Annotated in this window: 114 protein-coding genes, 1 tRNA gene and 2 pseudogenes (2 of these 117 cut by a window edge); 55 read left to right on the top strand and 62 right to left on the bottom strand. The window is 57.1% G+C overall.

The features are described from left to right. The 3 genes in view from ispA to CWM53_RS21310 are tightly spaced (at most 59 nt apart) and all read left to right on the top strand, a layout consistent with a single transcriptional unit that may run on beyond the window. A protein-coding gene (ispA, locus tag CWM53_RS21320) for a (2E,6E)-farnesyl diphosphate synthase (RefSeq protein ID WP_074386747.1) crosses the window boundary here: on the top strand, positions 1–724 show its 3' portion. Its footprint begins 176 nt before the window's first position; only the last 724 of its 900 coding nucleotides appear in the window; its start codon lies off the left edge, out of view; its stop codon occupies positions 722–724. An 18-nt stretch (positions 725–742) separates the two neighbouring features. Then, a complete protein-coding gene (dxs, locus tag CWM53_RS21315) occupies positions 743–2,605 on the top strand; it encodes a 1-deoxy-D-xylulose-5-phosphate synthase (RefSeq protein WP_100631429.1) in 1,863 nt (620 codons plus the stop codon). A 59-nt stretch (positions 2,606–2,664) separates the two neighbouring features. Beyond that, a complete protein-coding gene (locus CWM53_RS21310; protein ID WP_061155575.1) occupies positions 2,665–3,639 on the top strand; it encodes an aldo/keto reductase in 975 nt (324 codons plus the stop codon). 45 nt (positions 3,640–3,684) lie between these two features. Here the strand turns inward: CWM53_RS21310 and pgpA are convergent, their stop codons facing one another. From pgpA to nrdR, 6 genes are all read right to left on the bottom strand, one after another. Next, the gene (gene pgpA / locus CWM53_RS21305; RefSeq protein WP_008805378.1) at positions 3,685–4,188 is read right to left on the bottom strand and encodes a phosphatidylglycerophosphatase A; all 504 of its coding nucleotides are present in this window, start codon (positions 4,186–4,188) and stop codon (positions 3,685–3,687) included. After that, positions 4,181–5,152: a thiamine-phosphate kinase gene (gene thiL / locus CWM53_RS21300; protein ID WP_074386749.1), complete on the bottom strand. Its 972-nt coding sequence runs from the start codon at positions 5,150–5,152 to the stop codon at positions 4,181–4,183. The genes pgpA and thiL overlap by 8 nt, the downstream gene beginning before the upstream one ends. A gap of 73 nt (positions 5,153–5,225) precedes the next feature. Continuing rightward, positions 5,226–5,645 (bottom strand): transcription antitermination factor NusB, encoded by a 420-nt coding sequence (nusB, locus tag CWM53_RS21295; RefSeq protein ID WP_008805376.1) that lies wholly within the window; start codon positions 5,643–5,645, stop codon positions 5,226–5,228. 19 nt (positions 5,646–5,664) lie between these two features. Then, on the bottom strand, positions 5,665–6,135 hold the full coding sequence (ribE, locus tag CWM53_RS21290; protein WP_001021161.1) for a 6,7-dimethyl-8-ribityllumazine synthase: 471 nt from the start codon (positions 6,133–6,135) through the stop codon (positions 5,665–5,667). Positions 6,136–6,222: 87 nt separating this feature from the next. Further along, positions 6,223–7,326, bottom strand: coding sequence for a bifunctional diaminohydroxyphosphoribosylaminopyrimidine deaminase/5-amino-6-(5-phosphoribosylamino)uracil reductase RibD (gene ribD / locus CWM53_RS21285; RefSeq protein ID WP_016160372.1), 1,104 nt, complete (start codon positions 7,324–7,326; stop codon positions 6,223–6,225). A gap of 3 nt (positions 7,327–7,329) precedes the next feature. After that, positions 7,330–7,779 carry a transcriptional regulator NrdR gene (gene nrdR, locus CWM53_RS21280; RefSeq protein ID WP_002890417.1) on the bottom strand — a complete coding sequence of 150 codons (450 nt, stop codon included), beginning with the start codon at positions 7,777–7,779 and terminating at the stop codon, positions 7,330–7,332. A gap of 147 nt (positions 7,780–7,926) precedes the next feature. Here nrdR and CWM53_RS21275 point away from each other — a divergent pair, with 147 nt between their 5' ends. After that, a complete protein-coding gene (locus CWM53_RS21275; protein WP_061155578.1) occupies positions 7,927–8,466 on the top strand; it encodes a DUF3251 domain-containing protein in 540 nt (179 codons plus the stop codon). Positions 8,467–8,767: 301 nt separating this feature from the next. After that, positions 8,768–9,652 (top strand): nucleoside-specific channel-forming protein Tsx, encoded by an 885-nt coding sequence (locus tag CWM53_RS21270; protein WP_004204836.1) that lies wholly within the window; start codon positions 8,768–8,770, stop codon positions 9,650–9,652. A 42-nt stretch (positions 9,653–9,694) separates the two neighbouring features. Here the strand turns inward: CWM53_RS21270 and CWM53_RS21265 are convergent, their stop codons facing one another. The 8 genes from CWM53_RS21265 to CWM53_RS31280 form a co-directional block, all read right to left on the bottom strand. Then, entirely contained in the window at positions 9,695–10,390 is a 696-nt protein-coding gene (locus CWM53_RS21265) for a helix-turn-helix transcriptional regulator (protein WP_074386750.1), read from the bottom strand. A 24-nt stretch (positions 10,391–10,414) separates the two neighbouring features. After that, a complete protein-coding gene (locus CWM53_RS21260) occupies positions 10,415–10,780 on the bottom strand; it encodes a VOC family protein (protein ID WP_100729393.1) in 366 nt (121 codons plus the stop codon). Positions 10,781–10,917: 137 nt separating this feature from the next. Then, on the bottom strand, positions 10,918–11,889 hold the full coding sequence (gene secF, locus CWM53_RS21255; protein WP_002890403.1) for a protein translocase subunit SecF: 972 nt from the start codon (positions 11,887–11,889) through the stop codon (positions 10,918–10,920). Positions 11,890–11,899: 10 nt separating this feature from the next. Beyond that, positions 11,900–13,747: a protein translocase subunit SecD gene (secD, locus tag CWM53_RS21250; protein WP_100729394.1), complete on the bottom strand. Its 1,848-nt coding sequence runs from the start codon at positions 13,745–13,747 to the stop codon at positions 11,900–11,902. 26 nt (positions 13,748–13,773) lie between these two features. After that, complete coding sequence (gene yajC, locus CWM53_RS21245; RefSeq protein ID WP_002890398.1) at positions 13,774–14,106, bottom strand: preprotein translocase subunit YajC; 333 nt, start codon at positions 14,104–14,106, stop codon at positions 13,774–13,776. Between the two features lie 22 nt (positions 14,107–14,128). Then, positions 14,129–15,256 carry a tRNA guanosine(34) transglycosylase Tgt gene (tgt, locus tag CWM53_RS21240; RefSeq protein WP_032732595.1) on the bottom strand — a complete coding sequence of 376 codons (1,128 nt, stop codon included), beginning with the start codon at positions 15,254–15,256 and terminating at the stop codon, positions 14,129–14,131. 109 nt (positions 15,257–15,365) lie between these two features. Then, positions 15,366–16,430, bottom strand: a complete 1,065-nt coding sequence (queA, locus tag CWM53_RS21235) for a tRNA preQ1(34) S-adenosylmethionine ribosyltransferase-isomerase QueA (protein ID WP_074386753.1) — start codon at positions 16,428–16,430, stop codon at positions 15,366–15,368. A gap of 64 nt (positions 16,431–16,494) precedes the next feature. Beyond that, positions 16,495–16,611 carry a hypothetical protein gene (locus tag CWM53_RS31280; RefSeq protein ID WP_165784179.1) on the bottom strand — a complete coding sequence of 39 codons (117 nt, stop codon included), beginning with the start codon at positions 16,609–16,611 and terminating at the stop codon, positions 16,495–16,497. Positions 16,612–16,685: 74 nt separating this feature from the next. On the opposite strand from CWM53_RS31280, the gene acpH reads away from it, so the two are divergent. Beyond that, on the top strand, positions 16,686–17,267 hold the full coding sequence (gene acpH, locus CWM53_RS21230) for an ACP phosphodiesterase (RefSeq protein WP_100631425.1): 582 nt from the start codon (positions 16,686–16,688) through the stop codon (positions 17,265–17,267). Positions 17,268–17,394: 127 nt separating this feature from the next. Continuing rightward, positions 17,395–17,997 (top strand): peroxiredoxin, encoded by a 603-nt coding sequence (locus tag CWM53_RS21225; RefSeq protein ID WP_004178733.1) that lies wholly within the window; start codon positions 17,395–17,397, stop codon positions 17,995–17,997. A gap of 144 nt (positions 17,998–18,141) precedes the next feature. Here the strand turns inward: CWM53_RS21225 and CWM53_RS31275 are convergent, their stop codons facing one another. Beyond that, a complete protein-coding gene (locus CWM53_RS31275) occupies positions 18,142–18,288 on the bottom strand; it encodes a hypothetical protein (protein WP_165784180.1) in 147 nt (48 codons plus the stop codon). A gap of 55 nt (positions 18,289–18,343) precedes the next feature. On the opposite strand from CWM53_RS31275, the gene CWM53_RS21220 reads away from it, so the two are divergent. The 5 genes from CWM53_RS21220 (at position 18,344) to fba (ending at position 22,411) form a co-directional block, all read left to right on the top strand. Beyond that, entirely contained in the window at positions 18,344–18,787 is a 444-nt protein-coding gene (locus CWM53_RS21220; protein WP_074386755.1) for a PTS sugar transporter subunit IIA, read from the top strand. 5 nt (positions 18,788–18,792) lie between these two features. After that, on the top strand, positions 18,793–19,080 hold the full coding sequence (locus tag CWM53_RS21215) for a PTS sugar transporter subunit IIB (RefSeq protein ID WP_061155585.1): 288 nt from the start codon (positions 18,793–18,795) through the stop codon (positions 19,078–19,080). 20 nt (positions 19,081–19,100) lie between these two features. After that, complete coding sequence (locus tag CWM53_RS21210) at positions 19,101–20,492, top strand: PTS ascorbate transporter subunit IIC (protein ID WP_012542705.1); 1,392 nt, start codon at positions 19,101–19,103, stop codon at positions 20,490–20,492. A gap of 66 nt (positions 20,493–20,558) precedes the next feature. Beyond that, complete coding sequence (locus tag CWM53_RS21205; RefSeq protein WP_100729395.1) at positions 20,559–21,521, top strand: carbohydrate kinase family protein; 963 nt, start codon at positions 20,559–20,561, stop codon at positions 21,519–21,521. A 35-nt stretch (positions 21,522–21,556) separates the two neighbouring features. After that, positions 21,557–22,411: a class II fructose-1,6-bisphosphate aldolase gene (gene fba, locus CWM53_RS21200; RefSeq protein ID WP_165785113.1), complete on the top strand. Its 855-nt coding sequence runs from the start codon at positions 21,557–21,559 to the stop codon at positions 22,409–22,411. Positions 22,412–22,468: 57 nt separating this feature from the next. Here fba and CWM53_RS21195 read toward each other — a convergent pair whose 3' ends face one another. The 3 genes from CWM53_RS21195 to CWM53_RS21185 form a co-directional block, all read right to left on the bottom strand. Then, positions 22,469–24,337 carry an amidohydrolase gene (locus CWM53_RS21195; protein ID WP_074386757.1) on the bottom strand — a complete coding sequence of 623 codons (1,869 nt, stop codon included), beginning with the start codon at positions 24,335–24,337 and terminating at the stop codon, positions 22,469–22,471. A gap of 24 nt (positions 24,338–24,361) precedes the next feature. Continuing rightward, a complete protein-coding gene (locus CWM53_RS21190) occupies positions 24,362–24,907 on the bottom strand; it encodes an antibiotic biosynthesis monooxygenase (RefSeq protein ID WP_074386758.1) in 546 nt (181 codons plus the stop codon). A 183-nt stretch (positions 24,908–25,090) separates the two neighbouring features. Continuing rightward, positions 25,091–25,732 carry a hydrolase gene (locus CWM53_RS21185; RefSeq protein ID WP_002890357.1) on the bottom strand — a complete coding sequence of 214 codons (642 nt, stop codon included), beginning with the start codon at positions 25,730–25,732 and terminating at the stop codon, positions 25,091–25,093. A 268-nt stretch (positions 25,733–26,000) separates the two neighbouring features. On the opposite strand from CWM53_RS21185, the gene CWM53_RS21180 reads away from it, so the two are divergent. Continuing rightward, a complete protein-coding gene (locus CWM53_RS21180; RefSeq protein WP_074386813.1) occupies positions 26,001–26,903 on the top strand; it encodes a LysR substrate-binding domain-containing protein in 903 nt (300 codons plus the stop codon). Here CWM53_RS21180 and malZ read toward each other — a convergent pair. From malZ to phoB, 5 genes are all read right to left on the bottom strand, one after another. Further along, entirely contained in the window at positions 26,900–28,717 is a 1,818-nt protein-coding gene (malZ, locus tag CWM53_RS21175) for a maltodextrin glucosidase (RefSeq protein ID WP_100729396.1), read from the bottom strand. The two genes, CWM53_RS21180 and malZ, sit on opposite strands and share 4 nt — an antisense overlap. A gap of 151 nt (positions 28,718–28,868) precedes the next feature. Further along, the gene (gene proY, locus CWM53_RS21170) at positions 28,869–30,242 is read right to left on the bottom strand and encodes a proline-specific permease ProY (RefSeq protein WP_061156408.1); all 1,374 of its coding nucleotides are present in this window, start codon (positions 30,240–30,242) and stop codon (positions 28,869–28,871) included. An 87-nt stretch (positions 30,243–30,329) separates the two neighbouring features. Further along, a complete protein-coding gene (brnQ, locus tag CWM53_RS21165) occupies positions 30,330–31,649 on the bottom strand; it encodes a branched-chain amino acid transporter carrier protein BrnQ (protein WP_061155592.1) in 1,320 nt (439 codons plus the stop codon). A gap of 414 nt (positions 31,650–32,063) precedes the next feature. Then, a complete protein-coding gene (gene phoR, locus CWM53_RS21160; RefSeq protein WP_061155593.1) occupies positions 32,064–33,359 on the bottom strand; it encodes a phosphate regulon sensor histidine kinase PhoR in 1,296 nt (431 codons plus the stop codon). A gap of 21 nt (positions 33,360–33,380) precedes the next feature. Continuing rightward, complete coding sequence (phoB, locus tag CWM53_RS21155) at positions 33,381–34,070, bottom strand: phosphate response regulator transcription factor PhoB (protein WP_002890343.1); 690 nt, start codon at positions 34,068–34,070, stop codon at positions 33,381–33,383. A gap of 182 nt (positions 34,071–34,252) precedes the next feature. Here phoB and sbcD point away from each other — a divergent pair, with 182 nt between their 5' ends. Both sbcD and sbcC read left to right on the top strand, forming a co-directional pair. Then, a complete protein-coding gene (gene sbcD, locus CWM53_RS21150; protein WP_074386760.1) occupies positions 34,253–35,458 on the top strand; it encodes an exonuclease subunit SbcD in 1,206 nt (401 codons plus the stop codon). Then, positions 35,455–38,592 (top strand): exonuclease subunit SbcC, encoded by a 3,138-nt coding sequence (gene sbcC / locus CWM53_RS21145; RefSeq protein ID WP_074386761.1) that lies wholly within the window; start codon positions 35,455–35,457, stop codon positions 38,590–38,592. Before sbcD ends, sbcC begins: the two co-directional genes overlap by 4 nt. A 68-nt stretch (positions 38,593–38,660) precedes the next feature. Here sbcC and mak read toward each other — a convergent pair whose 3' ends face one another. Next, positions 38,661–39,575 carry a fructokinase gene (mak, locus tag CWM53_RS21140; protein WP_100676211.1) on the bottom strand — a complete coding sequence of 305 codons (915 nt, stop codon included), beginning with the start codon at positions 39,573–39,575 and terminating at the stop codon, positions 38,661–38,663. A gap of 91 nt (positions 39,576–39,666) precedes the next feature. Between mak and rdgC the strand changes: the two genes are divergently transcribed. Beyond that, positions 39,667–40,578: a recombination-associated protein RdgC gene (rdgC, locus tag CWM53_RS21135; protein ID WP_002890285.1), complete on the top strand. Its 912-nt coding sequence runs from the start codon at positions 39,667–39,669 to the stop codon at positions 40,576–40,578. A gap of 71 nt (positions 40,579–40,649) precedes the next feature. On the opposite strand, the gene ppnP is transcribed toward rdgC, so the two are convergent. The 4 genes from ppnP to aroL form a co-directional block, all read right to left on the bottom strand. Further along, positions 40,650–40,934 (bottom strand): pyrimidine/purine nucleoside phosphorylase, encoded by a 285-nt coding sequence (gene ppnP, locus CWM53_RS21130; protein WP_002890284.1) that lies wholly within the window; start codon positions 40,932–40,934, stop codon positions 40,650–40,652. 77 nt (positions 40,935–41,011) lie between these two features. After that, positions 41,012–41,692 (bottom strand): AroM family protein, encoded by a 681-nt coding sequence (locus CWM53_RS21125; RefSeq protein ID WP_074386763.1) that lies wholly within the window; start codon positions 41,690–41,692, stop codon positions 41,012–41,014. 249 nt (positions 41,693–41,941) lie between these two features. Then, a complete protein-coding gene (locus CWM53_RS21120; protein WP_008805350.1) occupies positions 41,942–42,133 on the bottom strand; it encodes a YaiA family protein in 192 nt (63 codons plus the stop codon). Positions 42,134–42,204: 71 nt separating this feature from the next. Beyond that, positions 42,205–42,738 carry a shikimate kinase AroL gene (gene aroL / locus CWM53_RS21115; protein WP_061155599.1) on the bottom strand — a complete coding sequence of 178 codons (534 nt, stop codon included), beginning with the start codon at positions 42,736–42,738 and terminating at the stop codon, positions 42,205–42,207. 328 nt (positions 42,739–43,066) lie between these two features. On the opposite strand from aroL, the gene CWM53_RS21110 reads away from it, so the two are divergent. Next, entirely contained in the window at positions 43,067–43,765 is a 699-nt protein-coding gene (locus CWM53_RS21110) for a DUF2076 domain-containing protein (RefSeq protein WP_074386764.1), read from the top strand. On the opposite strand, the gene CWM53_RS21105 is transcribed toward CWM53_RS21110, so the two are convergent. Beyond that, the gene (locus CWM53_RS21105) at positions 43,762–44,220 is read right to left on the bottom strand and encodes a YaiI/YqxD family protein (protein WP_061155601.1); all 459 of its coding nucleotides are present in this window, start codon (positions 44,218–44,220) and stop codon (positions 43,762–43,764) included. The two genes, CWM53_RS21110 and CWM53_RS21105, sit on opposite strands and share 4 nt — an antisense overlap. Positions 44,221–44,336: 116 nt before the next feature. On the opposite strand from CWM53_RS21105, the gene proC reads away from it, so the two are divergent. Then, entirely contained in the window at positions 44,337–45,146 is an 810-nt protein-coding gene (gene proC, locus CWM53_RS21100) for a pyrroline-5-carboxylate reductase (protein ID WP_074386815.1), read from the top strand. Between the two features lie 70 nt (positions 45,147–45,216). Here the strand turns inward: proC and CWM53_RS21095 are convergent, their stop codons facing one another. From CWM53_RS21095 to CWM53_RS21075, 5 genes are all read right to left on the bottom strand, one after another. Beyond that, positions 45,217–45,534 carry a PsiF family protein gene (locus CWM53_RS21095; protein ID WP_074386765.1) on the bottom strand — a complete coding sequence of 106 codons (318 nt, stop codon included), beginning with the start codon at positions 45,532–45,534 and terminating at the stop codon, positions 45,217–45,219. A gap of 91 nt (positions 45,535–45,625) precedes the next feature. Continuing rightward, the gene (phoA, locus tag CWM53_RS21090) at positions 45,626–47,056 is read right to left on the bottom strand and encodes an alkaline phosphatase (RefSeq protein WP_165784181.1); all 1,431 of its coding nucleotides are present in this window, start codon (positions 47,054–47,056) and stop codon (positions 45,626–45,628) included. Positions 47,057–47,145: 89 nt separating this feature from the next. Further along, on the bottom strand, positions 47,146–47,406 hold the full coding sequence (iraP, locus tag CWM53_RS21085; RefSeq protein WP_008805343.1) for an anti-adapter protein IraP: 261 nt from the start codon (positions 47,404–47,406) through the stop codon (positions 47,146–47,148). A 300-nt stretch (positions 47,407–47,706) separates the two neighbouring features. After that, positions 47,707–48,906, bottom strand: coding sequence for a multidrug efflux MFS transporter (locus CWM53_RS21080; protein ID WP_100729397.1), 1,200 nt, complete (start codon positions 48,904–48,906; stop codon positions 47,707–47,709). Positions 48,907–49,075: 169 nt separating this feature from the next. Further along, positions 49,076–49,759, bottom strand: coding sequence for an extensin family protein (locus CWM53_RS21075; protein ID WP_074386767.1), 684 nt, complete (start codon positions 49,757–49,759; stop codon positions 49,076–49,078). Between the two features lie 99 nt (positions 49,760–49,858). Here CWM53_RS21075 and ddlA point away from each other — a divergent pair, with 99 nt between their 5' ends. After that, positions 49,859–50,956, top strand: coding sequence for a D-alanine--D-alanine ligase (ddlA, locus tag CWM53_RS21070; RefSeq protein ID WP_012542722.1), 1,098 nt, complete (start codon positions 49,859–49,861; stop codon positions 50,954–50,956). Between the two features lie 31 nt (positions 50,957–50,987). Here the strand turns inward: ddlA and CWM53_RS21065 are convergent, their stop codons facing one another. Continuing rightward, positions 50,988–51,191 carry a DUF2754 family protein gene (locus tag CWM53_RS21065; RefSeq protein ID WP_012968852.1) on the bottom strand — a complete coding sequence of 68 codons (204 nt, stop codon included), beginning with the start codon at positions 51,189–51,191 and terminating at the stop codon, positions 50,988–50,990. A gap of 251 nt (positions 51,192–51,442) precedes the next feature. Here CWM53_RS21065 and CWM53_RS21060 point away from each other — a divergent pair, with 251 nt between their 5' ends. Further along, positions 51,443–51,745: a YaiY family protein gene (locus CWM53_RS21060; protein ID WP_100631417.1), complete on the top strand. Its 303-nt coding sequence runs from the start codon at positions 51,443–51,445 to the stop codon at positions 51,743–51,745. Here CWM53_RS21060 and CWM53_RS21055 read toward each other — a convergent pair. The 3 genes from CWM53_RS21055 to CWM53_RS21045 all read right to left on the bottom strand — a co-directional run bounded on the left by CWM53_RS21055 (position 51,742) and on the right by CWM53_RS21045 (position 54,717). Beyond that, positions 51,742–52,848 (bottom strand): DUF1615 domain-containing protein, encoded by a 1,107-nt coding sequence (locus CWM53_RS21055; RefSeq protein WP_061155610.1) that lies wholly within the window; start codon positions 52,846–52,848, stop codon positions 51,742–51,744. The genes CWM53_RS21060 and CWM53_RS21055 overlap by 4 nt on opposite strands. 18 nt (positions 52,849–52,866) lie before the next feature. Then, a complete protein-coding gene (gene sbmA, locus CWM53_RS21050; protein WP_061155611.1) occupies positions 52,867–54,087 on the bottom strand; it encodes a peptide antibiotic transporter SbmA in 1,221 nt (406 codons plus the stop codon). A gap of 117 nt (positions 54,088–54,204) precedes the next feature. Continuing rightward, positions 54,205–54,717, bottom strand: a complete 513-nt coding sequence (locus CWM53_RS21045) for an isochorismatase family protein (protein WP_162493340.1) — start codon at positions 54,715–54,717, stop codon at positions 54,205–54,207. Between the two features lie 219 nt (positions 54,718–54,936). Between CWM53_RS21045 and ampH the strand changes: the two genes are divergently transcribed. The 4 genes from ampH (at position 54,937) to CWM53_RS21025 (ending at position 59,821) form a co-directional block, all read left to right on the top strand. Further along, positions 54,937–56,097 carry a D-alanyl-D-alanine-carboxypeptidase/endopeptidase AmpH gene (ampH, locus tag CWM53_RS21040; RefSeq protein WP_061155613.1) on the top strand — a complete coding sequence of 387 codons (1,161 nt, stop codon included), beginning with the start codon at positions 54,937–54,939 and terminating at the stop codon, positions 56,095–56,097. Positions 56,098–56,202: 105 nt separating this feature from the next. Further along, positions 56,203–57,177 carry a porphobilinogen synthase gene (hemB, locus tag CWM53_RS21035; RefSeq protein WP_002890201.1) on the top strand — a complete coding sequence of 325 codons (975 nt, stop codon included), beginning with the start codon at positions 56,203–56,205 and terminating at the stop codon, positions 57,175–57,177. Positions 57,178–57,432: 255 nt separating this feature from the next. After that, the gene (locus tag CWM53_RS21030; protein ID WP_074386771.1) at positions 57,433–57,924 is read left to right on the top strand and encodes an REP-associated tyrosine transposase; all 492 of its coding nucleotides are present in this window, start codon (positions 57,433–57,435) and stop codon (positions 57,922–57,924) included. 178 nt (positions 57,925–58,102) lie between these two features. Then, on the top strand, positions 58,103–59,821 hold the full coding sequence (locus CWM53_RS21025) for a lysophospholipid acyltransferase family protein (protein ID WP_074386772.1): 1,719 nt from the start codon (positions 58,103–58,105) through the stop codon (positions 59,819–59,821). Between the two features lie 112 nt (positions 59,822–59,933). Here CWM53_RS21025 and tauD read toward each other — a convergent pair whose 3' ends face one another. From tauD to CWM53_RS31270, 7 genes are all read right to left on the bottom strand, one after another. Beyond that, positions 59,934–60,785, bottom strand: a complete 852-nt coding sequence (tauD, locus tag CWM53_RS21020; protein WP_004144604.1) for a taurine dioxygenase — start codon at positions 60,783–60,785, stop codon at positions 59,934–59,936. Further along, complete coding sequence (gene tauC / locus CWM53_RS21015) at positions 60,782–61,609, bottom strand: taurine ABC transporter permease TauC (RefSeq protein ID WP_074386773.1); 828 nt, start codon at positions 61,607–61,609, stop codon at positions 60,782–60,784. Before tauC ends, tauD begins: the two co-directional genes overlap by 4 nt. Then, the gene (gene tauB, locus CWM53_RS21010; protein ID WP_023288561.1) at positions 61,606–62,373 is read right to left on the bottom strand and encodes a taurine ABC transporter ATP-binding subunit; all 768 of its coding nucleotides are present in this window, start codon (positions 62,371–62,373) and stop codon (positions 61,606–61,608) included. The genes tauC and tauB overlap by 4 nt, the downstream gene beginning before the upstream one ends. Positions 62,374–62,384: 11 nt before the next feature. Further along, positions 62,385–63,347, bottom strand: a complete 963-nt coding sequence (tauA, locus tag CWM53_RS21005; protein ID WP_008805331.1) for a taurine ABC transporter substrate-binding protein — start codon at positions 63,345–63,347, stop codon at positions 62,385–62,387. A gap of 210 nt (positions 63,348–63,557) precedes the next feature. Then, positions 63,558–64,490, bottom strand: a complete 933-nt coding sequence (gene mmuM / locus CWM53_RS21000; RefSeq protein WP_100676216.1) for a homocysteine S-methyltransferase — start codon at positions 64,488–64,490, stop codon at positions 63,558–63,560. Continuing rightward, positions 64,477–65,886 carry an S-methylmethionine permease gene (gene mmuP / locus CWM53_RS20995; RefSeq protein WP_100631414.1) on the bottom strand — a complete coding sequence of 470 codons (1,410 nt, stop codon included), beginning with the start codon at positions 65,884–65,886 and terminating at the stop codon, positions 64,477–64,479. The genes mmuM and mmuP overlap by 14 nt, the downstream gene beginning before the upstream one ends. 82 nt (positions 65,887–65,968) lie before the next feature. Beyond that, positions 65,969–66,097, bottom strand: coding sequence for a hypothetical protein (locus CWM53_RS31270; RefSeq protein WP_165785109.1), 129 nt, complete (start codon positions 66,095–66,097; stop codon positions 65,969–65,971). 62 nt (positions 66,098–66,159) lie between these two features. Here CWM53_RS31270 and eat point away from each other — a divergent pair, with 62 nt between their 5' ends. The 3 genes from eat to eutC are packed head-to-tail and all read left to right on the top strand — an operon-like array spanning position 66,160 to position 69,710. Next, positions 66,160–67,539 carry an ethanolamine permease gene (eat, locus tag CWM53_RS20990; RefSeq protein ID WP_061155617.1) on the top strand — a complete coding sequence of 460 codons (1,380 nt, stop codon included), beginning with the start codon at positions 66,160–66,162 and terminating at the stop codon, positions 67,537–67,539. A gap of 9 nt (positions 67,540–67,548) precedes the next feature. Beyond that, the gene (locus tag CWM53_RS20985) at positions 67,549–68,937 is read left to right on the top strand and encodes an ethanolamine ammonia-lyase subunit EutB (RefSeq protein WP_025713481.1); all 1,389 of its coding nucleotides are present in this window, start codon (positions 67,549–67,551) and stop codon (positions 68,935–68,937) included. After that, a complete protein-coding gene (gene eutC, locus CWM53_RS20980; protein ID WP_064166043.1) occupies positions 68,934–69,710 on the top strand; it encodes an ethanolamine ammonia-lyase subunit EutC in 777 nt (258 codons plus the stop codon). Before CWM53_RS20985 ends, eutC begins: the two co-directional genes overlap by 4 nt. A 441-nt stretch (positions 69,711–70,151) precedes the next feature. On the opposite strand, the gene CWM53_RS31265 is transcribed toward eutC, so the two are convergent. Then, a complete protein-coding gene (locus CWM53_RS31265; protein ID WP_165784183.1) occupies positions 70,152–70,295 on the bottom strand; it encodes a hypothetical protein in 144 nt (47 codons plus the stop codon). Between CWM53_RS31265 and CWM53_RS20970 the strand changes: the two genes are divergently transcribed. From CWM53_RS20970 to CWM53_RS20950, 5 genes are read left to right on the top strand one after another with little or no spacing between them, the layout of a single operon-like run. Continuing rightward, positions 70,288–71,394: an ABC transporter substrate-binding protein gene (locus CWM53_RS20970; protein WP_162677948.1), complete on the top strand. Its 1,107-nt coding sequence runs from the start codon at positions 70,288–70,290 to the stop codon at positions 71,392–71,394. The two genes, CWM53_RS31265 and CWM53_RS20970, sit on opposite strands and share 8 nt — an antisense overlap. A 19-nt stretch (positions 71,395–71,413) precedes the next feature. After that, positions 71,414–72,313, top strand: coding sequence for a branched-chain amino acid ABC transporter permease (locus tag CWM53_RS20965; protein ID WP_002890128.1), 900 nt, complete (start codon positions 71,414–71,416; stop codon positions 72,311–72,313). Then, complete coding sequence (locus tag CWM53_RS20960) at positions 72,313–73,362, top strand: branched-chain amino acid ABC transporter permease (protein WP_061155620.1); 1,050 nt, start codon at positions 72,313–72,315, stop codon at positions 73,360–73,362. The genes CWM53_RS20965 and CWM53_RS20960 overlap by 1 nt, the downstream gene beginning before the upstream one ends. Then, the gene (locus CWM53_RS20955) at positions 73,349–74,131 is read left to right on the top strand and encodes an ABC transporter ATP-binding protein (RefSeq protein WP_008805323.1); all 783 of its coding nucleotides are present in this window, start codon (positions 73,349–73,351) and stop codon (positions 74,129–74,131) included. The genes CWM53_RS20960 and CWM53_RS20955 overlap by 14 nt, the downstream gene beginning before the upstream one ends. After that, complete coding sequence (locus tag CWM53_RS20950) at positions 74,124–74,819, top strand: ABC transporter ATP-binding protein (RefSeq protein ID WP_004204908.1); 696 nt, start codon at positions 74,124–74,126, stop codon at positions 74,817–74,819. Before CWM53_RS20955 ends, CWM53_RS20950 begins: the two co-directional genes overlap by 8 nt. 116 nt (positions 74,820–74,935) lie before the next feature. Here the strand turns inward: CWM53_RS20950 and CWM53_RS20945 are convergent, their stop codons facing one another. Beyond that, entirely contained in the window at positions 74,936–75,112 is a 177-nt protein-coding gene (locus CWM53_RS20945) for a hypothetical protein (RefSeq protein ID WP_012542732.1), read from the bottom strand. Between the two features lie 327 nt (positions 75,113–75,439). Here CWM53_RS20945 and CWM53_RS20935 point away from each other — a divergent pair, with 327 nt between their 5' ends. The 4 genes from CWM53_RS20935 to CWM53_RS20920 are packed head-to-tail and all read left to right on the top strand — an operon-like array spanning position 75,440 to position 78,497. Further along, the gene (locus CWM53_RS20935) at positions 75,440–76,249 is read left to right on the top strand and encodes an ABC transporter substrate-binding protein (RefSeq protein ID WP_002890106.1); all 810 of its coding nucleotides are present in this window, start codon (positions 75,440–75,442) and stop codon (positions 76,247–76,249) included. A gap of 1 nt (position 76,250) precedes the next feature. After that, positions 76,251–77,069, top strand: a complete 819-nt coding sequence (locus CWM53_RS20930) for an amino acid ABC transporter ATP-binding protein (RefSeq protein WP_100729399.1) — start codon at positions 76,251–76,253, stop codon at positions 77,067–77,069. Then, the gene (locus CWM53_RS20925; RefSeq protein WP_012968860.1) at positions 77,066–77,818 is read left to right on the top strand and encodes an amino acid ABC transporter permease; all 753 of its coding nucleotides are present in this window, start codon (positions 77,066–77,068) and stop codon (positions 77,816–77,818) included. Before CWM53_RS20930 ends, CWM53_RS20925 begins: the two co-directional genes overlap by 4 nt. Then, positions 77,808–78,497, top strand: a complete 690-nt coding sequence (locus tag CWM53_RS20920) for an amino acid ABC transporter permease (protein ID WP_100631412.1) — start codon at positions 77,808–77,810, stop codon at positions 78,495–78,497. The genes CWM53_RS20925 and CWM53_RS20920 overlap by 11 nt, the downstream gene beginning before the upstream one ends. Before the next feature lie 3 nt (positions 78,498–78,500). On the opposite strand, the gene CWM53_RS20915 is transcribed toward CWM53_RS20920, so the two are convergent. The 6 genes from CWM53_RS20915 to ecpR form a co-directional block, all read right to left on the bottom strand. Then, positions 78,501–79,211: a fimbria/pilus periplasmic chaperone gene (locus tag CWM53_RS20915; protein WP_100729400.1), complete on the bottom strand. Its 711-nt coding sequence runs from the start codon at positions 79,209–79,211 to the stop codon at positions 78,501–78,503. Then, positions 79,180–80,823 (bottom strand): fimbrial adhesin EcpD, encoded by a 1,644-nt coding sequence (gene ecpD / locus CWM53_RS20910; protein ID WP_061155624.1) that lies wholly within the window; start codon positions 80,821–80,823, stop codon positions 79,180–79,182. Before ecpD ends, CWM53_RS20915 begins: the two co-directional genes overlap by 32 nt. Then, positions 80,813–83,338, bottom strand: a complete 2,526-nt coding sequence (ecpC, locus tag CWM53_RS20905; RefSeq protein ID WP_100631409.1) for a fimbrial usher EcpC — start codon at positions 83,336–83,338, stop codon at positions 80,813–80,815. Before ecpC ends, ecpD begins: the two co-directional genes overlap by 11 nt. Before the next feature lie 25 nt (positions 83,339–83,363). After that, complete coding sequence (locus CWM53_RS20900) at positions 83,364–84,032, bottom strand: fimbrial chaperone EcpB (protein ID WP_008805316.1); 669 nt, start codon at positions 84,030–84,032, stop codon at positions 83,364–83,366. Positions 84,033–84,090: 58 nt separating this feature from the next. Further along, positions 84,091–84,678, bottom strand: coding sequence for a common pilus major fimbrillin subunit EcpA (gene ecpA, locus CWM53_RS20895; protein WP_012542737.1), 588 nt, complete (start codon positions 84,676–84,678; stop codon positions 84,091–84,093). Positions 84,679–84,753: 75 nt separating this feature from the next. Further along, entirely contained in the window at positions 84,754–85,296 is a 543-nt protein-coding gene (ecpR, locus tag CWM53_RS20890; protein WP_061155628.1) for an ECP biosynthesis operon DNA-binding transcriptional regulator EcpR, read from the bottom strand. 843 nt (positions 85,297–86,139) lie between these two features. Here ecpR and phnC point away from each other — a divergent pair. The 4 genes from phnC (at position 86,140) to phnE (CWM53_RS20870) (ending at position 89,764) form a co-directional block, all read left to right on the top strand. Beyond that, the gene (gene phnC, locus CWM53_RS20885) at positions 86,140–86,982 is read left to right on the top strand and encodes a phosphonate ABC transporter ATP-binding protein (protein ID WP_061155629.1); all 843 of its coding nucleotides are present in this window, start codon (positions 86,140–86,142) and stop codon (positions 86,980–86,982) included. Positions 86,983–87,004: 22 nt separating this feature from the next. Continuing rightward, positions 87,005–87,943 carry a phosphonate ABC transporter substrate-binding protein gene (phnD, locus tag CWM53_RS20880; RefSeq protein ID WP_032691132.1) on the top strand — a complete coding sequence of 313 codons (939 nt, stop codon included), beginning with the start codon at positions 87,005–87,007 and terminating at the stop codon, positions 87,941–87,943. A 67-nt stretch (positions 87,944–88,010) separates the two neighbouring features. Next, positions 88,011–88,883 carry a phosphonate ABC transporter, permease protein PhnE gene (gene phnE / locus CWM53_RS20875; protein ID WP_038422156.1) on the top strand — a complete coding sequence of 291 codons (873 nt, stop codon included), beginning with the start codon at positions 88,011–88,013 and terminating at the stop codon, positions 88,881–88,883. After that, a complete protein-coding gene (gene phnE / locus CWM53_RS20870; RefSeq protein ID WP_100631407.1) occupies positions 88,880–89,764 on the top strand; it encodes a phosphonate ABC transporter, permease protein PhnE in 885 nt (294 codons plus the stop codon). The genes phnE (CWM53_RS20875) and phnE (CWM53_RS20870) overlap by 4 nt, the downstream gene beginning before the upstream one ends. 440 nt (positions 89,765–90,204) lie before the next feature. On the opposite strand, the gene CWM53_RS20860 is transcribed toward phnE (CWM53_RS20870), so the two are convergent. Both CWM53_RS20860 and CWM53_RS20855 read right to left on the bottom strand, forming a co-directional pair. Continuing rightward, positions 90,205–90,870: an HAD family hydrolase gene (locus CWM53_RS20860; RefSeq protein WP_023322122.1), complete on the bottom strand. Its 666-nt coding sequence runs from the start codon at positions 90,868–90,870 to the stop codon at positions 90,205–90,207. Between the two features lie 94 nt (positions 90,871–90,964). Further along, positions 90,965–91,834, bottom strand: a complete 870-nt coding sequence (locus CWM53_RS20855) for a DMT family transporter (RefSeq protein WP_100631405.1) — start codon at positions 91,832–91,834, stop codon at positions 90,965–90,967. Positions 91,835–92,246: 412 nt separating this feature from the next. Between CWM53_RS20855 and CWM53_RS20845 the strand changes: the two genes are divergently transcribed. Next, complete coding sequence (locus CWM53_RS20845) at positions 92,247–92,813, top strand: NlpC/P60 family protein (RefSeq protein WP_100729402.1); 567 nt, start codon at positions 92,247–92,249, stop codon at positions 92,811–92,813. A 45-nt stretch (positions 92,814–92,858) separates the two neighbouring features. Here the strand turns inward: CWM53_RS20845 and phoE are convergent, their stop codons facing one another. Continuing rightward, positions 92,859–93,911 (bottom strand): phosphoporin PhoE, encoded by a 1,053-nt coding sequence (gene phoE, locus CWM53_RS20840; protein ID WP_100729403.1) that lies wholly within the window; start codon positions 93,909–93,911, stop codon positions 92,859–92,861. A 289-nt stretch (positions 93,912–94,200) separates the two neighbouring features. On the opposite strand from phoE, the gene proB reads away from it, so the two are divergent. The 9 genes from proB (at position 94,201) to CWM53_RS20795 (ending at position 105,847) form a co-directional block, all read left to right on the top strand. Continuing rightward, positions 94,201–95,304, top strand: a complete 1,104-nt coding sequence (gene proB / locus CWM53_RS20835; RefSeq protein WP_008805306.1) for a glutamate 5-kinase — start codon at positions 94,201–94,203, stop codon at positions 95,302–95,304. Positions 95,305–95,314: 10 nt separating this feature from the next. Beyond that, positions 95,315–96,568: a glutamate-5-semialdehyde dehydrogenase gene (proA, locus tag CWM53_RS20830; protein ID WP_008805305.1), complete on the top strand. Its 1,254-nt coding sequence runs from the start codon at positions 95,315–95,317 to the stop codon at positions 96,566–96,568. Between the two features lie 113 nt (positions 96,569–96,681). Beyond that, a tRNA-Thr gene (locus tag CWM53_RS20825) sits at positions 96,682–96,757 on the top strand. Between the two features lie 310 nt (positions 96,758–97,067). Then, complete coding sequence (locus tag CWM53_RS32415; RefSeq protein WP_100729404.1) at positions 97,068–97,268, top strand: helix-turn-helix domain-containing protein; 201 nt, start codon at positions 97,068–97,070, stop codon at positions 97,266–97,268. 101 nt (positions 97,269–97,369) lie between these two features. Further along, complete coding sequence (locus tag CWM53_RS32410; RefSeq protein ID WP_394817915.1) at positions 97,370–97,813, top strand: hypothetical protein; 444 nt, start codon at positions 97,370–97,372, stop codon at positions 97,811–97,813. Then, entirely contained in the window at positions 97,810–99,579 is a 1,770-nt protein-coding gene (locus CWM53_RS20810) for a DUF5906 domain-containing protein (protein WP_100729405.1), read from the top strand. The genes CWM53_RS32410 and CWM53_RS20810 overlap by 4 nt, the downstream gene beginning before the upstream one ends. Before the next feature lie 534 nt (positions 99,580–100,113). Beyond that, positions 100,114–100,896 (top strand): DUF1837 domain-containing protein, encoded by a 783-nt coding sequence (locus CWM53_RS20805; protein WP_100729406.1) that lies wholly within the window; start codon positions 100,114–100,116, stop codon positions 100,894–100,896. Next, complete coding sequence (locus CWM53_RS20800; protein WP_100729407.1) at positions 100,883–104,389, top strand: DEAD/DEAH box helicase; 3,507 nt, start codon at positions 100,883–100,885, stop codon at positions 104,387–104,389. Before CWM53_RS20805 ends, CWM53_RS20800 begins: the two co-directional genes overlap by 14 nt. Before the next feature lie 138 nt (positions 104,390–104,527). Further along, the gene (locus CWM53_RS20795; RefSeq protein WP_100729408.1) at positions 104,528–105,847 is read left to right on the top strand and encodes a hypothetical protein; all 1,320 of its coding nucleotides are present in this window, start codon (positions 104,528–104,530) and stop codon (positions 105,845–105,847) included. A gap of 167 nt (positions 105,848–106,014) precedes the next feature. Here CWM53_RS20795 and CWM53_RS20790 read toward each other — a convergent pair whose 3' ends face one another. Then, a complete protein-coding gene (locus CWM53_RS20790; protein WP_100729409.1) occupies positions 106,015–106,200 on the bottom strand; it encodes a hypothetical protein in 186 nt (61 codons plus the stop codon). 294 nt (positions 106,201–106,494) lie between these two features. Between CWM53_RS20790 and CWM53_RS20785 the strand changes: the two genes are divergently transcribed. Next, on the top strand, positions 106,495–107,514 hold the full coding sequence (locus CWM53_RS20785; RefSeq protein ID WP_100729410.1) for an ImmA/IrrE family metallo-endopeptidase: 1,020 nt from the start codon (positions 106,495–106,497) through the stop codon (positions 107,512–107,514). 5 nt (positions 107,515–107,519) lie between these two features. Further along, positions 107,520–108,158, top strand: coding sequence for a hypothetical protein (locus tag CWM53_RS20780; protein WP_100729411.1), 639 nt, complete (start codon positions 107,520–107,522; stop codon positions 108,156–108,158). A gap of 132 nt (positions 108,159–108,290) precedes the next feature. Here the strand turns inward: CWM53_RS20780 and CWM53_RS20775 are convergent. The 3 genes and pseudogenes from CWM53_RS20775 to CWM53_RS20765 form a co-directional block, all read right to left on the bottom strand. Further along, positions 108,291–108,983: pseudogene (locus CWM53_RS20775) on the bottom strand (ImmA/IrrE family metallo-endopeptidase); the annotation flags it as partial. 239 nt (positions 108,984–109,222) lie between these two features. Next, positions 109,223–109,588, bottom strand: a complete 366-nt coding sequence (locus CWM53_RS31740; RefSeq protein WP_206053089.1) for a 4-fold beta flower protein — start codon at positions 109,586–109,588, stop codon at positions 109,223–109,225. Positions 109,589–110,019: 431 nt separating this feature from the next. Beyond that, positions 110,020–110,271 (bottom strand): host cell division inhibitor Icd-like protein, encoded by a 252-nt coding sequence (locus CWM53_RS20765; RefSeq protein ID WP_100729413.1) that lies wholly within the window; start codon positions 110,269–110,271, stop codon positions 110,020–110,022. Between the two features lie 133 nt (positions 110,272–110,404). Here CWM53_RS20765 and CWM53_RS20760 point away from each other — a divergent pair, with 133 nt between their 5' ends. Genes CWM53_RS20760 through CWM53_RS20755 form a run of 3 tightly spaced genes read left to right on the top strand, consistent with a single transcriptional unit; the run spans position 110,405 to position 112,023 of the window. Further along, on the top strand, positions 110,405–110,599 hold the full coding sequence (locus tag CWM53_RS20760) for a YlcI/YnfO family protein (protein WP_100729414.1): 195 nt from the start codon (positions 110,405–110,407) through the stop codon (positions 110,597–110,599). Continuing rightward, positions 110,586–111,125 (top strand): hypothetical protein, encoded by a 540-nt coding sequence (locus CWM53_RS30580; protein ID WP_133123782.1) that lies wholly within the window; start codon positions 110,586–110,588, stop codon positions 111,123–111,125. Before CWM53_RS20760 ends, CWM53_RS30580 begins: the two co-directional genes overlap by 14 nt. A gap of 10 nt (positions 111,126–111,135) precedes the next feature. Further along, positions 111,136–112,023 (top strand): restriction endonuclease, encoded by an 888-nt coding sequence (locus CWM53_RS20755; RefSeq protein ID WP_100729415.1) that lies wholly within the window; start codon positions 111,136–111,138, stop codon positions 112,021–112,023. A gap of 30 nt (positions 112,024–112,053) precedes the next feature. Here CWM53_RS20755 and CWM53_RS20750 read toward each other — a convergent pair whose 3' ends face one another. Further along, on the bottom strand, positions 112,054–112,263 hold the full coding sequence (locus tag CWM53_RS20750; RefSeq protein WP_100729439.1) for a helix-turn-helix transcriptional regulator: 210 nt from the start codon (positions 112,261–112,263) through the stop codon (positions 112,054–112,056). A 280-nt stretch (positions 112,264–112,543) separates the two neighbouring features. Next, positions 112,544–112,655, bottom strand: a pseudogene (locus CWM53_RS20740) (transposase); its annotated part runs 271 nt beyond the window's last position; the annotation flags it as partial.

The raw sequence follows: 112,655 nt of genomic DNA, 5'->3' as shown, positions 1-112,655 counted from the left end.
CGGCGTCAGTCGCACCACGCTCGATGCCCCCGCCGCTGCGGTCGAATGTATTCATGCTTATTCCCTGATGCATGATGATTTGCCGGCGATGGATGATGACGATCTGCGTCGCGGACTGCCGACCTGTCATATTAAATTTGGCGAAGCCAACGCAATTCTTGCGGGAGATGCCCTGCAAACGCTGGCGTTCTCTATACTCAGTGATGCGCCGATGGTCGACGTCTCTGACCGGGACCGGCTGGCGATGGTCTCCGAACTGGCGCAGGCCAGCGGCGTGGCGGGTATGTGCGGCGGCCAGGCGCTGGATCTGCAGGCGGAAGGACAGCAGGTGGATCTGCAGGCGCTGGAGCGTATCCATCGCCACAAAACGGGGGCGTTGATCCGCGCCGCCGTCCGGATGGGGGCGCTGAGTGCCGGCGAACGCGGCCGCGCCGCCCTGCCCGCGCTGGATCGCTATGCGGAAAATATCGGCCTGGCCTTCCAGGTCCAGGATGACATTCTCGACGTGGTAGGGGATACTGCGACCCTTGGCAAACGTCAGGGTGCCGACCAGCAATTGGGTAAAAGCACCTATCCCGCCCTCCTGGGTCTTGAGCAAGCCCGGAAGAAAGCGCACGACCTGATCGCTGATGCCCGCCGGTCGTTAGATGAGCTGGCTGCACAATCTCTGGATACTTCGGCACTGGAAGCGCTCGCGAATTACATTATTCAGCGCGATAAATAAACAAAAAATGAGTCTCTGATGAGTTTTGATATTGCCAAATACCCGACCCTGGCGCTGGTAGATTCCACCCAGGAGTTGCGCCTGTTGCCAAAAGAGAGCCTGCCGAAGCTGTGTGATGAGCTACGGCGCTATCTGCTGGACAGCGTCAGCCGCTCCAGCGGTCACTTTGCCTCTGGCCTCGGCACGGTGGAACTGACCGTGGCGCTGCACTACGTGTATAACACGCCGTTCGATCGCCTGATCTGGGACGTCGGCCATCAGGCCTACCCGCATAAAATTCTGACCGGCCGCCGGGACAAAATCGGCACCATTCGTCAGAAAGGCGGCCTGCATCCCTTCCCGTGGCGCGGTGAAAGCGAGTATGACGTGCTGAGCGTCGGCCACTCCTCCACCTCCATTTCCGCCGGTATCGGGGTGGCTATCGCCGCCGCGAAAGAGGATAAGCAGCGGCGCGCAGTGTGCGTGATTGGCGACGGGGCGATCACCGCCGGCATGGCGTTTGAAGCGATGAACCACGCCGGGGATATCAAACCCGACCTGCTGGTCGTGCTGAATGACAATGAAATGTCGATTTCCGAGAACGTCGGCGCGCTGAACAATCATCTGGCGCAGTTGCTCTCCGGTAAGCTCTACTCCACCCTGCGCGAAGGGGGCAAAAAGGTCTTCTCCGGGGTGCCGCCGATTAAAGAGCTGCTTAAACGGACCGAAGAACATATCAAAGGGATGGTGGTACCGGGAACGCTGTTTGAAGAGCTGGGCTTTAACTACATCGGGCCGGTCGATGGCCACGATGTGCTCGGTCTGGTCAGCACGCTGAAGAACATGCGCGATCTGAAAGGCCCGCAGTTCCTGCATATTATGACCAAAAAGGGCCGCGGCTATGAGCCCGCCGAGAAAGACCCTATCACCTTCCATGCGGTGCCAAAATTCGACCATACCAGCGGCGTACTGCCCAAAAGCAGCGGCGGCCTCCCATCCTACTCGAAAATCTTCGGCGACTGGCTGTGCGAGACGGCGGCCAAAGACAGCAAGCTGATGGCGATCACCCCGGCGATGCGCGAAGGCTCAGGCATGGTGGAATTTTCGAAGAAATTCCCCGATCAGTACTTTGACGTCGCCATCGCCGAGCAGCATGCGGTCACCTTCGCCGCCGGGCTGGCGATTGGCGACTACAAGCCGGTGGTGGCGATCTACTCCACCTTCCTGCAGCGAGCCTACGATCAGGTGATCCACGATGTGGCTATCCAGAAACTGCCGGTGCTGTTTGCTATCGACCGCGCCGGGATTGTCGGCGCAGACGGCCAGACGCATCAGGGGGCGTTCGATCTCTCCTTCCTGCGCTGTATTCCGGATATGGTGGTGATGACCCCGAGCGATGAAAATGAATGTCGCCAGATGCTGTACACCGGCTACCACTACAATGACGGCCCCTGCGCCGTGCGCTATCCGCGCGGCAGTGGCACCGGCGCGACGCTGGAGCCGCTGGCATCGCTGCCGATCGGCAAAGGGGTGGTGAAACGCCAGGGCGAGAAGCTGGCGATCCTTAACTTCGGCACCCTGCTGCCGGAAGCCGCGGCAGTAGCGGATAAACTCAACGCGACCCTCGTGGATATGCGATTTGTGAAGCCGCTGGATACGGCGCTGATCCTGCAGTTGGCCGGCGAACACGACGCGCTGGTGACGCTGGAGGAAAACGCCATCATGGGCGGCGCCGGCAGTGGCGTGAACGAAGTGCTGATGGCCCATCGCCGGGTGGTACCGGTGCTCAATATTGGCCTGCCGGATTGCTTTATTCCTCAGGGCACTCAGGAAGAGATCCGCGCCGACCTTGGCCTCGATGCCGCCGGTATTGAAGCCAAAATCCGCGACTGGCTGGCATAATTGCCCCCCTGCTCCTGCTATGCTTAAGGGATACCCTTGATGAATAGCAGGAGCGCACTATGCACTATGTCCCCCTCGGTGATACTGCCTTACGTGTTTCCCGACTCTGCCTCGGCTGTATGACCTTCGGCGAGCCAGACCGCGGCAGACACGCCTGGACGCTTCCGGAAGAGAGCAGCCGCCCGCTTATCCAGCACGCCATTGAAGGCGGCATCAACTTCTTCGATACCGCAAACAGCTACTCCGACGGCAGCAGTGAAGAGATCGTCGGCCGCGCCCTGCGCGACTTTGCCCGCCGTGACGAGGTGGTTGTCGCCACCAAGGTGTATCACCAGGTCGGCGATCTGGCAGAAGGGCTTTCCCGGGCGCAGATCCTGCGCTCCATCGACGACAGTCTGCGCCGTCTCGGGATGGACTATGTCGACCTGCTGCAGATCCACCGCTGGGACTATACCACCCCGATTGAAGAGACCCTCGAAGCGCTGGACGAGGTGGTGAAAGCCGGCAAAGCGCGCTATATCGGCGCCTCGTCCATGCATGCCCGACAGTTTGCCCAGGCGCTGGCGCTCCAGCAGCAGAACGGCTGGGCGCGCTTCGTCACCATGCAGGATCACTACAATCTGATTTACCGGGAAGAAGAGAATGAGATGCTGCCGCTGTGTCAGCACAACGGCGTGGCGGTGATCCCGTGGAGCCCGCTGGCGCGCGGCAGACTGACCCGCCCCTGGGGAGAGACCACCGCCCGGCTGGTTTCGGATGAGTTCGGCAAAACGCTTTACAGCACCAGCGAAGAAAACGACGCGCAGATCGCCGGGAATCTCGCGGACGTGGCGGAAGAACTCGACGCCAGCCGCGCCCAGGTCGCCCTCGCCTGGCTGTTAAGCAAACCCGGCGTTGCCGCGCCGATTATCGGTCCATCGCGTCAGGAACAGCTCGACGACCTGCTGCAGGCGGTGGATTTGACGCTTTCTCCGGAACAGATCGACAAGCTGGAGGCGCCGTATCAGCCGCATCCGGTGGTGGGATTTAAGTAACAAGTGTGGTTTCCCCGGCAGCAGGATGCTACCGGGGACAGACGATTAAAGCAGACCGATGGGCCAGTGATGGCCAATGACATACAGCACGCCGGCCGAGATCACGCCGGCGACGATATCGTCGACCATAATCCCCATTCCGCCGTGAATATTGCGGTCAAACCAGCGAATCGGCCACGGCTTCCACATATCGAAGATACGGAAAATCACGAAGCCGGCGGCCACCCACTGCCAGTCCAGGGTCGGCAGCGCCATCAGGGTGATCCACATCCCGACAAACTCATCCCAGACAATACTGCCGTGGTCATGAGTGCCCATATCTTTGGCCGTACGATGGCAAAGATAAACCCCAATACAGATGCTCATCATCACCACCAGCGAGTAGAGCTGCCAGGGGAGAAAGGTCATCAGATACCAGAATGGGATCGCCGCCAGCGACCCCATCGTCCCCGGAACCACCGGGCTTAAGCCGCTGCCAAAGCCAGTCGCCAGCAGATGCCACGGGTTACGCATACTCAGGCGGCGTAGCGCCTCGTCTCGACTACGCAAAGTGATCGTATCCCTTTAAATCAAGCGCGACCGGCTTACCGTCGCGGATAAACTGCAGCCCTTCGCTCTCCGGCGCAATCTGTCCGATACAGGTAAAACGCGCGCCAAGATGGCCGAGAGCCACATCCAGCGCCCCGCGGTTCAGCTCCGGTACGGTAAAGCACAGTTCGTAATCTTCTCCGCCGGCGAGCGCCCAGCGCAGCGCCTGCTCGGGCTCCACCTGGCGCAGCATCGCGTCGGAATACGGCATGGCATCGAGATCGATGCGCGCGCCGCAGCCGCTGGCTTTAAGAACATGGGCCAGATCGGAAATCAGGCCGTCGGAAAGATCGATAGCCGATGTCGCCAGGTCACGCAGCGCCTGGCCCTGCAGCACGCGCGGCATCGGCCGCAGATGACGGGCCAGCAGGTAGTCGGCGTCAGACGGTTCATCCACCGTCAGCCGGTTCTGCAACACGGCCAGGCCGGCGGCGCTGTCTCCCGGGGTGCCGGTGACATAGATCCAGTCTCCTGGCTTCGCGCCAGCGCGTTTCATGGCGCGCCCTGGCGGCACAAAGCCGTGAATACCCAGCGTCATGGCGAGCGGGCCACGGGTGGTATCACCGCCAATCAGCTGCATATCGTAATAGTCCAGCTGGACAAACAGGCTGTCGCTAAAGGCTTCCAGCCAGGTTTCATCCACCTCTGGCAAAGTCAGCGCCAGCGTGAGCCACGCCGGTTCCGCGCCCATCGCCGCGAGGTCGCTCAGGTTCACCGCCAGCGCTTTATAAGCGAGGTCGGCAGGGTCGATATCGGGTAGGAAGTGATTGCCCGCCACCAGGGTGTCGGTGCTGATTGCCAGCGTTTTTTTCTCGGGGATATTCAGGAGCGCGCAGTCATCGCCGATGCCGGTTTCAACATCAAGGCGGGCGCTTTTAACGCGATCAAAATAACGGGCAATCAGGGAAAATTCGCCGCATGCCATACGTTATGCCTCAGCAAAGAAAAAAATAAGGCCGGGTTCGCTGGATGATATCCTGCAAAGCCCGGCCTGGCGTTTACTTTTTGCGGGGACGAATTACCGGAGCCGCTTTGTCCAGCACGCCGTTGACGAACTTATGGCTATCTTCAGCGCCGAAGGTTTTCGCCAGTTCGATAGCTTCATTGATGGCCACTTTATACGGTACGTCATCACGTTTGGACAGCTCAAACAGCGCGATACGCAGCACCGCTTTTTCCACCTGGCCCAGCTCTTCCAGCTGACGGGACAGGTAGGGCTTCATCAGGCCGTCGAGGTACGCGCTGTTAGTCGCCACTCCGGACAGCAGTTCACGGAAATACAGAACATCTACATCTTTTACGTCCTGTTCCGCCAGGAACTGGTATTCGACATCAGCGATGTCGTTGTGGGACAACTGCCAGGAGTAGAGCGCCTGGACGGCACACTCACGGGCGCGGCGACGAGCAGCAGGTTTCACGGAATTCCCCTTACAAAAATCAGGCCTTGATGGCTTTCAATACGTTAATCATTTCCAGCGCGGTCAGCGCAGCTTCTGCGCCTTTGTTACCGGCTTTGGTGCCAGCGCGCTCGATGGCTTGTTCAATACTTTCAGTGGTCAGAACACCAAAGGCTACCGGGATTTCGCTGTCCTGAGCGACATGCGCCAGGCCATTGCTGGCACCGCCAGCCACATATTCAAAGTGGGCAGTACCGCCGCGGATCACCGTACCCAGCGCGATCACCGCGTCATATTTACCGGTTTTCGCCAGTGCGCCAGCCGCCAGCGGCAGCTCATACGCGCCTGGAACCCAAACAACGGTGATGTTTTCATCTTTTACCTGACCAATGCGTTTCAGGGCGTCAATCGCACCTTCCAGCAGGCTGTCATTGATAAAGTTGTTGAAACGCGCAATGGTGATGGCGACGCGAGCGTCCGGGGTAGCAACGTTAGCTTCAATAATGTTCATACTCTTCCTTCGGGTTCATGTGCCCCGCAAGGGGGGCGGATTTTATCATATTATTCTGAGCGCTGCTTCCTAATAATCAGGAAAGCCTCACGCAGTGGTTAAATGCAGGCAGACATCCGGGCCAACCTGACGTATCTCATTGAATTTGAAATGGGGTGCCTGGCTCAGTTCTTCAAGCCCCGGCAGCGCGCATAATCCACGCGCCGCATTGCCTAACAGTTTAGGCGCAATATAGACGATAAGCTCGTCGACAAGGCCAGCCTGCAGCAGCGCCCCGGCAAGCGTCGCTCCCGCCTCCACCCAGACGCTGTTCACCTGCTGTTTGCCAAGCAGCATCATCAGCAACACCAGATCGAGATGGCCGTTATGTTCCGGCACCAGCAGCGTACGAACGCTTTCCGGCCACTGGCGCTCATCCGCACGCAGGCGGGCAAACAGCGTTTCTCCTGCCTGCTGCACAATACGGTGCTCAGGCGTGACGCGGTTCTGACTGTCGATGACGACGCGCAGCGGTTGGCGCAAATTCTCTTCGGGATAAAGCGCCTGGGTATCGGCGCTCAACTCCTGCCAGCGCACGGTCAGCGCCGGATCGTCCGCCAGCACGGTGGCGCTGCTGGTGAGGATCGCATGACTCTGGGCGCGCAGACGCTGCACGTCGCGTCGTGCCTGCGGGGAGGTGATCCACTGGCTTTCACCGCTGGCCATCGCCGTGCGGCCGTCCAGCGAGGCGCCCAGCTTCAGCTGCACCCAGGGAAAACCGGTGCGCATCCGCTTCAGGAAGCCCTTATTCAGCGCTTCCGCTTCGTTCATCATCAGCCCGTGGCTGACGTCAATACCGGCCTGCTGCAAACGATACAGACCGCGCCCCGCCACCTGCGGGTTTGGGTCCTGCATCGCCGCCACCACGCGGCTGACGCCGGCGGCAATCAGCGCATCGCAGCATGGCGGCGTACGGCCATGGTGGCTGCAGGGCTCAAGGGTGACGTAGGCGGTGGCGCCCTGCGCCTTTTCGCCGGCCATGCGGAGCGCGTGCACTTCGGCGTGCGGCTCGCCGGCGCGATAGTGAAAGCCCTCGCCGACGATCTCGCCGTCTTTCACAATGACGCAGCCGACGTTAGGGTTAGGATGGGTGGTAAAGCGACCGCGCGCGGCAAGCTTAAGCGCACGCGCCATGTACATTTCGTCCTGCATGGCTTAGTCCTGTAAACGGGCGATCTCTTCGCCGAACTCTTTGATGTCTTCGAAGCTGCGATAGACGGAAGCGAAGCGAATATAGGCGACCTTATCGAGCTTCTTCAGCTGCTCCATCACCAGATTGCCAATCATTTTGCTCGCCACTTCGCGCTCACCGGTGCCACGCAGATGGGTTTTGATATGGTTGACCGCCATTTCCACGTCATCGGCGCTAACCGGGCGTTTCTCCAGCGCTTTCAGCATCCCGCTGCGCAGCTTGTCTTCGTTGAAGGGTTCGCGCACATCGTTACTCTTCACCACCCGGGGCATCACCAGCTCCGCCACTTCGAAGGTAGTAAAGCGTTCGTTACAGACCAGACACTGCCGACGGCGACGCACAGAAGAGCCTTCCCCCACCAGACGAGAGTCGATCACTTTGGTATCCACGGCGAAACAGAAAGGGCAATGCATAGCGCGTCCTGACAGGTAGTTAAACTGAAGGGTAGTTTACCGCGAAGTGACCTGACTACAAAGAAAGAGCTTTTGAGACAAAGGATCTATGGGAGAGGCAGGCGGTTTGGCTACCATTAAGCATCCTCTGCAAACGGAATCCTGACCATGACAAGACGTTACCTGAAACTCGCCATCGTTGGCAGCCTGTTCACCCTGAGCGCCTGCGCCCAGCAAAGCGAAGTCCGCCAGATGCACCAGAGCGTGAGTACGCTGAGCCAGGAGATGACCCAGCTTAATCAGCAAACGATTAAAATCACCCAGCAAAATGCGCTGAACGCGAAATCCACCCGCGGCGTCTATCTGCTGCCGGATGCCAAAACCCCGGCGCGGCTGGAGAGCCAGATCGGCACCCTGCGCATGTCGGTGGGCAGCATTACGCCGGATGGCGACGGGTCACGCCTGACTTTACGCATTCAGGGTGAATCCAACGATCCGCTGCCGGCCTTTACCGCCACCGTCGCCTCCGGGCAGATCACCGGCACCACCCACAGCTATCAGGAAATCAATGTTCAGGATCAGCTGATTAGCGCCCCGGCCAGCATCCTCGCCCCCAGCGATGTGGATATCCCGCTGCGCCTGAACGTGACGCCGGACAAAGTTGGTTTTATTCGCGTCCACGATATCCAGCCCGCCGCCGCACAGTAAGCCTTCACGCCGGGCCAGCCCCTGCCCGGCGACGTCCTGCCCCCGTCGTTTTTATCCACTTACAACTTTTCACAAGAGTTCATTAGAAATCGTTCTGCCCCGCGATTTTCAGTAGCATTTTGTCAAGAAATGCATAGAATCGTGAACGCAATCGATTACGCATGTTCTGGTTATGTGAAACAACACGTATTTTTGTGAGCAATGATTCCTATAATAGACCCCCACAGAAAGACGAAATATTTAGAAACGCTTCGGCACTTCTTTTAACGCCTTCAGGCTCAAATTAAACAGTGGCATTACTATGAAAAAAACATTACTGGCAGCGGGTGCGGTTGTGGCGCTCTCCACTTCTTTTACTGCGGGCGCGGCAGAAAACGATAAACCGCAGTACCTGTCTGACTGGTGGCACCAGAGTGTTAACGTGGTGGGCAGCTATCACACCCGTTTTGGACCGCAGATCCGTAACGATACCTACCTGGAATATGAAGCGTTCGCCAAAAAAGACTGGTTTGATTTCTACGGCTATATCGATGCCCCGGTATTCTTCGGCGGCAACAGCACGGCAAAAGGTATCTGGAACAACGGCTCGCCGCTGTTTATGGAGATCGAACCGCGTTTCTCTATCGATAAGCTGACCAATACCGATCTGAGCTTCGGGCCGTTCAAAGAGTGGTACTTCGCGAACAACTATATCTACGATATGGGCCGCAACGATTCTCAGGAGCAGAGCACCTGGTATATGGGTCTGGGTACCGATATTGATACCGGCCTGCCGATGAGCCTGTCACTGAACGTCTACGCCAAATACCAGTGGCAGAACTACGGCGCGTCCAACGAAAACGAGTGGGACGGCTACCGCTTCAAAGTGAAATACTTCGTGCCGCTGACCGACCTGTGGGGCGGCTCGCTGAGCTACATCGGCTTCACCAACTTCGACTGGGGTTCTGACCTCGGCGATGACAACTTCTACGATCTGAACGGGAAGCACGCGCGCACCAGCAACTCCATCGCTTCCAGCCACATCCTGGCGCTGAACTACGCGCACTGGCACTACTCGGTGGTGGCCCGTTACTTCCATAACGGCGGCCAGTGGGCTGACGATGCCAAGCTGAACTTCGGCGATGGCGATTTCAGCGTCCGCTCGACCGGCTGGGGTGGTTACTTCGTGGTCGGTTACAACTTCTAATTGCTGATACGGCAACACAGCGCCCGGGCCACCCGGGCGTTTTTATTTCTCCCACACGTCGCACCGCACCTTGCGCAGAAAATCGCTTAATGAGCGATCGGCACACTCGCTGAATCGACGCTCGGTCGCCCTGACCGCCAAACAGCGGTCGAGGCGAAAGTTACGATAATCATTACGCAGCTCGCACCAGGCCACCAGCAGCCAGCGCTCCCCCCAGAAAAACAGCCCCAGCGGCAGCACGTCGCGCTCGGTCACCCGGCCAGACTCATCCTGATAGCACAGCTGTAGCACCTGCTGGCCGGAGACCGCCTGATGAATGACGTCAAAATAGGTTTTGGCATAACGATGGGCGCCGAGATCGGGGGCAAACAGGCGGGTCTGCTCCGCCTGGCGCCGGCGCGCTTCGGGCAGGATCGCCAGCATCTTCTCCTGGGCGGATTCCAGCGATTGCGACAGCGCCTCACCACCCCAGGTTTTCAGCAGCCGAATCGCGGCGATCAGCGCTTCGGATTCTTTGGTGGTCAGCATCAGCGGCGGCAGATCGTAACCCGCCAGCAGGCGATAACCACTCCCCGCCTCGCCCTCCACCGGCACGCCGGAGAGGGAGAGATCGCGAATATCGCGATACACGGTGCGCTCCGACACGCCCAGCCGCTCCGCCAGCAGCGCGGCGGTAGTGAGCCGCCTGCCGCGCAGGATCTGCACAATCTGAAATAAACGGTCGGCGCGTCGGGTCATGTCTCACTTCACAAAAAGTTTAGGTTAAGCCGGCTGGTGCAGGCCGACGCGGTTGCCCTCGCTGTCAGTAAACAGCGCGATGGTGCCAATATCATTCGGCAGCGTCAGCGGCCCGAAAACACACGCCCCACCCACCGAGGCAACGCGGTCCAGCGTGGCGGCAAGATGGTCAGTATGCAGGTAAATAATAGCGCCCTGCGCTGAAGGCGCGATACCCTCAAATTTGGCCAGCGCGCCGCCAGGGGCCGGATCCTGATGCGGGAACACCGCCAGTTCGGCGCAGTCCATGGTTTCGCGACGCAGCGTCACCTGCATCACCGGCTCATAAAACGCGACGGCGCGATCCATATCGGCGACCGGAATTTCAAACCAGTTAATCACGTTATTCATACTTCCTCCTGCTCGTTAGTGAGTTCAGAAGTAGTGTATGGGAGGGCTCCTGACAGCATACTGTCAGCAGGTTTTATCGCGAACAAAAAAAATCCCGGCCACCTGGGCCGGGATTGCTTTATCTCAACTGAACCGTATTACGGCAGAATAGACGGCTGATCCGCCCCTTCTTTCTCGACCTTCTGCTGGATCAGATGCTCGCGCTTCATACCCAGTTTCAACGCCAGCGCAGAGGCGACGTAGATAGAAGAAGCCGTACCGATGGAGACACCGATCAGCATGGTCAGCGAGAAGCCTTCCAGAATCGGGCCACCGAACAGGAACAGCATCAGGATCACCATCAAGGTAGTCCCGGAGGTGATCAAGGTACGGTGCAGCGTCTGGGTCAACGACACGTTAAAGATCTCGTACGGCGTACCGCGGCGGATCTTACGGAAGTTTTCACGGATACGGTCCGATACCACGATACTGTCGTTCAGCGAGTAGCCGATAACCGACATCAACGAGGCCACGATGGTCAGGTCGATTTCGATATGGAACAGCGACAGTACGCCCATGGTGATCACCACGTCGTGCGCCAGGGCGATAACCACCCCGGCGGCCAGACGCCATTCGAAGCGGAAGCCGACGTAGATCAGGATACAGACCAGCGCCGCAATCAGCGCCAGGGCGCCGGTTTGCGCGAGGTCCGCGCCGACGCTCGGGCCGACAAACTCAATTCGCTTCACCGCCGCATTCTGACTGGTCGATTCGTTAATCACCGTCACGACCTTGCTGCCCAGCTCCTGGCTGCCGTTGGCGTCATGCACCGGCGGCATACGTACCATGATGTCGCGGCTGCTGCCAAAGTTCTGCACCTGCGGCTCTTCAAAGCCCGCTTTCTGCAGGGAATCGCGCATCTGGTCCAGATCGACCGGCTTCTCAAGGGTAATTTCGATCACCGTACCACCGGTGAAATCGAGCCCCCAGTTAAAGCCGCGGACGCCAATGATGGCAATCGACACAATCAGCAGAAAACCTGAAATGCCGAAGGCCCAGTAGTCCCAGCGCATAAAGTCCCAGACTTTACGGCCGTGGTTCAATTGTTCAACAGTATATTCCTGTGCCACAACGCACTCCTCAGATAGACAGCTTTTTAACGCGCTTGCCGCCGTACAGCAGGTTCACGATGGCACGGGTGCCGACGATAGCGGTAAACATTGAGGTCGCGATACCGATACCGGTGGTAATCGCAAACCCTTTAATGGCACCAGTACCGACGGCGTACAGGATGATCACTTTGATTAGCGTCGTCACGTTGGCATCGAAGATCGAGCTGAACGCGCCGCGATAACCTTCGTCAATCGCCTGCTGAACGGAACGCCCGTTGCTCAGCTCTTCTTTGATACGTTCGTTGATAAGAACGTTAGCATCGACCGCCACCGCAAGGGTTAATACGATACCCGCGATGCCCGGCATGGTCAGCGTCGCCCCCGGGATCAGGGACATAATGCCGACAATCAGTACCAGGTTGGCAATCAGCGCCGAGGTCGCAATCAGACCGAACTTCTTGTAGAAGAAGATCATGAACAGGATAGAGACCACCAGACCGGCCAGACACGCTTCCAGGCCCTGCTTGATGTTCTGCATACCGAGGGTTGGGCCGATAGTCCGCTCTTCGACGATCTGAATCGGCGCAATCAGCGCACCGGCACGCAGCAGCAGCGACAGCTGGCGCGCTTCGTTCGGATTGCTGATACCGGTGATACGGAAGCTGTTACCCAGACGCGACTGGATGTTGGCGATGTTAATCACCTCTTCCTCTTTCGCCAGGATAGCGCGGCCGTTAGCATCTTTCTTACCGCTGTCTTTATACTCCACGAACAGGGTCGCCATCGGCTTGCCGATATTGTCCTTGGTGAAGTTAGACATGATATTACCGCCCGCGCTGTCCAGCGAGATGTTGACCTGCGGCTGGTTGTACTCATCCATGCTGGAGGTCGAGTCGGTGATATGGTCACCGGTCAGGATCACCCGCTTGTACAGCACCACCGGCTGGCCTTCACGCGTCTCTTTCACTTCCGAGTCGCCCGGCACGCGGCCAGAGGCGGCGGCGGACTGGTCCACGTTGGTATTGACCAGACGGAACTCGAGGGTCGCGGTTGCGCCAAGGATCTCTTTCGCCCGCGCGGTATCCTGGATACCCGGCAGCTCAACCACGATGCGGTCAGCACCCTGACGCTGAACCAGTGGTTCGGCGACGCCCAGCTGGTTCACACGGTTACGCAGAATGTTAATGTTCTGCTGAACCGCGTACTCACGGGCTTCTTTCAGGCGCTCATCGGTCATCACCGCTTTCAGGCTGTTGTCACCCTGAGAGGAAATCACCAGATCGCGATGGCGAGGGCTGAGATAAGAGATAGCCTGGTCGCGCGCCGCGCTGTCGCGGAAGACGATGCTCAGACCGTAGTTGTCTTCCTTGCGCACGGTCGCGTAAGGAATGCCTTTGTCACGCAGTTCGCTGCGCAGGCTGTCGATGTTCTGTTCCTGCAGCTTGCCTAACGCGGTGTCCATGTCGACTTCCATCAGGAAGTGCACGCCGCCGCGCAGATCAAGACCCAGCTTCATTGGCTCGGCATAGAGTGCCGCCAGCCAGCGTGGGGTTGCCGGAGCAAGGTTTAGCGCCACGACGTATTTGTCACCCAGCACGGTAAGCAGCGCTTCACGCGCACGCAGCTGGGTATCAGTGGTGTCGAAGCGCGCAAGAATAGCGCCCTCTTCCAGTGCCACAGACTTCGCGGTTATTTTTTCTTCTTGTAAAGTTTTCTGGACCTGGATCAGCGTTTGCTCACTGGCGGCGACGCCGCGCGCGCCAGTGATTTGAACAGCCGGATCCTCACCATACAGGTTGGGAAGCGCATAGATCAGGCCGACGACAATGACGACGACCAGCATGACGTACTTCCACAAAGGATAACGGTTTAACACGGCAGTTCCCTTTGGGAAAAGTTAGATTACAGCGCCTTCATGGTGCCTTTCGGCAGAACGGCAGCAACGAAGTCACGTTTGATAACCACTTCAGTGGTATCGTTCAGCGCGATAGCAATGTAGCCAGTTTCCGCTACTTTGGTCACGCGACCGACCAGACCGCCGTTGGTCAGCACTTCATCACCTTTGGCGATGGAGTTCATCAGGTTCTTGTGTTCCTTGGTGCGCTTCTGCTGTGGACGCAGGATCATGAAGTAAAAAATCAGACCGAACACCACCAGCATCAGAATCAGAGACATCGGGCTGCCCTGCGCCGGTGCACCCGTTGCCGCTACCGCATCAGAAATAAAAAAGCTCATTGAAATTCCCTCATTATTAAAATTAATCAACGTTCAAAGGAGGCACGGTGCGCCCCTGACGTTGGTAAAAATCGGTCACGAAGCTCTCTAATTTACCCTCTTCGATAGCCTTGCGTAAACCAGCCATTAAACGCTGATAGTAGCGCAGGTTATGAATGGTATTGAGACGCGCGCCCAATATTTCGTTGCAACGGTCGAGGTGATGCAAGTAAGCGCGTGAATAATTGCGACATGTATAGCAATCACACTCGGCGTCCAGCGGTGCGGTATCGCTTTTGTGCTTCGCGTTGCGGATTTTCACCACGCCGTCGGTGACGAACAGGTGGCCGTTACGCGCGTTGCGCGTCGGCATGACGCAGTCGAACATATCGATACCGCGACGTACCCCTTCCACCAGATCTTCCGGCTTCCCGACGCCCATCAGGTATCGTGGCTTATCGGCCGGGATCTGCGGGCAGACGTGTTCCAGAATGCGATGCATGTCTTCCTTCGGCTCACCGACCGCCAAACCGCCGACAGCGTAGCCATCAAAGCCAATCTCTACCAGACCTTTCACCGAGATATCACGTAAATCTTCGTAAACGCTGCCCTGAATGATGCCAAACAGCGCGTTTTTATTGCCGAGGCCATCGAAACGGTCACGGCTGCGCTTGGCCCAGCGCAGAGACATCTCCATCGAGCGCTTGGCGTAATCCCAGTCCGCCGGGTACGGTGTACACTCGTCGAAGATCATCACGATGTCGGAACCGAGATCGTACTGAATCTCCATCGATTTTTCCGGATCGAGGAAAATCGGATCGCCGTTGATCGGGTTGCGGAAGTGGACGCCCTGCTCGGTGATCTTACGAATATCGCCAAGGCTGAATACCTGGAAGCCGCCGGAATCGGTAAGGATCGGTCCTTTCCACTGCATAAAATCGTGCAGATCGCCGTGCAGCTTCATGATCTCCTGACCTGGGCGCAGCCACAGGTGGAAGGTGTTGCCGAGAATAATCTGCGCGCCGGTGGCTTCCACCTCTTCCGGCGTCATCCCTTTGACGGTGCCGTAGGTGCCAACGGGCATAAAGGCCGGTGTTTCCACCACGCCGCGCTCAAACACCAAGCGACCGCGGCGGGCGCGACCGTCGGTGGTATCCAGTTCAAATTTCATGCTTGCTCCTGCGTCAGAAAAACAGTCCGACGTTTTCATACTCGCCACGGAATGATTCCGTGGCTAAAAAATGCGTCATGGCGTCCAAAAAGCCGGCGGGCCGGCCTTTTCAGGGACGCTCAGAAATAGCCTGCGGATTGTACGTGATAAACATCGCATCCCCGTAGCTAAAAAAGCGATATTTCTGCTCAACCGCCACCTGATAGGCGTTCATGGTGTGCTGATAACCCGCAAACGCCGACACCAGCATAATCAGTGTGGATTCAGGGAGATGGAAGTTGGTCACCAGCGCATCGATCACCTGGTACTGATAACCCGGGTAGATGAAAATCTGCGTATCGTCGAAGAACGGCGCGATCAGGGCGTCTTTCGCCGCCTGCGCCGCGCTTTCCAGCGAGCGTACCGAGGTGGTGCCTACCGCAATCACGCGGTTGCCGCGCGCTTTCGCCGCCAGCACCGCATCGACCACCTCCTGCGGCACTTCCGCATATTCAGAGTGCATGGTGTGCTCTTCAATGCTGTCGACGCGCACCGGCTGGAAGGTCCCCGCCCCCACGTGCAGGGTGACAAACGCCATCTCAACGCCTTTGGCGCGCAGTTTGTCCAGCAGCGGTTCGTCGAAATGCAAACCGGCGGTCGGGGCGGCTACCGCGCCCGGCCTGGTGCCGTAAACGGTTTGATAGAGCTCGCGGTCGGCGTCTTCGTCAGGACGATCAATGTAGGGCGGCAGCGGCATATGGCCGATCCCGTTGAGGATCTCCAGCACCGGACGCTCGTCGTTAAATTCCACTTCAAACAGCGCGCCATGACGCGCCAGCATCGTGGCCTTAATGCTCTCGTCATCGCCCAGCAGCAGCTCGGCGCCTGGTTTCGGCGCTTTCGAGGCGCGAATATGGGCCAGGATGCGCTTATCATCCAGCATCCGCTCCACCAGCACTTCAATCTTGCCGCCGCTGGCCTTGCGGCCGAACAGACGCGCCGGGATCACCCGGGTATTGTTAAACACCAGCAGGTCGCCGGGATTGAGCTTATCGAGGATATCGGTGAAGGTTCCATGCGTCAGCGCGCCCGTCGGCCCGTCCAGGGAGAGCAGGCGGCAGCTGCTGCGCTCAGGCATCGGATAGTGGGCAATCAGGGATTCGGGTAGTTCAAAAGCAAAATCGGTAACGCGCATGACGGTAACTCAGACTGAATAAAGAGGCGGGTAGTCTAGTGCCGGGGCGTTCCGCCTGCAACCTTTACCCCTCCGGATGAATGACATAATCTATATTCCAAATCATTCCGAATGCCACCATGCGGCAGCCGGATGCCTTACCGGTGGCAAAGGTGCCGCGCGCGGCCAGACAGCATGCCATTCGGACACCGAGGCGCCGTTCAGCGCGACATCGGTGATTCCACCCGCCCGCTCGTATTTAAAGGATGTCGTTTTATGAATTTTCTCGCCCACCTGCACTTGGCCCATCTCGCCGACAGTTCGCTGCCCGGCAACCTGATGGCCGATTTTGTGCGCGGCAACCCGCAGGGCGACTATCCGGCGGAGATCATCGACGGCATCTATATGCATCGCCGGATTGACGTGATGACTGACAATCTGGCGGAAGTCAAAGAGGCGCTGGAGTGGTTTCGCCCGCAGACCCGTCGCGTCGCCCCCATCACCCTCGATGTCATGTGGGATCATTTCCTGTCGCAGCACTGGGCGCAGCTCTCCCCTGACCTGCCGCTGGACGAGTTCGTGCGCTACGCCGAGCAGCAGATTGTCCCCATCCTGCCTGACTCGCCGCCACGCTTCGTCAATCTGAATCAGTACCTGTGGTCGGAGCGCTGGCTGGAGCGCTATCAGGAGATGGATTTTATTCAGCGCGTGCTTAACGGCATGGCCAGCCGCCGTCCGCGTCTCGACGCCCTGCGCGACTCCTGGCAGGATCTGGATACCCACTACGACCAGCTGGAGGGGCAGTTCTGGCGCTTTTATCCGCAGATGATGCGCCTGGCAGAAAACAAACAGCTGTAATCGTTGCGTCATTGATAGGTAAAAGCTGGCTGAACGATTGTTAGCGCCTCTTTGTGTTATTGCCGGGCAGGCTCTATACTTGCCCGCGTTGCGTTCCAAATAACCTTAGTAATTACAGGAGAATCAAATGGTTCTGGTCACTCGTCAAGCGCCGGATTTTACTGCAGCCGCTGTGCTGGGTAATGGTGAGATCGTTGAGAAATTCAATTTCAAACAGCACACCAACGGTAAACCTACCGTTCTGTTCTTCTGGCCGATGGACTTCACCTTCGTTTGCCCGTCTGAGCTGATCGCGTTCGACAAACGCTACGAAGAATTCCAGAAACGCGGCGTAGAAGTCGTTGGCGTTTCCTTCGATTCCGAGTTCGTTCACAACGCATGGCGTAACACCCCGGTCGACCAGGGCGGTATCGGCCCGGTTAAATACGCGATGGTTGCTGACATCAAACGTGAAATCCAGAAAGCTTACGGTATCGAGCATCCGGACGAAGGCGTAGCGCTGCGCGGCTCCTTCCTGATCGACGCTAACGGCGTGGTACGCCACCAGGTGGTTAACGACCTGCCGCTGGGCCGTAACATCGACGAAATGCTGCGCATGGTCGACGCGCTGCAGTTCCACGAAGAGCACGGCGAAGTCTGCCCGGCGCAGTGGGAAAAAGGAAAAGAAGGTATGGCTGCCTCTCCGGAAGGCGTTGCAAAATACCTGACCGAAAACGTCTCCAGCCTGTAATCGGCACGCGTTTTTATAAAAGGCTCGCTCAGGCGGGCCTTTTTTGTTAACGGCGTCAAAATTTAAGAAAATGACCCGCCGATAATTGTGACCAGCAATACACTTCTGCCGAAAAAATTCGCTCTACCTCTCACTTTTTCTCTGTCAAATTTCAGCGTTTAAATACACAACCTGCATAATCCACTGAAAAATATATAAATTATTTATATCGTTTTCTGCCGGTACTTTCCTGCCGATGTGATCGCCATCAATATTTAAAACCCCGGATGTGATCTCATCCATCATTTTCATCAATGTATTTAGTCATGATTTTACTCAGGAACAGGAATACGTTCAGGAGCAGAGAATGGAGATTATTTTTGACCCGACGTTAATCGCCCTTAAGCAGAATATTTCCCGTGCGGAAGAGGCCATCGAACTGGCGGGTTCATTACTCGCCAGGCGCCAGATTTGCAGTCCCGAATATGTCAACGAGATGCTGACGGTATACGAAGATTTCGGCGCTGCCATCGTTATAGATGACGGGATTGCCATGCCGCATGCCCGACCGGAAAAAGGGGCATTGCAGACCGGATTTTCGCTTGTCACCACCGCCACGCCAGTGACCTTCGGCCACGATGAGTTCGATCCGGTTACCGTCATTATTGCTATCGCCGGCGCGGACGCTGACAGTCATATCAAAATGATCCAACTGATAGCCTCGCTGATCGAGTCAGATATTGTGACCTTCCTTCAGCAGGAAAATGACGTCAATTCAGTCTTACAATTCATCCAAAAACAAATGGAGTAGTCATTATGTTAGTTATCAGAACGGTTTGTGGTAACGGTATTGGCAGTTCATTGATGGCTGCGAATAATGTGAAAAAGATCTGTGAAGAATTAGGTATCAAAGCGGACGTCGCCTCGGTCGATTTTGCTAACGCCGTCGGGGAAAAAGCCGACCTTTACGTCACGATCAAAGAACTGGCAAATCAATTTCCGGCCCACTGTCATGTCGCCATCATTCGTAGCTACGTCCATAAAGCGAAGATCGCCGAGGATATTACCGACGCGCTGACCAAAATTGCGGCGACTCACTCTTAATCAACATAGAGGGAACGACCATGCAGGCTATTCTTAGTTTCTTAGCGGAAATATTCAGTCAACCTGCTTTTTTAATGGGGCTGATTGCTTTTGTCGGTTTAGTGGCGCTGCGCTCCCCCGGTAATAAACTCCTTACCGGCACATTAAAACCGATTTTAGGTTATTTGATGTTGAGCGCTGGCGCAGGCGTTATCGTTGCCAATCTCAACCCGCTGGGCGGTATTATCGAGGCCGGATTTAATATCCGCGGTGTTATTCCAAACAATGAAGCCATTGTCTCCGTCGCCCAGAAGATGCTGGGCGTGGAAACCATGAGTATTTTACTGTTAGGTTTTATTTTCAACCTGATTATCGCCCGCTGTACCAAGTATAAATATATCTTTCTGACCGGCCATCACTCGTTCTTTCTCGCCTGCCTGTTTTCCGCCGTCCTGCAGGCGGCGGAGTTCCATGGCTGGATGTTGATCCTGATCGGCGGATTCCTGCTGGGATCATGGTCCGCCATCTCCCCCGCCATTGGCCAGCGTTACACCAAGCAGGTCACGGAAGACGGAGGGATCGCCATGGGTCATTTCGGCTCCCTCGGCTACTACCTCTCGGCCTGGATCGCCAGCCGGACCGGCAATCCGGCAAATTCCTTCGCGGATACCGAAATTTCAGAAAAGTGGGGCTTTCTGCGCGATACCACAGTCACCACCGGTATCGTGATGTTTGTTATCTACTTTGTCTGCAGCGCTGTCGCCGGGTCGGCATACCTGAGCACCATCACCGACCAAAACATGCTGATCTTCTCAGTGCTGACCGGCCTGCAGTTCGCCGTTGGCGTGGCCATTGTGTACAACGGTGTGCGGCTGATCCTTGGCGATCTGGTGCCGGCATTCCAGGGCATCAGCCAGAAGCTGATCCCGGACTCCATACCGGCCGTTGACTGCGCGGTATTCTTCACCTTTAGCCCCACCGCCGTGGTGGTGGGATTCATCAGCTCCTTCGTGGGCGGGCTGGTCGGGATGCTCTTGCTCGGCGGGCTGGGCATGGCGCTGATTATTCCCGGCATGGTGCCGCACTTCTTCTGCGGCGGCACGTCCGGCGTCTTCGCCGACAAGCTGGGCGGTAAGCGCGGATGTATCATCGCCTCCTTTATCGGTGGGATCTTCCTCGCCTTCCTGCCGGCGATGCTGCTGCCGGCGCTCGGCAACCTCGGGTTTGAAAACAGCACCTTCGCCGATTTCGACTTCGCGGTATGGGGCATCATCATCGGCAATGCATTCACCCAGTTTGGCCAGGTCACTATCTATCTGATTTGTCTGGTGCTGCTCGTCGCGCTGCTGGCGCCTTTCTGTTTCCGTCATGTACGGGTGGTGGGCGATACGCTCAGCTATGAGGAGCTCACGGCGAAGCAGAAAAATGAATAAGCGACGTCATTTTTCCCGGCGGGGAGGTCACGCTCCCCCGCCGCTGACCAATAATCAGGAGTGGTTATGGCTATTTTGTCCATTGGATTTGCTTGTTTCGATCAGTTTTTCTTTCTCAATGAATGGCCTCAGGAGAATACCAAAAACTTTTGTCATGATTTTATAGAAAGCGGCGGCGGCCCAGCGGCCAATGCGGCATGGCTGCTGGGATTGTGGGGTGAGGAGGTCTATTACATTGGTCATCTGCATCAGGACCTTTACGGCCAGCGCATTATTGATGAATTTGCCGAGGCGGGCGTGGATACCAGCCAGGTGGTTTTCTCCGATGACATGATCACCCCGCTGGCCTCGGTGCTGGTCAATCGCTTAACGGGTTCGCGGACGATTATTACCCGCAAGATGCAAACACCACCTTCCCTGACCTACGATCAAAAACTGAAACTGGACGACCTCGCCGAGCGATTGATTGCCAGCGAGGAGCCGGTGACCATTTTAATTGACGGCCACGAGGCAGAAATCAGTGAATATTTAATTAAGAAACTTCCCACCGCCAGAGTCGTGATGGACGGGGGTTCACTGCGTGCCAGCAATATTAAACTGGCGGCCTGGACCGACTATTTTGTCGTGAGCGAACATTTCGCCCGCGATTATATGAGCTATCGTTCACTGAGCACCGAAGCAGACATTAAATCAGCCCTGATTGAACTGAATAAAATTTGCCGCGGCGAGGCGTTTATCACCCTTGGCGAAAAAGGCTGTGCCTTCTTAAAGAGCGGTATGCTGCAGATCGTCCCGTCCTGGCGGTGCAATGCCGTTGATACCACCGGTGCCGGGGATGTTTTTCACGGCGCCTTTACCTATGGCGTCCATTATTCGTGGCATATTGATAATATTATTTTATTTGCCAGCCTGACCGCCGCTATTTCTATTGAGAAAAAAGGGGTACGGGAATCGATGCCGGATCTGGCGGTCGTCCACCACTCGCTAAATAGCTACGAGAGAAACTTAAAGCAATATTTTGAAGAATAACTGCGTTTAATACATATCAAGAGGTGAATATGTTAGTGTCGATGAAGGACATGCTTCAGCATGCCCTAAAGAACGGTTACGCCGTCGGTCAGTTCAACATTAATAATCTGGAATGGGTCGGCGCCGTATTAAGCACCGCCCAGCAGTGCCGCTCACCGGTTATTTTGGGCGTGTCTGGCGGCACGGTTAAGCATATGCTCGGGCTTAAATGTATTCATGATATTGTGGTTAATGCCATAGATTATTTACATATTGATATTCCGGTGGCCCTGCATCTGGATCACGGCACCACCCAGGAAGCCTGCGAAGCCGCGATCGCTGCCGGCTTCAGTTCCATTATGTTTGATGGTTCACATCTGCCGTTCAGGGAAAACCTGGCCATCACCCGCCACCTGGTGGAGCTGGCGCACAGCAAGGGCATCTCCGTGGAGGCCGAACTGGGGACCATCGCCGGCAGTGAAGACGGTATCGTTAACTCCGAGGTCATTTACGCCGATCCTGAAGAGTGCTACACCCTGGTGACAGAAACGCAGGTGGATTGCCTCGCCGCCGCGCTGGGTTCCACCCATGGTCTGTATAAAGGTAAAGCCCGGCTGGGATTTACTGAGATGAAAGCCATTGCCGATCGCGTGAAGGTCCCGCTGGTGCTGCATGGCGGCACCGGTATTGCCGATGAGGATATGCGCCGGGCGATTGCCTGCGGCACCGCCAAGATTAACGTCAATACCGAAAACATGTACGCCTGGTGTCAGCAGGTGAAAGCGATCTTTGCCGCCGACACCGGGCACGATGTGAACGATCCGCGGAAAGTCATCACCCAGGGACTGCAGCCAGTACGCGAGATGATTGCCCGCCGCATGGCGCTTTTTGGCTCACAGCAGCGCTATTGACGCCGGGCCTGGGCTGAAACCTCCGCCCCGAAGCTGCCGGGGCGGAGGCGTCAGGTATCAGAAGGCAAAGCAGGAGCAGCCCAGCACGCCCCAGAAAGCTTGCTCATCGGAGACCGGAATCGACGACTTGCGCGCAATATCATGTTGGTGGCCGTGAACGCCGCAGCTGCCGCAGCACTGGTGCATCTGCACTATGGCGCCGATTTTAGCCGCCGCCGGCGGAGCGGAACGGTAATGACCCGGGACTTTCACCACCGGTGACCACTCAGGCAGCACCGGAATAGGCGGCGGCGCCAGCGGCGAGAAGTGACCGGCGGCGTACACCACTTTGCCATCAACCACCGTCAGCACGGACTCAATGCCTTTGATCTCCTCTTCCGCGACACTGAAGTAGTCTTTCGACAGCACCACCAGATCGGCAAGCTGACCGGCGGCCAGACGGCCTTTCTTGCCTTGCTCGCTGGAGAACCAGGCGCTGCCCGCCGTCCACAGCTCCAGCGCGACATCGCGCGGCAAGCGGTTGTCGTCGTCATACATCGCCATCCCGCCAACGGTGCGCCCGGAGACCAGCCAGTACAGCGCAGTCCACGGATTATAGCTGGCGACGCGGGTCGCATCGGTGCCCAGCCCCACCGGCACGTCCAGTTCCAGCATTTTCGCTACCGGCGGGGTATGTTTCACCGCCTCTTTGCCGTAGCGATCGACAAAATATTCGCCCTGGAAGGCCATCCGATGCTGCACCGCAATACCGCCGCCCAGCGCCTTCACCCGCTCAATGTTACGCTCGGTAATGGTCTCGGCATGATCGAAGAACCAGTGCAGACCATTAAACGGGATATCGCGGTTCACCTTCTCAAACACGTCCAGCATCCGACTGATGGACTCGTCGTAGGTGGCATGCAGGCGGAACGGCCAGCGATGCTCCACCAGATGGCGCACCACCCGCTCCAGCTCATCCTCCATGCCTTGCGGCAGATCCGGCCGCGGCTGCAGGAAATCTTCAAAATCCGCCGCCGAGAACACCAGCATCTCGCCGGCGCCGTTGGCGCGATAGAAGTCGGTGCCCTGCCCCGGCTTCAGCATATCGGTCCAGCGTTCGAAGTCCTCCAGCTCCTGCTTCGGCCGCTGGGTAAACAGGTTGTAAGCGATGCGCACGGTCATCTGCTCTTTCGCATGCAGCTGTTCGATAATTTCATAATCTTCCGGATAGTTCTGGAAACCGCCCCCGGCGTCGATGGCGCTGGTCAGCCCCAGTCGGTTCAGCTCGCGCATAAACTGGCGGGTAGAATTCACCTGCAGATCCAGCGGCAGCTTCGGCCCTTTGGCCAGCGTAGCGTAGAGGATCATGGCGTTCGGCTTGGCGATCAGCATCCCGGTCGGGTTGCCACGGCTATCGCGGACGATCTCTCCGCCCACCGGATCCGGCGTCTCTTTGGTATAACCCACGGCTTTCAGCGCCGCGCGGTTCAGCAGCGCGCGATCGTAGAGATGCAGCACAAACACCGGTGTATCGGGCGCCGCGTCGTTCAGCTCTTCCAGGGTTGGCATCCGCCGCTCGGCGAACTGGAATTCGCTCCAGCCGCCGACCACCCGCACCCACTGCGGGGAGGGAGTGCGATCGGCCTGATCCTTAAGCATTCGCAGGGCATCGGCCAGCGAGGGGACGCCCTCCCAGCGGAGCTCAAGGTTGTAGTTCAACCCACCGCGGATCAGGTGCAGGTGAGAATCGTTGAGCCCAGGGATCACCGTATGCCCTTTGAGATCGACGATTTGCGTCCCCTCGGCGGCAAAGCTCATGATCCGATCGTGACTTCCGGTAGCAACAATTTTTCCGTCGGCGATGGCCACGGCTTCCGCCAAGGGATTCGCACGATCGAGGGTATGAATCTGACCGTGGGTCAGAATCAGTGTGGCAGTTTGCGACATAACGCACTCCTTGAGGAGGCTGACTCAGTTTTTCTTTAACCAGCCAGCAAACAGGCGGGTCACGATGGGCATCCAGAACCAGACCACCAGCGCAACCACGCAGGCATCATTGATCAGGTGCAGCAGCAGGCTCCCTTTGAGTGACGGCAACAGCATGCCGGTGACCGCAGGCACCAGGTTGGTGCTGGGAAAAATCACCAGCAGGGTGATCAGAAACTGTTTCCACCGCCGCGGCTGGCGCACGTTCGCCGCCGGCGGGGTAAACCAGAAGGCCGGCTCCGTCCGCACCTCCGTCCGATCGCCTTCCGTCAGCAGCGGCGCAATCTCTGCCACCAGCTGCCGACGGGTTTCCGACTGCGTCCAGGCGTAGAGGTGCTCCAGGGTATCGAAGCGGATAATCACGCTCCACAGATTCTGCCCCGCGGTGGGACGGATCACATTCGCGCCAAGATGGCCGGGAAACTCGGCCGCAATGGGCATAATTTTACCGAGCCACTCTTCGTAGCGCTGGCCGTGTTGCGGATCGAGCAGATGGCTGATGACCAGGGTTACCGATTTTTGCTGCGCCATAAAGCGTTCCTTACTTCAGGGGAATGACAGGATTGCTCCTGCCATTGGCCATAAATGATATACACAACATCATTCATGCTGCGTCGAGGCGACAGAGTGGTACGTCCCCGGAGCTGAGCTGAGGCAGTGACCGGGGACGGGCAAACGCAGCCGACAAAGAGGCAGCCTGAAGGATGAAGTGATTTACGCTTTGCGCTCCGGCGCGCCATGCACCATGGTATAAGCGTAATCCACGCCCATCCCGTAGGCGCCGCTGTGTTCGCGTACGAGGTCCATCACCGCATCGTAGGTCGCTTTGCGTGACCAGTCGCGCTGGTACTCCAGCAGCACCTGTTGCCAGGTGACCGGCACCGCGCCCGCCTGCACCATCCGGTCAATGGACCGCTCATGGGCGTCGACAGAGGTGCCGCCGGAGGTATCCGTCACTACGTACACCTCGTAGCCTGCTTCCAGCGCCATCAGCGCCGGGAACGTCAGACAGACTTCGGTCCACAGGGCAGAGATCACCAGCTTTTTACGGCCGGTCGCTTTCACCGCCGCCACAAACGCGTCGTCTTCCCAGGAGTTCATTGAGGTACGTTCAATCGGCTTGACGTCAGGATGCACGGCCAATAATTCCGGCCAGATATAACCGCTGAAGCTTTTGGTCTCTACGGAGGTATAAATCACCGGCACATTAAAAATTTTGCCCGCTTTCGCCAGCGCTACGGTGTTATTTTTCAGGGTCTGGCGATCGATATTCGCCACGCCAAATGACATCTGCGGCTGGTGGTCAATAAAGATAAGTGCGGAATTAGTGGGATCGAGCAGTTCACGAATAGACATTAAATACCTTCTTAATCAATAAGTTAAAAAGATTACATGATGGTTAATGCGTCGTGTAGATCCTGACTGATAAAGCATGGTGAGTATAGCCAGTTATTTCTAACAAGTTATTAAAGTTTTTTTGTGGTTTATTTTTTTGCCCGTAGCAAGGATTTGCTCGCATCCGCATTAATCAAATTTTTACGCCAAACTGTTCTGATTTATTCACTGGCATTGATTATTGCGCTTAGGTACAACAAGGGAAAATGAATTAATGGATAGCTCCCCTATGCGCGTGAACTTTGATGTACTCATGATCCTTGATGCCCTGGACAGACACGGCTCCTTCGCCACCGCCGCGGAGTCGCTGTATAAAACCCCCGCCGCCCTGAGCTATATGATCCAAAAGCTGGAGAACGATCTGGATATTGTGCTGTTGGATCGCTCCGGCCACCGGGCGAAGTTTACCGATACCGGCCGGTTGATGCTGGAGAAGGGGCGGCAGCTTTTAAGTGCCGCCAGAGATCTGGAAAAGCAGGCGCAGCAGCTAAGCGCGGGCTGGGAACGCGAACTGGCGATTGCCCTCGATGCTTCCTTTCCCTTTTCTGCCCTGCTGCCGCTGATCGCCGAGTTTTATGCGCAAAATCCGCAGACGCGCCTGAACTTCAGTCATCACACCCTCGCCGGTTCGTGGGAAGAGCTGACCCACCATGGCGCGGATATTATCCTCGGCGCCATCAATGAGCCCCCGACCTCTGCAGAGTGGTCATGGCAAACCCTCGGCGCACTGGATAATATTTTCGTGGTTGCCCCCGCCCACCCGCTGGCTCAGGCGAAGGAGCCACTGACCAATAAACAGCTCAGCCAGCATCGGGCCATCGTGATCCGCGACAGCGCCCGTTATTGCCATCCGCTAAACAGCAATCTCCTCGACGAGCAGCCGCAAATCGGCGTCGATGATTTCGCCAGTAAAGTCGAACTGCTGTGCGCCGGGTTGGGCTGCGGCTTTCTACCGCGCCATATCGCTCGCCCGTGGCTGGAAAAAGGCAGTCTGGTGGAGAAAAGCGTCGCCTGCTGGCGGGAAAAAGATATCACCTACATGGCCTGGCGCAGCGGCAATGACGGGCTGGCTCAGCACTGGTGGCGGGAGGCGCTCCTCCGCGACGACCTGCTGAGCCAGCTCTACCGTTAACGGCCGGACCAGACGCTGGCGGAGATGGCCGGGAGGGTCAGCACTCCGTCCTGGAAGGCGCCGGCGCCTTCCAGCAGCGTCCACCCTGCCACGTTCAGCAGTGGGGAATCCTCGATAACCACCTCGCAGGCTTCCCCGCGGTTAATTGCCACCAGCACCCGCTGCTGTTTGTAGACCCGGACAAACACCACTACGTTATCCTCGGCGTAAATCACCTGGCAGCCGCCGTAGCGCAGCGCCTGCTGAGCCTTACGCAGTTTTGCCATCCGCTGATACAGCGCCAGCAGTTGGGTATCCTGCAGCGCCGGATCCCACGGGAACGGTTTGCGGCAGAACGGATCGTTATTGCCATCCACGCCCACCTCGTCGCCGTAGTAGATGCACGGTACGCCCGGCCAGCTAAACAGCCACACCACCGCCAGCGGCAGGCGTGCTACGTCTTTGCCAAGGAGAGATTTAAAGCGCGCCGTATCATGGCTGTCGAGCTGGTTGAACATCCGCAGCTGCTGCTGATGCGACAGCCCGGCGCGATAATTATCCATCCACGCCATACAGGTCTGGGCATCTATCTTCTGCGGATCGTAGGAAATATCAGTATTGGCGAGGAATCCCCAGATCGGGAAGGTAAAGCCGCGATAGTTCATCGCCGAATCTTCGGCATCCGCCTGCAGCCACTGTCGCGCATCGCCAAAATGTTCGCCAAAGACAAAGGCTTCTGGCTGCGTTTGCTTTGCCGCCTGAGTGATGCCGGCGATATGCTGCAGGTTATTTCGCGCCCCGCCACCTTCGCCCAGCATATGCACCACGTCCAGACGCCAGCCGTCCATGCTCCACGGCGCCTTCAGCCAGTGGCGTACGATGCTGTCCTCGCCGGCATAGATCTCGTTGACCAGGCTGGTCGACCGATAGTCGAGCTTCGGCAGACTGGCATAGCCCAGCCAGTTGTGCGCCTGCCCCTCCTCTGAGAAGGTGAACCAGTCGCGCCACGGGGAGTCCGGATAGTGGCCGGCGCCGCCGCTGCCCTGCTGGTGTCGGTCGAACCAGGGATGGGAATCGCCGGTATGGTTGAACACACCGTCGAGGATCATACGCATCCCCGCCCGCTGCGTATTGTGGCGCAGCCGGAGCAGCGCCGCGTCGCCGCCAAACTGCGGATCGACGCGCCGATAATCCTCGGTATCGTATTTATGCACGCTGGGGGCGGCGAAAACCGGGTTCAAATAGAGGGCGGTGACGCCGAGCTGCTTCAGATACGGAAGTTTTTCGCTGATGCCGTCGAGATCGCCGCCGTAGAACGTCGACCCGCCCGCTTCGCCGGTTAGCGGTTCGTCCCACGCTTTGCGCACAATCTCCCGCCCCGCCGCGTGATGGTAATAGACTGCATCCTGGTCAGCCTCACGTGCGGCGCTGCGGGCAAAGCGATCGGGGAAAATCTGATAGAAAACCTGATCGGCCACCCACTGCGGGCCGGCGTCCGGCAGGTCAATGGCAAACTGCTCCAGCCTGGCCGGCGGGAAACGGGTGAAACCTTGTGGCGTAAACCAGCGCTGATGGTCAGCCCACAGCAGCTTAAAGCTGTAGCGGCGGCGCGGCTGGCCGCTGGCGAGAGAGATTTCACCGCGCCATGCCACCACGCCGGGCTGCGGCGCCTGGCGGAGCCGCTGCATCGGCAGCGACAGCTCTTCGTTATCTTCTTCCGCGCGCAGCGTGATCCGCTGCGGCAGCGACTCACCGCTTAACCACAGGGTAATAAACAGTCGGTCCTGTTGCACCTTGATAAAGGGTGCAACCGGAAGGTGCCATGCCTTCAACATCGTGAATCCTCATTGTGCAGAATGGGCACACCTTGCCATAGCCGTCAGGCGCAGAACTCATCATCACAGGATTTTTTGGGGGAGGATAACGGGGGAGGACGCGGGACTGCAAGCCGCCCCGGTCGCGTGATGCTGACCGGGGCGGTGTCATTTACTGAGCCTGCGCCAGGCGGCGATCGCGACGGGTCTTAAAGACCCAGCCCAGCAGCAGCAGGCCGATCCACGCCATACCGACATACAGCGAGATACGAGTATCCGGATGATAGCCGATCAGGGCGATAATAAAGGCCAGGAACACCAGGCCGACTACCGTGGTCACCACTCCGCCGGGGACTTTGAATTTCAGCGCCTTAACCTCTTCGGGTGACAGACGGCGGCGGAAGGCAATCTGTGACAACAGGATCATAATCCACACCCACACCGTAGCGAAGGTGGCCAGGGAGGCGATCACCAGGAAGACGTTTTCCGGCATGATGTAATTGAGATACACCGCAAACAGCAGCGCAATGGTCATCACCATCACCGTCACCCACGGAATACCGCGACGCGACGTTTTAGCGAACACCTTCGGCGCACTGCCCTGCTCAGCCATACCGTGCAGCATACGACCTACGCCGAACACGTCGGAGTTAATCGCCGACAGCGAAGCCGTCAGGACCACGAAGTTAAGAATACTGGCCGCGAAGGTAATGCCCAGATGCTGGAAGGTCAGAACAAAGGGGCTGCCGTCGGTTCCCACCTGGTTCCACGGATAGATGGACATAATGACGAACAGCGTGCCGACGTAGAACACCAGAATACGCATCGGCACCGAGTTGATCGCGCGCGGAATGGATTTCTCCGGGTCTTTCGCCTCACCGGCGGTAATACCGATGATTTCGATGCCGCCGTAGGCGAACATCACCATCTGCAGCGACATCACCATCCCCAGCCAGCCGTTGCTGAAGAAGCCACCGTTGCTCCACAGGTTATGAATGCCGGTCGGCTGGCCGCCGTTGCCGATCCCCCAGATAATAATGCCGAACCCGGCGAGGATCATGATGATAATGGTGGCCACTTTGAAGAACGAGAACCAGAACTCCAGCTCACCAAACACCTTGACGCTCATCAGGTTGACGGCGCAGATGATCAGTACCACGCTGAGCACCCAGATCCAGTGCGGCACCGTCGGGAACCAGACGCCCATGTAGATACCGAAGGCGGTGACGTCAGCGATGGCGACGATCAGGATTTCGAAGCAGTAGGTCCAGCCGGTGATATAGCCCGCCAGTCCGCCGAGGTTTTCCTGGGCATAGCGGGAGAATGAGCTGGCGGAAGGGTTATGGACCGACATCTCACCGAGCGCCCGCATAATGATATATGCCGCGACGCCACCGATAATGTAGGCCAACAGCACGCTGGGTCCGGCCATTTTAATGGCGTCGGCTGAGCCGTAAAAAAGCCCGGTACCGATGGCGGAACCCAGGGCCATAAAGCGGATATGCCGGGTGCTTAGCCCGCGCTTAAGCTTGTTACTACTTTCCATCGTGGTTTTTTCAATGCCGTTTAACACAAAAAATAAAAAACCACGGAACCCGAAGTCCCGTGGTTAAACGCTTTTCCTTAACGCCTGTTAATGGGCGCTGGAGGTCACCTGACGTCCGGCTGCGCGATCCCAGATCACCGCGAGGAACACCATCACGGCGGTGGGCATCAGCCAGGCCAGGCCCTGCTCCGCCAGCGGCAGACGCGCGGTCCAGGCCGGCAGAATCGCGGCAAACGCCGATGACTTAATCCCGTCAATGATACCAAACATCAGACTGATAAACATGGCCGGCGCGATAACGCGGGACGAATTATGCCACCAACTGCGGGTAAAGCTTAATACAACCAGTGCGATACACGGCGGATAGATAGCGGTCAGCACCGGAATTGACACCTGAATCAGATGGCTCAAGCCCAGATTGGAGACCGCCATCGAGAACAGGCCAAGGATAAAGACCAGCGTGCGATAGGAGAACGGCAGATACTGGGCAAAGAACTCGGCGCAGGCGCAGGTCAGGCCCACCGCCGTCACCAGGCAAGCGATGAAGATCAGCGCCGCCAGCAGGAAGCTGCCTGCCCCGCCGAAGGTATGCTGCACGTAGGAGTGCAGAATGGCCGCGCCGTTGGCGGACTGGTCCACGAGAGTGGCGCTGTCAGAACCCAGACGGAACAACGCCAGGTACAGCAGCGTCAGGCCAACGCCTGCCATCAGGCCAGCCCAGACGGTGTAGCGGGTCAACAGACGCGCTTCGCTGACGCCGCGGGAGCGTGCCGCATTGACAATCACGATCCCGAACACCATCGCGCCGAGGGTATCCATGGTCAGGTAGCCGTTAACGAAGCCATTGGAGAATGGCGCCGTGCGATACGCTTCCAGCGCGTCGCTGATCGGGCCCGCTGGCCAGACAATGGCCGCTACCGCCAGCACAATCAGGGCAATAATTTTCAGCGGCGCGAGGAAGTTGCCCACGGTGTCCAGCAGTTTGCCCGGATAGAGGGAGACCAGAATCACCAGCGCGAAGTAGATAACGCTGTAGATCAACAGCGGCAGCGGGCCATCGCCGGTCAGCGGCGCAATACCGACCTCAAAGGAGACGGTCGCGGTACGCGGGGTCGCGAACAGCGGCCCCACCGCAAGATAACACACCACCGCCAGCAGGATACCCGCCACTTTACCAATGGGGGTGCTCAGGCTTTCAACGCCGCCGCCGACTTTCGCCAGCGCCACCACCGTCAGCACCGGCAGACCCACCGCAGTGATCAGGAAGCCGATCGCCGCCGTCCAGACGTGCTCGCCCGCCTGTAAGCCAACCATCGGAGGGAAAATAATGTTGCCTGCGCCAACAAACAACGCGAAGGTCATAAAGCCCAACGCTATGATGTCGCGAGATTTTAACTGATGGGTCATAAATTCATTACTGCCTGTGGATGTGGTGTTGTAAAAAAATGGAAAAATACCGCGCTCCCCTCTCAGGGACGATACAGCGGCTATTGCCGGTAAACTCAGCGAGATATGCTCCCGAAGCGGCGTGGGAAAGAATTGTTTTTGGTATTACCACGCAAAAGCAGTCTGTCATCGACTACGCAGGCGCAATTTAAACGCTTATAACGTTTTAAAGCAAGGCACGATCGCAAAAGCAGATGATTATGCTGGTTATCAGTTATGCACCAGAATCATTTACCATATTGATGGAAAACCCGTGGCTTATCATGCGAACAAAAAAGCAGCACACGTTCATTAAATAGGCGAGGAAAAAAGGGATGCCAACGAAAATGACCAGCCGGGGCTGGTCATTGGCAAGATAAGCTGACAGCACGCCGATCAGGCGTCGTTTCTGGCAATTAATCGTTCCGGGAGCAGGAAGCTAAAACGGGTTCCCTTGCCCACCGTGCTGGCGATCTCCAGCCGGCTGTCATGATGGTTGACCGCGTGTTTGACGATCGCCAGTCCCAGACCGCTGCCCCCCGTTTGCCGGGAGCGAGCTTTATCCACCCGATAAAAGCGCTCGGTCAGACGGGGAATGTGCTCCGGCGCAATACCCGGTCCATTATCCTCAACGCTGAACAGCGCCCCCTGCGGGGTCCGCTGCCAGCTGACGCGAATTTCGGTCCCCGGCGGGGTGTGGTTCACCGCGTTATAGACCAGGTTGGAAATCGCGCTGCGCAGCTGTTCCTCGTTGCCAAGCACCTTGAGCTGCTCGTCAACGGTGAAGATCAGCGTCTGTTTCTCCTGGCTGAGGGTCTGCGCCTCGCGCTCCACCACCCGCAGCATCATCGGCACGTCAATGCGATCATTCATCACCAGCGCCGGCGCGGCTTCAATGCGCGACAGTGTCAGCAACTGCTTCACCAGCCCTTCCATACGCTGAGTTTGCTCCCGCATGGTGTGCAGGGCTTTTTCCCGCGTCGCCCCCTCCAGCACCTGCTCCTGCATCATCTCCAGATAGCCCTGCAGCACCGTCAGCGGGGTGCGCAGTTCATGGCTGACGTTGGCGAAAAAGTTCCGCCGCGCCCCTTCCAGTTGATGCATCTGCGTCACGTCGCGCGCCACCATCAGCCACTGCTTGTCGGTGTAAGGCATCACGCGAATTTCCAGATGGCGAGCGTTATTCAGCACCAGGTTGAGTGGCTTAGAAAAATCACGCTGTTTCAGATAGTTGGCGAACTCGGGATAACGCAGGAGGTTGAGAATATTTTGGCCACTGTCGTCCGGCCAGCGCAGGTTTAGAATCTGCTGCGCCAGGCCATTACACCAGAAAATGGCCCCCTCTTCCGTGGTCAGTACGACCGCATCCGGCAGCGATTCCGCTCCGCTGCGAAAACGTTTAATCAGGCTTCCCAGCTCGCGTCGACGCTTTTTATTACGCATCTGCATCTGATGCAGACCATACAGCAGCGGCTCCCAGCTGCCACGGCCAGGCGGAGGAGTCATGCTCCGATCCACCCACAGCCACCACGACAGGCGCATCAAATTCCAGAAATGCCAGACCAGCAAACCGGTCACTGCCGCCAGTAAAAACCACGGCAAATGCCCCCAAAATGCCCCCAGAATCAGGGCCGGAATACACGCTAAAAAGAGCTCCAGCGCCAGCCTTTTCCATGACAGCCGTTCCAGCACGGGTCACACTCCTGTCAAAATTCAGAAACGGGCGGAGAAACGATACCCCGTGCCGCGAACCGTTTGCACCATACGATCATGGCCACTGTGTTCCAGCGCTTTGCGCAGGCGGCGAATATGGACGTCCACCGTGCGGTCTTCCACATAGACGTTGGTTCCCCAGACGTGGTTCAGCAACTGCTCGCGGCTGTACACTCGCTCAGGATGGGTCATAAAGAAGTGCAATAACTTAAATTCCGTCGGCCCCATATCCAGCGGACTGTCGCCGGTCATCACCCGGTGCGACGAAGGGTCGAGGCTCAGACCCTGCATTTCGATCACCTCTTCCACCGCCATCGGCGAAATACGGCGCATCACCGCCTTGATCCGCGCCACCAGCTCTTTCGGTGAGAAAGGCTTGGTAATGTAATCATCCGCCCCGGTCTCCAGGCCGCGAACGCGATCCTCTTCTTCTCCACGCGCGGTCAGCATCACGACCGGGATATCCCGCGTCATCGCCTCGCGCTTGAGCAACTTAATAAACTGCAGCCCCGAACCACCCGGCAGCATCCAGTCAAGGAGAATCAAATCAGGCCAGGGTTCATTGAGTTGATTCACCGCGCTGTCATAATCTTCCGCCTCGACGGGCTGAAAGCCATTTTGCTCCAGAACAAAGCAGACCATTTCGCGGATTGGAGCTTCATCTTCAACGACCAGAATTCTTCTCGCCATTATTTACCCTGTGTTTTTTAGCCATCAGTATAGAAGTGCGGCGTCATTATGCGTCACTTTTGTGACAGATTTATGAAAAAAATGACGGTCTGATGATCGGGTAATTTGAAGCATGACGCGGACTTACCCCCCGCCGACAAATGGTATACTGCCGCCCATGCTTTTTTCGCTAGGGAAGATTTATGCGCCTCCTTCACACCTCCGACTGGCATTTGGGCCAGAATTTTTACAGCAAAAGCCGTGCGGCCGAACACGACGCTTTTCTTACCTGGCTGCTGGACCGCGCGCAGGAGCATGAAGTCGACGCCATTATCGTGGCTGGCGATATTTTTGATACCGGCTCGCCGCCGAGCTACGCCCGCGAACTGTATAACCGTTTTGTCGTCCAGCTGCAGCAGACCGGCTGTCGCCTGGTGGTGCTGGCGGGCAATCACGATTCGGTGGCGATGCTCAATGAGTCCCGCGATATTCTCGCCTTTTTGCACACCACCGTGGTGGCGAACGCCGGCTACGCGCCCATTGAGCTGCCGTTGCGCGACGGCACCCCGGGTGCCATCTTTTGCCCGGTGCCGTTTTTACGCCCGCGCGAGCTGGTCACCAGTCAGGCCGGCCACTCCGGTCGGGAAAAACAGCAACAGCTCCTGCACGCCATCAGCGACTATTATCAGGAGCAGTATCAGCAGGCCTGCGCGCTGCGCGGCGATCGGCCGCTGCCCATCATTGCCAGCGGCCACCTGACCACCGTCGGCGCCAGCAAAAGCGATGCCGTCCGCGACATTTACATCGGCACGCTGGATGCCTTTCCGGCGCAATACTTCCCGCCTGCCGACTACATTGCGCTGGGCCATATTCACCGCGCGCAGGTGGTCGGCGGTTGCGAACACATCCGCTACAGCGGCTCGCCGCTGCCGCTGAGCTTCGATGAAACCGGCAAAGCCAAATCGGTGCACCTGGTGAGCTTTAACGACGGGCGCCTCAGCGCCGTGGAAACCCTGGAGGTGCCCGTGACCCAGCCGCTGGCAGTGATCAAAGGCGATCTGGCCGCCATCACCGCCCAGCTGGAGCAGTGGCGCGGCGTCGAGCAGGACCCGCCGGTGTGGCTGGATATCGAAATTACCACCGAGGACTACCTGCACGATATTCAGCGTCATATTCAGGCGCTGACGGAGGATTTACCGGTGGAAGTGTTGCTGGTACGCCGCAGCCGCGAGCAGCGCGAGAAAATATTGCTCAACGCCCAGCGGGAGACCCTCAGCGAACTGAAGGTGGAAGAGGTGTTCGAGCGCCGGCTGGCGCTGACCGAGATTGACGATGACAAGCGCGCCCGGCTGCACGAGCTGTTCACCCATACGCTGCATACGCTTACCGCGGAGGACGAAAACGCATGAAAATCCTCAGTCTGCGTCTGAAAAATCTCAACTCCCTGAAGGGTGAATGGAAGATAGACTTTACCGCCGAGCCGTTCGCCAGCAACGGCCTGTTCGCCATTACCGGCGCCACTGGCGCCGGCAAAACCACCCTGCTCGATGCCATTTGCCTGGCGCTTTATCACGAGACGCCGCGCCTGAATAAAGTCTCCCAGTCGCAAAATGACCTGATGACCCGCGATACCGCCGAGTGTCTGGCGGAAGTCGAGTTTGAAGTAAAAGGCATCGCCTACCGCGCTTTCTGGAGCCAGAACCGGGCGCGCAACCAGCCGGATGGCAATCTGCAGGCGCCCCGCGTCGAGCTGGCGCGCTGCGCCGACGGCAAAATCCTCGCCGATAAGGTCTCGGACAAGCTGGAGCAAACCGCGACGCTCACCGGCCTCGACTATGGCCGCTTCACCCGCTCAATGCTGCTTTCCCAGGGGCAATTTGCCGCCTTCCTGAACGCGAAGCCAAGCGATCGCGCGGAACTGCTGGAGGAGCTGACCGGTACGGAAATCTACGGCCAGATTTCGGCCATGGTCTACGAACAGCACAAAGCCGCTCGCCACGCGCTGGAGAAGTTCGAAGCCCAGGCGGCGGGCATCATCCTGCTGACGGAAGCGCAGCAACAGGCGTTGCTGGAAAGTTTGCAGGTACTCACTGACGAAGAGAAAACCCTGCTGACGCAGCAGCAAAACCAGCAGCAGCAGCTTCAGTGGCTGACGCGCCGCGACGAACTGACGCAACAGCACCAGCAGGCGGTCGCCCGGCAGCAGCAGGCCCGCCAGGCGCTGACCGACGCCGCCCCGGCGCTGGCGAAGCTTGAGCTGGCCCAGCCCGCCGCCCAGCTGCGCCCCCTGTGGGAGCGTCAGCAGGAACAGGTGGCTGGTCTGGCGCAAACCCGGCAACGGATCAACGAAGTAAATGCTCGCTTACTTGCCTGCACCGCGCAGCGCGCGCGCATCCGCCGTAGCGCCCTGCACGCTCAGCAGCAGCGTCAGGCTGAACTGACGGAGCTGGCGCAGTGGCTGGCCGCCCATGATCGATTCCGCTTATGGGGTCAGGAGATTGCCGGCTGGCGAGCGCAGTTCTCGCAGCTGACGCGGGATAAACAACAGCTAACGGCTCAGACCACCCGCCTGGGCGCGCTGCGCCAGAAACTGAGCGCTCTGCCAGTCAGTTCCCTGTCGTTGTCCGCAGAGGAAGTCACGGCGGCGATGGCGCAGCAAACGCAGTCGCGGCCGCTGCGCCAGCGGCTGATCTCCCTGCATGAACAGCATCAGCAGTTGCACAAACGCCTGCGTCAGCACGCCGAGAGCGTCCAGCAGGCGCAGACGGAGCAGGCAAAACTCAACGCCACCCTGACGCAACGTCGGGAACAGTATAAAGACAAAAACCAGCACTATCTCGACCTGAAGGCGCTCTGCCAGCGGGAAGAAACGATTAAAGATCTGGAAGGTTACCGCACCCGGCTCGAGGCGGGTAAACCCTGCCCACTGTGCGGCTCCTGTGAACACCCGGCGATGGCGCAATACGCCTCGCTGACGGTCACGGATAACCAGCGTCGCCGCGACGCGCTGGAAAAAGAGGTCGCTGCACTGAAAGAAGAAGGCCTGCTGATCCTCGGGCAGGTCAACGCCCTGACGCAGCAGCTCCAGCGTGAGACCGAAGAGACCCGGCGGCTCACAGAGGAAGAGCAAGCGCTCACTAAAGCGTGGCAGGAAACCTGCGCCTCGCTGCAGGTCACGCGGGATATTGCGCAAGAGATAAACGACTGGATGCAGGAGCAGGAGCGCTACGAGCAGCAGCTCTATCAGCTCAGCCAGCGTCTGATGTTACAGAGCCAGCTCAACGACCAGCAAGCGCTGGAGCGCCAGGCTCACCAGCAGCTGGAGACCACGCGCCAGGGGCTGGAGAACGCCCTGCAGACGCTGTCACTCAGCCTGCCGGAAGAAGGCGCAGAAGCCGCCTGGCTGCACGCTCGCGAAAGCGAATTTTCCCGGTGGCAGGCGCAACAGACGCAGCATGGCATGATTCAGGAGCAGATCGCCGCCCTGAAACCGCTGCTCGATACGCTGCCGTCCGGCGACGAGGATGACGCGGAGGCTGAGCCGGTTATCCCGGACAACTGGCGCGAAATCCACGAGGAATGCCTGTCGCTGCACAGCCAGCTCGTCGCCCAGCAGCAGCTGGAGACTGAAGAAACGGCGCGCGTGCACCAGTCACAGACGCAATTCACGACTGCCCTGGCCGCCAGCCGCTTTAACGATCGGGAGGAGTTCCTCGCCGCGCTGCTGGATGACGAGACCAGCCAGCGGCTGACGCAGTTAAAACAGACGCTGGAGCAGCAGCTCCAGCAGGCGACGGCGCTTTGCGAGCAAGCGACCCAGCAACAACAGGCGCATCTGGCGCTGCGTCCGCAAGGATCAGACACTGACGGCCCCACCCTGCAAACGCAGCTGCACGCCCTGGCCCAGCGGCTGCGGGACAATACCACCCGCCAGGGTGAGATCCGCCAGCAGCTCAGGCAGGATAATGAAAGCCGCCAGCATCAGCAGGCGCTGGGACAGCAGATTGCAGAGGCGACGCAGCTGGCGGACGACTGGGGCTATCTGAATTCGCTGATCGGATCCAGCACCGGCGACCGGTTCCGCAAATTCGCCCAGGGGCTGACCCTCGATAATCTGGTCTGGCTGGCAAACCAGCAGCTCAACCGCCTGCACGGCCGCTATCTGCTGCAACGCAAGGCCAGCGAGGCGCTGGAGCTGGAGGTTGTCGATACCTGGCAGGCCGACGCCGTGCGCGACACCCGCACCCTCTCTGGCGGCGAAAGTTTCCTCGTCAGCCTGGCCCTGGCCCTGGCGCTGTCTGACCTGGTGAGCCATAAAACGCGGATTGACTCCCTGTTTCTCGATGAAGGCTTCGGCACCCTCGACAGCGAAACGCTGGACACGGCGCTGGACGCCCTGGATGCCCTTAACGCCAGCGGCAAAATTATCGGGGTGATCAGCCACGTGGAGGCGATGAAGGAACGTATTCCGGTGCAGATCAAAGTGAAGAAGATAAATGGCCTGGGTTACAGTCGGCTGGACAGAGCGTTTGCGGTGGAGTGAGGTCTGAGTCATTGCGATGTTCCCGCATCCGGGCCCTCTCCCGGAGGGCCCGGATGCGGGGAAACGGTTCAGGTCCCCTGGAGCGGCCACAGCCAGGCCGCGCCGCGTACTCCGCTGGAGTCACCGTGCAACGCTTTGCGGATCGGTGTTTCACACTCGCCGCCGAAGACCCACGGCTTCACCAGGTCCGGTACCGTTTGATACAGACGCTCGACGTTGCTCATCCCGCCGCCCAGCACGATAACGTCCGGGTCGAGGATATTCACCACGTGAGCCAGCGATTTCGCCAGCCGCTGTTCATAGCGGCTCAGCGCCAGTTCGGCCTTTTCATCACCTTCACCCACCAGGCGCATAATCTCGCTGCCGGTTAACCCCTTGCCGCTCAGCCGCTGGTAGTCGGTGGCAAAGCCGGTGCCGGAGATAAAGGTTTCGATACACCCCTGTTTACCGCAGTAGCAGGGCACTTGCGCACGATAGCACAGCTCATCGTCGTCCATCCACGGCAGCGGGTTATGCCCCCACTCGCCGGCGTTACCGTTGCCGCCGATATGCGCCCGCCCGTTGAGCGCCACTCCGGCGCCGCAGCCGGTGCCGATAATCACCGCGAACACCGTTTGCGCCCCCGCCGCCGCGCCGTCCACCGCTTCCGACACCGCCAGACAGTTGGCGTCGTTGGCCAGCCGGACTTCACGCTCAAGGCGCAGGCTGAGATCCTTATCAAAGGGCTGGCCGTTGAGCCAGGTCGAGTTGGCGTTTTTCACCACCCCGGTATAGGGCGAAATTGAGCCAGGAATGCCCATCCCCACGGTACCCTGCTGTCCGGTCGCCTGCTCGGCCATCGCCACCAGGGTGGCGATAGTCTCGATGGTTTGCCGGTAGTCCTCACGCGGCGTGGGTAACCGGTGGCGAAACAGCTGCTCTCCCTGGTCACTCAGGGCTATCACTTCGGTTTTTGTTCCACCTAAATCAATACCAATACGCACGCTCAGCTCCTCACCCCGATTAACAATGCAAGCATAGCGACAATTCGCTATCATGCCCGCCTGATTTAACGACAAAGCCGTGGAAATTATCATGCTGTGGTTCAAAAATTTAATGGTTTACCGTCTCAGCCGCGATATCGAATTGCGCGCCGAGGAGATGGAAAAACAGCTGGCCGAGCTGACATTTACCCCTTGTGGCAGCCAGGATATGGCGAAAACCGGTTGGGTGTCGCCGATGGGATCGCACAGCGACGCGCTGACGCATACGGCAAACGGCCAGATCATTATCTGCGCGCGTAAAGAAGAAAAGATCCTGCCGTCGCCGGTGATCAAGCAGGCGCTGGAAGCGAAGATCCAGAAGCTGGAAGCCGATCAGGGCCGCAAGCTGAAGAAGACCGAGAAAGATTCCCTGAAAGATGAAGTGCTGCATTCGCTGCTGCCGCGCGCCTTCAGCCGCTTCAGCCAGACGATGATGTGGATCGACACCGTTAACGGCCTGATCATGGTGGACTGCGCCAGCGCGAAGAAAGCGGAAGACACCCTGGCCCTGCTGCGTAAAACCCTCGGTTCACTGCCGGTGGTGCCGCTGACCCTGGAGAATCCAATCGAGCTGACGCTGACCGAGTGGGTCCGCTCCGGCACCGTGGCGCAGGGCTTCCAGTTGCTGGATGAAGCCGAGCTGAAAGCGATGCTGGAAGATGGCGGCGTGATCCGCGCCAAGAAACAGGATCTGGTCAGCGACGAAATCGCCGTGCACATTGAGGCCGGGAAGGTCGTCACCAAGCTGGCGCTGGACTGGCAGCAGCGTATTCAGTTTGTGATCTGCGACGACGCGTCGATTAAGCGCCTCAAGTTCTGCGATGAATTACGTGACCAAAACGAAGATATCGATCGGGAAGATTTCGCCCAGCGCTTTGACGCCGACTTTATCTTAATGACCGGCGAGCTGGCCGCCCTGATCCAAAGCCTGGTAGAAGGGCTCGGCGGCGAAGCGCAGCGCTAAGCGCCGCTTTCCTTCCTGGCTGGCAGGAAGGAAAAAACAACCCGGCGGCAGGCGCCGGGTGTCACTCTGGCTTACAGATAGCGGCACAGATAAGAGGTTGGCTCAGCCACCTGCAGATGAAATTCGCTGTTGCCTGGCACATTGAAAACTTCGCCGGCAGCGTAAACTTTCCACTCAGTCTCACCCGGCAGCAGGACATTCAGCGCCCCGCTGACCACCGTCATCTCTTCCGGCTGCGCCGTACCAAAGGTATATTCCCCTTCCGCCATCACGCCAACGCTGGCGCGACCGGTACTGCTGCTGGTGAAGCCAATGGATTTCACTTTTCCGTCAAAGTATTCATTGCTTTGAAGCATAAACAAGCCCTTCTGATCGTCGGTTAAAGGCTCAATATAGGGGGCGCTCCTTGCCCCTGTCACGTGAAATTAACACATTAGACCAATAGTTCTGCCGCCAGTCGGGAAACCAGCACATTCGACAGCAAAACCGGGACGTCCAGGGCTTTTTGTAACACATCGCGGTGATGTTGATAGTAACCGAGACAATCGAGCACCAGGACGTCGGCGCCCTGCTCCAGCAGCGCTTTACCGGCGCTTAATAGCTCACTGTCGCTGCCGGTAAAGGGGTTGGCCAGCGCGTAGTACGGCGACTTTTCCAGCGAGAGCCACTTTTGCCGCTGCATGGGCATGATCTCTTCCACCGGCACGATCACCCCCACCTGATGCCCATCGACGATCGACGCCACCAGCGGCGGGATGATCCGCTGCGGCTCAAGAAGGATCGCATGGTGGGTCGTAAAACCACTCAACTGTTCGGAGCTGAGCAACAGGATCACATCATAGTTCTGCCGATCCAGCATCGCGATCACGCTGCGGATATCCCGTTCAATTTTCTGCCGCGATATCATCACCAGCTGGTTATCACTGAGCAAGGTCAGCAGGCCCTGCTCGCCGTCACCCACCGCGTACTCTTTGCTTACCTCAGCATGGGTCATATCGCCCAGCAGACTAATGTGGGTGATCTGTTCTTCCCTGATATGTTCGGTCAGGAGCGGCAACACTCCCGCCAGCGGCACAACGCCGATGGTCAAAATTGCCATCGTTGCACTACTCATATCATGTACCTTTTCACTACCACTGCTTCAAGACAGACTTACCACACACAGCATCCGCCCCCCTGTTGAGTAAAAATCAACCGTCGAGAAGCGTAGCAGCTCCGCGCCGCCGTTGAATGTAAAGATTGACCGGCGGCAGCGGCGTGCCTGAAAAATCCGTGTGTTAGATATTCATTAGTACGACTGATAAATAAAAAATGTGAGATACGCCCGATATTGCCAGTATGGCAGGCAATCCGGGCTCAGGGGTTACGACTTGTCAGGATCTTCATAGCGCCGCTTGGCATCCACGGCTTCCTGCTCGGTAGGATGTTCGCTGATCAGCGAATTGGGTTCAGGATAATCCGCGCGGAGTTGATACCAGGTGACGGTCTGACCCTGCGGGCCTTTCTCTACCGCCACAACGCGGGCTTCTCTCGGATAAGGGGGCCTGTTTGGCATAGTTCTTCCTTCTTCTGGCGTCAGAACTATCAAGTATAGGCGCCCCTCACCGTCTTAATGTAAGTAAATTCTTAACTTACCGGGGTCGCCGTCACGCCACACAGCATGGTCATAATCTGCTCCACCACCCGATCCGGGGAGGCCGTGGCATCCACGATGTGATGGGCGGCGTCACGGTATAAGGCTTCGCGCTGCGCCAGCACCTCGCCCACTTCTTCACGTACCGGTTTCCCGGTCAGCGTCGGACGCTGCTCGGCTTTCGGGTAAGCTTCCAGACGATCAATCAGCGCCGACACCGAGGCCTGCAGATAGATAACCACGCCATTCTCCCGCATAAACTGGCGGTTACCTTCCGCCAGCACAATGCCGCCGCCGGTGGCGATCACCGTATTCGGCAGGGTCACGGCCTTCAGCGACAGGGTTTCCAGTTCGCGAAAACGCGCCCACCCTTCTGCCTGCACGATCTCCGCTACCGTCCGCTGCTCATGAGCCTGCAGCCGATGATCGGTATCGGAGAACTGAAAATGCCGCGCTCGCGCCAGCGCATGGCCGACGGTGGTTTTACCGCAGCCCCGTGGCCCGATGAGAAAAATTGGCTGTGTCATGACCGAAGACCCCCTGGTTCCGCCTGTCGTAAAAAATGAAAACGAAAGAACGTATTATCGCTGTTTGTTCCGCAACGCATGCGTAAATTAAACGTTACACAACTTCTTTACCCCCCTATTACCACAGTGAGAGAAGGGGCTCTTGATGTAAACTTATCATTGCATTAAGTGTTTAACCAGCTTTACTTTCGGCTGGGCGTTATTTTTTATCCAACGCTGGCGTAAACGGTAACACATTTATGCATAGCTTTACGAAGCAACATATTTACAACATCGTGTTTCAGACGCACCCTGATGCCAATTCAACAGTGTGACAGAGGAATGTAACATGCAATCTGAAGAACAACGCCTTATTGATGGGCTGTTTTCCCGGCTGAAAGAGGCTGAGACACACAGTGCATCGCGCGATACCAGCGCCGAGGAGCGGATTGCCCAACATGTGAGCGCGCAGCCGGCGGCACCCTACTATATGGCGCAAACCATTCTTATCCAGGAAGCCGCGATTAAACAGCTTAACGATCGCATCCAGGCGCTGGAAAGCCAGGTCAGCCAGCTGCAGGCGGCGAAGCCCAGCAGCGGCGGATTCCTCTCCGGCTTGTTTGGCGGAGGCGGCTCGTCACGCGGTTCTGACTCCATCCCGGGCGCGGAGCAATACGGACGCCCGCAGGCCAGCGCCCAGCCGCAGTATGCCCCGCCGCAACAGCAGCAGAACTATGCCCCGCAGGCAGCCGCACGCGGCGGCGGCTTTATGGCGGGCGCTCTGCAAACAGCCGCAGGCGTAGCAGGCGGCGTGGTGCTGGGCAATATGCTGACCAATATGTTCAGCGGCTCGCACCCGCAGGAGATCGTCAATATCATCGAAGAGAAGCCGCAGCCTGATGCCACTCCCGCGCAGGACGCCACCGCAGGTGACGATCCGTTCCGCCAGGGAGACGATCAGTTCCTTGCCGACAATACCTGGAACGACGACTTCGACGCCGGCTTTGGCGACGATGATGTTGGCAGCGACGACGATAGCTGGGTCTAACCCTGCTGACGTTTAACCGCCAGCAACCACTTCTCCAGCTCGGCGGCAAACTGTTGCCGATCGCGTTGCGATAAACTATCCGGGCCGCCGGTCTGAACGCCGCTGGCCCGCAATGTCTCCATAAAATCCCGCATTGTCAGCCGCTCGCGGATCGTCGCCTCACTGTAGCGTTCCCCGCGCGGATTCAGCGCCGCACCGCCCTTCGCCAGCACTTCCGCCGCCAGCGGGATATCGGCGGTGATCACCAAATCCCCCGGCGCACACTGGCGGACGATTTCGTTATCCGCCACGTCAAAACCTTGCTCAACCCGCAGAGTGCGGATGAAACGCGACGGCGGTACGCGCAGCGGCTGATTCGCCACCAGCGTCACCGGGATCTGGGTTCGCTCTGCCGCGCGGAACAAAATCTCTTTAATCACGTTCGGACACGCGTCCGCATCTACCCAAATAGCCATGCCAGCTCCTGTTACCTGCAATAAGTGACGCCAATGTTACCTGCTTTTCTCCCCCATGAAAGCGCCAGGATGGTAAGCTAATCAGATCGTAACGAAAAAAGCAGAGGGGAATGGTGATGGATAAGAAAATTGGCTTTATCGGCTGCGGCAATATGGGTAAGGCCATTCTGGGTGGACTGATCGCCAGCGGCCAGGTACAGCCGGGACAAATCTGGGTCTACACCCCGTCGCCGGACAAGGTTGCGGCTCTGCGCGACCAGTATGGCATTAACGCGGCCGGGAGCGCTCAGGAAGTGGCGCAGATTGCCGATATCGTCTTCGGCGCGGTGAAGCCGGGGATCATGACCAAAGTGCTGGGCGACGTCGCCTCAAGCCTGAATAAAGAGTCGCTGGTGGTCTCCATCGCCGCCGGGGTCACGCTTGAGCAACTGGCGCGCGCCCTCGGTCACGATCGCAAAATTATTCGCGCGATGCCCAATACGCCGTCACTGGTCAACGCCGGTATGACCTCCGTCACGCCTAACGCGCTGGTGAGCAGCGAAGATGTGGCCGAAGTGCTGACCATTTTCCGCTGCTTTGGCCAGGCGGAACAAATTGCCGAGCCGATGATCCATCCGGTGGTGGGCGTGAGCGGCTCCGCGCCGGCCTATGTCTTTATGTTTATCGAAGCGATGGCCGATGCCGCCGTCCTCGGCGGGATGCCGCGCGCCCAGGCCTATAAATTCGCCGCCCAGGCGGTAATGGGCTCCGCCAAAATGGTGCTGGAGAGCGGCGAGCACCCGGGGGCGCTGAAAGATATGGTCTGCTCGCCTGGCGGGACCACCATCGAAGCCGTCCGCGTGCTGGAAGAGAAAGGGTTCCGCTCCGCCGTGATCGAAGCCATCACCCAGTGTATGGAGAAATCAGAGAAACTGAGCCGCGCCTGAGCCTGAGAGGGTAGGCAGTAATGCCCTGAGTATTCAAAGAAGAAGGGAGCGGATAAGCGCTCCCTTTTTTTCAGGCTTTCTTCAGGCAGGTACTCATGAAGGTACTGCGTTCATCACCCTTCAACGATTTTGCCGAGGCCGCTTTGTTGCAGTCGCTCATCTTCTGCTGCTGAGGGGTGAGCGCTTTTCCTTGCGACGTGGTGGTCTCTTTTTTCAGGCACTGGCTCATAAACGTTTTGCGCTCATCTCCCTTCAGCGCTTTGGATGACGCTTGCTGATTGCAGTCCGTCATCTTTTGCTGCTGTGGAGTGGGCGTTTTTTCTGCCGCGCCAACCGCGCTGATAAAGATCAAGCCAAACAGTAGGGTCATTAGTAAGGTTATTTTCATCGCACCATCCTTCTGTGAGTGGATCGTTGTAAGTCTGGACGCAGATAGAAAAAAAACCAGCCGGTGACGCAATTTCGCCACCGGCAGCGACTTATTTCAGACTCAGGGCAGCTTTCATGGTCGAGAACAGGTCGGTCTGGTCGGTCAGGCCGACGACGTTAGCCGCGTGTGGACCGTAGGCCGCAATGCGCAGCTGGGTGCCGGTATGCTCCATCGACTCTTCCTCAGAGTTGCCGTAGCTCATGACCATCACTGCGCCATCGTGGGTATTCAGAGCCTGGGTCAGTCCCGGGGCTTTGCTGTCCGCCGGAATGATCTGGCTGGCGTGCGCATGGTCGGCGGTGACGATCACCAGGGTATTGCCATCTTTTCGCGCAAACTCCAGCGCCTTCTGCACCGCTTCGTCGAGGTCAACGGTTTCACCGATCTGGCCGCACGGATTCGCCGCATGATCCTGTTTATCGATGGAAGCGCCTTCCACCTGCAGGAAGAAACCTTTCTCGTTGCGGCTCAGCAGGTCAATCGCTTTCTCCGTCATCTGCGCCAGCGTCGGCACCGAGGCGTCGCGTTTCGGGTTTGGCGTACAGGTCACCGGCGCCTTATCGATATTGCCGTGATAAGACGCCTTCGGCCCTTCCCAGCGTACCGGCATATTGCCATCGGCGAAGAGTCCCAGCAGCGGCTTAGCCTGACTGGCGTCAGTCGCGGCGGCAAGGGAAGCCGCGTCGGTCACAATCTGGTAGCCGCGCGCTTCCGCCTGCTCGCGCAGGGTTTTGCCCTGCCACTCGCCCGCCGTCGCCGTTTCGGCAAAGGTCTTCGCGCCGCCGCCCAGCGTCACATCCGGCCGGGCGTTCAGCAGCTGTTCAGTAATGGAGCCTTTGCCCCCTTTCTCCAGCGCATTGCTGGGGCATTTTTCGCTGGTGACCGTGGGGCCGTAGCATTTACGCGATGTCACATGCGCTACCAGCGCCGCGGGGGTGGCATCCTGCAGCTCGGCGGTGGAAACGTTGCCGGTGGCCAGCCCCGCCGCTTTCGCCAGCTCGAGGAGGGTCTGGTGATCTTTTTCATGAATATCGACGCCCAGCGCGCCGTTATAGGTCTTCACGCCGGTGGTCCAGGCGGTGGCGGACGCCGCCGAGTCGGTCACGTAGTCCGGTTTACCGGTTTTTTTATCCAGCGAATAGTGCGTGTATTGTCCGGTTAACGGCAGGGCGTCAATGCCTTTAAAGAAACCGCCCGCCCCTTCCGCATAATTTCGCGCAGCGGTAATTTCCGAATCACCCATGCCATCGCCAATCAGCAAAATAACGTTTTTAGCCGGCTTATTGATTAACGAGGCGCGCAGCGCTTCGGTTTGATCGCCTGTTAAACGACGCGCGCCGCCGGGAGTGGTGATATCTCCTTGCGCAGCGCGATTTTCCAGAACCGGCGCAGCAGTGGTTTCTGCATGAATAACCGGCGAACCCAGCAGAGGAACCAGGGCAATAAACAGGGCGCTTAATTTCACTTTTGTCATCTCCATGTAAAAAATACTTAAAAAAACAAAACGGGGGAGACTTTATAAAAGGGAGATGACAGAAAAATGACGGCATCCTTGTCGTGTCACAAAGACTAGCTACGAGGATGCCGCAACAGCTTCTTTAGATATTGCTGCAGCAGCATCGCATCCTGGTCGTTGACCGGCGGACAGGGCGTCACCTGGTCTATTGCCTGCTCAATATCCTGAATCAATGCCTGCTGGGCATCATGCTCCATATGGCGCAATAATGCGGTGACCACGATCTCCAGCGCTTCAACCTGCACCGTCAGTTCCTTTGCTTCTTCTTCCTTTTGCGCCAGTTTAACCAGTAACTCAGCAATGAGATTCTTCATAGCACCAGTTCCTTATGCGAGGCCTGTTTTTGATTGGGATGTCATACCCGATGACGGACCTCAGAATTACTTAAAATAAGAATCATCGCAACACCCAATATACAGCGAAACGTTTTACCACAACAAAATACCACTATAAATAGTATTGTTTAATCATGGCCGGGGATGGTTATAACCAGATGGCGCAGGAAATAATAAAATGGAATAGCGCTCACGGCATGGCGATAACAAAAAGTAATGGTAAATGTACCGACGGTGAATAACGCTGACGGTATCGCGATAAATACCGTCAGCAGAGGTTCAGGCGTTAGCCCGGCGGGTGCGGCGCAGCATCCATGCCAGCTGCCAGAGGTTAATGAAAACGATAATGGCGGTAGCAATAAACACCCAGCGGAAGCCGGCCATGGCCGATACAGAGGCGCCAATCAGCGGCCCGGCGACATTGCCCAGATACATAAACGACTGGTTATAGCCAAAGATGCGTCCGGTGACGCTGTCGCTGCTGTATTTCAGCAATAAAGTCTGCACCGCCGGGAGCATCGCGCCATCGGCAAAGCCAAGCAGGAAACGCAGCGTCCCCAGCTGCAGTGGGGTGGTGACAAAGGACATGGCGAAGAACATCACCACTGCGCAGCAGAGCGTCGCGAGCAGGATCCGCGAGGTACCGATGCGATCGCCTAACTTACCCAGCCGTGGCGCAGAAATCAGCGCTGACACGCCGGGCACCGCGGCGATCATCCCGGCCAGAAAGGCGATATTGTTGCTGTCCGGCACCATCGACTTGATAAACAGCGCCAGAATTGGGCCAATTGAGCCGTTGCACAACTGGATCACCAGGGTGGTGAAAAAGAGGCTGATCACCAGCCCCGGGTAGGGCAAGGAGGCAAAGACTTGTTTCCCGGTGAGGCGCTCGCTTTTGCTGACCTGCGGGCGGGCGCCCTCTTTAATCAGAAACAGCGTCACCAGGAAGCTTACGGTCAGCAAAATCGCGGTGATGATAAATACGGCGCGCAAACCGACATGATCAGCCAGGAAGCCGCCGAGCAGTGGGCCGCCGATCACGCCGCTGATTTGCGCCGTTGATAGCGTGCTCAGCGCCCAGCCGCTGCGCTCGCGCGGCACCTGGGAGGCCACCAGCGCCATGGCGTTGGGGATATAACCGGAGGTTAAGCCCATGATCGCCCGCAGGATAAACAGCTGCCAGACGTTAGTGGCGAAGGCCTGCAGTAAAATAGCAATCGCCATCCCCAGCGAGGCACGCAGCAGCATCAGCTTGCGGCCTTTGCGGTCTGCCAGGCTCCCCCACATCGGCGAAACGATCGCCGAGACAAGAAAAGTCACGCTGAAGGTCAGCCCCGACCACATCGACAGCGCTTCATGCGAGGTGACGCCCAGCTGGGAGACGTAGAGGGGCAAAAAAGGGAGAATTTGACTGATCGCCAGGCCGGTAAAAAAGCAGCCAAACCAGACGGAGATAAGATTAACCTTCCAGGATTCCATAACTACGCGTATTCATTAATGATTTGCCAATTATTACCTAGCTTAGCAATTTCATTCCACTGGTGTACTACCATAGATGCGCTGGCGATGAGTTTGGTGTTTTATGAGTGCGGATGAGAACCTGACGAAGCATTTTCTGGTCATTTAGGCTGCTCACAGCGCTTTATGCTCAAAAGCAGAAGCCCTGTCCGCGCATCCCCAGATGAAAATGATTGGCGTGAGCCGCATTGTACTCTGGCCCCAGTGCGTTGCCGAAGTAGTGGCAGCTGTTGCTCAACAGCGCCGCCAGCCAGGGATGCGAGGTCTCGTTCCGCCAGCCCTGCAGGACGCTGACGCGTCGGCCGTCCGCCAGACGGAAACCGCTGACGTCCAGCGCGTCCGCCGTGGCGTGTTCACTGCGCCGCGCCTGTTGCCGATGGTAGATATTGCGGCAGGCGAAGCTGCCGAGATGATCGATCTGGCGCAGATCGCTCGCCATCAGCTGGCGGGTCAGCGGTTTCGCCTGCTGCTCGACATACAGCGCAGTGCTGAGCGCCAGCGGGCAGCTGGCGAGGAAGCTGCTGCTCAGCATCACGCTGCCAAAATTCGCCACTCGCACCACGTTATGCAGCGGGCAGCTTCCCTCGCTGTCGGCCACCGGCCGGCTGGCGATAAGCCGCCGGCGATTGGCTTCCGCCAGCAGGGAGGCGCACTGATCTGCCGTCAGCCTGCGCAGCTTGAATGACGTCAGCCAGCCCGGGGGATCGTCCAGCGCCAGCGGTACCAGAGGATTCAGGTGCGGCGGCAGATAGCGGTATCCCAACAGGCCCGCGCCGAGCAGCCCGGCCAGCACCAGCAGCGTCTTTCCTCTCACGCCCACTCCCGTCAATTGATCAGGTAAATATTATGGCAGGCAGGCAGCGGTTTCACATGGTATGTTATGCCCTTTGATGTTATCTGGATGGAAGTTGAAATGGCAAAGATGAGGGTTGGGATCGTTTTTGGCGGCAAGTCGGCGGAGCATGAAGTGTCGCTGCAGTCAGCGAAGAATATCGTGGAAGCGATTGATAAATCGCGCTTCGATGTGGTTCTGTTGGGCATTGATAAACAGGGGCTATGGCACATCAACGACGCCGGCAACTACCTGCTCAATGCTCAGGATCCTGCCCGCATTGCCCTGCGCCCTTCCACAGTGACTCTGGCGCAGATCCCAGGCCGCGAAGCACAGCAGCTGATTAACGCCGACAGCGGCCAGCCGCTGGCGGCTATCGATGTGATTTTCCCCATCGTCCACGGCACGCTGGGCGAGGATGGCTCCCTGCAGGGCATGCTGCGCATGGCGAATCTGCCTTTCGTGGGTTCCGATGTGCTGGGCTCCGCGGCCTGTATGGACAAAGACGTGACCAAACGTCTGCTGCGCGATGCCGGGCTCGCTGTCGCCCCGTTTATCACCTTGACCCGCGCCAACCGCGCGCAGTTCAGCTTTGCCGATGTCGAAGCGAAGCTGGGCCTGCCGCTGTTCGTGAAGCCGGCCAATCAGGGCTCATCGGTTGGCGTCAGCAAAGTTAAAAACGAAGAGCAGTACCATCAGGCGGTGGCCCTGGCCTTTGAATTTGACCATAAAGTGGTGGTGGAACAAGGCATTAAAGGGCGGGAAATTGAGTGTGCGGTGCTGGGTAACGACCACCCGCAGGCCAGCACCTGCGGTGAAATTGTCCTCAACAGCGAGTTTTACGCCTACGACACCAAATATATCGATGACCAGGGCGCGCAGGTGGTGGTCCCGGCCGCCATCGCCCCTGAGATCAACGACAAGATCCGCGCGATTGCGGTGCAGGCCTACCAGACCCTGGGCTGCAGCGGCATGGCCCGCGTTGACGTGTTCCTCACCGCCGACAACGAGGTGGTGATCAACGAGATCAACACCCTGCCGGGCTTTACCAACATCAGCATGTATCCGAAGCTGTGGCAGGCCAGCGGCCTCGACTACACCAGCCTGATCACCCGGTTGATTGAGCTGGCGCTGGAGCGCCATGCCGCGGACCGGGCGCTGAAAACCTCCATGAACTAAAACGCGTTTACCGCGCCTGGCAGCAGGGGTCTCAGGCCTCTTCTGCCGGGCGGCGGCGGATCACCAGGCCCGCGGCCCAGAAGCTAATCACCCAGGTCACCAGACCAACGGCGTAAGATTGCCAGCCCTGCGTTTCAAACCCCAGCAGCCCCACCACCCCATTGAGAATAAAAATTAACCCCAGCGCCACCGCGTAGTAGTGCCAGTCGCGGCGAATTTTATCAGTGAGCTTCATGCGGCCTCCAACAGCAAAAAACGCATCTTCGCATAGCCGCCCGCGGCGGTCTGTAGCGCCAGGGAGAATGTTGCTGGATTGCGACGCCGCTCTCCCTTTTGGATCCTGTGGCGCGGTTAACACAACGGCGAAAACAGGATTATTCCTGGACGGCAATTACCAGCAATCTGATACTGACAACGGCCCCTCACTGCCAGAATACCTGCCATAGAGCTGGAGAAAAAACCAGCAGCGCAGAGGTGGGAGGGCCTATGGCTGAATTCAGTTTTTCAAAATCGCTTTTGGGAAATAAAAAAAGAGGGGCGCTGACCGGCAGCCATGTCGCCTACGGGCTGTTCGTCCTGGTCTGCTGCTGGGCCGGCGCGCAGATGCTCAGCATGCTGATCCACGCCCCGGGGGTATTTGAACGCTTGATGCAAACGCAGGACGCCAGCCGTCCGCAAGTCGACATCAGCCTCGCCGTTGGCACTCTCTTTGGACTGATCCCTTTCGCGATCGGCTGCTCGTTCATCGTGCTGCTCGCGCTTATCGTGCGCTGGCGTCAACGCCGTTAACGCCGCGCCATACAGTTTGCCCGCCGCTCATCAACCCGTTTTGCAAACCACGCCGTCGTCAGATTTCGGGTAATTTTCGGACTCTCCAGCTGGATCCCTGGCAACATCTCCCGCGGCAGGGTCTTGCCCGCCTTTTTCTCGGCGAGGCGGAAAACCTGCTGATAAAGGTCGGTCTTCTCAAACGCCAGGCTGTCACCCTTTTTCAGCTGGCGGTGGATCTCGCTGTCGCTCATTCCCAACTGGCCCGCCAGGCGACGCACCGCCAGTTCGGTGCTGCCCGGTTCCTCGCTGTCGTAGCGGATAAGGTCGCCGTCGAGCGCCAGTTTTACCCCGCTGGCTTTCACCACCGCGTTCTGGAAGGCGGCGTTACGGCTGGCATACCAGCCGGCGTTGAAGTCGGCAAAGCGGTACAGCGGCGCACTGTAACTGGCCGGGTAGTTCAGCAGATGATAGGTGCCAAACCACAGGCCACCGCGCAGGCTGAAGACCTCCTGGCGCACCGTACCGCTCATTTTCCACGGGTAGCCGGAGGTGTGCTGCTCGGCAAAGGCAATGCTGACCTGCATTGGGCCTCCGGTATGCACCGGGTTAAGCGAACCGAACAGCTTCTGCCCCATCGGCACCATCCCGATAAAGTCATCAAAAATGGCGCTCAGCTGCTTTTCCGTCTTCACGTTGTCCAGACGGTCGCTGTAGCTTTTGCCGTTTGGCGAAGTGATCTTCAGCGCGGTATGGACCAGAAACGGCGGAATGTGCATTTTTTCCGCCCGGCGGTCAATTTCCTGCCAGGCGATTTTATTTAGCCCCGGCACCACCGGATCGGACTGATAGTTAGACTCCTGCTGCGCGACCGCCAGCACCGAACAGACGTTCTCTTCCGTCGGCGCCAGCTTCTGGCTGTCAAACGCGGTGGCGATGGCTTGCGCCCAGGCCTCCCGATCCTTGACGCTGGCCGGCATTTTCTGCCGCACCACCGACGCCACGTCAACGGGCTTCTCGCCCTCTTTCAGCGTCGGGGCCTGCTGGCTGGTACAGGCGCTCAGCACCATGGCCGCCAGCAGCGTCAATGAACCGGGAATAATGCGCGATAAACGTGCGGCCATCATGCTTCCTTGTCTTGATTAACGTAATGTCGGGATCGCTTCCTGCAGCGGCTTGCCGTCCAGCTCGCGTTCAAAACTGCGCAGACGTTTGTAGATGGACATCAGTTCCACCAGCGTCGTCCACGAGCTGATCAGGTACTGGAACGAGCCGCGCACCTGGCCGAAGACGTTGGTAATTTGCGTCATCAGCCCGAGGGTAATCGTACCGGCAACGATCGACGGAAACAGCAGGAAAAGGCCGAAAACGTTATCCACCTGCAGATAGAGAATGCGGGCGATGTTGAAATACATATAGTGGAAATAGAGACGGAAGTAGTTGCGACGCACCGCGCTGAACAGCTCACGTACCGTTGGCGGCGTGGCACGGGTTTCATCATCCTCACCATAGACCAGCTCTTTACGATACGCCGCTTCAACACGCTGGTTTTTAAACTCCAGGCCAGGCAGCTTAATCCCCACTACCGCCAGCATGCCGGTTCCCATCAGCGACCAGACGATAGCGGCAATCACCAGGCCATACGGCAGATGACCGACGATGGGCAGGTCGGGAACGTGTTCGGAGAGTGTCACCAGCACCGGCAGGAAGGCGATCAGGGTCATCACCGCGTTGATAAAGCTCACCCCCATATCTTCCAGGGTGGAAGCAAAGCGCATGGTATCTTCCTGCACACGCTGCGCGGCGCCTTCGATATGGCGCAGATGCTGCCAGTGGGCCATATAGTGTTCGTTCATCGCCGTACGCCAGCGGAAGACATAGTGGCTGACGAAGAAGTTGTTCATCACGCCAATGATCACCGCGATGATCGCGATGCCGAGAAAGATGCCGATCTCCTGATAAAACTGGTTGATGCTGACCTTATGCGGGGTGGCCAGCGCGCTCTGGATCAGGTCGTAGAACGGCGCATACCAGGCGTTGATCGCCACCCCGACTTCCACCAGAAACCAGGTGACGAAGATGATGAGCGACGTGCCGAGAATCGACCAGTACTGCCAGCGGTGCGGGCAGTAGACAAACCAGAACAGTGCAAATACGCCGACGCAAAACAGATAGTAAGCGTAGAACACCAGATAGTTGAGCGACCAGAAGCGCGCCGCGCTGATCGCCACATTTTGCGATGCCCCGGTGACCCGCAGCAGCCAGTCGCCGCCGCCCGCCTGCCAAAAGATCACGGCCAGCAGCGACCAGATAAAGGCAGAAATAAAAAACGGCCCCGGTTTGGGGAAAAAAGATTTAAACATTATTGTCTCCTGCTAACTTCTTATCGTTCTGCTATTGCTGTGTACGACGCATACGTCGGCCGCCGCGTGGATGCGCTCTCGCGGGGCAGACGAATGATAAGACCGGATATCAACAGCTTAGTTCTGCTGCCAGGCGTGCAGAATTGTTTCTGTGGGTTTCACCTGTAAAGGATTGCCAGGAACGGTCAGCGTACGCCACACCTCATTGTAGTGGGCGATAAGCGTCGCGGCCTGCGCGGCGGGGCGGTCGGCGGTGGTGTGGGCATCTTCCGCGATCACAATACCGTACCCGCGGCTGGCGCCGTTTTTAATGGTAGTGTCGAGGCAGTAGTCGGTGGCGCAGCCGCAGATGACGAATTGCTGAATGTCGTGTTCGTCCAGCACCTGCGCCAGCGAGGTGTGATAGAAGGCGTCGCAGGCGGTTTTGGTGACATACAGCGCGCCAGCTGGCTGTTCCAGCTCGGGAAGCAGGGCGAAGCCTTCGCTGCCGGCTTCGAGGCCGCCGGCTTCATCATGCTGAATGAAAATAACCTTGTCCGCCGCGCGCACCAGACGATTAATTTGCGCGACGCAGCGCTCGCGCGCCAGACGCGGCGTGGCGAACACGCCGTTTTGCATATCCACGACCATCACTACCCGTTGAGCCGTCATTGTTCTCTCCCACGAACTTTCAGCCAAACGGTCATCATACGCGGCAGCGGAAAAAGCCGATATCTGAAAGCGTAAAAAAGTCTTTTTTACGCACCGTTACCTTTTTCCTGCAGGAATGTCGTGAATCCCACTTTGTTCTGCGCCACTTCGTAGTATAAATACCCTCTTCTCTTTTATTTATTTAATGGATGATCTCCGTTGAAACGTAGTTTGCTCATTTTTGCTGCGCTGTGCGCGGCGTCGTGGACCTCGGTACAGGCCGCACAGCCCACCGTTGATCCGGTTTTCGCCTCGGATGTGGTCGATCGTTACGCCAATCATATCTACTACGGCAGCGGCGCCACCGGTATGGCGCTGGTGGTTATCGATGGCAATCAGCGCGTTTTTCGCAGCTTTGGCGAAACCCGCCCGGGGAATAATCAGCACCCGCAGCTCGACTCGGTGATCCGTATCGCCTCCCTCAGCAAACTGATGACCAGCGAGATGCTGGTGAAGCTGCTCGATCAGGGGGTGGTGAAACTCAACGATCCGCTAAGCAAATACGCCCCGCCGGGTACCCGGGTGCCTGACTGGCAGGGGACGCCGATCACGCTGGCGAACCTCGCGACCCATACCAGCGCCCTGCCGCGCGAGCAGCCTGGCGGCGCCGCTCATCGCGCGGTGTTTGTCTGGCCGACCCGCCAGCAGCGCTGGAACTGGCTCTCTACCGCAACCCTGAAGACGGCGCCCGGCTCGCAGGCCGCCTACTCCAACCTGGCCTTCGATTTACTGGCGGACGCCCTCTCCAACGCCGCCGGCAAACCTTATCCGCAGCTGTTCGAAGAGCAGATCACCCGGCCACTGGGGATGAAGGACACCACCTTTACCCCGTCACCGGATCAGTGCCAGCGGCTGATGATCCCGGAAAAAGGCGCCAGCCCATGCAACAACACCCTGGCGGCGATCGGTAGCGGCGGAGTCTACTCGACACCAGGCGATATGATGCGCTGGATGCAGCAGTTCCTGTCATCCGATTTCTATACCCGCAGCCAGCAGGCCGACCGGATGCAGACGCTGATTTATCAGCGTAACCAGCTGACCCGGGTGATTGGTATGGACGTGCCGGGCCGCGCCGACGCGCTGGGACTTGGCTGGGTGTATATGAAGCCGAAGAATGGCCATCCGGGGATTATTCAGAAAACCGGCGGCGGCGGTGGGTTTATCACCTATATGGCGATGAATCCGCAGGCTAACGTCGGCGCTTTTGTGGTGGTGACCCGCTCGCCGTTAACCCGCTTCAACAATATGAGCGATGGCATCAACGACCTGGTCAGCGAGTTGAGCGGCGCGCAGCCCAACATGCAGACGGCCAGCCAGTAAGCTCGCGGGGGTTTCGCCGACACGACATAACGATCGTTTTGGCGAAACATCCCCATGCCATTTCAGTTACACTAACGTCTTTCATTTCACAAAATCAGGCAAACCATGACAGATTTAATCACTCGCCCCCGCCGCCTGCGTCAATCCGCTGCGCTGCGCGCCCTGTTTGAAGAGACAACACTGAGTTTGAACGACCTGGTGTTGCCGATCTTTGTTGAAGAAGAAATTGATGATTACAAAGCGATCGAGGCCATGCCCGGCGTGATGCGCATTCCGGAAAAATATCTGGCGCGTGAAATCGAACGCATCGCCAACGCCGGTATTCGCTCGGTGATGACCTTTGGCATTTCTCATCACACCGATGCCACCGGCAGCGATACCTGGAATGAAAATGGTCTGGTGGCGCGTATGTCGCGGATCTGCAAGTCCACGGTGCCGGAGATGATCGTCATGTCCGATACCTGCTTCTGCGAATACACCTCCCACGGCCACTGTGGCGTGCTGTGCGACCACGGGGTGGATAACGACGCGACCCTGGAAAACCTCGGCAAGCAGGCTGTTGTCGCCGCCGCCGCGGGGGCGGACTTCATCGCCCCTTCCGCCGCGATGGACGGTCAGGTACAGGCGATTCGCCGCTCGCTGGATGCCGCCGGTTTCACTAATACGGCGATTATGTCCTACTCCACCAAGTTCGCTTCTTCCTTCTACGGCCCGTTCCGCGAAGCGGCCGGTACCGCGCTGAAAGGCGATCGTAAAACCTATCAGATGAGCCCGATGAACCGCCGGGAAGCCATTCGCGAGTCGCTGCTCGATGAAGCCCAGGGCGCCGACTGCCTGATGGTGAAACCGGCTGGCGCCTATCTGGATATTCTGCGCGATATCCGTGAACGCAGCGATCTGCCGCTCGGCGCCTATCAGGTCAGCGGGGAGTACGCGATGATCAAATTCGCTGCCCAGGCGGGCGCTATCGATGAAGAGAAAGTGGTTCTGGAAAGCCTCGGCGCTATCAAACGTGCAGGCGCCGACCTGATCTTCAGCTATTTCGCCCTCGATCTGGCTGAGAAAAAAATTCTCCGTTAACCCCGCCCCTCCCCGGTGGCGCTTCGCTTACCGGGGCTACCAAACCTCATCCCCGGTGCGCTGCATTTATCGCGACCACCACACCGTAGCCCGGATAAGGCGCTTGCGCCGCTATCCGGGGACAGGCGCTAACCAATATCTGTAGCTAAAATTTTGCGCGCCGCTTTCCATCTTCTGCGCCTTCTCCTTGGCGTACCGGATTTCGCCTTCTACCGTGTTAAACCACATCATAAATACCGAATTCCAGGAGATCCTGTGGTGGCTTATCGACGTTATTACATTAAGGGGGGAACCTGGTTCTTCACCGTTAATCTTAAAGACCGTAGAAGCATGCACCTAACTGAAAACATAGAATTATTGCGCTACTCTGTCGCCGTTGTTAAACAACATCGACCCTTTACTATTGATGCCTGGGTGGTGTTGCCTGAACATCTCCATTGCATCTGGACACTACCTCATCATGATGACGATTTTTCTTCACGCTGGAGAGATATCAAAGGCTGTTTTACCAGAACGTTAAAACGGCAACGCCTCTGGCAACCGCGCTTCTGGGAGCATGTCATACGCGATGAAGATGATTACCGCCGACATGTTGATTACATCCATATCAATCCACTTAAGCATGGCTGGGTCACCCGAGTGATCGATTGGCCATTTTCAACCTTTCATCGCGATGTCCAGCGCGGGCTATATCCCCCAAATTGGGCTGGCGATAGCTTTGATCTTATCTGTGGTGAACGCCGATAGCCTCTCCCCGGTGGCGCTGACGCTTACCGGGGCTACAAATCGGCGCCAACCGTAGCCCGGATGAGGCGTTAGCCGCTATCCGGGAAACCTCCCCCGCTGCGACCGAAACTTCACTCAACTGTAATCTGAACGACATCTCCACCTTCTACTGTCTGGGCAGGACGGAGGAGGAGCCACTATGTTTAGTCTCGACAACGTACTCGATGACCTGTGGCCTCAGGCGAGGCCCGCCCCCTGGCAAAAGAAACTGTTAAAAAAGCTATTTCATGAGGAAGAGTTTCAACAATTTGCCGATCGTCATCGCCACCTGAAGGGGCTTGATACGGTCGAACAGGTACTGGAATACCTCAATATCCGTTGTGCCATCCCGGCGCACGATCTCGAACAAATCCCCGAATATGGCCCGCTGGTCATTATCGCCAACCACCCCACCGGCACCCTCGACGGCCTGGCGCTCCTGTATGCGGTATCCCGCGTGCGCCGCGACGTCAAAGTGGTCACCAACCGCATGCTAACCCACCTTGAGCCCCTGAGCTCGCTGTTTATCCCGGTGGATAACATTCATGGCCGCACCGCTAAAGCGGCGCTGCAGCAGATGGATCACCAGCTGCAGGCCGGCGGGGTGCTGATCTTCTTCCCGGCGGGGGAAGTCTCCCGTCTGACCCGCCGCGGTATCCGCGATCGAAAATGGCACTCCGGTTTTATTAAGCTGGCGGCAAAATATCGCGCCCCGCTGCTGCCTGCATGGATTAACGCCCACAACAGCGCCCTGTTTTATGCCAGCACGCTGATATCAGACAACCTGCCGCTGCTCCTGCTGATGCAGCAGATGTTTCGCCGGCGCAACAGCAGCCTGCCGGTGCGCATCGGCCAGCAGATCCCCTGGTCGAACTGGTTCGATGCGCAGTCCAGCGCTCGCGATCTTACCGGCCGCTGCTATCAGCATCTTGAAAAACTGCGCAAAGGGCTGCCGGGGCAGTTCAAAACCGTAAGCGCCATCGCCCGCCCGGAAGATCGGGCGCGGCTCAAACGTGAGCTGAACAAGGCCGAATGCCTGGGCCGTACCGCCGACGGCAAAATGATTTACCTCTGGCAACGCAACGGCCAGGAGGACGCGCCGCTGCTGCGCGAGCTGGGACGTCTGCGGGAAATCGCCTTCCGCGCGGTCGGGGAAGGCAGCGGCAAACGGCGGGATATCGACGGGTATGACGATGACTATCTGCATCTGATCCTGTGGGATGAAGACGATCTGGAAATCGTCGGCGCTTACCGCTTTATGCCGACGGCCATCCAGATGGCAAAGCGCGGCCTGGAGGGGATCTACAGTTACAGTCTGTTCCATTACGACGGGCGGATGGACGATGTCCTGCAGCACGGCATTGAGCTGGGGCGCAGCTTTATCCAGCCGCGCTACTGGGGGCGTCGCGGGCTGGATTATCTGTGGTCCGGCATCGGCGCTTATCTGGCGCGCTATCCGCACTATCGCTATCTGTTTGGTCCGGTGTCGATTTCTGGCGGGTTGCCGCCCGCCGCCCGCGATCTGCTGGTGGCGTTCTACCGGCTGTGGTTCCCGGCAACGCATCCGCTGGCGGAGTCGCGTCGACCTTATCCGGCGTCGCTGCCCGACGTGCTGGCGCAGTTTGGCGGGCAGGATTACAACGACGACCTGGCCCGGCTGAAGTCCCTGCTCGGCAATCTCGGCTGCGCGATCCCACCGCTGTATAAGCAGTACTCGGAAGTGTGCGAGCCGGGCGGCGTGCAGTTTATCGATTTCGGCAGCGACCCGGATTTCAATAACTGCGTGGATGGTCTGGTGCTGGTGGATCTCACCTACCTGAAGGCCAATCGCTATCAGCGCTATATTGGCGCGCATCTGGGTGCGCAAAAATCGGCATAAACGCTCTTTCCCGGCTTACGGCGCGTTGCGCCTTAGCCGGGCTACGGTTCACCGTTTCCGACGGATCGGTAGCCCGGAAAAGGGCGGCTGATGCCTTAACCGGCTACAAGCATTACCCCGCCCGGTAATACGGCTTATCGCCGAGGATCGTCGCCCGGTGCATGATCCGCCGCTGTGGCAGATAGTCGGCGTTAGCGTAATGCTGGGTCACCCGGTTATCCCAGATAGCGACATCGTTCGGCTGCCAGCGCCAGCGCACCTGAAACTCCGGTTTAGTCACATGGGCAAACAGGAAGTTCAGCAGCGCCGCGCTCTCTTTCTCGCTCACCTCGACAATTCGCGTGGTAAACCCTTCATTAACGAACAGCGCCTGCTTGCCGGTCACCGGGTGGGTACGCACTACCGGATGCAGCAGCGGCGGATGCTTCGCCACCGCTTCCTGCCAGCGCCGATGCTCGGCTTCGGTCTTGTTGTACTTATACTCCTGGAACGATTTGCGGAAATCGTGTTCGGCATGCAGGCCGCTCAGCAGCTGCCGGAAAGGTTCTGACAGCGCTTCCCAGGCGGCGATGCCGCTGGTCCACAGGGTGTCTCCGCCGGTTGTCGGCAGCTCTTTCGCCGCCAGAATGGCGCCAGCGGGCGGCGTATCGATAAAGGTGACATCGGTATGCCAGTTGTCATTGTCCGGGGGATTATCGTTGTGGGTATCGAGGACGATAATCTCTTCCACGCCAGGGGCGTGAGGGTAGACCGGATGGATATGCAGGTCGCCAAACCGCAGCGCCAGGTCGCGCTGTTGCGCCGGGGTGATATTCTGCTCGCGCAGGAACACCACCTGATGACGCAGTACCGCGTGATACAGCTGTTCAAACTGGTTGTCGCTCAGCGGACGGGTTAAATCCGCCCCGGTCACCTGCGCGCCAATATACGGCCCCAGCGGGGTAATGCTCAGACGTTCACTCATTGTACTTCTCCATGCCAGGGCGTCAGGCGCCGCTGCAGCGCGCGCAGACCCAGTTCCAGTAAAAAGGCGATAATGGCAATCACCGCGATCCCCGCCAGCACCACATCGGTCGCGAGAAACTCGCCAGCAGACTGCACCATAAACCCTAACCCGCGAGTGGCGGCGATCAGCTCAGCGGCCACCAGCGTTGACCAACCCACCCCGAGACCAATGCGCAGCCCGGTGAGGATCTCCGGCAGCGCGCCGGGGAGGATCACCAGCCACAGCACCTGCGCCCGGCTGGCGCCCAGCGAACGGGCGGCGCGAATGCGCACCTGCTGCGCGCTTTTTACCCCTGCCAGCGCCGACATCGCTACCGGGGCGAAAATCGCCAGGTAGATCAGCAGGATCTTCGAGGTTTCACCGATGCCAAACCAGATCACCATCAGCGGTAGGTAGGCCAACGGCGGCACCGGACGATAGAGTTCGATCAGCGGATCGAGGATCCCACGCACCGTCGGGTTGAGCCCCATGGCGATCCCCACTGGGACGCCAATAAGCACTGCCGCCAGCAGGGCGATGACGATCCGCGTCAGGCTCGCCGCCAGATGCTGCCAGAGCGTCGCATCCATAAAACCCTGCGGCCCGGCGATAGTGATAAGCTTCTGCAGCACCTGGCCCGGCGGCGGCAGAAACAGCGGGCTAATCAGCTGCAGCGCCGCGACCGCCCACCAGACGGCCAGCAGCACCGCCAGGGTCGCCACGCTGAGGGTGAGCTGACGGGAGAGCGGCCAGCGCCACTTCAGCGTCGACTGACGCGGTTTGTCGTTCAGTAGCACGCTCATGAGAAAGCCTCCCGTTGGTCAAACACCCGGCTCAGAATGTATTCCCGCTGTTCAATAAAGCGCGGGTCGGATTTGATGCTGCGGCAGGGTTCTCCCGCGACAAAACGACGGCTGAAATCAAGCGGCAGCCGCTCCACCACCCGACCCGGCCCCGGCGACAGCAGCACCAGCTCGGTCGCCATGAAAATGGCTTCTTCAATGTCATGGGTGATCAGCAGCACCTGTTTGCCGGTCTCATGCCAGAGCGTCAACAACAGCGTTTGCATCTGCTCGCGGGTAAAGGCGTCAAGCGCGCCGAAGGGCTCATCCAGCAGCAACAGCTGCGGATTCGCCGCCAGCGCCCGGGCGATACCCACCCGCTGGCGTTGACCGCCGGACAGCTGCCAGATAAAGCGCTTTTCCGCCCCTTCGAGGCCGACCTTCTTCAGCATCTGCGCCGCCGCTTGCCGGCGCTGCGCTTTATCCACGCCCGCCAGCTGGAGGCCCAGCGCCACGTTATCCTGCACATTGCGCCACGGCAGCAGGCCTTCATTCTGGAAGACCACGCCGCGCTCTGCGCCCGGCCCGGTCACCCGCTGACCTTCGAGGGTGATGCTGCCGTGCTGATAGGGCACGAATCCGGCAATCAGGTTCAGCAGGGTAGTTTTACCGCAGCCCGAGGGCCCCAGCACCACCAACAGCTCCCCACTCTCCAGCGTCAGGTTGATATCCGCCAGCGCCGGTTTACCGCCGTAGTCGGCGGAAAGATGCGAGATTTGCAGCATCGCCGCCTCCTTTACTTCACGAAACGGTCAGTGACGTACTGACGATAATCGGTTCCCGCCGCAGGCACTTTGCCCTGCTCTTTCAGGAAGCGCGCGGTATCGACGATGGCCTGATTGACCGGGCCGTTCAATGCCTGCGCCTGCTCAGCGGCGGTCAGATAGGTGTTCCCCTTCACCAGCCCCGGAACATCGGCTTCCGGCACGCCGCTCAGGCGCGCCAGCTTGCTGATGTTGTCCGGCTGTTTCAGCCATGTTTCCGGGTTGGCGATGTAGGGCTGCTGGGCGTCGATGGCGCTTTTAGCAAAGGCTTTGACGATCTCCGGATGCTGCTCGGCGAAGTCCTTACGGACCACCCAGACGTCGAGGGTTGGCGCGCCCCACTCCCCAACCTGCGCGGAATCGGTCAGCACCTTGCCCTCTTTTTCCAGTTCGTTAACCGCTGGCGCCCAGACGTAAGCGCCATCGATATCCCCGCGCTGCCAGGCGGCGATAATCGCTGGCGGCTGCAGGTTAATAATCTGCACCTGTCCCGGCTTGATGCCCCAGTGTTTGAGCGCCGACAGCAGGCTGTAGTGGGTGGTGGAGATAAACGGCACGGCAATGCGCTTGCCGATCAGATCTTCCGGTTTAGTGATGCTCTTTTTCACCACCAGCGCTTCGGAGTTGCCGAGCTTTGAGGCGAGCAGGAACACTTCGATCGGCACCTGCTGACTGGCGGCCACCGCCAGCGGGCTGGAGCCGATATTGCCGATCTGCACATCGCCGGAGGCCAGGGCGCGCACCACGCTGGCGCCGCTGTCAAATTTCCGCCAGTCGACGGTCGCGCCGCTGGTTTTGGCGAAGGTATTGTCCGCCTGGGCGACTTTCGCCGGCTCAGCGGAGGTTTGATACGCCACGGTCACGTTGACCGCCTGCGCCTGGAAGGCGGCGACGGCCAGCGCCGCCAGAAGAGTAATTCGCGATGTGAATGCCATAGTGTCTGCTTCCCCTGAGTTGTTATAGGTGCAGTATTTCCGGCATCAGGATGCAGATGAAGTAATTAAAAATTCTGGCTAATAGCGAATCGTTTTTAGAACAAAAGCGGGAAAGGATAGTTGGTTTTGTGCGGTGGGTTGGCGCCGCGTGCCGGCGACGGATCGCGCAATGTGTAGGCCGGGTAAGCGCAGCGCCACCCGGCACAAAACTCAGCGCTTCGCGTTAAGCGCGGCGATATCCTTCGGCGTGGTGCGGCAGCAGCCGCCAATCAGCTTCGCCCCGGCCGCCAGCCACTGCGGCAGATAATCCGCCAGGGTGGCGCAGGCTTCGCCATGATGGTGCCAGGTCTTGCTCACCGCATCATAATGTTCGCCGGAGTTAGGATAGACCACCAGCGGCAAGGCCGTCAGGCTGTGCAGATGCGCCAGCGCCGCGGGCGTATTTTCCAGGGCGATACAGTTGATGCCCACCGCCACCACCTGCGGGTTATTCGCCAGGGCAGTCATCACCTCGCGCAGCGGCGTGCCATCGCTGAGATGTTCGGCGTCGCGCAGCGTGAAAGAGTACCAGGCGCGGGCGCGGGGATAGTCTTGCAGCAGGGCCGTCAGCGCCTGGATCTCAGCGAAGGACGGCAGGGTTTCACAGGCCAGCAGGTCGGCGCCCGCATCCAGAAGGGCTTCGACGCGCGGGCGGTGGAAATCCTGGAACTCTGCCGCGCTGCGCTGATAATCGCCGCGATACTCCGAGCCGTCGGCGAGAAACGCGCCATACGGCCCTACCGAACCGGCCACCAGCAGCGTGCCAGCCTGCGGGTTCTCGGCGAGGTACGCCTCGCGTGCCTTGCGCGCCAGTTCGACGCTTTTGCCGATCAGCGCCCGGGACTGCGCATCATCCAGCCCGCGCGCGGCAAAGCCGGCGGGAGTGGCCTGATAGCTGGCGGTGATCGCCACCTGCGCCCCGGCGCGAAAGTAGTCGAGATGCACATCGCGGATCAGCTGTGGGTTCTCCAGCAGCACTTTCGCCGACCACAGGCTGTCGGCCAGATCGCAACCGCGGGCCTCCAGCTCGGTGGCCATAGCGCCGTCCAGCAGGACATAAGGCTGGGCGGCCAGAAGGGCAGTGAACGGATTAGTCTGCGACATGTTGGGACTCCTGAGTCATATTCCGTGAACGAGTGAGATACCAGGCACCATAGCACAGGGCCACAAAGGGGATCCCGCACCACAGCGCAATTCTCTGGCTCGGGTCAAAGGCGAGGCCCACGCAGGCCACCAGGCACAGCACAAAGCCCAGAACGGGCACCACCGGATACCAGGGAGCGCGATACTGCAGATCGCCCAGGGCCTTACCCTGCTGCAGATGGCGGCGGCGGAACATAAAGTGTGAGGCGCAGATGCTCAACCACACCGCCACCACCGCAAAGCCGGAGATCGCCGACAGCGCCACAAACACCGTATCGGGCGCCACCACGCTGGAGAACAACGCCAGCACGCCACCCAGCATACTCACCGACAGCGCGGTCACCGGCACGCCCCGTTTATTGACTGTGGCAAAGCAGGCCGGCAGCGTCTTCTCGTTCGACAGCGACCACAGCATCCGTCCGGAAGCGTACAGGCCGGAGTTAGCCGCCGACAGGATCGCCGTCAGGATCACGAAGTTGAAAATGTCCGCCGCGTAAGGGATGCCCACCTTTTCAAACACCAGCACGAAGGGGCTTTTCTCCACCCCCGCCTGCTGCATTGGGATCAGCGCCGCCAGCACAAACACGGTGCCGATAAAGAAAATAATCAGCCGGGCGATGGTGGTGCGGATGGCGACCGGAATGACCTTGTGCGGGTTTTCCGTCTCTCCGGCGGCAATGCCGATAAGCTCCGTTCCGGAGAAGGCGAAGTTCACCGCCACCATGGTCATCAGGATCGGCAGGCCGCCGTGCGGGAACCAGCCTTCGGCGGTGATATTATGCAGGCCCGGCGCCGGGGAGCCATCCTGCATCGGAATGAAGCCGAAAATGGCCGCGCCGCCGAGAATAATAAACGCGATGATGGTGATCACTTTCACCAGCGAGAACCAGAACTCGCCTTCGGCGAAGAAGCGCGTCGAAATGATATTAAGGCCGAAGATCACTGCGCAGAATACCACGCACCAGATCCAGACCGGCACCTGCGGGAACCAGTACTGCATGCAGAAGCCCGCCGCGGTAAAACTCGACCCCAACGCCACCGTCCACGTCAGCCAGTAGAGCCACGCCACGGTATAACCCGTCGCCGGGCCAAGATAGCGCGCCGCGTAAACGTGGAAGGCGCCGGTCTCCGGCATCGCCACCGACAGTTCACCGAGACACTGCATCACCAGCCAAACCACCAGAGCGCCAATCAGGTACGCCAGCAGCGTCCCGGCCGCGCCGGTGGTAGAGATGATATAGCCGGTATTAAAGAATAAGCCGGTGCCAATCACGCCGCCGAGCGACAGCATGATCAGATGGCGCGTTTTCATGGTGCGCTTCAGTTGCCCACCTTGTTGTTGTGTTGTGCTTTGCATTTTATTTTCTCACGCCAGCCCGCTTGCCCGGGTCATGATGCGTATAAACGTATAGACATCTAAACATCCAAAAGAAGAAGAGTTATACCGTGACGCCGCGGAAAAAGCAAAGCCGCTGCACCAGAGCACGCGCCGACAGCGTGCAGCCTGCCCCATTTTTGCGCAGCGCCGGCGGGCGCGCCACGGACTGACGCCTCCTCGCGACAGACAACGTTCTGGCACTCTCTTTGCAGCCTGTCGTTCAGAACCTTTCTATCTGGCGAGGCAACACGTATGACAGAGCAAACCACCACCTTAAAAAGAACGCTCGGCAGTTTTCGTTTATGGGGGATCGCCGTCGGACTGGTGATATCCGGGGAGTACTTCGGCTGGAGCTACGGCTGGTCACAGGCGGGCACGATGGGGTTTATGGTCGTCGCCCTGGCGGTCGCCGCGATGTACTGCGCCTTTATTTTCAGCTTTACCGAGCTGACCACCGCCATCCCGCACGCTGGCGGCCCTTTCGCCTACGCCTACCGCGCCTTCGGGCCCACCGGCGGCTTTATCGCTGGTTTTGCCACCCTGATTGAATTCGTCTTCGCCCCGCCGGCCATCGCCATGGCCATCGGCGCCTACCTCAACGTGCAGTTTCCGGCGCTGGATCCGAAATGGGTCGCCTGCGGCGCTTACGTGATCTTTATGACGCTCAATATTCTCGGCGTCGGCATTGCCGCCACCTTCGAGCTGATCGTCACCCTGCTGGCCATCTTCGAGTTGCTGGTGTTCATGGGCGTGGTCGCGCCCGGCTTCTCCTGGAGCCACTTCACCACTAACGGCTGGGCGGGCGCGGAAAGCTTCAGCGGCCTGGCGCTGCCGGGGATGTTCGCCGCCATTCCGTTCGCTATCTGGTTCTTCCTCGCCATTGAAGGGGCCTCCATGGCGGCCGAAGAGGCCAAAGATCCGCAGCGCACCATTCCGCGCGCCCTGGGCGGCGGCATTCTGACGCTGACGGTGCTGGCGATCGGCGTGATGGTCTTCGCCGGCGGCGTCGGCGACTGGCGCGCGCTCTCCAATATTAACGATCCGCTGCCCCAGGCGATGAAGACGGTCGTGGGCAATGGCAGCGGCTGGCTGCATATGCTGGTGTGGCTGGGGCTGTTTGGCCTCGTCGCCTCCTTCCACGGGATCATTATGGGCTATTCGCGGCAGATCTACTCCCTCGCCCGCGCCGGCTATCTGCCCGCCGGGCTGGCGACCCTCAACCGCCGCACCCGTACCCCGCATCTGGCGATCCTCGCCGGCGGCGTGGTCGGTATCGCCGCGATCTTCTCCGACTCGCTGATCACCATCAGCGGCATGCCGCTGACCGCCTGTATCGTCACCATGTCGGTATTTGGGGCTATTGTTATGTATATCACTTCCATGGCGGCGCTGTTCAAACTGCGCCGTAGCGAGCCGAAGCTGATCCGTCCGTTCCGCGCCCCGCTCTACCCGCTGGCGCCGGCCTTTGCCCTCGGCATGGCGGTGATCTGCCTGGTAGCGATGGTCTGGTATAACCTGCTGCTGGCGCTGATTTTCGCGGCGATGATGCTCGGCGGCTACCTATGGTTCCGCAAAACCGCAGCAGCCCGTGAACGGGCGCCAGTGGATCCTCAACTGCGCACGGTCTCCTGAGGAGGCGGCATGTATAAAACCACGCTATCGGGCCAGGTATGGCGCTTTGATAGTCTGAAAACGTTGATGGCAAAAGCGTCGCCGGCCCGCTCCGGCGACGCCCTCGCGGGGGTTATCGCCACCTCAGCCGAAGAGCGGATGGCGGCGAAAATGGCCCTCGCCGAGGTGCCGCTGACCGACATTCTCGACAACCCGCTTATCCCTTACGAGCAGGATGAAGTGACCCGCCTGATCCTCGACACCCATGATGCGCAGGGCTTTGCCGCCCTGCGTCACCTGACGGTCGGCGATTTTCGCGACTGGCTGCTGGATGATGCCACCGATACCGCCACGCTGCAGCGGGTCGCCCGCGCCATCACCCCGGAGATGGCGGCGGCGGTCAGTAAGCTGATGCGCAATCAGGATCTGATCCTTGCCGCCAGCAAATGCCAGGTGGTGACGCGCTTTCGCAACACCATCGGCCTGCCCGGCCACCTCAGCGTGCGCCTGCAGCCCAACCATCCCACCGACGATCTGAAAGGCATCGCCGCCAGTATGCTCGACGGGCTGCTGTACGGCGCCGGGGACGCGGTGATTGGCATCAACCCGGCCAGCGACAGCTTACCGGTGCTGGCGCAGCTGAACGTCATGCTGGACGATATTATTCAGCGCTTCGCCATTCCCACCCAGTCCTGCATTCTGACCCATGTCACCAATACGCTGCAGCTGATTGAGCGCGGCGCACCGGTGGATCTGGTGTTTCAGTCGGTAGCCGGAACCGAAGCGGCCAACAGCGGCTTCGGCATCAATCTTGCCATGCTGCAGGAGGCCCGCGAGGCGGCCCTCAGCCTCAGGCGCGGTACCCTCGGCAACAATGTGATGTATTTTGAGACCGGCCAGGGAAGCTGCCTGTCGGCCAACGCCCACCACGGCGTCGACCAGCAGACCTGTGAGGCGCGGGCCTACGCGGTCGCCCGCCACTTTGAACCGCTACTGGTCAATACCGTGGTCGGCTTTATCGGTCCGGAGTATCTCTACGACGGCAAGCAGATTATTCGCGCCGGGCTGGAGGATCATTTCTGCGGCAAGCTGATGGGCCTGCCGATCGGCTGCGACGTCTGCTATACCAACCACGCGGAAGCGGATCAGGATGATATGGACACCCTGCTGACTCTGCTGTGCACCGCCGGGCTCACCTTCCTGATTGGCGTGCCTGGAGCGGACGATATCATGCTCAATTACCAGAGCACCTCGTTCCATGACGCGCTGTACGCCCGTCGCCTGCTGGGCTTAAAGCATGCCCCGGAGTTCGCCGACTGGCTGGCGAAGATGCAGATTATTGATCCGCACGGCGCGCTGCGGCTCACCGACGCCCGCCATCCGCTGTTGTCCGTCCTGCCGCAAGGAGCCCCCGTATGAACCGTCCCGATGCCTGGAACCCGCTGCGTGAATTTACCGATGCGCGGATCGCCCTGGGGCGCAGCGGCGCCAGCCTGCCGACCCGCGAAGTCCTCAACTTTGGTCTGGCCCACGCCAGAGCGCGGGATGCCATTCATCAGCCGTTCGCCAGCCAGCAGCTGGTGGCGCCGCTGGCGGCGCTCGGCCTCGACGCCCTGACGGTGCACAGCGCCGCGCCGGACCGTCACACCTATCTGCGGCGTCCGGATCTCGGGCGGCAGCTCGCCGACGAAAGCCGCGCCGACCTCGCCGCCAGCGGCGTCCGCCCCGCCGATCTGCTGCTGGTGATCGGCGATGGCCTCTCTTCCTGGGCGGTAGAGCGCCAGGCGGTGCCATTGATCCGCGCCCTGCTGCCCTATCTGCAGACGCTGGGTATCGGCCTGGCGCCGGTAGTGCTGGCGCATCAGTCGCGGGTGGCGCTGGGGGATGATATTGGCGAAACCCTGAAAGCCCGCGCGGTGGCGATCCTGATTGGCGAACGACCGGGTCTCTCCTCGCCGGACAGCCTCGGCGTCTACCTTACCTGGCAGCCCCATCGTCAGCGTCTGGAATCTGAGCGCAACTGTATCTCCAATATTCGTCCGGAGGGATTAAGCCATGACGCCGCCGCCTTTAAACTGGCCTGGCTGCTGGAGCAGGCTTTTTTACGCCGCGTCACCGGCGTGCAGTTAAAAGATGAAAGTGATAATCCAGCGCTGCATGGGAAAATAAAACCGTTGACCCCTTTAAAATAATAAGTCACGTGAGTAGCAGAATAGATTTTCAATATGACCTGGCGCACCTGAATATTATATTCGGGTGCGCGCTGAAATTGCCCGGCGACGCTTCGCTTGCGCGGGCCTGCGCAAACCGTTCAACCGGTTTATATGGCCTATTTCCCAGACTGGGTAAGGCGTCAGCCGCCCGCCGATAAAATGCGTTCACCGTACCAAAAACCGTGTTGTCGCCAGCCCTATGCCCTTCCCTGCAGGTAATAAGAATATTGCATGAGTAAAAACGAAACGGACGTTGTAAGGTAAATCAGCGCATTAACAATATCCGTCATATTTCAAGTTGCATGTGCGTTGGCGGCGTTCTCTCCCCCCAGTCACTGACTTCTGTAAGCGCCTGGGGACTCGCTCACTTGCCGCCTTCATGCGACTCGAATTATTTAGGGTATATATCTCGTTATCTATTCAACATAACAGCCAATAATTCGCCGGACACGCTGGCGAATTATTCGTCAATGTTATGCAGTCATTGATGGTTAAAGATAAATAATCGACCGACGGAGAAATACCAATGAAATCGTTTTCCGGGAAAGCGTCTTTAATGGCCACGCTGGTTGCCGCGCTGGTCGGCGCCAGCAGCGCGCAGGCAGCGGAAATTAAAATCGGGGTGGTATTACCCCTGAGCGGCGCCCTCAGCGGCTACGGCCAGCCGTCGCAGAAAGGGCTGGACATTATTCAGGCCATCACCCCGACGTTAAAAAATGGCGATACCATTAAGCTTATCGTTATCGATGATAAAAGCGACAAAGTCGAAGCGGCCAACGCCATGCAGCGGCTGGTCTCCAGCGATAAAGTGGATGCCGTGATCGGTGAAGTCACCTCCTCCAACACCCTGGCGATGACCAAAATCGCCGACGACAGCAAAACGCCGCTGGTCTCCTCCACCGCCACCAACGACCGCGTCACCCGTAACCATCCGTACGTCAGCCGGGTCTGCTTCTCGGACAGCTTCCAGGGGGTGGTCGGGGCCAATCTGGCCTCCCGCGATCTGAAAGCCAAAACCGCCGCCATCGTGTTTGACAGCAGCAACGACTACTCCGTCGGCCTGGCGAAAGCGTTCCGCACCCAGTTCCTGAAAAACGGCGGCACCATTCCCATCGAGGTACAGGCCCCAGGCGGCAGCAAGGACTTTAAAGCCCAGCTGGCGAGCGTCAAGGCGAAGAATGTCGACATGATTTACATGCCGATCTACTACACCGAAGGGGCGCTGATTGCCGTGCAGTCTAAACAACTGGGGCTCAACAAACCGGTGGTAGGCGGCGACGGTCTGGCCGCAGATCAGGTCTTCTTCGATGTCGGTAAAGACGCGGTCAACGGCTATATGACCACCGATTATTACTCGCCGAACGCCAAAGAGCAGACCCCGGCCGGGGAAACCTTCATCAAAGCCTGGGAAACCAAATACCAGCAGCCGACCCATACCTGGGGCGCAATGGCGGCGGACGCCTATAACGTCATCGTCAACGCCATGAACCAGTGCAGCGATCCCCATGATCGGGTCTGCGTGAATGAAAAAATCCGCGCCACCAAAGGTTTCCAGGGCGTGACCGGCACGCTGACGTTACAGAACGGCGATGCCATTCGCAGCGCGGTCATCAACGAAGTGAAAGATGGCAAGCTGGCGTTTCGTACCGTGGTTAACCCTTAAGTTGTGACGAGGCTACAAAATGGACGGCGCCATTTTTCTCCAGCAAGTGGTCAATGGAATGAGTCTTGGGGGCATGTACGCCCTGATTGCCATCGGTTATACGATGGTTTATGGCGTGCTACGGCTGATCAATTTCGCCCATGCGGACGTCATGATGGTCGGCGCGTTTAGTACGCTGTTTTTATTTTCTTCAGTTGGGCTACCCTTCGGGGTAGCCGTTTTCCTGACCCTCGGGCTGTGCGGCCTGTTTGGTATGCTGATTGACCGGGTCGCCTATCGTCCGCTGCGCCAGGCCTCGAAAATCTCCATGCTGATCACCGCCATCGGCGTCAGCTTCTTCCTCGAAAACCTGTTTAACGTGCTGTTCGGCGGCAGCTCACGCTTCTTCTCCGCCCCTGACTTTTTCAACCAGACCCGCGCCTTCGGCAGCGTCATCATTACCAACGTGGCGTGGATTGTGCCGCTGATCACCGTCCTGCTGCTGCTGGCGATCCTCTGGCTGCTGTACCGCACCCGCTATGGGATGGCGATCCGCGCGGTGGCCTTTGACGTCAACACCGTGCGCCTGATGGGCATTGACGCCAACCGGATCATCTCCCTGGTCTTCGCCCTCGGCAGTAGTCTCGCGGCGCTCGGCGGCGTGTTCTACTCCATCAGCTACCCCACTATCGATCCCCTGATGGGCGTGCTTATCGGCCTGAAGGCCTTTGCCGCCGCCGTGCTGGGTGGGATCGGCAGCGTCACCGGCGCGGTGCTGGGCGGCTTTATCCTCGGTTTTACCGAGGTGGTCGCCGTGGCGATCTTCCCCGAACTGGGCGGCTATAAAGACGCTTTCGCCTTCCTGTTCTTGATTCTGGTCCTCTTGTTCCGCCCGGTCGGCATTATGGGCGACGAACGTCTGGAAAGGAGCCGTTTCTGATGCTCAACGCGACGACGACCGCCGGGGCGCAACTGCGCAACCTGGCCATTATTGTCATCTGTATCGCGCTGCTGGCCGGAATCAACGTGGTTTTCAATGACTACATTGTTCGCGTCATCAGCACCATTTTTATCTTTATGATCCTCGCGGTCAGCTACAACCTGATCAACGGCGTGACCGGCCAGCTGTCGCTGGAGCCGAACGGCTTCGTGGCGGTGGGCGCTTACGTGACCGCCCTGCTGATCCTCTCCAGCGACAGCAAGGTAGACATGTTTGAAATGGCCGCCCCCAGCCCGTGGATCCTCAACCTGCACGCGGGCTTCCTCCCTGCCCTGCTGATAAGCGGCCTGTGCGCGGCGGCGCTGGCGGTGTGCCTCGCCGTACCGGTCTTCCGGGTACGTGGCGACTACCTGGCCATCGTCACCCTCGGCTTTGGGTTTATCATCAAGATCCTCGCCATTAACAACCCGCAAATCACCAACGGCGCCATCGGGCTGAACGATATTCCGCAGCAGCCGCATCTCCTGTTCTGGTGCGGGCTGTTCGCCCTGCTGGCCACTGGCATGATCCTCCAGCTGGTGTGGTCGAAGTATGGCCGGATGATGAAAGCCATTCGCGACGATGAAGATGCGGCGATCGCCATGGGGGTCAACACCTTCCGCATCAAAACCTGCGCCTTCGCCACCAGCGCCTTCTTCGAAGGGATCGGCGGCGGTCTGCTGGCTTCGCTGCTGACCACCATTTCCCCGGGGCTGTTCGACTTTATGCTCACCTTCCAGCTGCTGATTATTATCGTCCTCGGCGGACTCGGCAGCACCACCGGCGCCCTGCTCGGCACCGTACTGGTGGTCGGCAGCGGCGAATGGCTGCGCTTCCTCGACCAGCCGCTGCAGTTCTTCGGTCACGATCTCGGCGCGTATCCGGGCCTGCGAATGGTGGTCTTCTCCCTGCTGTTGCTGATCATCATGCTTTTCGCCCGCGAAGGGCTGCTGGGGAAAAAAGAGATTTGGCAGATGGGAAGAAGGAACAGCAGCTATGGCGGAAAATAACGTTATCCTGCAGGTGCAGGACGTCACCATGCAGTTTGGCGGCCTGCGGGCCATCGACAACGTCAGCTTCCATGTTGATGAAGCGGAGATCTTTGGCCTTATCGGCCCTAACGGCGCGGGCAAAACGACCCTGTTTAACGTCATTACCGCCAACTATAAACCCACCAGCGGCAACGTCACCCTGGCGGGTACGTCGCTGAAGGGGCTGAAGCCCAACCAGGTGGTGAACGCCGGGATCGCCCGTACCTTCCAGAATATCCGTCTGTTTAACTCCATGACGGTGCTGGAGAACGTGATGGTCGGACTCGACCGCGCCAGCCGCTACTCGCTGCTGGAGGCGGCGCTGCATATTGGCCGCTACTTTCCGGCCGAACGGGCGGCGAAAGCCAAAGCCATGGCCATTCTGGAGGACATCGGCATCGCCCACTTCGCCCATATGCAGGCCACAAACCTGAGCTATGGCAACCAGCGCAAAGTGGAGATCGCCCGCGCGCTGGCCACCGCGCCGAAGCTGCTGCTGCTCGATGAGCCGGCCGCCGGGATGAACCCGAAGGAGACCGAGGATCTGGCAGAACTTATCTTCCGCATGCGCCATGACTATCAACTCAGCGTCCTGCTGATTGAGCACGATATGCCCTTCGTCAACCGCCTGTGTGAGCGGGTGATGGTTCTGGAGTACGGTAAGCCGCTGTTCAGCGGCCTGATGGCCGAGGCGATCCAGCATCCGGACGTCATTTCCGCTTATCTGGGAGAAGCCAATTATGCTTAACGCCCGGGAACTAAAGGTCTTTTACGGCGTGATCCAGGGGCTGAAAGGCGTTGATATCGACGTCTATGACCGGGAAATCGTCACCCTGATCGGCAGCAATGGCGCCGGTAAAACCTCCACCCTGAACGGGATCGTCAACCTGGTGCGCTCCAGTGGGCGCGTCAGCTTCCTCAACGACGATATCTCACGCAGCCAGACCCACCAGATTGTGCGCCGCGGGCTGGCGCTGGTGCCGGAGGGACGTCGGGTCTTTACCAACCTGACCATCGAAGAGAACCTGCGCATGGGCGCTTACAATAATCTCGCCGGCTACACCCGCCTGCGCGATCGCATGTATGCCCTCTTTCCACGGCTCAAGGAGCGGCGTCATCAGATGGCGGGCACCATGAGCGGCGGCGAGCAGCAAATGCTGGCCATCGCCCGGGCGCTGATGAGCGAGCCGGTGTTATTGATGCTGGATGAACCGAGCCTCGGACTGGCGCCGAAAATTGTCGGCGAGCTGTTCGGCATCATTAAGCAACTGCGCGAAGAGAATATGACGGTGCTGCTGGTGGAGCAGAATGCGACGGCAGCGCTGGCTATCGCCGATCGGGCGTATGTCCTGGAGAATGGCCGGATCACCTTGTCAGGCGCGGCGCGGGAGATGCTGACTAACCCGGAAATTAAGCGGATGTATCTGGGGGGATAAGCGTGGTCAAAACTGCCTGGGCTGCGGCGGCGCATCCTATGATGCCGCAACCTCAGGCAGTCTCTTGCTACACAAAGCACACCTCGTTCCAGTAGGCTTCTCGAGTCCTGCGTCGCTCAGTATGTCTTATCATGACGGAACCACCGGGTTTCCACGTTGCCAATGTCCACGCCGTAGAGGCTGGCCACCGGCAGTATCGCCTCCATGACGCGCTGGGTATCCTGCTGTCCGGCTTCGCCGTTGGACAAAAAAGCCAGCCAGCCCGTTAATCGTTGCCACAATGCCACTTTCATTTTCTCCTCTGTCGGGAAGCGAATCGCTTGGGTCTATTTCAACCACAGTTGGCCGGGCGCGGGAAATATTAATTCCGAATTTGCAATCCTGGCTGGCGCATATTACGCCCGGTCCTTTCCCCTCACCCTAACCCTCTCCCTGAGGGAGAGGGAACCGCCCGGCAATCGTTGCCGCGCCGGTAAAACGCCAGCGGCGTATAAATAATACCCACAGGTTTGTTAAGTTCTTTTTCGTTATAGATAAGAATTTTTTCTTCTTTGCCGCCGACGGGGAATTTGTGGGAGCGTGATGTCCACAAAACAAAACAGGGATTCAGGGGAAAAAACATGCGCAATAAAACCACAAAAATTGCACTGGCGCTGGGTATGCTGCTGCTCGCGTCTCAGGCACAGGCAGACCAGCTGGCTGACATCAAAGCCGCCGGCGTCGTGAAAGTCGCCACCTTCGACGCCAACCCGCCGTTCGGCTCCGTGGATGCCAAAACCCACCATATCGTCGGCTACGATGTCGACTTTGCCCAGGCGCTGGCGAAAGCGCTCGGCGTCAAACTCGAGCTGGTGGCGACGAACCCGGCTAACCGTATTCCGCTGCTGCAGTCCGGCAAAGCCGACCTGATCGTCGCCGACATTACCATCACCCCGGAGCGTGCCCAGGTCATTGATTTCTCGACGCCGTATTTCGTCACCGGCCAGCAGTTCCTCGTGCCGGCCGGTTCTCCGGATAAGCTCGATGAGTACAGCAAAGCGCGCATCGGCGCGGTGAAAGGCACCACCGGCGAACAGGCCCTGCACCAGCGTTTCCCGCAGGCTCGCGTTCTCTCCTATGACGATATTCCGCTGGCCCTGACCGCCCTGCGCAACGGCAACGTCCAGGCCATCACCCAGGACAGCACCATCCTCGCCGGTCTGCTGGCGGAAGCGCCGGATAAAGCCAAGTTTAAAATTCTGCCCGACCTGCTCAGCAAAGAAGAGATTGGCGTGGGCGTGAAGAAAGGCGAACCGGCCCTGCTGAAAGCCGTTAACGATGAGCTGGTGAAGCTGGAGAAAACCGGCGAAGCCGCAAAAATCTACGATGTCTGGTTTGGCCCTGCCACCAAAACGCCGCAGCCGCGCGCCTTTACCATAGAAGCGAAATAATATGTTCTCGGGTTTACTCTCCCACTCCGCGGCCCCGGCCGCGGATTTTTCACGTCTGCAGCGCGCCAGCATTACGTTTCGTGATGTGGCCAAGCGCTACGGCGATCATCAGGTGCTAAACGCCATCAACCTGCAGGTCGACCCCGGCGAAGTGGTGGCGATCCTTGGCCCTTCCGGTTCGGGAAAATCGACGCTGATCCGCTTGATCAACCAGCTCGAATCCTTAAGCGGCGGCGAGATCCTGATCGACGATAAACCGACCAGCCGGCTGAGCGGCAGCGCCTTGCGCCAGCTGCGCAGCCGCGTCGGTTTTGTCTTCCAGCAGTTCAACCTTTACGCCCACCTGACGGCGCTGGAGAACATCACTCTGGCGCTGGAGCGCGTCCACGGCTGGGGGAAAAGTGCGGCTCAGGAGCGGGCGCTGGCGCTGCTGCGCCAGGTCGGACTGGAAGAAAAAGCGCAGCAGATGCCAGCGCAGCTCTCCGGCGGCCAGCAGCAGCGGGTGGCGATCGCCCGCGCCCTGGCCTCCTCGCCGCAGATTATCCTGTTCGATGAGCCCACCTCGGCGCTCGACCCGGAGATGATCGGCGAAGTGCTGCAGGTGATGAAAACCCTCGCCCACAGCGGGATCACCATGCTGGTGGTGACTCATGAGATGCAGTTTGCCCGCGAAATTGCCGACCGGGTGGTGTTTATCGATGGCGGCGACATTCTCGAGGTCGCCCCGCCGGCTGAGTTTTTCGCCCATCCGCAGCATGCCCGCGCACGGCGTTTTCTGCAGAAGGTGCTGGATCCGCTGCATCAGGAGAGCCTCGCGTGACGCCGATGCTTGACTGGCACGGCGTCCTGAGCGGGCAGCCGTTGCAATGGATTATCTCTGGTTTTCTCACCACCGTCTGGGTCAGCGTCGCCGGGATCCTGCTCGCCACCCTGCTGGCGGTCCTGCTGCTGGCCCTGCGCCTCGGCGGCGGCCGCGCGGGGCGCGGACTGGTGGCCGCGTGGGTCTCGTTGTTTCGCAATACCCCGCTGCTGGTCCAGCTGCTGTTCTGGTACTTTGCCGCCTGGAACCTGCTGCCGCTGGCGGTGAAGGAGGTGGTGAACGACGAACACGCCTGGTCCATTCTGCCGGGTAACGTCTGGTGGCTGACGCCGGAGTTCCTCTGCTCAATGTGGGGGCTGGGGGTCTTTACCTCCGCCTTTCTGGTGGAAGAGATCGCCTCCGGACTGCGCGCCGTCAGCCACGGGCAGCGGGAAGCCGCGCTGTCGCAGGGCTTTACGCCGTGGCAGGAGCTGCGCTTTATCCTCCTGCCGCAGGGGCTGGCCAACGCCTGGCAGCCGATTGTCGGCCAGTATCTTAACCTGATGAAACTCTCATCGCTGGCCAGCGGCATCGGCTTTGCGGAACTGACCTATCAGGTACGACAGATTGAGAGCTATAACGCGCACGCGCTGGAGGCGTTTGCCGTCGGTACCGCGCTGTACCTGGCGCTGGGGGTGGCGATGGGCGTGGCGCTAACGCGTCTCGGCCCGGGAAGAAAACTGCAACGGAGCGCCCAACATGAACGCTAATCTGGCGGTGATCGCCGATAACCTCGATTACCTGCTGTGGGGCCGACTGGCGGAGGGCCAGCCCGGCGGCGTGGCGCTGACCCTGCTGATGGCCATCGGCGCCACCCTGCTGGCGCTGCCGGGAGGCATTGCGCTGGCGGGCCTGGCCTGGCGCTACGGCGGGCTGGTGCGGCGTATGCTGTTTCTGTGGGCGGAGATTATTCGCGGCATCCCACTGATATTTGTCATCTTCTGGCTGTGGTATCTGCTGCCGATGCTGACCGGCGGCGATCTGCCCGGCGCGGTGACCGTGACCCTGGCGCTGGCGTGGTTTACCGCCGCCTCGGTGATGCACTCAGTGCTGGCCGGGCTGCAGTCGCTGCCGAAAGGACAGTATGAGGCGGCGCTGACCCAGGGGTTCGCCCCCGGGCAAACGCTGCGCCTGGTGCTGCTCCCGCAGGCGCTGCGCAACGTTCAGCCCTCGCTGGTGGGGATCTTTATCGGCCTGCTGAAAGACACGTCGCTGGCGTTTATCGTCAACGTCCCGGAGCTGACCACCGTGGCCGGCCAGGTCAACAACCGGGTGCAGATCTATCCCCTGGCGATCTTCGTCTTCACCGGCGCGGTGTACTACCTGCTATGCTGCGGTCTGAGTCTGCTGGCCAGCCGGCGTTTTACCCGCCGCGCGACCGCCGGATAAGGCTCACTCCGCGGGGCGGGGCTTCACCGGGCAGGTATCGCTGATCTTAATAAATTTGTCGTTATAAACCAGATAGTGGTTCCCCGGCTGGCGCAACGCCGGCTGGCGAACCACGTCGCCAGGACGCAAATACCACGCGTCCCCCTCCTCTTCGGTCGAATCGCATCCGGGTTTAATCAGCAATTTAAACCAGGTATTACCGGTGTTGCTCACCGTCCCGGCCACCTTATCGAAAGACCATTTAAACTGCACCTCGCGCGGGCGCACCACCAGAATGGTATCCATCACCACCACCGGCTCTATGCTGACCTCGCCGCCGGTCGGGCTGCGCCTCGTCAGGTTACGGGTGGGGATTTCGCGAAACGAGACCCGATAGTAGCGCTCGCGGTTATCCCGCGGGCCATGATAGTAAAATTTGAAGTACTCGCTCTCACCTGCCTGCAACACCAGCTGGCGGGGGGCGAACAGCAGCTCACCATCCACCGGCCGGGAGCGTACTTCGCTGCCGCCCGGGCGATCGATGGCGCTGATGGCGATGCGGTACAGCCGCGCGCTTTTATTGTTGTTGACCACCCGTTTGCTGGCGAAATCCGCTTCGGCCGGCAGGGAAAAGGTCAGGTTGCCGACCGAGATCGCCTGCGCCAGCGGCGCTGCCAGCAGGCAGCCCACCGTCAGCAGGGCCTTAGTTAATGTTGCGCCACGTCGCCTGGACATGAATCTCTCCTGAAGCGCTGACTTCACCAAACCAGCCGTTATCGTCTACCGTCCGCAGCGAAATGGCGTTATCCATCGGAATCGAAAATTTCACCGTGGTCTTATCCATCTGCCCCACTTCGCCGGAGATATCGGTCCATGGTGTGGTCAGCCACAGCGCATCAGTCATATCCCGCCAGCTGTCATCGCACCCGGCATCGTAGGTCTGCGTCGCCCCGCTGCGGGTGATAAAAGAGAGCGTCGCCGGGAACGGCACTTTCGCCGTACCGTCATCGGAGCTGAAGAGACAGTAGGAACGCCCGCCAATCACCTGCGCCGGTCCGGTCACCTTGATCAGCACTTCATCGGCGGCCGTTTTACCGCTGGTGGTGACGATGTAGCCGAAATCGAGCGCCGGTTCGCCGCTGCCGACATATCCCTCGCGCGACGGCGCCGAGGTATATTCGTCGGAGATAATGCTGATGCTGAAATCACGGGGTTTGATAATCAGCGTATTGGAGGTGGAAAACTCATACCAGCCTGACTCCGGCGAGGTGGTGTTCTGAAAGCGAAAGTTGAACAGATCCTTGGTGTTGATATCGCTGATCCCGAGGTTCACCATCTGCTTAAAGAAGTTGCTGGAGAAGAAAACATAGATTGAGTCTGAGCTCTTCATCTCGTTGAAGGTGTAGTAATAAGCGGTATTGCTCACCGGCTTCCATGAGCTGCCGTTGAGACTGAACTGCATATCGTACGCCCCGACGGCCGAGGCCAGCGACGAGTTGGCGATCGCCGGGAAAATATGGATCGAGGTGTTGCTTAAGCCGTTGGTCTGCAAGGTATAGTTGACCATCTTACAGCTTAATCCTGCGCGGCTGCCGATGGTCTGCGTCTGGCAGTCGGCGTTCCCCTCTCCCAGGGTCGGCACGCCGTCGCTGTTGATAAACACCTCCGCCAGCGAGTGGGTATTAATCAACCGCAGGTTCGCCGCTTTGGTGTGGGTGACGTTGCGCACATACCAGTTACCGGAGGCCTGATCCTTACAGCGTGCACCGCTGCTGGCGTCGTAGTTCACCGAGGTCTGGCAGGCATTGATGGTCATCGTAAAGCTGCCGCCGACCGGCATCTGCTGCAGATATTGATAAAACGCGTCCGACATCATGCCGTGCATCCACTTCGCGCCGCCGCTGGTCACCGTCGCGCCATAAAACCCGCTGGCGTCGGTGGTTTGCGGCAGGATCAGGCTGGTAGCCATATCGCACCCGGCGTACCAGTTGATGCAGCGCAGGCCGGTTAAGGGGTGCGAAACCGGCGAGTTTTCCAGCCACATATCAAACTTCCAGTTGGCATTGAGCCCGGTGTTGTAGCCGTTATCGATATAGCCGAGGCTTTGCTGATAGATGGTGCCGGAACCGGTGTATTTTAAGCCGGTCCAGCGGTTAGCGCCGGTCAGGCGCGGATCCAGCGCCCCGCCGGGGGTGACGAAAAAGTTGTCGTCGGAGTTGTTTTCAACAAACACAAACTCGCGCGCCGGCGCATCCGACCAGGTGGTCTTGGACACCGCCGCTCTGAGCGCGGCTGCCGGCCAGAGTAGCGCGAGGATCGCCAGCGCCATCAGTGCATTAACTTTCATTCTCTTCTCCTGTCTGCTGCACTACCGCCCACGACGAGAGGCCGCTGCAGACCACATCCCCGACCCAGACGGCGCCGCGCGCCTGGCTGAGCTCCAGCGCCACTTCGCAGGTTTTATTGCCGCCGTAGCTGAAATCGATAGTGGGGTATTTCTTATCCACGTCCATGACAAACTCGCCGTTTTCATCGGTCCGGGTACGGCCGATATGGTTGTTAATCCGCGCATTCGCCAGCAGCGTGCCGTCTTCTGCACGAATACGACCGGAGACGGTGACCATCTGCTTCACCTCTGGCTCAATCACCGCGACGTTGCCCGGATAGAGAGTCAGATGACTCTTGCGCCCACTGACGATGTCGTAACTGTCGAGCGAGTTTTTGCTGTTCTGTAGCTCCACCTCATAGCGGCCATAGGGAGAGAGCGGCAGGTAGTTACGTTTGCCGCTGAGCGGGAAAATCCGCCCGTTAACCCTGGCGCTGATCTGACCATCGTCCTCCAGCCCGGTGTTGAAAATCACCCCGGCGTTACCGTCGGTTCGTCCGCTGGCGGCGATGTTTTTGCCCTGCCAGCCGACGCTGCCGCTGGCGGTAAGGTTGGTGTTGACGTAGCCGTCTGCCGCGCTGTTGACGTTCAGCGTGCCGCTGGCGTAGCGGGCGTCGAACTGGGCATACGCCCCGCCGCTGAGGGTTTTGTCATCCCCGGTATCGCCGGAGATGGCCCGCGACAGATTGGCGCCGATGGTGCGAATGGTGCCTTCATCAAACTGCTTACGCGCTGAGAGGTTAGCCATGGTGTAACCGTTCTGATGGGTCATCCCGGCGCTGAACCAGTTGCCCAGCGGCAGCGAGAGATCGAGGGCGATATATTTCCCGGTGTTGGCGCTGCTGTCGCCATTGTTATAGCGCTGGATCCCCGCCCGCAGACCAAGCGATCCAAACGCGCCGCTGTAGACCGTCTGATAGTAATCCGCGGTGTAGTAATGACTGTTGTAGCGGCGGTCATCGTTGTAGCTGACGCTGAACGTCCCCAGCTTCGACCACAGCGCGTTGAGGTTGAGGGTGCCGCCGATCGCCCGGTTGTCGGCATCGCTGCGCCGCAATTGATCGCCAATGCGGGTTCTCTCCTGGTTGACCCACAGCGAGCTGAAGCCCCCCGGCAGCGTGGCGCTGATGCTGCCGATGCTGCTCCAGGAGCTGTCGCTGGCCAGCATATTCTGCAGGTTAACGTTGATCGACTCGCCCAGCGGCAGCGTCAGGCGGGTTTCCCCCACCGCCTGATTGTCGTAGCCATAGCCCGTTGCCGCCCAGCTCAGGGTGCTGAGCGACCCGGAGGTCGAGAGGCCTGCCAGCCAGCTCTCTTTTGCCGGCCGGGTCTTTTTTCCGCTTTCCGACCAGCGATCCATATGGAAACTGCCGCCCCATACCTGCCACGCCAGCGGCGCGCCGATGCCGCGTCCCCGGCTGAACAGCTTATTGACCCGCTGGGTGCGTTTGCTGACCACCCGACCGTTGACGATCACCTCCACTTCCACGTCGTAAATACCGTACGGCAGGCCGCGGGTATCCACTTCGTGGTTGCCCATGGCGAAGTTCTGGACGCTCAGCAACCGGCCGTCACGGGTGAGATGCACCTCGCCCGCCGCCGGTAAAAAGGCAATCACCGGCGTGGCCGACTGGCTGCTGTCGAAGACGGTGGAGCTGGCCTGGTTCCCCCAGGAAAGACCGTAAATCTTGCCGGCCGAAATAGCGGTCATCGGTCCCAGGGACTGCAGGTTCCAGGTGTCGAGCATCCCACCGGCAAAACGGTGGCCGGCGAAATCGCGCTCATACATGGCCTTATATAATTCGCTGTCCTGCTGACCACTGCCGATCCCGTACAGCGAGCCGTCGAGCACCACGTGATGCTCCCGCAGCGCCGTGACGTTGTTCAGCGACAGGTAGCTGGAGGTGTTGCTCCCGCCATTGCGCATCTGGTTGTTATAGACGCCGAGGTTATAGCTCAGGTTGCTGCTGAGAGTGTTCACGCTGGACTGACCGATATCTTCGCTGCGTGAGCGCAGCACGGTGCCCAGCGCCTCGCGCTTGACCACCAGCTGCAGCAGCAGCTGGCGCAGGCTGAGATCCAGCTGCGCGCTGTCGGTCAGGGGAATGGTGAGTGCCTCGCTGAACGGGGCATTGGCCAGGCCGATCAGCTGCTGTCGGGTCTGTTCGCTGACGCTGGCGTTCCCCTCGCTCTCCTCCAGTTGGATCTGCCGGACGCGTAGCTGGCCGTCGTCCAGCCAGATAAAGGCGCTGCCGATCCGCTGATCGTCCCGGGTGTCCTGGCTGCCGGCAAGATGAATATAGAGCGGGACGCTCATACCGTCCTGCAGCGCCCGACTGAAGGCCTGCGGAATAATCACCCCGCCAATCTGCTGGGCACGTACGGCAGCAGCGCTGGCGTCGGGCTGAACGAACAAAAAGATCATGCCGAAGGCAAGCTGTGTTTTCAGTCCTGGGGAAATCCGTCGTAGAGGCATCGTCGTTATCCATCTGCACAACTGTCTATTTCACGGGAACAAACTGCTCACCCTGCCAAAGCGCAACCCGTCCTTTTTTATTCGCCGTGTCCACCTGCGTAAAACGGCGCGATTTACCCGGCATCAGGTAGTAATTCTCTTTACACTCCTTACCGTCGGCGGCCTTCAGGCAAGGGCCGTAGGCGAGGATCCGCAGCGTCGCATTCCCGGTGTTGGTCAGGGAGCCGTTGGCGTACTGAAAGCGGTAGTTCACCTGGCGTGGCGCCACCACCAGGATGGTGCCGATGCGGGCGGACGCCGTCGCTACCGCGCTGCGGTTGGCGTTATCGCGCTGGGCATCGCTGAGTGCCTGATCGAACCAGACAATGCGGTAGTAGCGCTCTTTGTCATCCGCCGGGCCTTTGTAGAAGAAACGGATGACATCGCTGGCCTGAGCGGGTAGCAGCAGGCTGGCGGGGGTAAGCAGCACCTCATCCGGTTTATCCATCGGGATAACCTGCCCACCATCCAGCGGGGAAGAGAGCCGTTCGAGATGGATATTGATCAGTCGACCGCTGTCTGTGCTGTTCTTGATTGTTTTGCTCAGCGTGCTGCTGCCGCTGTTCATAAAAGATGAGATATCGCCGACATCCAGCGCCTGCGCCGGCGACACCCCGACAAGCAGCAGCCCGAGAGCCAGAAGGTGCTTTTTCATAACAATTCCGTCCGTGAAAAAAGCAGGGGGAGCCCCCCCTGCTGGTGCATCAGAAGGATCAGCTGGTCCAGGTGGCGTCGAACTGGACGCTGACGTCGCCGCTCCAGATCCCTTCCGGCAGGGTGCTGTAATCGGTCACTGCGGTGGTGCCGTTGGTGGTGCCGCTGATGATGGAGAAGGTGAAACCATCCTGCGCGGTGGTACGGCCGCTGGCGTTGTAGCCATTTGCCAGCGCGCTGAGGTTGCCGCCCAGTACGCCGTTAGCGGTATCGATCATCACGGTATCTGCGGTTTTTTCGACCGCGGCGCCGTTATAATCCACACCCACGCTCAGCGTGGAGCCGGAGGTATCCAGCTGGGTTAAGGTGTTAGTGATAAGGCGCGAGGTCAGCTTAAAAGCGGTCGCCGTTGCGTCACCTTCAATCGCCACGTCAAACAGACCTTTCTGCGAGTTAAAACCTTTAATGCCTTCGGCGTACTGGAACGCCAGGCTGCCGAGCGGGGTCACAACCAGCTTGCTGGTGGTGTCTTTTTTAGCGGTCGCCGACCAGGTCGCAACAGCCTGAGCCGTTACGTCAGCAGCCTGCGCCACACCCATACCGGTAAACGCTGTTACCAGAGCTATTGCCAGAACCTTTTTTTTCATCGCTTTTTCATCCTGAGTTGAATTAAGGACATGATGTCCCGGTGAACCATTTAAAAAAACAAACTTGCCTGGGTGTTACTGAACTAACTTATATATTTTGGAATACAGTTTGGCCTCGGCATTGCGCCGATGGGTATATACTGTCTTCACGCTACAATTTTCAATTCTGGCGATCGATTTCGGCTGCATGCCCTGGGCGGTCATGCGGATAATTTTCATTTCGCGGTCTGTAATTTTATCTTTCTTAATATCTTTACGGAGAAATCTGCCATTAATGACGTAAGCCAGTTCTTTTCGAATATCGCGGCTCAGGCCAACATATACCACGCCGCGAATATTGCTATTGTAATACCAGTAATTTGCTAAGGCTTCTGATTTCCTGGCCGCAATCAATACGACCTGTTTCCCCTTTACCGCGGATAGCCATTCGCTATCGCGCCTGATAAATTCGTTTAAAGAAGCCGTATTGAGATTGATAAAAACAAAATCTTTTCTGATTTTTTCCAACGACAGATAAATTAATTCGTCGATATCCATAATCAGTTCGGATAGCCCTTTATAGAAGTAGGAGTCATGGGCAGACCAAATGTACTTATCGGAACAGCATTTATATTCCATATAGTTTTTAACCTCATAGTCCTTGAAGTAATCATTTTTACAACTTCACTGTTTGCCAGGCCTACAAAGTTAACTGGCGTATTCGCTTCCTTTAATAAATCGCCATTAAATAAGACACACATTACTTATCAATATTTGATAAGCCGGGTTTAATTTTAATTATTTTCGGCATGGGTTGAATTTAAGTTTTTTCCTATGGAGTGTCAACACGCGGGCAGGCAATCAATTTCGTGCCTGGGTCAATATTTACAAAAACTGAAAATATCGGATTTTTGAGAAGATGAAAAAGACATTTATTTTCATGAGGTTATTGACAATATAACCCTCAATTCTTACTTGTGCTTTATATTACCCAGGATCTTCGCCCTATTATGTTAGGAATATTCTTAATGGTGCACCGGATGGAGTTATCAAATAGACTAAATTTATATAAAAATAAAGAATATAAATCTGGAAATTAGCAATAACCAGGATGATTCACCAATACATAAGACCAATGAATAGATTAACCTGCCGCACAAAATAGTTATACATATGTTAATTCTGCGGAATGATGAATGCTAAACAAAGGCAGACGCATTATCTATTCGATTAAACAGACCTCATTAGCAAGATAAAACGAGTTTTGCCGATGGGTTCCTGCCGTCACGGGTGCACCTGCCTCTGCGTCCCCCGAAAGCATAGCCGCTTTTCAAGGCTTCGCCAGCGGCCAGCGAGCCGCGCGGTCGGCCTGTCATCCCCGCCCTTTCCCGCCTGTTCACGGTTTGTTCGCAATACCGTCATCGAAATTTCATATAAAGACCTATTAATAGTGCCCAGTTAATGACGAACCTGGACACTCTTATGAACAGCTCTCTTGCCGCGGTGGCCGAAACTGATTTCCAGCCGTTCACCGATCTCGATGCAGGCCTGCAGCGGAAGGTCTTAAGCGTGCGTAACCTGACTAAAGCCTATCATGCCCAGCACAAGGTGCTGGACGGCATTAGCTTTGACCTGCACGCCGGCGAAATGGTCGGGGTCATTGGTCGCTCCGGCGCCGGTAAATCGACGCTCCTGCATGTCCTTAATGGTACGCACAGCGCCAGCGGCGGTGAAATTCTTAGCTATCCGGAAGTCGGTACGCCACACGATGTCTCAAAGTTGAAAGGCCGCTCACTCAACGCCTGGCGCAGTCAATGCGGAATGATCTTTCAGGACTTCTGTCTGGTACCGCGCCTCGACGTGCTCACCAATGTCCTGCTTGGCCGCCTCAGCCAGACCTCAACCCTGAAGTCGCTGTTTAAGATTTTCCCCGAAGCCGATCGGGCGCGCGCCATTGCGCTGCTTGAGTGGATGAACATGCTGCCGCATGCGCTGCAGCGGGCGGAGAACCTCTCCGGGGGACAGATGCAGCGGGTGGCAATCTGCCGGGCGCTGATGCAAAACCCCGGCATATTGCTGGCCGACGAACCTGTCGCCTCGCTGGATCCGAAGAACACCCAGCGCATCATGGATGTGCTGCGCGAGATTAGCGAGCAGGGCATCAGCGTGATGGTGAACCTGCATTCGGTAGAGCTGGTGAAGGCCTACTGCACCCGGGTTATCGGCGTCGCCAGCGGCCAGCTTATTTTTGACGATCACCCCTCCCGGCTGACGCAGGATGTGCTGCAGCAGCTGTACGGCGATGAAGTTAGCCAATTGCATTAATTTCACTCACACGGGCAACATAATGAAAAAATATATGACTGGCGCAGTTCGTTTATCCGCAGTGGTCGCGGGCATGATGATGGCATGGCAGGCGGCGGCAGCGCAGCCGAAAGAGCTGAATCTGGGCATTCTCGGCGGCCAGAACGCCACCCAGCAAATCGGTGATAACCAGTGTGTGAAGACCTTCCTCGATAAAGAGCTGAACGTGGATACCAAACTGCGTAACTCTTCCGACTATTCCGGGGTGATCCAGGGTCTGCTGGGGGGCAAAGTCGACGTGGTGCTGAGCATGTCCCCCTCCTCTTACGCCTCGGTTTATATCAATAATCCGAAAGCGGTGGATATCGTCGGCATTGCCGTGGACGATAAAGATCAGTCTCGCGGCTATCACTCCGTGGTGATCGTCAAAGCCGACTCCCCGTACAAAACGCTGGACGATTTAAAAGGTAAAGCGTTCGGCTTCGCCGATCCTGACTCCACTTCCGGTTATTTGATCCCTAACCATGCGTTTAAAGAAAAATTTGGCGGTAACGCCGACAACAAATACAACAATACCTTCTCCAGCGTTACCTTCTCCGGTGGCCACGAGCAGGACATCCTCGGCGTGCTGAACGGCCAGTTCGCGGGCGCGGTCACCTGGACCTCGATGGTCGGCGATTACAATACCGGCTACACCACCGGCGCGTTCAACCGCCTGATTCGCATGGATCATCCGGATCTGATGAAGCAGATCCGCATTATCTGGCAATCGCCGCTGATCCCGAACGGCCCGATCCTGGTGAGCAATGCGCTGCCGGCGGACTTTAAGGCGAAGGTCGTGGCGGCGGTGAAAAAACTGGACACCGAGGATCACGCCTGCTTTATCAAAGCGATGGGCGGTACCCAGCACATCGGTCCGGGCAGCGTGGCTGACTTCCAGCAGATTATCGACATGAAACGCGAGCTGGTGAGCGCGCGTTAATCCTGCCTCAACGCCGCCTGCTTGCCTCCAGGGTGAGCGGCGGCGCTACGTTGAAGATCCCCGACGCATGAAGACGACCCACACCGAATTTGAACGCTATTACCAGCAGGTACGCTCGCGGCAAAAGCGCGATACCGTCTGCTGGTCGTTACTCCTGCTGGCGCTCTATTTTGCCGCCGGCAGCGCCGCAGAATTTAATCTGCTGACCATCTGGCACTCGCTGCCCCACTTCTTTGACTATATGGCAGAGACCATTCCGCCTCTGAGTGCCGGCAACCTGTTCGCCGATGTGCAGACCAAAGGGTCGCTGGCCTGGTGGGGCTATCGCCTGCCGATCCAGTTGCCGCTCATCTGGGAAACCCTGCAGCTGGCGCTGGCCTCGACGCTGGTGGCAGTCGCCATTGCCACCGTCTTCGCGTTCCTCGCCGCCAACAACGCCTGGACCCCGGCGCCGGTGCGCTTTGCCATTCGCGTACTGGTGGCGTTTTTGCGCACCATGCCCGAGCTGGCGTGGGCGGTGATCTTTGTCATGGCGTTCGGCATCGGCGCGATCCCGGGCTTTCTGGCGCTGATGCTGCACACCGTCGGGAGCCTGACCAAACTGTTCTACGAGGCGGTGGAAAGCGCGCAAAACAAACCGGTACGCGGCCTGGCGGCCTGCGGTGCGTCGCCGCTGCAGAAAATCCGCTTCGCCCTGTGGCCGCAGGTGAAACCGCTGTTTCTCTCCTACGGCTTTATGCGGCTTGAAATCAACTTCCGTTCGTCGACGATTCTCGGGCTGGTGGGCGCGGGGGGCATCGGTCAGGAGCTGATGACCAACATCAAACTCGACCGCTACGATCAGGTGAGCATCACCCTGCTGCTGATCATTCTGGTGGTGTCGGCGCTGGACATGCTGTCCGGTCGTCTGCGCCTGTGGGTACTGGAGGGAAAAAAATGAGTGTCTGGCACATGCAACCGGATATCGCCGCCAGCCGTCGGCAGCATAAGCAGCTCTATCAGGTCCAGGGGCGCTACCTGCGCTACGTCGGGCTGGTGGCGCTGGCCTGCGTGCTCTATTACGTCTGGTTTTTTCTGCAGTTTGGCATCAGCGGCGAGCAGCTGACCACCGGTCTGCAGCAGATTGGCCGCTACCTGGCGCGGATGTTCGTCTGGCACGACTTCTGGAACTGGCCGTTCGGCTATTACTTCACGCAAATCGGCATCACCCTGGCTATCGTCTTCGCCGGGACGCTGACCGCCACGGTGCTGGCGCTGCTGCTCTCCTTCTTTGCCGCCCGCAACATCATGCGCGGCATGGTGCTGGGGACCCTCGCTCTGCTGATGCGCCGCCTGTTTGATGTGCTGCGCGGGATCGATATGGCTATCTGGGGGTTGATTTTCGTGCGCGCGGTGGGCCTCGGGCCGTTGGCGGGGGTGCTGGCGATCATCATGCAGGACACCGGTCTGCTGGGACGGCTGTACGCGGAAGGACACGAAGCCGTGGACCGCTCCCCCGGGCGCGGGCTGACCGCCGTGGGCGCGAACGGCCTGCAAAAGCATCGCTTCGGCATTTTTACCCAGTCGTTCCCGACCTTCCTCGCCCTGAGCCTGTATCAGATTGAATCCAACACCCGCTCCGCGGCGGTGCTGGGCTTCGTCGGCGCCGGCGGTATTGGGCTTATCTATGCCGAGAACATGCGCCTGTGGAACTGGGATGTGGTGATGTTTATCACCCTGCTGCTGGTGGCGGTGGTGATGATCATGGACACCCTCTCCGCCTGGCTGCGCCGTCGTTATATCGGCGGCGCCGCGGTGCCGCTGTATCAGGGCGGACGCTAGCGCGCCTTTGCGCCGGATGGCGGCTTCGCCTTATCCGGCCTACTCGTCCGGCTCTGACTGTCTCCAGGCCCGGCAAACAACTGCGCCGCCGGGCGATGGCATCAGGCACGGAGCTGCTTTTATGCCGGGTGGCGGCTGCGCCTTACCCGGCCTACAACCCCAAATCACCGCCGAGCCTGGGGCAACTGAAACTGCCGGTGCTGGCGGCCTCAACATCGCTGAGACGTTCCCTGCCCATGGAAAAAAGAATGCAGAAAAATTAACCGGGAGCGCAATCTGCCCGGAAATAACACAGGAGTGGTAGCCCTGCTAAGCGCAGCGCGAGCAGGGACATCTCCGGTTGCGCCGATATTTCGCCGGGTGGCGGCTGCGCCTTACCCGGCCTACAGAGCTTATCCGGCCTGGAACAGCTGAACCCGCAGAAGCATTTATCCGCTCCGCTATTCCAGCCGCCAGCTCAGCACCGGCCAGCCGTATCCGGCACCCGCCGCCTGCAGCTGCGGACAAGGATTGACCAGCCGCACGCGATCCGCATGCAGGCACAGCGGCAGATCGTTAATGGAATCGGTATAGAAAGTCACCTCGCCGTCATACTGCGGATGCGCCTCGCGCCACTGCGCCAGACGCGCCACCTTCCCCTGCTGATAGCTGGGGATCCCGGCAATGACCCCGCTGTAGCCGCCGTCGACCATCGCCACGTCAATGCCCAGCGCCTGATCAATCTCCAGCGCGGCGGCCACCGCCTGCACCAGCAGGCTAACCGAGGCGGAGATAATCAGCATCTGCTCCCCCTCGGCCCGCAAACGACGAATGAGCTCCCACGCCTGCGGATAGACCCGGGGCAGGATCGCCTCGCGCACGCAGCGGGCCACCAGCGCGTCAACGTCCGACTTCGGTATTCCGGCCAGCGGCGCCTGGATCAGGGCCACATAATCGGCGATATTCATCTCCCCCCGGTCATAATCCGCCATTAGCCGCGCCTCGCGGGCAAGATACCCCTTCTGCGTCGCTAATCCTTCGCGAACCATAAACTGGCTCCAGACCGTACTGCTATCACCCTGTATCAGGGTGTTGTCGAGATCGAAAATCGTCAGCGTGTTGCCCATCTGCTTTCCCTTGTTGATCAAAATAAGCTGCCGGGAGCATGCGTAAAAAAGATGACAGGAAAATGAACCGGACGCCGCAGCGCCCGGCTCGCCATCAGCCGGCGCTGACCTTCGTGGTGCGGAACACCAGCACAATCCCACCGATGATCGCCACCATACCGACCATCGCCGCCGCCGGCAGCCGGTTGCCCAGCAGCAGATAATCCAGCAGCGCCGTGATCGCTGGCACCAGATAAAAGAGGCTGGTGACATTGACAATATTTCCCGCGCTCAGCAGACGATACAGCAGCAGCTGGGCGACCACCGAAATCAGCAGCCCGAGAAACAGCACCGGAATAATCAACCCGGCGTTAACGGTAAACTGGAAGCCGCTGACCGGGGCAATCAGCAGGCACAACCCCAGACTGACGGCGTACTGCAGCGGCAGGACATCCGCCGGCGCCTGACGGCTGCGCTTTTGCCACAGCGCGCCAGAGGTCATCAGCAGCAGAGCCGCTAGCGCAAACAGGATCCCCACCATCGCCATCGGCGAGGCCGCCAGGCTGCGCCACACCAGCAGCACCAGCCCCGCCAGGGCAATCAGCAGTCCTGACAGCCGCCGCCCCTGCAGGCGACGCTCCACCACGCAAAGCGTGAGGATGGGCTGGATCCCCATGATTGTGGCGATAAGTCCCGGCGTCACACCGTTAGCCATCGCCTCGAAGTAACAGACCGAATAGCCGCCAATCAGCATCAGGCCGGTGGCCGCTGTCTGCAGGCGGGTGCCCGGCGCAGGCAGCCAGCGCCGACGGGCGATGGCCAGCGGCGTCAGCGCGACCAGGGCAATCAGAAAACGAAAGACCAGCAGCGCCATCGGCGAAGCGTTGTCCAGTCCCCAGCGGGTGAAGATGGCCGCGCTGCCCCACAGCAGCACAAAAATGGCCGTTGTCGCCTGCGAGGCGAGCAGAGAATAGCGAACGTGCATAGCATGCTCCAGAACGTCAAACACAAGGTATCAAGCGTCATACCGGCAGGTAAGCGCCTGCTAAAGACGGCGTTAAGCGCCGAAAACAACCCGGTCTGGAGGGGGAGGCGGTGGGCAGAGCGTGGTGAAGCAATGATGAGGCGCAGACGTCATCCACCCCGCGTCGAAAGCGGCGCCGGGCAAAGTCTCACCAGAGATGGCGTAATGCGTCATGGAATGCCTCGTGAAATGTTCCTGTCAGCATCCTGGCACAGGCCGTTCGGAAGTGACAACTGCCTTTTATGGGTGATCTCTCGCCTGATTGTTTATTTTTAATCGTAAATAAACGTAAAGGCGGCCTCGGCTTATTCAGCCGTTCTTTTTAATCGGCTATAAAACAAAGCAGTCTGCTTGCTACTTCGAAAATAACGATATGAAGCCAAAACTGACGCATGCTCTCTTTTTAATTCCTTTTTTGTTGTTGGCAGGATGCTCCTCCTCACCGAAACAGGCAAAGAACACAAAATCTCATGCGGATATGACCATTGACGGCGGATCGGACGATCTGATCCCGGTGGTGGCGGCCCTGCATGATCAGATGCACACCTGGCAGGGAACCCCCTATGAATGGGGCGGTACTGAACAAAGCGGCGTCGACTGCTCGGGTTTCGTCTGGCGCACGCTGAAGGATCGCTTTAACCTGCCGATGGAGCGGATCACCACCCGCGAGCTGCTGCACATGGGCGTGCGGGTCAATAAGAGCGATTTACGTCCCGGCGATCTGGTTTTCTTCCGCACCCGGGCCGGGATGCACGTTGGCTTTTACGATACCGATCATAATTTCCTTCACGCCTCGAGCAGCCAGGGCGTGATGCGCTCTTCGCTGGACAACCCTTACTGGGAATCGGCGTTCTATCAGGCGCGTCGTTTGCCGAAGGAGTATAACGCGCAGATCACCATGAACAGCGACACCCTGCATCTGGCGAAGAATCGCCGCTAAAAAAAAAAGCCGCAGCTGGGCTGCGGCGGGTGGTTCTGCGGTTAATCAGAACTGGTAGGTCATGCCCAGCGCGACGATGTCGTCATCGTTGATGGCGAGTTTGTTATCGCTTTTCAGCTGGTTGATTTTGTAATCCACGAAGGCGTTCATGTTTTTGTTGAAGTAGTAGGTCAGGCCCACGTCAACGTAATTAACCAGATCTTCGCTACCCACCCCTTCGATGTCTTTCCCTTTCGACAGCACATAGCCGAGGGATGGACGCAGACCGAAGTCGAACTGATACTGCGCCACCGCTTCAAAGTTCTGCGCTTTGTTGGCAAAGCCGCCGCTGATCGGGGTCATTTTGCGGGTTTCAGAGTACATGGTCGCCAGGTAGATATTGTTGGCGTCATATTTCAGGCCGGTCGCCCAGGCTTCCGCTTTCGAACCCTGACCGCGGGACAGCAGGTTCTGCGCGTCGGTACGGTCAGAGCTGGTGTAGGCCGCGCTGACGGCGAAGTCGCTGCCGCCGAAATCATAGCTTAATGAGGTACCAACGCCGTCGCCGTTCTGTTTCTTCGCTTCACGGCCTTCGTTTTTACCCTGGTACTGCAGGGTCATATCCAGACCATCCACCAGACCGAAGAAATCGGTGTTGCGGTAGGTCGCCAGGCCACTGGCACGCTTGGTCATAAAGTTATCGGTCTGAGCAGATGAGTCGCCGCCGAATTCCGGGAACATATCGGTCCAGGCTTCCACGTCGTACAGGGCGCCAAGGTTACGACCGTAGTCAAAGGAGCCGTAGTTCTTCAGCTTCACCCCGGCGAATGCCAGACGGGTTTTCTGACTGGAGTCGCTCTCGGTTTTGTTACCGGAGAATTCAGATTCCCAACGGCCATAGCCGGTCAGGTCATCGTTAATCTGCGTTTCGCCTTTAATCCCGAAACGCACGTAAGTCTGATCGCCATCTTTGCTGTCATAATCGCTGAAGTAGTGCATGGCTTTGATCTTACCGTACACATCCAGCTTGTTAGCGTTCTTGTTATAAACTTCCGCTGCCTGCGTCGCCGTTGAAGCCACAAAGCCCATCATCATTAATGCCAGAGTACTCTTTTTCATTATTCAGTCCTGGTGATTTATTTATACGCGCTATTCAATTGCGGGCACTCGCCCATCAAAAACAGGAGTTTTTTTAACGCCGGGATATTAAATATTTATGACAATGTGGAACTTTTTATAAAAAAGAGTATTTAAATGTATCTGACATATTTTTGTCACATACCCTCTCCAGAATGCCCGATCCCGCGCAATAAAATGGCGCGCCCGCCGCCCCGGGTGTTGGCAAGCGGGCCGACTCCTGCTACAACATCAGCTCGATATCGATATTCCTTTTGAACGGCAGAGAATCATGAGTGAAAGCCAGACGCTGGTGGTAAAACTGGGCACCAGTGTTTTAACAGGCGGGTCCCGTCGCCTGAACCGCGCCCATATCGTCGAGCTCGTGCGCCAGTGCGCACAGCTGCACGCCATGGGACACCGTATTGTCATCGTGACCTCCGGGGCCATTGCCGCCGGGCGCGAGCACCTTGGTTACCCGGAACTGCCCGCCACCATCGCCTCCAAACAGCTGCTGGCGGCGGTGGGACAAAGCCGTCTGATCCAGCTGTGGGAACAGCTGTTTTCTATCTATGGCATTCACGTTGGCCAGATGCTGCTGACCCGCGCCGACATGGAAGACAGAGAACGGTTCCTCAACGCCCGCGACACCCTGCGCGCGCTGCTGGATAACAGCATCGTCCCGGTCATTAACGAAAACGACGCCGTCGCCACCGCGGAAATCAAAGTGGGCGATAACGACAATCTCTCCGCACTGGCCGCGATCCTCGCCGGGGCGGATAAGCTGCTGCTGTTAACCGACCAGCCAGGCCTGTTCACCGCCGACCCGCGTAGCAACCCGCAGGCGGAGCTGATTAAAGACGTCTACGGCATCGACGACGCGCTGCGCGCCATCGCCGGCGACAGCGTCTCCGGACTCGGCACCGGCGGCATGGGCACCAAGCTGCAGGCCGCGGACGTCGCCTGCCGTGCGGGGATTGATACCATTATCGCCGCCGGCAACCGTCCGGACGTCATCGGCCACGCGATGGAAGGCCTGCCGGTGGGCACCTGCTTCCACGCTCAGGAGTCTCCGCTGGAGAACCGTAAGCGCTGGATCTTCGGCGCCCCGCCGGCCGGTGAACTGACCGTCGATGCGGGCGCGACTCAGGCGATCCTCGAAAGAGGCAGCTCGCTGTTGCCAAAAGGCATCAAAATCGTCAGCGGCAACTTCTCCCGCGGCGAAGTGATCCGCATTCGCAATAGCGAAGGACGCGATATCGCTCACGGTGTCAGCCGCTACAACAGCGACGCGCTGCGCCTTATCGCTGGCCAGCACTCGCAGCAAATCGATGCCATTCTGGGCTATGAATACGGCCCGGTGGCCGTCCACCGCGATGATATGATCATCCGTTAAGGAGCTGAAAATGCTGGAACAAATGGGCATTGCCGCCAAAGCGGCCTCCTGGCAGCTGGCGTTACTCTCCAGCCGGGAAAAGAACCAGGTACTGGAAAAGATCGCCGATTATCTGGAAGCGCAGACCGACGATATTCTGCGCGCCAACGCGGAAGATTTAGCCGAAGCTCGCGCCAATGGCCTGAGTGAAGCGATGCTTGATCGCCTCGCGCTGACCCCGGCGCGTCTGAGCGGCATCGCCAACGATGTGCGCCAGGTGTGCAATCTGGCCGATCCGGTCGGCCAGGTGATCGACGGCGGGCTGCTGGATAGCGGTCTGCGTATTGAACGTCGCCGCGTCCCGCTGGGGGTGATTGGCGTGATTTATGAAGCGCGACCCAACGTGACGGTCGACGTCGCCTCCCTGTGCCTGAAAACCGGCAACGCGGCGATCCTGCGCGGCGGGAAAGAGACCTGGCGCACCAACGCCGCCACGGTGAAGGTGATCCAGCAGGCGCTGCAGGAGTGCGGTCTGCCGGCCGCCGCGGTACAGGCCATTGAGAGCCCGGATCGCGCGCTGGTGGGCGAAATGCTGAAGATGGATAAATACATCGATATGCTGATCCCCCGCGGCGGCGCTGGCCTGCACAAGCTGTGCCGCGAGCAGTCAACGATCCCGGTGATCACCGGCGGGATTGGCGTGTGCCATATCTTCGTTGATGAAACCGCCGAGATCGCCCCCGCGCTGAAGATCATCGTCAACGCCAAGACCCAGCGGCCGAGTACCTGCAATACCGTGGAAACGCTGCTGGTGCACCGCAACATCGCCGACACCTTCCTGCCGGCGTTAAGCAAGCAGATGGCCGAGAGCGGCGTCACCCTGCACGCCGCCCCTTCCGCCCTCCCCGCGCTGCAGAACGGCCCGGCGAAGGTCGAGCCGGTGAAAGCGGAGCAGTACGACGACGAGTATCTGTCGCTGGATCTGAACGTCAAAGTGGTGGCTGATATGGATGAGGCTATCGCCCATATCCGCGAGCATGGCACCCAGCACTCCGACGCCATCCTGACCCGCACCCTGCGTAACGCCAACCGCTTTATCAATGAAGTGGACTCTTCCGCCGTCTACGTGAACGCCTCCACGCGCTTCACCGACGGCGGCCAGTTCGGCCTCGGCGCGGAGGTGGCGGTCAGTACCCAGAAGCTGCACGCCCGCGGCCCGATGGGACTGGAAGCGTTAACCACCTATAAGTGGATTGGTTTCGGCGACGATACCATTCGTGCGTAAATGAGAACGGGCGATGCAAAAATAGGCAGTTGATTCCACTGGCTATTGACGCATCGCCCGCTAAGTTCTAACCTTTTGCCTCGTGATTCACGCTCGTGAACACCTCTTGCAGGGCCGATATAGCTCAGTTGGTAGAGCAGCGCATTCGTAATGCGAAGGTCGTAGGTTCGACTCCTATTATCGGCACCATTCAATCAATAAGTTACGATAAACCTTCTCGCTAATTTCATTAACTAACTCTTTCATGTAAGCACTTTGTAAGCACCCGCGCCGTATGTCAATCAACGCTATTCTGGCGTTTTCCCTACCTCAAATCGTTCCCTTATCCATGTTGGTTTCATCCCGTATATCTGGGTGAATTTAACTTTCTCCATTAATAATTTTATAAAAATCAATTAATAAAAAAGTCTACCCATGGTCCAGGGTTTACTCCACCCATGGTTCTCATTGTCTACTCACATCGCTCTCAATACTTCCCAACAGTAAGGAACTCTGAACGATGCCAGACTCATTACAACCTCAAGAAGCATGTGCAACACGCCAGATATTAACAACTAATGAAGCCGCCGACTTCCTAGGGCTGAAACCGCAGACGCTACGTTGCTGGGCGTGCTATGGCAAAGGACCGATAAGCCCAGTAAGAATTGGTAATCGCCTGCGCTGGAGGTTGTCGGACTTAAAGAAACTGGTCAGTAAATGAAACGTTATAGGCAGGGATGGGGATAATTCCCATCCTCTTGCGGATATAAACGTCAGCTCATAACTCGTTATCATTTCTAAACTATTTTCCCAGATTTAAGTATGAACAAATTAAATAGGCACGATATCGGGCCGTGGCACGCTCACGCCCAAAAACTACATCAAAGGGAGTCGCCTACGGCTCAAGGAGTCTTCCTGGAAGCTATTCATGTAAGCCTATCGCAACATGATGAGTTGGTGAAACGCGTAAAATCGCTGGAGCTTGCATTAGCAGCCATGCAAAACAGAGAGGCCATCCCTGAAGGGATGGCTCCTTTAATCACGCTGGCAACAGAAATAGGGCTATCCACCAGCAAGGCAGAAGCATTAGCACAGAACAGTGGCGTAATGATGGTTCGGCAAAAGACCGGAGTTATTGTCCATGAAGTCAAATTCAGGGAGGCAGCACTGAACGTCATTCGCGAGGCAAAGCGAAAATACGGTAGTAAATACTGGTTCCAACCTCTGATCGGTAAGTTCACCATGACCAGGAGACCTCAAGAATGACAACAGAGATGCAAATGCAGGAAGTCATGTCTGATGAGCTTTACAGCTGCCTATATCGCTGGGTGAATGGCCATCAGGTTGAACTGGAAGATGCCGGGCTGGCGATGAAACAACATCAGGACTCCACTACCCGGTATGGTCAGTTGACAAAGGAACTTTACCGACTAATGGATAGCAACCAAACTACTTACGAGTGGTTGTGCGATAAGGGACTATTGGCAACGGATACCAGAAAACAGCGCGAATATCGCATGGCACTGGTAGCCAATATAATCGGCCCCGACAACCTGAAGGTTCTATTGTGCGACGACACCCGGATTAACCGGGTGTTTCCCGCTTCTACAATATTGCCGGATACCTTGTCCACATCGCCTGAAGAATTGTTGAGAATGGCAGTTACCGACCTCTCTCGTATGGGAGCAAGCCAGCGCGGAGAAGTGCTCATGGCACGTTACAACGACGCGTTAGCGGTACATGCCGATTCCGATATCGTTCACTGTTATAACGGCGTGGTATGGGAGCCTGTGTCTGATAAAGAGCTACAACGAACAATGGCGCAGATCTTTATTGATGCGAAAACTGCCTATTCGCAGAACGGTATTAAGTCAGCGGTCGAAACCATGAAGTTAAGCCTACCTGTTATGGGGATTACAGCCCGTAATCTCATTGGGTTCAGTAATGGGGTATTTGATACCTGTACCGCTCAATTTCGTGAGCACAACAAAGATGACTGGCTTCTGATTGCAAGCGAATTACCATTCAGTGCTCAGGTCGAAGGTGAAAGGCTGGATACCCATGCCCCAAACCTCTGGAAATGGTTGAGTCGTTCTGTCGGTAACAACAACCGGAAAGCGGATCGCGTATTAGCGGCGCTGTTTATGGTGCTGGCTAATCGTTACGACTGGCAACTTTTTCTTGAGGTTACTGGTCCTGGGGGCAGTGGTAAGAGCGTTTTCGCGGAAATATGTACAATGCTGGCGGGAAAAGTCAACACGGTTTCAGCTGGTATGAAGGCGCTTGAGGATTCGCGGGATCGTGCGCTGGTGGTTGGTTACTCGCTGATTATCCTGCCAGATATGACGCGTTATGCCGGTGATGGCGCGGGCATCAAGGCGATAACCGGCGGGGACAAAGTATCTATCGATCCGAAACATAAGGCACCGTACTCCACTCGCATCTCTGCGGTAGTGCTGGCAGTCAACAATAATGCTATGTCATTTAGCGATCGCAGCGGAGGTATTTCCCGGCGCCGGGTGATTTTCAATTTTTCCGAAGTTGTGCCGGAAAATGAACGTGATCCGATGCTGGTCAAAAAAATAGAAGGCGAGTTGGCGATAGTAATTCGTTATCTACTGTTCAAGTTTGCTGATCAAGATGAAGCAAAGCGGTTACTGTATGAACAACAGAAATCTGAGGAAGCTTTGGTTATTAAACGTGAAGGGGATTCACTGGTGGACTTTTGCGGCTACCTGATAACATCAGTTGTCTGTGACGGCATGTTTATTGGGAACGCTGAAATTATGCCGTCTAACCCGCGTCGTTACCTGTACCACGCTTACCTTACCTATATGCGGGCCAATGGGCTTAGCAAGCCGATATCGCTTACCAGGTTCGGTACAGATATGCCGGGAGCGATGGCGGAATATGGCAAGACGTACCAGAGGCACAGGACAAAACAAGGATTGCGGTCAAATGTTATGTTGAACGAAGACTCGAAAGAATGGATGCCCTCATGTGACTCGACTCAAAATAAAGTTTATAGGTGAAGTGTTCACCACTATTCATCCTGTTGAAAATCTATTAATACTAGTGAGTTAATGGATGAATATTTTTTATAAACTATTCATTAAATATTCACCTGTTCACCTTATTCCTTATTATCTAAAAGGTGAAGGGTTAAGATGAACAGTAGTGAAAGCTTGAAGATGAAGCCATCACCACTTAATCCAATGAAAACAAATAAGAAAAATTTAAAGGTGAACAGATGAGCCTATATTTTTAATTTTATAGCGGAGTTAATGGGATCGACTGCTACAACAATGCAGTGTTGCTGGAGAAAGAGGGCGTGTTCAGAGTTCCCTGTCATTACAGTGTCACCACGCTATTCAGTTGGCTATCAGGTTATGACGCTGAGACATATCTGCCGGGGTATTGAGAGGTGTCGGCCTACGGTCACGTGGGTTGAAGATAAACTGTTGCATTGAAAATACGGTGTTTTTCTCGGTACTGATAGCGATGTGTGAGTATCGTAACGTCAAGTTAATCACGCGGTAAATCATGGAAACTTTAGGGGGAGCGTAGTGGGGCTATACGAGAGGTGGTGTGACTCAACCAAAGAACAGGAACAGCGCAAGTATTACTGGACCTATGTCGAAAAGGATGGTGGCCGCGACGATATCCGCGATGACCTCGCTGAGATTATCCGTTCCCATTACGACCGACTCGAACGTATCGTTGAGGACGTGAGTCGGCTCGGATACAAGGTAGCCGCCAAAATCCTCAGCGAGGCTATGCCTCAGACGTCCAGAAGTCGCTCAGGCGATCTCGGCGAGATTCTTGCGACAGAGTTGGTTGAGGAAGAGATCGGCCTGCGTGTTCCTGTACGCCGTCTCCGCTATAAGGACGGCCGCAACATGGCTATGCGCGGCGACGACTTTATTGGTGCCGGATATGACGGCAATGGCGAGAAGCTCTGGCTTCTTAAAGGCGAAGCTAAGAGTAACAAGGTGCTGGGTAAAGCTACGGTCACGAGCGCTCGCAAGGTACTCAACCGCGATAATGGTCGTTGCACTCCTGATTCTCTGTTATTTGTTGCCAATAGGCTGTTGGACAGTCAAGATCCTGATGACAACGAGCTAGGTCGCAGTCTCCGTGACGAAGTAGGCCTGAAGTTGCTTCCCGCCGACCGTATTGATCACATGCTCTTTACTATGTCGGGCAACGGCCCCCACGCGTCACTAAAAAAGGATCTCGATGCCACGAGCACCAATCGAGACCATTACGTCGTGAATATCCATATCGAAGATCACCAGGATTTCATCGCAGCCATGTATCAGGAGGCGGAAGACCTTGGAGACGATTGACGAACTGACCTCATTCCTTGCGGCCGCAACCGCCGATGGCATCCTTAGCCGTCTCCTCTATCGTGGTACGGCTTGGTCGTTGATGCGCAGGGAAGGCGTACTGCCACCGAATGCGCAGCAGTTCGGCGCGACAATCGAAACCGATCTTGCTGAACACGGCTTCGCCCTGCTGCGGGGCGCGATGGCCCTGCGTGCTCAGGCTGGGGCTTCGAATCTGACGAGTAAGGCATTCGAACGCGCAGCCAATGCTTTCGAGGCTCTTATTCGCAATGGTGATCCAGAGGCTCCAGACCGCGGGTTCTACCGCACTATCGCCGCCGCGGCCTATCACTTGGCTGGCTTTTCTGCCGTCGCTTATTCGCTTTTCAACGAGATGTCACAGGATCTCAATGCATCACCGGGTGAGATGGCTATTCGACATCTAATCCTGCGCGATCTAGGCCAATTACGCACTTTTATTCGCGGGTGGTTGGACGACGAGACTCACGACGATGAACAGATTGCCGAAGTACTACGGGGAGAAGACGGGGACATTGATGAGGTGTTAGCGACCATCCTCAACACTACAATCTGCAGAGCCTTGGCCCATTTTGACTTCGCACTCGAGACAGGTGAATCTGAGCCGATTGAGAACGCACGGGCACTGCTCGCCATAGCGGTTAGTCTGGCAGATAATTCGGAGAATGTTCCTTTGTGGTGGATCTCGAACCTCTGTCGCCACCTGATTGATGACCTTTGGCAGCATTCGCTACATCAGAATCTGCCGACCGAGCCGCCAGAGGGGGCTGAGGACAAATACCCAGACCTGCGTCAGCTGTTTATCTCGTCGCTCTATGCGCGCAAGACTTCCGAGGTGGAGCTATGGCCGTCTCAATTGGAAGCGGCCCAGCGTTCCACGGACCTCACCGACGATTTGGTCGTCGCTTTGCCGACCAGCGCAGGCAAGACACGGGTGGCCGAGATTGCCGTTCTGATGACTTTGTCTTCAGAGCGGCGGGTGTTGATCGTCACGCCATTGCGTGCTTTGTCCGCCCAGACCGAGCGATCCTTCAGAAAGACCTTCGCGCCCCTCGGTTTTAGTGTTTCCTCGCTTTACGGTGCCAGCGGCCTTTCAACTGGCGATGAAGATGCCCTGCGTTCCCGCGAAATCGTCATCGCAACGCCAGAGAAGCTCGACTTCGCCCTGCGAAGTGACCCATCCCTGATCGATGATGTCGGTCTGATCGTTCTCGATGAAGGGCACATGATCGGCCCGAGCGAGCGCGAAATCCGCTACGAAACGTTAGTGCAACGTCTGCTTCGACGCGCGGATGCGGGCGAACGTCGGATTGTTTGTCTCTCCGCTATTCTGCCGAGTGGCGACGAACTCGATGATCTCACCGCATGGATACGCTCCGACGAACCGGGTGAGCCTGTGCGTTCCGACTGGCGCCCCACACGGCAGAGGTTTGGCGCGCTAATATGGAGGGGCGAGGACGCGCTGCTCCGGCTTGACCTCGATGACAATGGTCCGTTCCTCGACCAATTCGTAGTACGAAAACTGGCGCGGGGTCGGGAGAGGAAGCCCTATCCGCGCAAGAATTCGCATCTCGCCTTGTTCGCGGCGTGGGAATTCGCTGGACAGGGCAAGCGAACCCTGATCTTTTCCACCCAAGCAAATTGGGTCGAGAGCTACGGCAAACAGGTAGTGGACCTATGTAGGCGTGGCTATCTGGACTCGCTGCTGGGGGATAATGCGTTGATCGCACGCGCTTTGGAGGTCGGTAAGGAATGGTTGGGCGAAGACCATCCCGCCGTTGCCTGCTTGAGGGTGGGTGTTGCCATCCACCACGGTCGGCTGCCGAGCCCGTTCCTGCGTGAGGTGGAAGTTTTACTATCAGAGGGGGTGCTGAAGGTCATCGTCGCGTCGCCGACACTGTCGCAGGGGCTCAATCTCAACGCCGCCGTCTTGTTAGTACCAGCATTATATCGTGCATCTGAGAAGATTAAAGGCGAGGAGTTCGCGAATGTGGCCGGGCGCGCTGGTCGCGCCTTCGTGGACGTCGAAGGCCTCATCGTCCATGTGATGTTCGACGAGATCAATTGGCGAAAGGAAGAATGGAGAGAGCTGGTCGCCTCTGCGAAGGCCCGCACACTGAAGAGCGGACTCATCCAGATTGTCGCCGAGATCCTTGATCGGCTGTCTCGCGAAGGTGTCCTGGGTCGAGATGACGCTTGGGAATACCTCGCCAACGCCCGTGAGGCTTGGCGATCTCCCGTAGAAGAAGCCGCTGTCGCTGAACGCCTAGCTGCTGGGGGCGAATACGAAGCTGGTGACGACGATGAAGGCGGTGATAGCGATGACGATAAGGAAGAAACCATTGACGAGGAGCCGCTCTCGCAGATCGTCGAACGCCTTGATGCAACCGTGTTTGGTCTGATCGAGGCGCTTGATGCTGATCGCAACGACCTTCCGAAACTCTTGGATGACGCACTCAGAGGATCACTCTGGGCCCGTCAGATCGCCCGCGAGGATGAGGACGTTATCCCACTGCATAAGAAGGTGTTTGAAGCGCGTGCCGATCTCATCTGGAAGACCACCACGGCTCAGGCGCGACGGGGGCATTTTGCCATGGGCGTTGGACTTGAGGCTGGTCTCACCATTGACGCCATGGCTGACGAGTTAGCTGAACTCCTCGATCGTGCCGACGCTGCTGCGTTGAACGGTGACGTCAACGAACTTGTCGACACCCTCGGTGGCCTTGGTGAACGTCTGCTGTTCATGAGACCCTTTGTTCCCGACAATGCGAACGCGCTGCCGACGAATTGGAAGGTCATCCTACGCAGTTGGGTGTCTGGCGATGATGTTGTTAACATCGGACCGCAGAACATGCGGGTCGTCGAAGAGGCTTTCACCTATCGTTTGGTTTGGGCATTAGAAGCTGTCCGTGTCCGACGAATGTCTCTCGGCTGGTCGCAGGAAACGGTGGTTGGTGGCGCTGCAGCAGTTGTTGAAACAGGCGTCCCGCAATTCATGATGGCGATGTTGATCCGTGCAGGCCTTCCATCGCGGCGCGCGGCGATGGCGGCGATCAAGTGTGCCAATCCTGTATTTGTAACTCCTTTTGAGATGCGAGCTTGGCTTGAATCCGACGAGATTACGGCCTATACCGTCGCAGGCGACTGGCCAACACCTGACACGGCCTCTCTATGGGCACATTTCAGAACCGAAGCCCTCAGCGCAGGCATTCAAAAATGGTCTGTTGAACATTACAAGCGTCTGCTTGATACCGAGACAGCCCCGATTGCTGGTCTTTATCGGATCGTCACTGACGAGGGGGACGGACGGACTTGGCTGGCGACGCCAGACTATTCGCGGATTGCCGCATTCAAAAAGTCGGCGGTTGATCCCAAGCCCAGCCTGTTCTCGGGCCGCGTGCCCGGCAACACCAGGCTGGTGGACGTCTTGCGAATTGGCCGCGGAAAGCTCCGCTGGCCACCTGCTGATGCATAATAATGGAAGGAAAGTATGTTCTACCTAAGGGTAATAGCCCAGAAACACGTCCCTTTGTTAGAGGGAGAAAATGTATTACCAGCTACGACTAGGGCGGCTTGCTCGCTTCAGTCGTGTCAAAGGAAGAGGTAACGAGCTGTGGCTAGTGATCTTTACGGGCAGATTGCCCGTATTCTGCAGACGATGACTCATAGAGAGCTTAGTGAGGCGCCGCAGCAGATCGCCGGGTTGGTGGTCGCAAATGGTGAGGGCCTTTCAAAGCTAGAGCGTATCGACTTGGCGCTGGCAAACCTTACACAGGAGGAATTGGCGCGTTTCGCGCTTAAATTCGCCGCGCATCGTGGAGATGTCGCACTCGATGAATTGGGCCGTAAGGTACTTGAGGCCGGTGACCAGCCTTTGTCCCACATCACACGACGAGACATCGCTCGGGCGTTCGGAGATGATCTCGCTGGTGAACGTGGCACGGTAGAGGTGGTCGAACGATATTTCCCCCTTTCCTCGCCTTTTGAAAACCTTTTTGGAAGCAGTGGCCGAAGTTTACGAGATCAAGTCGCTCAGCACATGGATGTCAATCCCGGCGACTGGTCGGTGGAACACCTATTTAGTGAGATCGGAGCATTCACTTGCTCCATTGCTAGGTTTGGATCATTGCTCGAAGAAGCTGTTCACCCTCTCTCCCGGTCGGGAGACGAACAGTTGCAGACTGTCACTGTCCTTAACGAGATCCTTGCGCGCGACGGATATGAGCTAGCGGAGGAATGTGAACTCTCTGGTCATCCAATCTTCGGGTTTCGCCCTATCGTGCGTGGGGTTGAAGGTCGACCTAAGAACCTGATCTTTGCCTCGCGGGGACCGAAGCCGGAGATTGGTTTCGCCGACGCCATCAACAACGACATCGTCATTCTATCCAATGAAGAAAGTTGTTTGGTCTATGATCGGCCAATTGGCTCAAACGGCCTTCTCTGGTCCGAGCTTGTCGCTTGGTGGAACGATATCTCCCCAGAGGGCAATGCTGCAAACCTTGGAGCTCGACTTCAAGAGTCTCTGGCCTCAGATGCTGAGCGAAAGCTCTTTGCCACTTATTTTAAGGCCTATCGAAACGTCCTTGGCGAGACGCTGCCCGCGCTCCTTCCACAGGTCTACCTTCACTATGACCCTGCTGTCGTGAAAACCCTGCGCCATCGCTTACCTCTTCCGCGTCAACGCATGGACTTTTTGCTACTGCTCCCAGGGCGTCAGCGTATCGTGATAGAGGTGGATGGAAAACACCATTTCACGGAAAACGATCATCCGTCATTAAAGGTCTATGCAGACATGGTATCGGCTGATCGCGAGTTACGTCTCGCTGGATATGAAATCTACCGGTTTGGGGCGAACGAGTTGGTCGGAGACGGTGCTGCGCCGAGGATCTCCGACTTTTTCGAAAAGCTCTTTCGATTGCATCGTCTCGTATAATGAATGACTTTCTGGTGTGTTAATCAACGGGGGGCAGGTCAGCACGAGAATGCCGTATATCTGTGGTAGCGTCCAGGCAAAGCTCGTCACCTGTGCTTATACATAGCCAGAACACACCGTTTCTGCCTATAAATAAGATATGGGCATTTTCATGGGGCGGTATGATTTTACATGTAGCGTTCAAACTGCCACGCAGTGATGACCACCAGCATGAACAGAACGACGAGGGCAACGCACAGCACTCTGCGCCTCGTATAGAGTGCAGCTCCTGCAGAAAGACCAATTAACACCAGTGTGAATGGCCAAGCGGCAATTGCCGTCAGGTAGGCCACAATCAGGTAGTCTTTTATCATGAATATCTCCCTGGCTCGTATCCAAGTAGCCGAAAAGCCTCTCTATTGAGATGAACGCTGATCATTATCCGTCTTTGCACCCATTTTTGCGGGATTTTTCATTTCTCATGCAGGTGCATGAAAACCACTACACAAAGCGGGCAGGCGTGATGGGGATACGAGCGTGCGCTGAAGGTTATAATGGATAACTGCATGCTGGCAATGATTCCCAGAAAATGCGTGTGGTGCGAAAAAGCTACGGTTATACTGTGCACATAACGAACTATCAAAATGAACAATAAAGGAGGGGATGAGATGACTGTAACTACACATCAGAAACCTCTTAATACTTTTTTACGCCGGGTTAGCGCTCTTGACGCTCGTCTGGCTGAAGGCCTTTCAAAGTTGCTTCCTGATTGGTGGGATGACTCGCTTAATAATTCAGCCAGTATCAGCCAGCAGGTCATTTTAGGATTAGCAAAGTTTGCAAATCTGGATTTAACGACAGTTATTAATCCTACAGCTCAATTGAGGTTCAATGAGTCAGTGCGGAGATATAAGCACGCCGCAAACAAGTCTGTTGAAGAGTTACAAGCGGCAACGGCAGTTGTAGATGGTATGGCAAAAATTGCAGCTTCAGTTGCCAAAAAACCTTATCAGGGCCTCCCTCCTGCTCGTGATATCCGAGAGTCAATTCTGTCTCAAGGAAAGCCTTGGGTAGACTTTCTGTCGCTACTGGAATTTTCTTGGTCCGCAGGTATTCCTGTGTTGTATATGACTGATATTCCAGCTAGAAAGAAGATGGATGCGGTTGCTATAAAGGTTTCTGAGCGTCCAGTTATAGCTCTTACGAAAAAACATAAACATGCAAGTGGAGTTTTGTTTGGCTTGGCTCATGAGCTTGGGCATATCGCCTGCGGTCATCTTGAAAATAACTCGTTATTAATCGATGAAAAAATTAATGAAGACGATGTTGATAACCCCCAAGAAAGAGAGGCCAATGCTTACGCGATAGAGCTACTTAATGGTAGGCCTGATGCGGCATTTCACAGTAAAGGATGGATCACAGCAGAGGTGCTGGCCTCAGAAGCTCTGCGCATAGGACGTCACAATAAGGTCGATCCGGGGCATGTAGCTTTGAATTACGCCAAAACTATGGGCCGCACGCATAGTGGAAATTTTTTCCCTGTATGTGGGAAAGCACTGAACTTACTTTACCCTCGTTTGGATTGGATGGAGCAAGCTGCTGGAACTTTTCTTGAGTATGTTGATGAAGAGAAGGTTTCGGAAGACAAGTTTGAAATGCTCTGCAGAATGAACAACATCGAGGTGTAACGCCAGTGGCTGTATTACTTGATAATGATGTAGTACTGAAATTGGCCCAACTTGATCTACTTGCTGATGGTTGCAAATTACTTACAAGTAAGTATGGCCAACTTTATGTTTTAGATACACTTGTGTATCAGTTGAGAGGAAAATCTTCCCTTCGTCGATATGGCGCTGCTGCATTAGAGCGAGTCCAGCAATGCTTATCACAAGGAACATTTTTGATGTTTGAAGAGCTGATCACAGACCCGCGCTTGATTCATTTACAGAACAATTTCGAGAATCTTGATGAAGGTGAGATGCGCTTACTTCAAGGTTTATTGAATCATCAGGATTTGCTTCTATCGGGCGATAAACGCTTTTTGAAGGCTATTGCTGAAACTGGGTTTATAGAAGATGCTGCTCTCAATAATCGATTTGTCTGTTTAGAGCAGGTGGTTTGCTTTCTTATAAATGAGTTATCCTTGGAACATGTCAATGCGAAAGCATCGCTTGCTTTTAAGGGAGAATGCAGGGTTGATAGTGCTTTAAGAACATGCATTGGTGATGGACGTACACATGAACATGTTGTTGAGGGCGTACTTCAACAGCTTAGAGAACTGCCAGCAACATTGCTATCAATAGAGTTGCATTGGCGTTTATCTCCGTCTTAGCAATATGGTTCTAAGAAAAAAGGCGCAGACAAACTGCACTTTTTTCTTATCGTTATCTGGTTCCGGGCGTATACCCAATAGATCGTTTAACCGAACATTTTGCTTAAACGGTAGGTGTTACGCTGAGGTGGGTTATCGAACTAACTGAAGAGTACCTCTCGGATTAATCAATGGTCGATTAACTGAAAACAAATCTCTTATTAACTCCTGGCTTAGTCCTGTCTTGGCAAGAATCTTAAGCCATGTTGCATCATCGAGCATATCGATAGCAGAAGAGAACATATTAGGTTCTTCAGATTTCAAAAACCCATCCCCAGGCTCAACTTTGGTATATCCCTTTGAATTAAGATGAATATACCCAGTTCTTGCCTGTTCTTGAGTTAACAGGCCAAGAGATGTTGCTCGAAAGATGCACATTTTCAAACTGATCTTCCATCTAAGTTTGAAAGCAACTAGTGCATTCCAATCAAATTGCTTACCTCTGATGCGAGGGAACTCTTTTATAAATGATAACCGAGGCGCGAGTAACGCACTGGAGAAACGATCAGCCTGTGATTCAGTAGTCTTATCACCAGTTATTATCCCTTCATGCATTACTAAATGCCCTAATTCATGACCTATATCAGAACGGAATCTACAAACACTTTTTTTCGCATTGTTCCGTATAATAACCGGTCTGTTGTTATGGACTGTAAATGCATCAACTTTATCATCAACACCCGTTACATAAGCAACAATCACACCAGCACTCTCAGCCAATTTAGCCATTGATGAGATAGGGCCAAGTCCAAGGTTCCACACTCGGCGGCATTCCTCAGCTATGCGGTACTGCTTAAGCCGTAAAACGGTCTGCGCGTCCAGATGCACAGAGCCGCCCCGAGTCTTGCCAGTGTTTAAATCGTTAATGTCACTCATGGTGTCCTCTACTGTATAAGTAAACAGCGCACAATAATTGATCACTAAAAGTGGTAAGTAAGTCTATATCTATCTAAAAAAAGATTTATCATTTTATGTTACAAAAAAACCGGGAATATTCCCGGCTATCGTTTATTTAAAATTAGCATTTACTGATTTATCCATGTCCACCATTGTAAACCCGACCACCCACCAACAGGAGTAACCGGTTTAACAGGTCTTATTGGATTAACAGGACGAACTGGTTTCACAGGTGTCACCGGCATAACCGGCGATACGGGGGTGATTGGACGTGTGGAACCTTTAACCGGCATATTAGGTGAAAACGCAACAACCTTTCCTTCTCTATCGAGAACACATCCACCATTGAACGGACCAAGCCATTTTCTGTTTTTAACCGACCATACTTGCCCATTTTTTATGAATGCTAACCACTCCATGGATGTGCCAAATATATGTGAATTATCTTTTATCCATCCAACCAAAACGCAGTCAGGTGTAAACAGTGGTGTCATACCTTCCTCCAAGTGAACTACGATGTGCATGTATAGCGCTATTCAAAGCATCTTAGCGTGCATTACTCACTTTAAATCAAGAACTAGATCAATTTGTAAGATGTAAAAATTTAAAAATATGCTTTTAAGTGTCCACCTGTTCATCATTGGTTATTTATTATTTAAATTCAAATAGTTAAATGATTAACACTACTCTTTCAGATGTTCACTAGTGTTCACCCTACCCTTCACCCTATAGGGCAAAAAAATCAAAAGGTGAACAGGTGAATACTTGGTGAATACTTAGTAAATAAGTGTTCATCTTTTAACACTCTGTTATTAATAGGATTTTTAACAGGGTGAATACTGGTGAACACTTTATCTATAACTTTACTCTAACCATCCCATCAGACCGACGAACCACATCAAAAATTTCGCAATCCTGTGGCTGGCTATGCATGTAGCACCTCCAGACCAGCAATATTCAACTCAAATGTCCCGTTGTCATATTGATAGAGTGAGCATTCAGAACGGATCTTCGCAGCGAAAACAAGATTCCAACCAGGGAACGCGCCGCGAGCTTTTTCTTCTGTATCCGCATTAAAACGGACAACTACCGGACAAACATCCGCATGACATTTGGGGGTTGCTAGGAACAACCATGTAAATTTGGGGTGAGTTTGGGTATGCTGTGTTCCAGCCATAGTCGTTACTCCAGTTAACGGTTTGTGGTTAGATGTTCCTAGGTGGTTGCAAGCATCGAGGAACATCATCAATCTCATTGGTGTGACACACCATATACCTCTGGTGTGTCACACTTAGGTGGAAGATAATTACATGGCTACAGCAGATAAAAATGCCAAATCACAGTTACTGAAAGCGCGTGTTCCGCACGAAATTGTAAATATGATGAATGCACTTAAACATCCAGATGAAACAACATCGCAATTTATAACCACCTCAATTATCTCTGAGATTGAAAAGCGCAAGCATTCGATAAATTCTAATGGTGAATCAAGTGACGAACAATAAAATACAAGAGATAAGTGAGAAATTAATAGCTTCATATTGGTGGAATAATTCCACTCATAAGGGGAACCTCGGAGAAATGATTGCAATTCATCATTTCGAAATCACAAAACAAGCTTTTATTCATGTAAATCAAGATTCATGGTCTTATCCTCCTGCAATGGAAGCACTGGGGGCTAAAAGACCAGATTTTTTCCTGCTAAATAGATTCAACATTTGCAAAATCATTGATGTTAAAATGCATGCTTTAGATGATAATTTTAATTTCACTCTACCTAACGATGAAATAGTGCAATATATTCAACTCCACGAACACTTGATGTCGGTTTTGAATTGTCAATATTTAGACATTAATTTTGAATTCTTTGTAATACCTTTAAACTCTCAGGAAGAAAGTTTTGCAACAGTATCCTTTCAAGAAATGATTGATTCACAGAAAGAAGTAACTTTATCCTCTGGTCAAGGTGAAATAAGGTCATTCAATTATTCCGTATCAATTAAAAATCGGTTAAAACCACTTTTTAAATAGAGGGTATGACGTGTTGGATTTTAAAGAACTATCTAAAGATGGCCAAGATTTAGAGTTACTTACCCGAGAAATATTGTTTAGTCTAGGTCACAGAGTTTATTGGAGCGGAAGAGGCCCTGACAGTGGAAAAGACTTGGTTTTTATAGAAGAATATAAAAGTATTTTTGCGCCATCATCAAAAAAATGGTTAGTTCAGTGCAAACATAAAGCTGAGAGTTCTAATGCTGTAGGTACTGGTGAGTTAGATGGGATTTTAGACAGTTGCGCTCAACATGAATGTGAAGGATACTTGCTCGTGACATCAACGTACCCTTCATCAACTGTTGCGGGTCGACTGGAGGATATTACTAATTCTCCAAATAATCGCATTACCGCTACCTACTGGGATTCTGTAAAAATTGAACAAATATTATCAACACCGGATTTATGGGTAATTGCGCAGCGTTTTTTCCCAATCAGCACACAAGGTTGGAAAATTTATGCAACAGAACGTCCGAATAATTGGGTAGCTAACTACAAAGGGTTCTATTTCCATATTAGCAATCGCATTGGCTCGGATCACATGTATCAACTAGAATATATAGAAGAAAAAGTTGAAAAAATTATAAAATCATCAGACACATTACCAGACAAACACTTCTTCAGATTAAGAAGCGTATACTTTGATGATAAACATGGAACTTATACTTGGTATATTGATTACATGCACCCACATGGAACTCCACCTGTAAAATCACCAACAGGGGATTATGATTTCTTCTTCTCTGAAGAATGGAATGAAAATTATGACTTCAAGACGACAACTTATTTAGAGCATAGTGATCATTATGATAAAGATCATTATGATTATTATGATCCACATGTTGGTCAATTCATTCTTGGCATGAAAAGATTTTGAAGGAAAAGGGGCGTATATCTGCCCCTTTTTTCACAAAGAGACCCATTCCCCACGAATCCACACCTGTACCTCGGAAAGCCGATAAGCAACTGCTGATGGCCCAATTTTGATGCGCTTCGGAAATTTTCCTTCCTGTTCCATACGCCAGCGCGTTGAGTTAGACAACGTAGTCATAGCCCGGCATTCGGGTTGTCGGCCAGAATGTCTAAAGAAATAAACAAAGCTCACTGTGCCACTCACGCTGACTCTGACAGAAAGCCCCCTACCACCGGCAACCATCTTTTGGCTCTGCTGGGGCTTACCATGCAAAGCCTTTAGCGCTTTGTCGCTTAACTTGTTCTCGCCAGCCATAACACCTCATTTTGCAATACACATGCTCCTGCAATGCAGAGAAACAGCCGAAAAGCCAAGCAAAGAACTTTTCTTTATTATTCATTATTAACAACGAGTTAATGAATGAATCCGGTTCTTCATGCGTCCCCATGAGATAGTGTGAAAGATAATGGATTATCATCTAACCTCTACTGCCTGCTGAACCTGCATATCCCCGGGCAACAAGGGCGCATGTGCAATCCATTTTTTTGCCAAGCCATACTCCACTGCTTCTTTCAGTATTTCAGCTTCCATCGTCT

It is taken from the genome of Klebsiella sp. A-Nf5 (genome assembly GCF_002810545.1).
GTDB lineage: Bacteria > Pseudomonadota > Gammaproteobacteria > Enterobacterales > Enterobacteriaceae > Klebsiella > Klebsiella variicola.
This window is presented reverse-complemented; position numbering and strand designations above follow the sequence as displayed.

What these genes read in the sequence shown, in the direction of transcription:
- dxs (WP_100631429.1), top strand. Translation starts at nt 743, where the DNA reads ATGAGTTTTGATATTGCCAAATACCCGACCCTGGCGCTGGTAGATTCC.
- CWM53_RS21310 (WP_061155575.1), top strand. Translation starts at nt 2,665, where the DNA reads ATGCACTATGTCCCCCTCGGTGATACTGCCTTACGTGTTTCCCGACTC.
- thiL (WP_074386749.1), bottom strand. Translation starts at nt 5,152, where the DNA reads ATGGCATGCGGCGAATTTTCCCTGATTGCCCGTTATTTTGATCGCGTT.
- ribE (WP_001021161.1), bottom strand. Translation starts at nt 6,135, where the DNA reads ATGAACATTATTGAAGCTAACGTTGCTACCCCGGACGCTCGCGTCGCC.
- ribD (WP_016160372.1), bottom strand. Translation starts at nt 7,326, where the DNA reads ATGCAGGACGAAATGTACATGGCGCGTGCGCTTAAGCTTGCCGCGCGC.
- nrdR (WP_002890417.1), bottom strand. Translation starts at nt 7,779, where the DNA reads ATGCATTGCCCTTTCTGTTTCGCCGTGGATACCAAAGTGATCGACTCT.
- CWM53_RS21275 (WP_061155578.1), top strand. Translation starts at nt 7,927, where the DNA reads ATGACAAGACGTTACCTGAAACTCGCCATCGTTGGCAGCCTGTTCACC.
- CWM53_RS21270 (WP_004204836.1), top strand. Translation starts at nt 8,768, where the DNA reads ATGAAAAAAACATTACTGGCAGCGGGTGCGGTTGTGGCGCTCTCCACT.
- CWM53_RS21265 (WP_074386750.1), bottom strand. Translation starts at nt 10,390, where the DNA reads ATGACCCGACGCGCCGACCGTTTATTTCAGATTGTGCAGATCCTGCGC.
- CWM53_RS21260 (WP_100729393.1), bottom strand. Translation starts at nt 10,780, where the DNA reads ATGAATAACGTGATTAACTGGTTTGAAATTCCGGTCGCCGATATGGAT.
- yajC (WP_002890398.1), bottom strand. Translation starts at nt 14,106, where the DNA reads ATGAGCTTTTTTATTTCTGATGCGGTAGCGGCAACGGGTGCACCGGCG.
- tgt (WP_032732595.1), bottom strand. Translation starts at nt 15,256, where the DNA reads ATGAAATTTGAACTGGATACCACCGACGGTCGCGCCCGCCGCGGTCGC.
- queA (WP_074386753.1), bottom strand. Translation starts at nt 16,430, where the DNA reads ATGCGCGTTACCGATTTTGCTTTTGAACTACCCGAATCCCTGATTGCC.
- CWM53_RS31280 (WP_165784179.1), bottom strand. Translation starts at nt 16,611, where the DNA reads ATGGCATGCTGTCTGGCCGCGCGCGGCACCTTTGCCACCGGTAAGGCA.
- acpH (WP_100631425.1), top strand. Translation starts at nt 16,686, where the DNA reads ATGAATTTTCTCGCCCACCTGCACTTGGCCCATCTCGCCGACAGTTCG.
- CWM53_RS21225 (WP_004178733.1), top strand. Translation starts at nt 17,395, where the DNA reads ATGGTTCTGGTCACTCGTCAAGCGCCGGATTTTACTGCAGCCGCTGTG.
- CWM53_RS31275 (WP_165784180.1), bottom strand. Translation starts at nt 18,288, where the DNA reads ATGAAAATGATGGATGAGATCACATCCGGGGTTTTAAATATTGATGGC.
- CWM53_RS21220 (WP_074386755.1), top strand. Translation starts at nt 18,344, where the DNA reads ATGGAGATTATTTTTGACCCGACGTTAATCGCCCTTAAGCAGAATATT.
- CWM53_RS21215 (WP_061155585.1), top strand. Translation starts at nt 18,793, where the DNA reads ATGTTAGTTATCAGAACGGTTTGTGGTAACGGTATTGGCAGTTCATTG.
- CWM53_RS21210 (WP_012542705.1), top strand. Translation starts at nt 19,101, where the DNA reads ATGCAGGCTATTCTTAGTTTCTTAGCGGAAATATTCAGTCAACCTGCT.
- CWM53_RS21205 (WP_100729395.1), top strand. Translation starts at nt 20,559, where the DNA reads ATGGCTATTTTGTCCATTGGATTTGCTTGTTTCGATCAGTTTTTCTTT.
- CWM53_RS21195 (WP_074386757.1), bottom strand. Translation starts at nt 24,337, where the DNA reads ATGTCGCAAACTGCCACACTGATTCTGACCCACGGTCAGATTCATACC.
- CWM53_RS21190 (WP_074386758.1), bottom strand. Translation starts at nt 24,907, where the DNA reads ATGGCGCAGCAAAAATCGGTAACCCTGGTCATCAGCCATCTGCTCGAT.
- CWM53_RS21185 (WP_002890357.1), bottom strand. Translation starts at nt 25,732, where the DNA reads ATGTCTATTCGTGAACTGCTCGATCCCACTAATTCCGCACTTATCTTT.
- CWM53_RS21180 (WP_074386813.1), top strand. Translation starts at nt 26,001, where the DNA reads ATGCGCGTGAACTTTGATGTACTCATGATCCTTGATGCCCTGGACAGA.
- malZ (WP_100729396.1), bottom strand. Translation starts at nt 28,717, where the DNA reads ATGTTGAAGGCATGGCACCTTCCGGTTGCACCCTTTATCAAGGTGCAA.
- proY (WP_061156408.1), bottom strand. Translation starts at nt 30,242, where the DNA reads ATGGAAAGTAGTAACAAGCTTAAGCGCGGGCTAAGCACCCGGCATATC.
- brnQ (WP_061155592.1), bottom strand. Translation starts at nt 31,649, where the DNA reads ATGACCCATCAGTTAAAATCTCGCGACATCATAGCGTTGGGCTTTATG.
- phoB (WP_002890343.1), bottom strand. Translation starts at nt 34,070, where the DNA reads ATGGCGAGAAGAATTCTGGTCGTTGAAGATGAAGCTCCAATCCGCGAA.
- sbcD (WP_074386760.1), top strand. Translation starts at nt 34,253, where the DNA reads ATGCGCCTCCTTCACACCTCCGACTGGCATTTGGGCCAGAATTTTTAC.
- sbcC (WP_074386761.1), top strand. Translation starts at nt 35,455, where the DNA reads ATGAAAATCCTCAGTCTGCGTCTGAAAAATCTCAACTCCCTGAAGGGT.
- rdgC (WP_002890285.1), top strand. Translation starts at nt 39,667, where the DNA reads ATGCTGTGGTTCAAAAATTTAATGGTTTACCGTCTCAGCCGCGATATC.
- ppnP (WP_002890284.1), bottom strand. Translation starts at nt 40,934, where the DNA reads ATGCTTCAAAGCAATGAATACTTTGACGGAAAAGTGAAATCCATTGGC.
- CWM53_RS21125 (WP_074386763.1), bottom strand. Translation starts at nt 41,692, where the DNA reads ATGAGTAGTGCAACGATGGCAATTTTGACCATCGGCGTTGTGCCGCTG.
- CWM53_RS21120 (WP_008805350.1), bottom strand. Translation starts at nt 42,133, where the DNA reads ATGCCAAACAGGCCCCCTTATCCGAGAGAAGCCCGCGTTGTGGCGGTA.
- aroL (WP_061155599.1), bottom strand. Translation starts at nt 42,738, where the DNA reads ATGACACAGCCAATTTTTCTCATCGGGCCACGGGGCTGCGGTAAAACC.
- CWM53_RS21110 (WP_074386764.1), top strand. Translation starts at nt 43,067, where the DNA reads ATGCAATCTGAAGAACAACGCCTTATTGATGGGCTGTTTTCCCGGCTG.
- CWM53_RS21105 (WP_061155601.1), bottom strand. Translation starts at nt 44,220, where the DNA reads ATGGCTATTTGGGTAGATGCGGACGCGTGTCCGAACGTGATTAAAGAG.
- proC (WP_074386815.1), top strand. Translation starts at nt 44,337, where the DNA reads ATGGATAAGAAAATTGGCTTTATCGGCTGCGGCAATATGGGTAAGGCC.
- CWM53_RS21095 (WP_074386765.1), bottom strand. Translation starts at nt 45,534, where the DNA reads ATGAAAATAACCTTACTAATGACCCTACTGTTTGGCTTGATCTTTATC.
- phoA (WP_165784181.1), bottom strand. Translation starts at nt 47,056, where the DNA reads ATGGAGATGACAAAAGTGAAATTAAGCGCCCTGTTTATTGCCCTGGTT.
- iraP (WP_008805343.1), bottom strand. Translation starts at nt 47,406, where the DNA reads ATGAAGAATCTCATTGCTGAGTTACTGGTTAAACTGGCGCAAAAGGAA.
- CWM53_RS21080 (WP_100729397.1), bottom strand. Translation starts at nt 48,906, where the DNA reads ATGGAATCCTGGAAGGTTAATCTTATCTCCGTCTGGTTTGGCTGCTTT.
- ddlA (WP_012542722.1), top strand. Translation starts at nt 49,859, where the DNA reads ATGGCAAAGATGAGGGTTGGGATCGTTTTTGGCGGCAAGTCGGCGGAG.
- CWM53_RS21065 (WP_012968852.1), bottom strand. Translation starts at nt 51,191, where the DNA reads ATGAAGCTCACTGATAAAATTCGCCGCGACTGGCACTACTACGCGGTG.
- CWM53_RS21060 (WP_100631417.1), top strand. Translation starts at nt 51,443, where the DNA reads ATGGCTGAATTCAGTTTTTCAAAATCGCTTTTGGGAAATAAAAAAAGA.
- CWM53_RS21055 (WP_061155610.1), bottom strand. Translation starts at nt 52,848, where the DNA reads ATGGCCGCACGTTTATCGCGCATTATTCCCGGTTCATTGACGCTGCTG.
- sbmA (WP_061155611.1), bottom strand. Translation starts at nt 54,087, where the DNA reads ATGTTTAAATCTTTTTTCCCCAAACCGGGGCCGTTTTTTATTTCTGCC.
- CWM53_RS21045 (WP_162493340.1), bottom strand. Translation starts at nt 54,717, where the DNA reads ATGGTCGTGGATATGCAAAACGGCGTGTTCGCCACGCCGCGTCTGGCG.
- hemB (WP_002890201.1), top strand. Translation starts at nt 56,203, where the DNA reads ATGACAGATTTAATCACTCGCCCCCGCCGCCTGCGTCAATCCGCTGCG.
- CWM53_RS21025 (WP_074386772.1), top strand. Translation starts at nt 58,103, where the DNA reads ATGTTTAGTCTCGACAACGTACTCGATGACCTGTGGCCTCAGGCGAGG.
- tauD (WP_004144604.1), bottom strand. Translation starts at nt 60,785, where the DNA reads ATGAGTGAACGTCTGAGCATTACCCCGCTGGGGCCGTATATTGGCGCG.
- tauC (WP_074386773.1), bottom strand. Translation starts at nt 61,609, where the DNA reads ATGAGCGTGCTACTGAACGACAAACCGCGTCAGTCGACGCTGAAGTGG.
- tauB (WP_023288561.1), bottom strand. Translation starts at nt 62,373, where the DNA reads ATGCTGCAAATCTCGCATCTTTCCGCCGACTACGGCGGTAAACCGGCG.
- tauA (WP_008805331.1), bottom strand. Translation starts at nt 63,347, where the DNA reads ATGGCATTCACATCGCGAATTACTCTTCTGGCGGCGCTGGCCGTCGCC.
- mmuM (WP_100676216.1), bottom strand. Translation starts at nt 64,490, where the DNA reads ATGTCGCAGACTAATCCGTTCACTGCCCTTCTGGCCGCCCAGCCTTAT.
- mmuP (WP_100631414.1), bottom strand. Translation starts at nt 65,886, where the DNA reads ATGCAAAGCACAACACAACAACAAGGTGGGCAACTGAAGCGCACCATG.
- eat (WP_061155617.1), top strand. Translation starts at nt 66,160, where the DNA reads ATGACAGAGCAAACCACCACCTTAAAAAGAACGCTCGGCAGTTTTCGT.
- CWM53_RS20985 (WP_025713481.1), top strand. Translation starts at nt 67,549, where the DNA reads ATGTATAAAACCACGCTATCGGGCCAGGTATGGCGCTTTGATAGTCTG.
- eutC (WP_064166043.1), top strand. Translation starts at nt 68,934, where the DNA reads ATGAACCGTCCCGATGCCTGGAACCCGCTGCGTGAATTTACCGATGCG.
- CWM53_RS20970 (WP_162677948.1), top strand. Translation starts at nt 70,288, where the DNA reads ATGGCCACGCTGGTTGCCGCGCTGGTCGGCGCCAGCAGCGCGCAGGCA.
- CWM53_RS20965 (WP_002890128.1), top strand. Translation starts at nt 71,414, where the DNA reads ATGGACGGCGCCATTTTTCTCCAGCAAGTGGTCAATGGAATGAGTCTT.
- CWM53_RS20960 (WP_061155620.1), top strand. Translation starts at nt 72,313, where the DNA reads ATGCTCAACGCGACGACGACCGCCGGGGCGCAACTGCGCAACCTGGCC.
- CWM53_RS20955 (WP_008805323.1), top strand. Translation starts at nt 73,349, where the DNA reads ATGGCGGAAAATAACGTTATCCTGCAGGTGCAGGACGTCACCATGCAG.
- CWM53_RS20950 (WP_004204908.1), top strand. Translation starts at nt 74,124, where the DNA reads ATGCTTAACGCCCGGGAACTAAAGGTCTTTTACGGCGTGATCCAGGGG.
- CWM53_RS20945 (WP_012542732.1), bottom strand. Translation starts at nt 75,112, where the DNA reads ATGAAAGTGGCATTGTGGCAACGATTAACGGGCTGGCTGGCTTTTTTG.
- CWM53_RS20935 (WP_002890106.1), top strand. Translation starts at nt 75,440, where the DNA reads ATGCGCAATAAAACCACAAAAATTGCACTGGCGCTGGGTATGCTGCTG.
- CWM53_RS20930 (WP_100729399.1), top strand. Translation starts at nt 76,251, where the DNA reads ATGTTCTCGGGTTTACTCTCCCACTCCGCGGCCCCGGCCGCGGATTTT.
- CWM53_RS20920 (WP_100631412.1), top strand. Translation starts at nt 77,808, where the DNA reads ATGAACGCTAATCTGGCGGTGATCGCCGATAACCTCGATTACCTGCTG.
- CWM53_RS20915 (WP_100729400.1), bottom strand. Translation starts at nt 79,211, where the DNA reads ATGTCCAGGCGACGTGGCGCAACATTAACTAAGGCCCTGCTGACGGTG.
- ecpD (WP_061155624.1), bottom strand. Translation starts at nt 80,823, where the DNA reads ATGAAAGTTAATGCACTGATGGCGCTGGCGATCCTCGCGCTACTCTGG.
- ecpC (WP_100631409.1), bottom strand. Translation starts at nt 83,338, where the DNA reads ATGCCTCTACGACGGATTTCCCCAGGACTGAAAACACAGCTTGCCTTC.
- CWM53_RS20900 (WP_008805316.1), bottom strand. Translation starts at nt 84,032, where the DNA reads ATGAAAAAGCACCTTCTGGCTCTCGGGCTGCTGCTTGTCGGGGTGTCG.
- ecpA (WP_012542737.1), bottom strand. Translation starts at nt 84,678, where the DNA reads ATGAAAAAAAAGGTTCTGGCAATAGCTCTGGTAACAGCGTTTACCGGT.
- ecpR (WP_061155628.1), bottom strand. Translation starts at nt 85,296, where the DNA reads ATGGAATATAAATGCTGTTCCGATAAGTACATTTGGTCTGCCCATGAC.
- phnC (WP_061155629.1), top strand. Translation starts at nt 86,140, where the DNA reads ATGAACAGCTCTCTTGCCGCGGTGGCCGAAACTGATTTCCAGCCGTTC.
- phnD (WP_032691132.1), top strand. Translation starts at nt 87,005, where the DNA reads ATGAAAAAATATATGACTGGCGCAGTTCGTTTATCCGCAGTGGTCGCG.
- phnE (WP_038422156.1), top strand. Translation starts at nt 88,011, where the DNA reads ATGAAGACGACCCACACCGAATTTGAACGCTATTACCAGCAGGTACGC.
- phnE (WP_100631407.1), top strand. Translation starts at nt 88,880, where the DNA reads ATGAGTGTCTGGCACATGCAACCGGATATCGCCGCCAGCCGTCGGCAG.
- CWM53_RS20860 (WP_023322122.1), bottom strand. Translation starts at nt 90,870, where the DNA reads ATGGGCAACACGCTGACGATTTTCGATCTCGACAACACCCTGATACAG.
- CWM53_RS20855 (WP_100631405.1), bottom strand. Translation starts at nt 91,834, where the DNA reads ATGCACGTTCGCTATTCTCTGCTCGCCTCGCAGGCGACAACGGCCATT.
- CWM53_RS20845 (WP_100729402.1), top strand. Translation starts at nt 92,247, where the DNA reads ATGAAGCCAAAACTGACGCATGCTCTCTTTTTAATTCCTTTTTTGTTG.
- phoE (WP_100729403.1), bottom strand. Translation starts at nt 93,911, where the DNA reads ATGAAAAAGAGTACTCTGGCATTAATGATGATGGGCTTTGTGGCTTCA.
- proB (WP_008805306.1), top strand. Translation starts at nt 94,201, where the DNA reads ATGAGTGAAAGCCAGACGCTGGTGGTAAAACTGGGCACCAGTGTTTTA.
- proA (WP_008805305.1), top strand. Translation starts at nt 95,315, where the DNA reads ATGCTGGAACAAATGGGCATTGCCGCCAAAGCGGCCTCCTGGCAGCTG.
- CWM53_RS32415 (WP_100729404.1), top strand. Translation starts at nt 97,068, where the DNA reads ATGCCAGACTCATTACAACCTCAAGAAGCATGTGCAACACGCCAGATA.
- CWM53_RS32410 (WP_394817915.1), top strand. Translation starts at nt 97,370, where the DNA reads ATGAACAAATTAAATAGGCACGATATCGGGCCGTGGCACGCTCACGCC.
- CWM53_RS20810 (WP_100729405.1), top strand. Translation starts at nt 97,810, where the DNA reads ATGACAACAGAGATGCAAATGCAGGAAGTCATGTCTGATGAGCTTTAC.
- CWM53_RS20790 (WP_100729409.1), bottom strand. Translation starts at nt 106,200, where the DNA reads ATGATAAAAGACTACCTGATTGTGGCCTACCTGACGGCAATTGCCGCT.
- CWM53_RS20785 (WP_100729410.1), top strand. Translation starts at nt 106,495, where the DNA reads ATGACTGTAACTACACATCAGAAACCTCTTAATACTTTTTTACGCCGG.
- CWM53_RS31740 (WP_206053089.1), bottom strand. Translation starts at nt 109,588, where the DNA reads ATGACACCACTGTTTACACCTGACTGCGTTTTGGTTGGATGGATAAAA.
- CWM53_RS20765 (WP_100729413.1), bottom strand. Translation starts at nt 110,271, where the DNA reads ATGGCTGGAACACAGCATACCCAAACTCACCCCAAATTTACATGGTTG.
- CWM53_RS20760 (WP_100729414.1), top strand. Translation starts at nt 110,405, where the DNA reads ATGGCTACAGCAGATAAAAATGCCAAATCACAGTTACTGAAAGCGCGT.